A 115,343-nucleotide genomic window follows, 5' to 3' on the forward strand; every position below is an offset into this window, starting at 1 on the left:
GGCGGCGCAGGATGGACACTTTCTCTTCCGGGGAGTAATGATTGCGGCTCTTCTTCATGAGAGATTCCTCCGTTTGACTACACTAACTCAAACGTGGAATAATTCCATTTCCGACTGAAGCGGAACAAGGCGCGGAGGCAAGGCTTTTAGCCCCTCTTTTTAAGGGGGGTGGCGCTGAAAGCGCCGGGGGGATCTAAATCAAGCCTATTTATAGATACAGTTAGATGTGGCATTTTTTTAAATAATTCAAGAAATAATTGACAGAATACTATTCTTAGAATAGCATTGATGATGGAGGGACAAAATCATGGACTTCAAATCATCTCTCACCAAAGGAACCGTACCGATTCTGCTGCTGGAAATCCTCAGTGAAGGCGAGGCCTACGGCTATGAACTCTGTAAGGATATCGCTAGTCGCAGCGACGGCGCCTTGAAATTCGGACAGGGAACCGTCTACCCGCTGTTGTATAAACTCGAAGAAAAAGGCTGGGTGGTCAGCGAGCGAAAATCCACCCCCGGCGGCAAGGAGCGGCGCTATTACAAGTTGACCGACGCGGGCGCCAAACACCTGGAACGCTGCAAGAAAACCTGGTTCGAAACCAGCGCCGCCATCGGACGCATCTTAGGCGCCAACCCCATCGCGCAAACCTGTTTTGGCTGAACGAGCGGGCCAGCGCGCCCGTAGGGCTCAGCGATAGAAACCGAAGGCAGGGACATAATCTGAACCGGTCTCTAGGTGTCACTGTAAAAAAAGGATTTTTCATCATGTCGAAAAAATCGCCGCAAGAACGCTACGCCGATATCGTCACGCGCGGGTTGTGGATTCTGCCGCGCCGCCGCCGCAACGCCCGCCGCGAAGTGCTCGACCATTTAGAAGACGCCGCCGAAGCCAAGGGCATTGAGCAATGGTCCGACGAATCGCTGCGCAAAGAACTCGGCCCGCCGAAAAAATTACGCAAACTGTTCATCAATGGCGGCCTGCCCTGGTGGGCGCGCATCGCCAAACTAGGCGTCTATTTTTTCGCGCTCATTTTGATGGTCTTGGTCGGGTTGGATGTATGGATACTCTGGTTCTATCCAGTGCCGAATATATGGATCACGAAAGTACAAGACGACCCAAACTACATGGCGCAGTTTGAGAACACCTTCATGCCCACGCCTCCCGGCATCAAATGGCAGCAGCCTGGCGATGAACAATCAGAGAAAGCCATTCAAACCATTCTCGATGCACATGAATTAATTAAGCAGCATCATCAAATCATCAATGAAGCAGAGTCAGACTTTTTAGAGCAAACCCGAAAACGCGCCGCTAGCGAGGGGATCTATGGAACCACATTTCAAGCCAAGACTCGCGCGTATTGGGATGAGTTCATGCAAGAATTTTTTATGAACCAACCCGGCGCTGCTTCCAGCCCAATGATGATGGGAATGGGCATGACGCGGCAGTATGATATCGCTGAAGGCGAAAAACTGTGGCTGCATCAGTATGCCAAACAACAGGGGGCGCCGTTTGTTACTCCGCCGCTGGTGAAAGATAATTTTCAAAAGGCCCTTTCATTGTGGAACTCCGTCGATCAATTCGACCGTATGCACTTCAAACGCCCTACGGTTGAGCCGGAAGACATCGCCTATTTAAAAGAGATGTATGAGCAAGCGCGAGCCGGACAGTTAGGAAAAGATAACCAGCCCACTCACCCGTCCCCCGGGCGATGGACTGGCGCCGCGGTGAGTCATGTGATGACTCAAGCGCGATTTGGGCGAGAAGTGGAGTCATATAAAGATATTGTTCAAATCACCAAAGATTTATTTGTGACGGCTGATTTAAACATTCCATACAACAGTGTTAGTAATACGCTTGCTGACCTTGGCCCCGACTGGGCGCGTCCGGCTAGCGAGACCATTTACGTCGCAACGCCTGACCGCATAAACGCTGGCCAGGCGCCCAAGTTGATTCAGTCACACGCGCGTTGGACGCGCCTGTATACTGACGCCGTTTATCCCCAACCAGAGCCACTGCTTGGCTGGTTAATTGTCATCGCGCAGATGGAAAGGATAGACAGCATGTTGCAAGGCTGGATTCAAACGGTGGACGACCTGCCGGGTTATCAATCCGCGCTCGAAGAAACCATAGCAATCGACTACGCCAAGATCGACGGCGACTGGCCGGGCTTGGACGAAGTGATTAGAGAAAGTGCGTATTCCAGTCATCAAATGCGGTTCAAAGACGGGCTGGCGATGTTTTTGTCAGGCTTTTCAATTTTTAAATTTCAATGTTCTGCCATGCAACTGCTTCACTCAAAGGAGTCGTTTGGCTACACGAGATATAAATGTTTAAAGCGTCTGCGTGAATTTCAAGTGCATACCATGATGAATGCCATTGCGATGCCGAATTTTGAAAACGCGAAAGTCCGCACGCAAGTCGCCCGCGCCAAACAAGCGATTGCCCAAGGCGCGTTGGATTTAACGAAATGGATCGAAGCAGGCTCGCCCATTGATGAATGGTCGCCGCCGCAGATTGACGACCCATTTCAAGATGACGATTTGTGGATTGAAATCGCGCCGGATGCGGTCGAGTTTCGCAGCGCCGGGCCGGACAAACTGTTCGGCGATCCGCTCTATAACCCCAGCAATGGCATCACCAGCGTCGGCGACATTGTGTGGAATATCCCACGAAATTAACCCAGGATAAAAAGTTGTAGGGGCACAGCGAACTGCTGCGCCCCTACGTATATTCATTACGGATCGATTTATTCGCGTTAATTAAATATCATCCAGGATTGAACGCCCGTTGGTTCCGCAAACGTAGCGGTTGTCCAGTTCAAGTCGTTATCTCCATCGCCAACCCACATCGCCTGGGCTTGAAATCCGCCCGCCGGGAGATCGGTGTCAATCATCAAATGGGTCAAACTAATCGTGCTTCCTTGCAGCGGGTCGGGAAGCATCGGAGTCCAGCCCAATTGATTCATGACTTGATCATCGACGTCGTCTGGGATGGGATCAGGATCGCTGTAGTATTTGCTTCTCTCAATCGAAGCCCAGGGGATTTTCGCTTCGATGGTATATTTGCCCTCTTCAACAACCACAACGACTTCCCAGTCTTCGTTGACTTCGCCCCGAACGACGGTTCCGTCTTCGAGTGTTTTGTCGCTGTTATCAGAACGGCTGCCGGTCCGGGTTCCAACAGACCAGCGGCGGGTTGTATCGACGCTTTGGTCTTCCGTCGCGCCAATCGCAATGATTGTTTCGCCTGGCAGCCACATGTTTCCTGATTCAAAATTTTCTAAAAAATCAGGATACAGAATCACGTCTTGTTCAGAATTATTGGTAAAATCAATAAACCACTGAACGCCGTCCCGTACCCACCAGGAAAATGCCGTGGTTTCATTGACGTGCGAGATCACATCGTCGGTGACTTCGGCTGCGCAATACAACGCTTCTTCGTTATACATCGTCGAGAAGGTGCAGACCGCGTTGGGATCGTTCCAGTTGGTTCCGAATGAATCAACAACGCTGTCTTTGTCATACGTAATCCACTCGGCGTTGCTCCAGTCGCTCAAGTCGCCGTTAATCGCGGGGCCGCTGGTGTAGTTGATCGAATGCGTGGGGGCGTCGGGGTTTTGCGCCCATCCATTCATTCCAATCAGCACCATTGAAAATATAAATATGCTCCTTGCTGCATTGGTCATTACTGTCCTCCCTTTGGTAAGAAAAATAGAGTATCACACAGTTGGTATTTCAATCTGTTGATGGAATGAATATTCATTATAGACGAAGAACTAATTCTAAGCGTGTTTATGAGAATAAAAAAAAGGTGATTAATCTTTTCGGATGTGCGGTAGATTTTTGATTGCGTTTTTTTGACGCTCAGGATGAAAAACTGTTTTGCATTGAGGATAAAAACATGAAAGAATCAATCGTCCTCTATCGTAATTATCATAGAGAACGTCCGCGAATCACGGTATCACGGGGGGGGCATGATGGAACTGTTTTTCCTTTTGTTGTTCATCGGCGTCGGCGGATATGTCAGTTTCTATATAAAAGGCTGGGCGGTCCTCTTTTATTTTTTCTTAATCGCGTTTTGCATTAAACAAATGTGGATGCTGCCCAAAGACTTACGCCAGTTACGCTTGCTTGCAAATGATGATGTGAATCCTCACCGTTATCGTCTCGAAAAAAACGCTTTCATCATTCATTGGCTGGTTACGGTTGCCGTGTTTGTTTATATTGTATGCTGGCCGTTTTTTGGGATTTTTTAGTCTTAGGGAGAGTGACAGAATGGGGCGTATTCTACTCATTATTCAAGTTGCTATTGCGCTTTTTGTCGTGGGGTGGTTTCTGAAATTGCTGAACAAAATGCCTGGAGAAATCTATCAACTGCGAGAACTGCGGGAAGAAAAGCCCGACCTGTTTTGGGCCGAGTGTCTGTCTTATTGTTTCACGTGGGCTATATGCTTAATCTTGATGGCCGTTTTTGTTGTACCTTTTGCTATGCAAATCGTTGGCGGTTGGTCAAAAATTATTGAACTGTTTTGATTGATTAAAACAAAATGAGTGGATTATTTTCTCGCCTTAACCTCTTTTGTTACCCACCCCTTTTGAATCAACCAGTGCGTAATCGGGAAGATGATAAACATCCCAAAAAATGGAATCACGCCGTCGAACATGCGGTTGCCGCCGATGTAATAGGTATCAATAATATGCGTACGCGAGAACCATTCGCTGAGCGCCGCCGCCGCCCACACCCAGCCGCCGTGCAGCCCGGCGCTATACCACAGCGTCCCGCTTTTTTGTACGGCGAAACACAAGATCATGCCCACAACGAAGAGCGAAACCGCGTCAGGAAACAGCGTAAACCCGGTCAGCATGTTGTAGGTCATTTGCCCGCAGAGATAAAAGCCCATCCACCAGACGTTGGGGTCGGCAATGGCGCCGCTGGAGTGGCTCTCTAAAAAATGCAGCGAAGAAAAAATAATGCTGCATCCAATCGCGGCTTTCCACCAGCCGTAATGGGCGCGCAGCGAAAAGAAGATCAGCCCGCGAAAAATGTATTCTTCCAGGCCTGACACCACCGCGCCGCGCAGCAGCCCGACCAGCAGCGCTTTCGTTAAGTCGTAATCGCTTTGCGGCGTCCACGCGCCAAAGGCGACGTACGCAACCGTCAGCGTGAGCAGAAAGCCCCAGGCGATTGCTGCGCCGAAGAGGATATTGCGAAAGCATCCCGCATGAATGACGTACCCTACCTTGGCGGGATGCTGAAACCCAATCCAACGACCGGCGCCGATCAGCGACAAAATAACAGAGATCATCCAGATGCGGCGAAACACGCGGTCGGGACCGTAATGCCATCCCCATTGTTGAACCATGGTGAACACAAACGGAAACAACGCGCACGCCAGCATCGACGAAGCGAATATTAAAAATAGAATGCGGGCGACAATTCGATAGTTCATATAGATTCAGAGGGTGGCAAGGGCAAGTCCGCCGCAGCGGACAGCCCTTGATGTATTTGTTTTATTTTGATGACAAGTCTCGCCTTGGTTTCAAGATGTCTTCAAGCAAATCCGGCTTGTCTTCATTGCGGACGATGTCAATATATTTCGGGCCGTCTGCGTAGGGAACCACAACCGTCTTTAGATCGTCGCCTTTGAACAACATGAATTCAATTTCGCGGTTCACCGGGCTTTCAGCGATTGCGTCTTTGAAACGGGCCGTACTATATTTCTTGCCGTTGACGCTGATGATCTGGTCGCCTTCCGCTAACTTGGCTTGATCAATCAGGCCGCCTGGGATAATCGTTTGTATGGTCCCGTTGCCGCTGATGCGCGCGCCGATTGAAGTCAGCGAATCGTCTTTGTCAAAGTCCGTCGGCTTAGGCGAATATTCAAGCCGATAGCCAACACGGCTCAACATATCCAACGGAAGGTCTTCACGATAGCTACGGACGCGGTCGTCGATGAGCGATTGCCAGTCGTATTTATGTAGACCGTTTAAGAGGGTAACCAGTTCGCTTTCAGTGAAAGGCATCAGCGGCTTCCTGGCGTCATAGCGTCCCAAAAAACGCTGGTTGAAATCATCCAGCGTAACTTTGCCGTCGGTCTCTTTCCGCAGAATGGCGTCGATCTCAAACCAAAGCAACGCGCCTTCAAAGTAATAGTCCTGCGGGCGGCGCAGCTGCGTCCAATGATTACTGCGGGCGCGTCGCACGTACGACGACGCTGCGGTGTCTTGCAGGTTCATGAACTTGCGGCCCTTTTGCCGCATGAGGCTGGTCAAGGTTCGCCCAATGCCCATCCAACCGTCGCGCAGCGCGCCTTCAAACGAAGTGCGTTTTTCGGTAGCGAACAGCCCCGACCGCGCCGCCAACACAACGCCAAGGTATTGGTCCAGCCCTTCATACACCCACAATAATTTTGTGTCTTTGGGGGTGTTGTAGTCATCGCCAGCCATCCCGGCGGGGCGGTGGTATTTTCCACACCAGCGGTGGCCGAACTCATGCGCCAGCAATTGGCCGGTTTTGGTTAGTTGCTCGTCGTCTTCGAGTCCATTCTCACTGACGGCGTTGAGTGACGAGCGGGTGTGTTCAAGGCCGATAAACGGCATGTTGTTGCTAAGCACCAGCAGAAAGTGATAGTCGTAATCATGCTTGCCGCCCGTCAGCAGCGCGGCTTCTTCGACCAGGTCTCTCAATTTTTGAATGGTCTTCTCGTCAACGTCGAGCACCCGCTTTGATTCAGAAGCGATGTGAATGAAGTGCTTCGAACGGCCTTCCGGCGTGATGTCATATTTGCGTACGTGCTCACCGCAGATGACCGGGCTGTCCATCACTTCCTGCAGCGTCGTCCGTTCGAATTCGATGCTTGAACCGGTTTCTTTTTTGGATTGCAGCGACGACCCCCATGACCAGCCTTCCGGCAATTGCAGCGTAAGGTCAATCTCTAAATCAAAGATCGACGCGCCCACCGGATAGAGCAGGCAAGTGTTCCAGCAGATGATTCCTAAGTGTGGGTTGCCGTACGAATCAACGCCAGTAGAGCCAGTGGTCGATTGGTTGCAGATGTAGGTTGTCTTGACGGTGACGCTGCGAACCCCGGACGGAACTTCAGCCTGAATATGATAGATATCTTCCGGGTGACGAAACCAGGCGATGCTTTCGCCGTCGGGCGTTATCACTTCGATGCCCGCGACGTTTTGGATCGGGTTATTCGGCCCGTGTACGCCTTCGATCCATTGCGGATAATACGCGTCGAGCATCCCCGATTTCACCGGGAGAGTAATCTCAGCCGTCAATAAGCCGCGCGGCAGATCGGTCGCGTCGACGTGCGCTTTGATGGCGGCGGCGTTTGACGGTTGCACAGAAAGGGCGAGGCAAAAAATAACGGGTAACAAAGGGAACACAAACCAACGGTTCATGGCGTTTTCCTCAGGGGGTGATTTTTGTTAGAAAGAAAAGCATAGCAGGTGATGTTCATCGTAGCGATGGTCAACGCGTTTGAATAGCGATTGGGCAAAAAAAAATGCCGGAGCGAAGGGCCCCGGCGGAGATCGAGTCTTTTGCTTAGAAAAGCAAAGGAGATTTTGTTTAGTTAGCGAACAACATTTCCATGCGGGCGCGAATGCGCGGGCGGCGCAGTTTGTCCATCGCTTGTTCTTCGATGCGGCGCACACCTTCTGCGCTCAAGCCCATTTGCTGGCCGACTTTGCGCAGGCTCATTTTTTTGCCGTTTCCCTTTAAATTAAAGCGGTGAGTTAACACGTCGCGTTCGCGATCAGTCAGCAGGTTCATCGCTTCGTTTAAGCGGTTCTCGGCCTCGCGTCCCCACAAGGTTTCGCGGGGATCGGGGTGGTCTTCGTCAATCAAGACCCGCTCAAGGCCCGGGTGTTCATCGTCACGCGCATGTAAGGTTTGAAACGACGGCGCATAATCGGCGATTTGTTCGACCTTTTTGAGATCAACGTCTAATTGCTTGGCAATTTCTTCGTCGTAGGGTTTGCGTCCGTTGGATGTGAGAAAGACCTGTTCGAAGGCGCGGACTTTGCGCAGCATTTCTAACTTGTTAATCGGCAGATTGACCGGACGCGACTTTTGTTCGAGGGCGCGTTGCATGTACAGGCGGATCCACCAGGATGCGTAGGTAATCAGGCGGCATTCTCTGGACACGTCGAATTTTTCGACGGCGTCAATCAGCCCCAGAATGCCTTCTTGCACCAGGTCAGCCAAGCCGAGGCCTTGTTGTCTGAAGCGCATCGCCACTTTCACCACAAAGCGAATATTGGATTCAATCAGTCGGCGCCGCGCGGTTTCATCGCCCGTCTTTTTATAGAGGCGAATCATTTTTCGCTCTTCTTGTGGGCTTAACGGTTCGGTTGGGCAATCGCTGTTCATAAAACGCTTTATCGTATCGTAATCCATGATATCCACTCAACTTTCATCCCAGTGTGATCAACCTCACCTGCCTTTCCCTAGTACAAGGTTTGTGCCAGCCTGTCCAAAAATCATCTGAGATCATTAAATAACGGGTGGAAATATAGCTAAGATAAACAATTTGTGTTAGTTATATTTCTGAATACAGAAACAATAACGAATAATTCAATCGAATGTGTTGGGCTGAATGTAATAAGTTGTCATGGGGAAGCGTTGTCAGTGAGCAGGATACTTCACAGATGCGAAGAATCGCTCACAGTAATGGTGTGCAGGATTCTGCTCAGGTGAGGGCGGTTTGGTAGGCTTTTTCTAACTGGTCCGTATGGGATTTCCAATTATATATTGATACCGCCCGTTCCCGGGCAGCGCTTTGCATGGCGGTTCGCATCGGTTCGTCTTGCAGAATGACGCGGGCTTGTTGCGCCATCGCTTTTGCGTCGCCGCAGGGGACGCAACGCCCCGCCTCGCCGATCATCACCGGCGCTTCGCCGATATCCGACGCGACAACCGGGATGCCCATCGCCAAATATTCGGCGATTTTCAACGGAGACTTGGCTTTGGTCACGTCATTCGACTCGAACGGGGCTAAGGCGAGGTCGGCGCAAGACAGATATCGCGGCACCTCGTCTCCTGGAATGTAATCCGTAAATATGATTTTTTCTTCCACGCTCAAGTCCCTTGCATGTTGTTTGATGGAGTCTAACTTGCGGCCTCCGCCCAAAATTAGTAATACTGCATTTGGAAAGTCGCCAACAAGATGCGATAACGCTTCTACGGCTTGTTCTGCGTAACTCGCGACCTCGAGTTGGCCGTGATAAACCAGAGTTGGAAACGAAAGGCTGAACTGCTGAACGATTTCGTCGTCTGTTTCGCGCGGACAAAACTGCTCGAGATCAGCGCCTACAGGCGCGTCCCATATCCGGTTTGGGTCAGCGCCCCATTGCAGCGCGTGGTCGTAGAGGTGCTTGCTCGCTGTGGTGACGGTGTCCGCAAGCGAAGGCAGCAGCCTGTCCCAACGATTGGCGATGTATCCCGCCCAGGATGAACGCGCCAGTTCGGTCGCGATGCCCGTCTCCCAATCGTCATAGTCATAATGCAGCGGGACGCCCCAATGGCGGGCGAGTTGAATGGCGGGAATCGAAGCGTCCGGGTAGGATTTCCACAGGTGGACGATGTCTGGTTTCGGCGAAATCGACTTTAATTTAGTAATATTGGACGGTAGGTCAATGATACGCCGGGGGATTTGAATGATTTCAACATCTTTGAGTTGGCCCTTCGCAACGCTGGGCAGCTCGCTTTGCCGCTGGGTGTGGACAAAATCAGCCAATATGACTTCGTGTCCGCGCCGGGCTAACTCTTGCGCCTGACAAATCACGCGTCGGGCGCAAGAAACCGAAGATAAATCAAAGCGTTGAAGAATTAATATTTTCATTGCGGGTGGGGGAAATAATACGGCGATTATGTTATGTTGTGTATAATTTGTTGATAACTTAAAACAACAATACTAGAAAATTGTTAAAAAAGTAAGATAACCAGTTGAAAATGCTTGCCATTTTCGCTATTGTAGAGTGATTCTGTGTGTGAGTGGGCTTTGTGACCTATAAACAGACAACAACGAATTTGAAAGAGAGTGCTCGGAGGCGCCCATGCGGTTGACACGCTATTTCTCCCTATTCGCGATATTATTGGCGGCCTGCGTACAGTTTACGTTCGCAGCAGGCGTAATTACTTTAACGCCTCAGTCCAATCAAGGCAGCGCTGACGCGCCCGTTGCGTTTGACGTCTTCCTACAGTCAGAAGACGCATTGAGCGCATATCTGCTGGAATTTCAGTTTGATGGCGTAAGCGTTGGTTCTGCGCAATTTGCCTATGCTGATGCTTGGGCCTCAACTCCCGCGCCGGTTGATCCGGTTGTGGGCGATTTTGTTGATGGCCAATTGGTCGTTCAATCGTCATTGATTGGCGCCAACGCCGGCCTCAGTTTTGCTGACGCGACCCAAATCGGTACGCTGACCGTTGTCCCTGGCGGCGAAGGCACCTTGAACGCTGCCGTCTCATTCGGCAACGTCTTTTCCCAAGGCCTGCTGCAGCCGGAAGGCAGCCTGCTTACCTTGGGCGATCCCGTTTCAGTTGATATCGGCGGCGATATAACCGTTCTCGGTGACGCAAACGGTAATGGCAGCCTGGATATTATCGATGCGTTGTTAATTCGCCAATTTTTGGCGCAATTACGAGATAGCGTTCCGCAGCCTGAATTAGCCGACATCAACGGCAACGGCGGCATTGATATTATCGACGCGCTGTTCATCCAACAGATTTTGGCTGGTTTGCGTGCAGACCCAAATACTCAACCTGCCGCTATGATTGCTGCGTATGTTCCTTATCAAACATCAGCCATGGCAAGTTTGGCGTCAACCCAACCACTGGTTAATACATCTTTAATTGGCGACGCCAATGGAGATGGCGCTTTGACAAAGGCAGACGCCGAACTAATTCGCGCATACTTGGCAGGCGCGAATGTAAAACTCGTTAACCCAACGTATGCTGATATCAACTTAAATGGCACAATCGATATCGCCGACGCCCTGTATATTTCACAAATCGTGAATGGTTTACGCGCTGATCCGAACGACCCAGATTCAATCTTTGATCTTGGCTTGAAAGATGACTGGTTTGTTCGACCATTGCAGGTTCCAGACAACACTCTGACTATCGTGTTTGATGCAGGCTCGTTTGACGTTGGTCAGCAAGCGGTTGGACGCGTCACTGCAAACGTAGGCGCATCATTGCTGGCTGCCTATGACTTAGTTTTAACCTATGACCAGACGCTTTTAAACGCTGTTAGTGCGGCTGGCGGCGCTGCAACCGATTTTGGAAACCCAACAGCAAACCTAACTACCGCTGGTCAGATTCTGATGAACGGCCTAAATATCAACGGTCAGGGTGGAGAAGTTGAATTCGCCCTTATTACCTTTGACGTGTTAGCGACTTCTTCTCCTACAACCCCGGTTGATATTTCAATTACTTCATTCGTTGACAACAACTTTAACAACATTGATGTAAATGTTGCATCCGGTATAGTGAATTTGCAGCAGGTGGTAGTTGAACCGACCGCAGTGCCGGAAACGCCGACCGCGACTCCGGTTCCACCGACGAACACGCCGGTTCCAGCAACCAATACTCCAGTTCCTCCGACGAACACGCCAGTTCCTCCAACGGCGACTCCTGAGACTGGCGGCGAGACGCCGACCGCGACTCCTGTTCCGCCAACCAACACGCCAGTTCCGCCAACAGCGACGCCAGAATCAGCGACTGCGACTCCAGTAGCGCCAACCGCGACGCCGGAATCAGCAACTGCAACTCCGGTTCCGCCAACCGCGACGCCGGAATCAGCAACTGCGACTCCAGTCGCGCCGACGGCGACGCCGGAAACAGCGACAGCGACTCCTGTTCCACCGACGAACACGCCTGTTGCGCCGACTGCGACGCCGGAATCAGCGACAGCGACTCCGGTTCCGCCAACTGCGACGCCTGAAACCGCGACGGCAACTCCGGTTCCAGCAACGCCGACTCCTGAGACGGCGACCCCGACTCCAGTTCCGGCGACTGCAACCCCGCAACCGACTCCCGAGCCGGAAGCGACTGCAACCCCGACCGTAATTCCGACGCCGATTGACATCACCATCGCGGCGAACGAAGGCTTGTTGCTCTTATCGCATGACGGCGTTGTGTTGAGCCGCGGCTTTGAGTCAGGCAACGAAGTTGAAGTTGAAAATATCCCATCGCAACCGATTGACCTTGAGTTGATTGGCGCATCCACCTTGTTGTCAATTAATGTTGACGGCGTGATTGCTCCAGCTGAATTGGTGATTGCAGGCGATGGCGAAGGCTCCTTGCTCGAAAGCGGCCAGATTGTTGATCTCGAACCCATCGTCACAGGCGCTGGCGTCGAAGGTTACTTAATCTTAGATCGCCTGGGCAATGTTCGCGCTTATGGTACTGCCGCCTTCCAGGGCGATACCGAATTCGTCCGCACCATTCGCTTCGGCGGTTTGCTGATTGAACAAGCCATCAGTAATGCGGTCGATCTTGAATTGGTGGTTGATCCTGCCAATCCGTCTTCCAACCTGGGTTACTACATTCTCAGCAAAGAAGGCGCGTTGGAAAACTTCGGCGCCGTGCCGGAACTGCCTTCGCTCGATTCAACGGCGTTTGGCTATACGGTTGCCTTTGACCTGCTGGTTAGCGGCGGCTCCGTGAACGGTTACCGCGTCTTGACTGAATTCGGTCAAGTCATCGAATGGACGGAAGCGGGCGGGTTTGTCCCGGTTGCGCCTGAAGTACTGCGCATGTTTGACCGCGAGCCGTTGCCTGTTGACTTCGCTGAAGTCGACGGCGCGTATTACATCTTGAACGAGCGCGGCTTCCTGTTCGGTCCGTCTGCCGTCGTTGCAGATCCCGAATCGTTAGCTGACTTTATTGATAATCCCGGCTTCTTCGATATGGAAGCCGGCGTATTGAACCCGGTCACCGAATAGTGTGACGCGAAACAGGTTATTGAGGCTTAAAAATGAATAGACGAACAACACTAAAACGATCCATGTGGGGGTTACTCAATATGAAACGTAGCTGCGCTACACTTTTGGCACTCGGCCTCGTCTCCACACTGTTTCTTGCGCCGATTACTGCTCAGGCTCAAGATGATTATCTGGCCTTGTACAATCGCTACCTGTTCCATCACATCGGGCTGAATGCGCGCTCGGCTGCGATGGGCGGGGCTTACACCGCGCTGAAGGGCGGCGATATGGGGCTGAGCGGCAACCCGGCGAGTTTGGGTTTCCAGACGGAACGCTATGTGGCGATCGAAGGCGGCTTTGAAGACGTCACCAGCGACTCGTCAATGGCGATCGGCGGTATGTCGGATGTCGCTTTTAACGAAACCGAAATTTGGAACGTCGGCGCAGGTCTCATTTATCCATTTGAATGGGGCGCATTGGCGCTGAACTACAACTTCCGTGATGACGATTTCGAGACCGATGATTACTTCTTGCTCGGAACTCGCTACCAGCAAGAGGGCGACCTCGAACGCCACAGCGTATCGTTAGGCGGCGGTTACGCCATTAACGAATGCTTCACAATTGGTTACCGCTATAGTTACCTCGACTGGGACCGCGATACGTCACTCATTGACGTCGGCGCGTTTGTTCCTGCGACAGTGGCGACCATTAACGAAGAGTTTCAGGGCCATCGCAACCAGTTTGGTATGCAATATGAATATGGCGAAAACTGGCGCTTTGGTTTCGACGGTATGTATGGAATCGGCGATCGCGATATCGACGGTTTGGGTGAAGCCGACGCCGACTCGTGGCATGTCCGCGGCGGTGTTGCGTATGACTTTGCCGAATATGCGCCGGTTATCGTGACCGTAGACCTGAACTTTGAAAACCGCGAACTCGACGGCGCTGGCCAAGACCTCGAAGACGACTTGTTTGGCGTTCACTTTGGCGCTGAATATGAAGTCTACGAGAACCTGTTCTTGCGCGCTGGTTATCAGTGGGAAGACATCGACTATCAAGACGCTGTCAACGCCATTGATGAAGAAGTTGATTTAAGCGGCTTCTCGGGTGGTCTGGGTTATGAGTGGAACCAAGTTTCGCTTGACTATGGCGTGATGTACATCGACACGGGCGGAGAAGGCGACTTGATGCACGTGTTCGGCGTTGGTTACCGCTTCTAAGTTTTCTGAATTGATCCATCTAAACGGCCCGCAATCGCGGGCCGTTTTTCGTTTCACTAAAACACGTTCTTCCTCAAATTTCACTTCCTAGATTGCGCTCAGCAACTATAATTTTAGTTAAGATTATGTGAGGCGTTTTAATTGATGAATTTAAAATTTAATCTTTCAGAATTTTCGGGGCAGGCGCCCGTTTTCCCGCTCCCGCATGTTATACAGTTTCCTCAAACCATGCTGCCGCTTCATATTTTTGAAGAACGCTATCAGGCAATGCTGGAGGCTGCGCTTGACGGTGAAAAAATGATTGCAATGGGCGTGTTAAAACCCGGTTGGGAAGAAAATTACAGCGGCAACCCCGATATTTATGCGACTGTTTGCCTCGGAACCATCATACAGCATGAGCCGTATGAAGACGGTCGCAGCAATATCATTCTTTATGGACTCAGCCGCGCGCGCATTCAGAAAATTATTACGCCCCGCCCATTTCGAACCGCAAAAATACAATTGCTTGAAGATCAATATGATGGTCTCAATGTCGCGGCGATTGAGGCGTTGCAAAAACGCATCCTCGAATTGTACGGCGAGTATGTGATTGAGTTTGCCGACAACGGGGTTAAGTATCCTACTTTATCTGACGGCGAGTTTACGCTTGGCGCGTTAGCGGATGCGGTTTCCGCCGTGTTAGGGCTTTCGCCGGAAGACATGGTGTATTTACTGGAAGAGTTGCGCGTCGAAATGAGAGCGCAGTATCTCATTCGCCGCTTACAAGAGAAAATGAAAACCCATTTTTCTCCTCCGTATAAACCGCTCGCTACTGACCACATCCTTCCCAATTTCAAACAAATCCACTTAAATTAACCGCTGCACAAATAATTGTCCGTTTGTTTTCCTGAGTTCAATATGATTGAAGTGGTAAATGCCGGAAAGCAGTATCGTTTGTACGACCGTCCCGTTTACCGGGCGATTGAAGCCGTTGGGCTGCGGCGGAAATTGCACCGTGAATTCTGGGCGCTGCGCAATGTCTATCTTTCCATCGACCAAGGCGCATGTTTTGGCGTCGTGGGCCGCAACGGCGCGGGGAAATCCACGCTGCTCAAACTCATTTCAGGAATCACCAAAGCGACTGAAGGCTCCGTGACGGTTCACGGTTCCGTCTCTTCGATTCTTGAATTGGGCGCCGGGTTTCATCACGGGTTCACCGGGCGAGATAACGTATTTCTCAATTGCGCGTTACAGGGTTATACGCGCCAGGAGGCCGAGCGCCTTCTACCTCAAATTGTCGAATTCGCCGAATTAGGCGATTTTATTGACCAACAGGTACGTACCTATTCAACGGGCATGGTTTTGCGCTTAGCGTTTGCGGTGGCCACCAGCGTAAATCCCGATATCTTGATAATTGATGAAGCGTTGGCGGTTGGCGATGAGCGTTTTCGCGCGAAGTGTATGCAGCGCATTCAGGAATTTAAATCAAACGGCAAGACGATTTTGTTTGTCTCGCATGACCTCGCAACCGTTCGTCACCTTTGTTCGCACGTTGCGCTTTTGAATGAAGGCCAACTGGTCGCGACTGGACGCCCCGAAGAAGTGCTCGATCAATATTTGGAACTCGCGCACAAAGACCAGGTGCGCGAAACCGATGCGCCCCGGGGCGCGTTTGGGCGGCCGCGTTGGGGTTCGGGTGAAATTCAGTTTGAAACGGTTGCTGTTTCATCTGTGGACGGCGTAGCGGGTTCCGTCTTTGATACGAACCGGGCGTTCAGCGTCCAAATGGATTACGTGGTTAAAACGCCGATTGAAGACGCGGTGTTTGGCTGCCAGTTTTATCGCTCTGATGGTACCTACTTAAACGGTTCCAATCACTTTTGGCATGACCAGCCGCAGTCGTTCTCGTTTCAGCAGGCGGGCGAGCAGGGGTCGGTAATTTGCCAGATACCCTGTTTGCCGTTGCTGCCGGGTGATTACTACCTCTCGGTTTGCTGCTATAGTCTACGCGACGGCGTCCCTCAGGCGATTGACCATTGGGAGCGCGCCCATGAATTCACCATCAGCGAGCGCGTTTCCGATCAACACGGCGTGATCGCATTTGAGACAAATTGGACGCTCAATCGTTGATAGTTGTGAGAATATTTTACGCAAAGCGCTGACAAAAAATATAATGGCTAAAACGAAGGCTCGAAAACCAAACCAACCGACCCAACCCACGCATCCCTTAGACCGTCTGTATAACAAGGGATATTTTCATGGCGAAACCAGCGGCTACGGCAAAGAAGGCTACGCCGAAGAACGCCCCGACCGTTCCGCGTTAATTCAAGCCGTCAAACAATACGTTCGCGATTCGGCGCGATGGCTGGATGTCGGGTGCGCGTATGGATTTCAGATCGAAGAAGCCGCCAAGGCGGGGTTCGACGCGTGCGGCGTTGACATTAGTTCGTATGCGTTAGGGCAGTATAAAAACGGCGCGAAAAGCGCCGCGCAAGCGGTGGCGGAACAGTTGCCGTATGTGAACGGGTCGGTTGATGTGGTTTCGGCGTTTGATTTGGTCGAACACCTCCATGACCCGGCAGCGTTTATTGATGAGGCCGAACGGGTGTTGTCCACCAGCGGTGTTTTGTTGATCGCGACGCCCGATCCCATTTATTTTAAACGGCCTGAACCGACGCATGTGTTTGAGCGGCCTCCATCATTTTGGGCGCATGAACTGGTGCGGCGCGGCTTCACCCTGGCGGTGAGGTTTGGCGCGAAACCCTATGAAGTAGAAATCGCCGCCGTCAAAACGCCGACCGAACATTGGGCGGCGTTCAAACGGGAATTTGAATCACAGACCTTCCCGGCTGCTTCGCTGCTTGAATCAAACGGCGTCCATGCAGCAGTGCGAAATGCCTCCAGCGAGAGCCTTTGGCATGACGGCGACCGGTTGTATGCGCTCAACGCCGACGCCGCGCCTGTTCGTTTGCGGGTTGAATTTGAGTCAGACGAAGAACGCCATTTTGACGTATTCTTCGGCGACTTAAAGTTGCGCTATGCGGGTTGCAGACAAACAAGCCCTTCCCGCGTTCATACGTGGCATTCCGTTTCGTTTTCGCCTGGAGGGCGCGAGCTCTCGCTGGTGAACGGCGGCGACGGCATTGCGGGAACCTGGCGGCTGATTGCGGAACCCATCGCCCGCGAAGACTACACCCTCGAACTCGCCTTCGACCATTATCAACGCTACCGTTTCGTTTCACAAATTCTTCCTCATATCGCGCCGGACGCAAAACGAATTCTTGACGTCGGCGGCGCGTTGGGGCGCTTGCCGTTGTTTTTCCCTGATGCGGAAATCGAAGTAATTGATTGTTCGTGGGAAGACGCGCCCTGGGCGCGCATCTATGACGGCTCTCGTTTGCCCTATGACGACGCTTCGTTTGACGCGGTGGTGTCGATTGACACGCTTGAGCATGTCCCGCCGCAACAACGGGAACCGTTTCTACAAGAAGTGGCGCGGGTGTCTCGCGATGCGGTTTTGATCTGCGGGCCGTTCCATGATCCTGACGTGATCCAGGCGGAAGCCGCGCTGCGCGACTTCGCCGAGACGCAATTGGAACTCAATGACCGCTTTCTGCATGAACACGCCGAGTATGAATTGCCTCCGGTTTCTCTGGTCAGCGAAGAGTTGACTGATCTGGGGTATTCAGTGATGGGATTGCCCAACGGGTATTTGCCGCGTTGGCTGGCGATGCAATGCGCGGAGTTTATTCTCGGCAAGTCGCCCGAGTCGGCTGGCGCGAAGGCCCGCGTCAATAAACTCTATAACGCGAACTATTATGATTTCGATAATTGCACCCCGGCCTATCGCATTGCCGTCATCGCCACCCGCGAGCCGCTGCCGGATGATGCGAAACGCTCGTTGTCTTCCTTGATTTCCCGGGGCGGTTCAAACGACGGCGGGATGTGGAACATCGCCAACCTGGCGGCGTCGATTGGACAGTTCCGCTTAGTCCATGAGCAAGAGTCTCACTTGCGCCAGCGCAGCATGCAACAAGACCAACTTCTTAAACATATTCAGAATCTAGAAGAGTCGCTGCATCGTTCGCAAACCCGCAACGAGAATTTACATGAGCATACAGAAAACCTCGACCAGCTGCTGAAAGAACTGCATACGCACATGCGTCAACAAGACGCGAGCGTAAAAGCGTTAATTGCCCAACAAGATGTGAGCGCTAAAGCACTAATCACACAGCAAGACGCGAGCGCTAAAGCACTAATTGCCCGACAAGACGCCGGACATATTAGCCATATCAAGAATTTGGAACACGCAAAAAACGAAACCGTAAAACACGCGGAAAACCTTGAGCAGCACGCGAAAAACGTCGAGCAACACGCGAAATATACCGAGCAACTTTTGGCGGACCAACAAAAGCACGCTTCAAACCTGCAAGCCATGTTGCAAAACATGGAGGGGCTTGTTCAGCAAAAGGGCGAAGAAACCACCGAGCGGGATGCGTACATTCAGTCATTGCGCGAGCGCGTAATTCAACTGGCCAGCAAGTCGCTTTCGATTGCCGCGAGCGATGCGAGTTCGAGCCGGTCGGAGATCGAGATTGCGCTAACCAGTTTGATCTCGATTGTTTCAGAACTCGGCGGTGACAACGGCGGCTTATCGGACGCGCTGAACTCGCTGCTGCATCAAGTGGGCGGCGCCTTAGAAGAACGAGACAACTTGCGCGAGCGTCTCGAAAGTTATCAGCGGTCGCGTCGCTATCGCTTTTTACGTCGTCTCGGTTTGGCGCCGAAGTTGGAGGACAGTCCGGCTGAATGAGAGTCCTTCAAGTCATCCATGATTTTTTGCCAAACCATCAAGCCGGCTCTGAATTATATTGTTACCACTTGAGCAAAGCATTGCAGCGCCGGGGCCATGATGTCTCTCTGTTTTATAGTGAGATTGACCATGAACGCGCTGCATTTTCGACGCGGCGCGGCGAGTTTGACGGCCTGCCTTTCGTCGAAATTGTTAACAACCATTCCTATCAGTCATTTCAGGAAACCTATCTCAATCCAGTCGTTGAACGCGCGTTTGGCGACTATTTAGATGAATGGGCGCCCGACGTGGTACATTTTCATCACCTGCATTCGTTATCGTATGGTTGCATTGACGCGTGCTATCAGCGCCGCTTGCCGATAGTGTTTACGCTGCATGACTATTGGCTGACCTGTCCGCGCGGCGGCGGGCAGCGCTTTCGCGGCGAAGGCATGGTCTGCCATGAGGTCGATCCGTCTTTGTGCGCGCAGTGCGTATCTCGTTATGCGTATTCGCTGAGCGGCGCGTCCCGCTGGATCAAGCGCATTCTGAACCGGCTCGATCATCCTAGCGATCCGACCTTGTTGCCGAAGATGCAGCGCGGCAAGATCAATGCGCAACAAAAGAACTTTGTCGCTCCAGGAACGCTGACCGTCGGCGATCAGGCGCGCGAGGCGCTGTTCGCGCACCCGCCCGCCTCTATCGCGATTCGCTGCAAGACGCCGTTTGCGTCGCAACTGTTGTTTTCGATTGCGATGGACCCGAGCACCTACGATCAAAGCGGCGCCGGAGTGTTGTTTCGCATTCGTAAAAACGGCGAGACGATTTTTGAGCGCTCGCTTCACGCAAAAATAAATTCGGATGATCGCGGTTGGCATGATGAGTCGCTTCTGCTTGAGGCGTCCGCAAAATCCTACACGCTGACTTTCGAGACAGAGGCCCATTCCAGCGACAGTAATGAATTTTGCGCGGCGGCGTGGGGCGAGCCGCGATTGGTTTCAACCCAACCGCAGCAATACGCGCCTAGTTTGACTGCGCAATTTCGGGCGTGGGGTGAATCGGTCTTAGGGCGAATGCAAGGCGCCCGCTTGCGTTCACAGGTAGAGGCGCGGCGCAGCAAGACGCTGGCTCTGTTTGAACAGATTGATTTGTTTGTCGCTCCTTCGCCGTTTTTGCGAAAAACATTTATTGATTATGGAATGCCGGAAGAGAAGATCGTGTTTTCTGATTACGGTATTGCCGATCTTGGATACCAGCCAGCGGCGACGCCGCCTCAGCGCCCCATTCGCTTTACCTATGTTGGCACCTTGGTCGAACATAAGGGCGTCCATGTGCTGATCGAGGCCTTCAATCGCTTGCCGCGCGACGGAGCCATTTTGAATGTGTTTGGCTCGATGGATGAATTCACCGGCTACGTGAAGCGCATCCAAAATTTAATCGCTCACCCCGGCGTTCGCTTGCGGGGCAGGGCGGAGAACAAAGACGTTCCTGGAATCCTCTCGGAAACAGATGCGCTCATTGTCCCCTCAATCTGGTTTGAGAATTCACCAATCACCATCCATGAAGCGTTTTTGGCGCGCGTCCCGGTGATTACCTCTAACTTTGGCGGCATGGCTGACTTGGTGCAGGACGGAAAAAATGGATTGCTGTTTGACGTCGGCGACGTTGAAGCGCTGTCTGCCTGTTTGCAGCGTTGCGTGGATGATCCGCAACTGCTCGAACGATTGAAACCAAACCCTGCGTCCGTCAAAACGCTTGACGACGACGGGAAATGGATGGAAGAACAATATCAGATTATCCAGCGAAGGAAAGAAGAAACTCCCGCGTAATCCCTTGGCGTTTTGTGGAGAGAGTGAATACAATACTCGACGGTGCTCATGCGAGGATGGCGGAATTGGTAGACGCGCTAGATTTAGGATCTAGTGGCCTAGGCCGTGAGGGTTCGAGTCCCTTTCCTCGTATTTTCCCGCTTCATATAAAAATTTGGCAATCAGTATAATTGTTCTCTTTAACGTGAATCGAGCCGCTCGCGTACTGCCTTGTTTAATTGCAACGGCGTGAACGGTTTTTGTAAGAGATGAACGCCTTCGTTAACCGTCCCGTTATGGACCACGGCGTTTGCGGTATAGCCGGAAATAAACAATACCGGCAAATCCGGTTGTTTCAGCAAAAGCGCGTCGGCTAACTCTCTCCCGCTCATATAGGGCAAGACTACATCGCTTAATAATAAATCGATCCGAATCTCAGACGTCTGAAATGCCTCAATCGCTTCATCCGATTGGCGGGCGGCAATGACGTTGTATCCATTTTCTTTTAAAGTTTCAAAAATGAATTCGCACGCGGCGGAGTCATCTTCGACCAGTAAAATCGTTTCGCATCCGCGTTTTATTTCAGGGATTGTTGATGCTGCCTGAGTCGGCTCTGCAATGTGGTTGGAGCGTTTGAAATAGAGTTTAAATATGGTCCCTTTTTCTAATTCACTATAGACTGAAATATGGCCGTGGTTTTGTTTGACGACGCCATACACGGTTGAGAGACCCAGCCCGGTGCCTTTTTCAGGATTCTTTGTGGTGAAAAACGGTTCAAAAATATGGGGAAGCGATTGGCTGTCAATGCCGGAACCGGTGTCGCTGATTGACAAGAGAATGTAGGCGCCTGGTTCAATGTTGAATTTCCGTTTCGCATACGATTCATCCAGTACGATGTTCGTGGTTTCAATCGTGATCGCTCCGCCTTTCGGCATGGCGTCTCGCGCATTCAAGGTCAAATTTAAGACGATTTGCTCCATTTGGCTTGGATCAAATGTGATTAAACCCAGGTCAGGTTCCAAATATAAATGTAGCAAAACTGTTTCACCCCAAAAACGCTTGAGCATTTTTTCACTTTGCTGCAATAGTTCATTTAAGTTGAATTCTTTTGGTTGAATCATTTCTTTGCGGCTGAATGCGAGCAGCTGCCGGGTGACGGCCGCCGCTTGTTCGCCGGCATGGATGATCTGGTCTAAATCAGATTGTATGGGATGGTCTTTATCGAGGCGCTCTTTGGCGAGTTCGCCATAGCCGGTCACGACCAGCATTAGATTGTTAAAGTCGTGGGCAACGCCGCCGGCAAGTTGCCCGATGGCTTCCAACTTTTGCGCTTGAAGCAGTTGTCCTTCCAGTTCGGTTTCGCGGGTGGCGTCGCGCATGACGGCGACAAAACTCACCATCGCATGATTGTCGTCAAAGACGGGAGAAACAGTCAAATCGCAAGGGAATGTTTTTCCATCTTTGCGTTTGCTAAAAATCCGGTCTTTCCACATTTGGCCGTTTCGCAATGTGTTCCAGATATTCTCGTGAAATTCATCGCTGTGTTTGTCGCTATAGAGAATATGGGGCGTTTGACCGAGGGCTTCGTTTTTTGAATATCCGGTCGTGGTTTCAAAGGCTTCATTTACATATTGAATTTCGCCGTCGGTGTTTGTGATTAGCACGCTTTCGGCTGCGTGTTCAATCGCTTTGACCAGCATAGCGTTTTGTTGCAGAGCGCTTTTGAATTCGGAAATATCAAGCGCCGTGAATACCATGCCATCTGAGAGATTGGCTGGATTCAGTGCGGATGAACTGAGCAGCAAATCGAAGATGCTTCCATCTTTTCGTTTCCATTGCGTTTCAACGGTCCCGATGCCGTGATTCTCTACTTGGGGGTGTTTAATCGCTCCAACGCGAATGTATTCCTCTTCGCTTGGGTATAGAAAACGAGCATTGTGATTGTGTAGCTCGCTTTTTGAATACCCAAGCATTTCTGACAGGCGCTCATTGCTCCAATTGATAACCCGGTTGTTGACGGAACCGATGCCAACCGGGGCGGCGCGCACCACGCTTTTCAACATGGCTTGGCTTTCTTCTAAGTCTTGAACGGTCTTTCGAAAGCGTTGAGAAATGGAGAAAAAAGATTCTGAAATCAAGACAAGGCAAATTGAAACGATAATTAGTGTTTCCGTCGATCGCCAAAAATTGCTTGATTGGTAATAAAAGATGATCAGGCAGAGCACAATGCTGATTGCTAAACCTATCAAATAGTAGCGTTTTTTGAATTGTTGAGAGGCTGTAAGTACCGGAAGAATGGTGAAGAACATACAATCGCCAAGGATTATATCTAGAAAGAAGTAGCAAGCGCAACCTAATAGAAAAGCGCTTGAGATAGATATAAGCATAGCGCGTAGCACTGATGAAGAAGTCATAGAAGAAAACCATCTGATGTTGAATATGCTTTGATGTTTGTTTTTATGCCAGTGTGCGTATTTTTTGCGACTTTTTGTGTTTTCAATAATTATAGTATACTTGGATGCGGGTGTAAAAGAAATATGTCTATTATGCAGAATTTCTTGCTAAATGTTATATATTATGTTCTATAACATCTCAAGAAAATTGGCTAACAGGCGTTTGCCTTCGACCGTCAATATTGATTCCGGGTGGAATTGAACGCCAAAGATGGGCAGCGTTTTATGACGCAGCCCCATAATTTCGCCCTGGTCGGTTTCTGCGGTGATTTCTAAACAATCGGGGAAGGTTTCGCGCTCGACCAGTAGGGAATGGTATCGGGTGGCTACGAATGGATTGTCGAGGCCTTCGAGGATGCCCTGGCGTTTGTGATAAATCAGCGAGGTTTTGCCGTGCATAATGCGGTCAGCGCGTTTAACGACGCCGCCAAAATATTGCCCGACGGCTTGATGGCCTAAGCAGACGCCAAAAATGGGTTTGGTTTGATGAAAGCGCTCAATCACCGCAAGTGAGATGCCCGCGTCATCCGGCGTACAGGGGCCGGGCGAGATGAGGATGCCTTTGGGGTCTTTCGCGGCGATTTCATCCGGCGTGATTTCGTCGTTGCGAAACACTTCCATCTCGGCGCCGAGTTCGCCCAGATATTGCACCAGATTATACGTAAACGAATCGTAGTTATCGAGAACGAGCAGCATAATTATTCCTTCGAACTTTCCGCCAGTTCAATCGCCCGCAGCATCGCCCGGCTTTTATTCATACACTCTTTATATTCTAACTCCGGTTCCGAATCCGCCACGATGCCCGCTCCGGCTTGCACGTAGGCGGTGGCGCCGACGGTGACGATGGTGCGCAGGGTGATACAGAAATCCATGTCGCCGGAGAGGCCGAAGTAGCCCAGTGCGCCCGCGTAAGGCCCGCGTTTTGTGGTTTCGAGTTCTTCGATGATTTGCATGGCGCGAACTTTCGGCGCGCCAGTGACGGTACCCGCAGGGAAGACCGCCCGCATCACATCGAAACCGTTGCAGCCGTCTTGCATGACGCCTTCGACATTGGATACTAAGTGCATGACGTGCGAGTAGCGCTCGACGTACATTAAGTCGGTCACTTCGACCGTGTGGAATTTGCAGACTCTGCCGATGTCATTGCGGCCCAAATCCACCAGCATAATATGTTCGGCTTGTTCTTTGGGATCGTTGATGAGTTCTTTTTCAAAGAACAGGTCTTCTTCGGGCGTTTTGCCGCGCCGCCGCGTCCCGGCGATGGGGCGGTAGGTGACGCGCTCGTCTTCGAGTTTGACCAAAATTTCCGGCGACCCGCCGACCAGACACATGTCATCGCAACGGAAGAAAAATGTATACGGCGACGGGTTCACGCGGCGTAGTGCGCGGTAAAGGTCAAGCGGAGTCGATTTAAAATCCATCTGGTTGCGGATGCCGATGACCACCTGGCAGACGTCGCCTGCGCGGATATATTCTTTGGCTTGTTCTACTGACTGTTTGAACGCGTCCGGCTCGACGTTTGAGCGAAAGACGGGGTTGTCGTCGCGTCCGGCGCCGAAACTGGTTTGCGGAAGCGGCGCTTTTAATTTTTCGACGACTTCGTCAATTCGCTTGACCGCTTCATCGTAGGCGGCTTGAACGTCGCCGTCGATGTAGGCGTTGCTGATGACGCGAATGGTGCGGTCAAAGTGGTCGAATGCAATCACGGTGTCGGCGAAAAAGAAAACCGAATCCGGGGTCGCCATCGCGTCTTCATTATTGAAATCCAGTTTTTCAAAAAACTGGATCATTTCATAGCCAAGAAAACCCACCAGACCGCCGTAAAACGGCGGCATATTTTCGACGGGCGCGGGTTGAAAGCGTTTGGTGAATTGTTCGAGATGGTGTAAGGGGTCTTCGCCGCGTTTCACCGTGTGGGTGGTTTCGTTTCCATCATGGTATTCCGTCAGCGTGTCGCCGCGACTGATGAAACGGTGCGACGGGCTAAAGCCAATAAATGAAAACCGGCCCAGTTTTTCGCCATGTTCCACGCTTTCAAGCATGAAGGCATGGGGATCGTTATGCGCCAGTTTCATAAATGCGGTAACGGGTGTTTCGAGGTCGGCCATGATGACCCGGCTCACCGGGATGCTGTTTCCCTGTTGTGAGAGGGCGTTGAATTGGTCAAACGTGGGCTGGTGCATAACAGTTAAATACCTAAATTTGTGCGATTTCACATTGTAGGCGCCGTAAATGCGCTTGCCAAGCCTCTAAACAAGCAAGCAACGATGATCGCAGTGTTTTTTTTTGGTTCTTCCGAAAACTGAGTAGTTTTTTATAAATGGAATTGAAATTTCGCTGCATGCTGCATGGGTACAACTCTGCTCGCTTCAGTGCGGGCTTTCAGGCCCTTTTGCACAGGCGCTTCCAGAGTTGCACCCATGCCGGAATACGTTTTTGTAATCAAATACCGGATGAGCCTTATTTTTGTACTATATCCACTATTTCGAGATTGCATTCCCAAAATATAAATAATACTGTAGGCAGTATTGGGGCGTGAGTTCTAAGTCATTTTAAAATAGCACGTTATGTTTATTGCGGCGTGTTGGATTTAGGTTGAAATTCCTGTGTCATTCGTTTAAAGGTAGCCGATAGTGTGGCATTTTTTAGAAAGTGTGGTATTTAGGTAACAGTTTTGTGATGAATTTGAAGCTTTTTGATTGACGTGGTTACAAGTTCCCATAGAATGATTCATAGAAAACTTGACCCGAAGTGGTCATTCAAATGCTCTGAAAAAGAGTTAAGGAGAAAAAGTATTATGAAAAGCAAACTGTTTCTGAGTGCAGTATTGGCAGTTGCGATGGCTTTGCCTGTTAGCGCTGGCCCTCTCGCAGATGCTACAGCAGACATGCTGTGGGGCGTTGAGTTGGGTGGTTATTTGGACGTCGCTTCAACCTACAACTTGAACGATCCGAACACCGATATGAATTCGTACCGCACCTTCGATACCGATGACGGCGATTTCGTTGACATCCACGCCTTCCAGTTCTATATTGACAAATTGCCGGAAGACATTGACGAAGTTGGTTTCCGCGTCGACATGCTTTATGGCGAAGACGCAGAATTAATCGGCGGCGGCGACGGCGTATTGGATGATGGCAACTTGAACATCTATCAAGCCTACATCTCCTACATCGCTCCGGTTGGCAATGGCTTGACCATCGACCTCGGTCGTTTCGCCACATGGCACGGCTACGAAGTCATTGAGAGCGGCGCGAACGATCAGTACAGCCGTTCCTTCCTCTTTGGCCTCGGGGTTCCTTTCACACACACAGGCGCCCGCTTGACCTACACCATCAACGAAATGTGGGAAGTTAGCTACGGCCTGACCCAAGGTTGGGACACAGTCGAAGACACCAACGACAGCCTGACCCACCATGTTGCAGTCCGCACCATGCCGACTGACGACATCTACATTCAGAACTCAATCGCTTATGGCCCGGAAATGGCCGGCGACAATGGTTCTTACACCCTTCTGTATGACTTGGTTGCCAATTGGCAAGCCACCGACCAACTGATGCTCGGCGCCAACTTTGACTATGGCATCTCCGAAGACGTTGGCGTAGGCGGCGGCGACGCCGACTGGTGGGGCGTTGCTGGTTACGCTCGCTATGACATCACCGACAAACTCTACGGTGCGGTTCGCGGCGAATGGATGAACGACGAAGACAACACCCGCTTCCTCGCAGGCGCTTTGACTGACGTTGAAGTTTGGGAAGTCACCCTTACCCTCGGTTACGAAGTTGTTGACGGCCTCTTGACTCGCGTCGAATACCGTCACGATGACTCCGACCAAGACATCTTCGCGGATGATGGCGCTGCTGGTTCAATGACCGACAGCCAAGACACCATCGCTTTCGAAGTGATCTACAGCTTCTAATTCACGAAAAAAGAACCCCAGTTTGGGTTTGTGTGAACAGGGCGGTTGCTTGCAACCGCCCTGTTTTGCGTTTAGGGGGAGGGAAATTCGCAATTGCCTGGTCCCCCCGGGCGATGATTAAGTCAATCGCATTGGTGGTAAACGCCCCCCTTAAAAAAAGGGGAGTGGCGTCGAAGACGCCGGGGGGATATCAAAACAGCATAAACAAAACGACACATTCAAGCAATATTTCAAGGGCTGGCTTCATTATCCGCACATAATTCTGGCAACCACTATAAAGGTTCTGCTTGAGAAATCCTAATTCAGATAATGTTTTGATTTCGTGGGGAGGGCGAACCTCCTGGTGAGCCGGATAAAACAGTACGCATTTCTCATTCTTGCGGCTCGGCGGGAGCCTCGCCCTCCCACAGTCCGCTCAATTGTTTTTAAGAACCGCCGGGTGGCGAGCCAAGGCCGCGAAACGAACAGCCCTTGAAGCAATCTGTGGTACATAAAATCATAATCAATGAACCAATAGGCAAGAAATCAAGGGAAACTCTCATCTGATTCGGCCACTCCTCTGCTGATCCCCCCGGGCGATGATTAAGTCAATCGCATTGGTGGTAAACGCCCCCCTTAAAAAAAGGGGGGTGGCGTCGAAGACGCCGGGGGGATATCAAAACAGCATAAACAAAACGACACATTCCAGGGCTGCTCTCATCTGATTCGTGCTAATACGTTTGCAGCCCCAAAATGGCGTTGAGAATTTGCAATGCACTTACTGTAGTACCATCGCCTGGAAGCGCATCCTGCCAAAAACGGCTGATGGTAAAGAGGTCGTTCTTATCGCGGCGTCCGTCTTGGTTGACATCGCCTCCAACCGAATGAAACGGCAGAATATATCCAACCCGGTCTGGAAAACTCTCATCACCAGCGGCGCTGACGACGACTTTCAGATTGCCCGAACGGTCGACAAAAAAATCTTGCGATGCGCCCAGGCGCTGTTCATCAAACTGTCCATAGATCGCCGCGTCCATGCGTAATGGCGCGTTCAAGTCTCTGATGTTGGCGCCCAGTGAGGATTCATGGCCCACATACACCGCCCCCGTAGAAGCGCCTTGTACAAAAGGAGAAAACGTCTGCGGCGCGCCAACCAATAGGCGGTTGTTGCGGACGGAGACTGATTGTCCAAATTGCGCTTTCGGGACGGCGTGTCCTAGCATGGTGATCCGCTCTGATTGTGCGTCATAACTCAGGGCGCCGGTGATGTCCTGCCCGCCGGGAACCACAACCACGGCGCCGGACGAATCATCCTGTCCTTTGGCGTCCGCCTGAACAAAACTCAATACCAAATCAGAAACGCCGTCATTGTTGAGGTCGCCGCCTGTAATTTGATTGAGCGCATGAGCGTTGCGTTCAACAAACAAGGGCAGATCAATTTGCGCGTCGCCGACGCCTGTGACCTCCGCTACCCAGGTCCCGACGCGGCGTTCTCCGCCCGGTAAGACATAGAGCGAGGCAAAATAGGGCTCCTCAGAAGCGTAACCCAGCGAGACGATGACGTCGTTTTGCGCGTCTCCTGTGATGTCGCCGGGAGACTGCACGATGGGGTTGAAATTAGTGTTCAAACGCCCATCGTCTGGAATCGGCGGCGTAATGAGGGTCAGCGTGTTTTCAGGGTCGAGTTCGTCCATCCGAAACGTCGTGTTTAAGATGTCCTCGCTGCCATAAATGATGTAACCAAGGATTTCATCTCCATCTAAGGTTCGAGAGAATGCGGGGGCGGGAAGAATGATGTCTGACAAACCGTCGCCGTCGATATCGGCGCTTGGTCCCAGTGGTTGCCGCAACGGCATACTGAACGTGCCTCCTAATGTGAGAAGAATAAAACCTTGATCTTGTGGATCGCCAAGATTAATGGTATTCGGATTGACTTTTGGATTATTGGGATCGAGTTGCAGACTGGTACCAATGCCGAGAATGTATACGACTCCCGCTTCTCCTGCGAAGGGCGCGGCGACGGCAATGTCTCCGAAGCCGTCGCGGTCTAGGTCTCCCGCGTTCGCGACGCTAAATCCGAATTCGGTGTCGTCTTCTCCATGTATGGTGATAATGCGCGCCAAGTTGGGGGCTTGAGTGAAGTTTATAGGGAAGTTTGTATCTGCAAATTCGCCTTGCAGAATATAAACGCTGTCGAGAAAAATTGATTCAATGCCGGGAAATGGAAGAGAAAATGCGATGTCATCCACCGCGCCGCCAATGATATTGTCAATCGTTTGCACCTGTATATCGAGTTCTGGTTGATTGTTGGGCGCCATCCCGCTCTGGATGTTTTTACTGCCGCTTGGCAGGTTATTTAGATTGATCGGTTGGCAGTCAACGCTCCCGCTCAAGCCGAATAGAAATACAAACACCAAACAAACAATTGTCCAACGCATAATAAACATCCTTGAATTGCAGTAATTTATAGGCGACTGTATCATAAATCCCTATTGCCGTCATGACAGTCTTAGAACACAGGTGAGGATGAAACCGCTAACCGGGAAATCTATTTTAATCGCTTCGGGGCCGACTTCAGCCCCGCTAGACGATGTGCGCACGGTTACGAACAAGTCGTCAGGACGCCTGGGCAGCGTGATTGCCTATAGGTTGCATCAATGCGGCGCCCGGGTCGAACAACTGGCGGGACGGGGCAGCCTGACCGCGCCCGCGTTGTATCCCCAACAGCAACTCAGCGGGCTTGTTGTTACTCCATTTGAGACCGTGGATGAACTCAAGCAGGCGCTTCAAGTGCGCTTAAAGGATCGCGCGGTTGACGCGGTCATCATGGCGGCGGCGGTGTTAGATTACATCCCCGAACGTGTGGAAGGGAAAAAATCGTCCAGCGATGATGTTTGGACGGTGATCTTTCGACGCGGCGAAAAACTGATCGAGCAGATTCAGCATTGGGCGCCGGATACGCTGATCGTCGGCTTTAAACTCGAAAGCCGAATTTCGCTGGATGAATTAACCGCGCGAGCGGAAAATCTGATGGCGCGCAGCCAAGCGAAAATCGTAATTGCTAATCGCTTGGAAGAGGTTTGCGAAGACTCGCATATTGCTTATATGATGGTTTCAAGTGAGCAGAGAACCGAAGTGTCAGCCGCCTTGCCCTCGCGAGAGGCGATTGCTGAGCGTTTGGCCATCCAGTTAGAATCAATCTGGCGGAAATAAGGAACCAAGACATGAAACTCAACCAACAACATATTCTGGTGGGCGTGACGGGCGGCATTGCGGCGTATAAAACCGCGACGTTTGTACGTTTGTTGAAAAAGCAGGGCGCCGAAGTGCGGGTTATTATGACGAGCGCTGCGGAAAAATTCATCACGCCGCTCACAATGGCGACCTTGTCGGAGAATGAAGTCGGTTTGGATTTGTTCGACCAACTGCCGTTGCATGATGTCCGCCATATTCATTGGGCGGAGTGGGCGAATCTCGTCGTTGTGGCGCCTGCGACCGCCAATACGCTGGCAAAAGCCGCCAACGGCCTCGCAGACGACCTGCTATCAAGCACTTTGCTTGCGGTGCAATGCCCGCTGGTGATGGTTCCAGCGATGCACCATCAGATGTGGACGCATCCCGCCACCCAGCGCAATATCAAAACTCTGAAAGCCGACGGCGTACATATCATGCCGCCTGCCGAAGGCGATCTCGCATCCGGCGACGTCGGGCCGGGGAGGATGCCCGAACCAGAGCAAGTGCTTCAATTTATTTTGGAACTCAATAAACAGGCGGTATAGTTACGCAGGCGTTTTGCCGTATTTACTGTAAGTGGAGTTGAGTGTTTGTATTGAAGAAGATATTTTCGTTTTGAATTTAGCGTTTATTTTCCTTTGTAGTCGGGGCATTTTCTGGCGTTTGGCTTTTCAGGGCGCGTACAAATGCTGCCGTAGTTCCACTTGCACGAGTCGCACAAAAAGGCGTCGCCTTTCGAAATTGAGATCATGCGGGACCACCAAATTTTAAACTGGGTGATAAAACTCACAGGTTCTTCTCCTTTCATTCTTGTTAATATCCTACCGTGTTCGTTGCTGAATGGCAATTGTAAGCCCAATAAGCCGCAGAGTGACCCAATTTTACGGAATTTATGCGTTTTGAGTTGGCGCCCGGCGTTGACTCTTTTGAAGCGCCGAATATACTATTCGAGTTAAATTAATCGGGGTCCTTAGCTCAGTTGGTTAGAGCGCTTGCTTGACATGCAAGAGGTCACTGGTTCGAATCCAGTAGGACCCAAGGTTTCTTGAAGTACACGTCTATCGGCGTAGCAAAACCAATAAAGAGACCCAGTAGAGGTCTCTTTTTTCATCACTAAAAAAATGAATATAACGACTTCAGACATATTAAATTTGAGCGTTGCTGGACGCGAAGCGCCCCTGCAAGTTGCGGTTGGAACCACGCCGCAGCAGTGGATGCAAGACAACGCCGATTTGCCGCAGGATGCGGTCGCCGCCAGAGTTGACGGTGTGGTGGTTGATCTGAAGCGTCCGGTTGAATCGGGCGCCGGGGTTGAATTTTTGACCTGGGACGACCCGGACGGTCAGGAAGTTTATTTTCATAGTTGCACTCACCTGATGGCGCAAGCCGTTGTTGAATTGTTCCCGGAAGCGAAGCCGACCATCGGCCCGTCGATTGAAGACGGTTACTTCTACGATTTTGACGTTCCCAAGCCATTCACGCCGGACGACCTGCAAAAAATTGAAAAGCGCATGCGCAAAAAAGCGCAGCAAAAGATCAAGGTCGAGCGCTATGAGATGTCGCGCCTTGAAGCCATTGAACTCTTTAAAAACGAAAAAAACGAATACAAAGTTGAAGTGCTAGAAGGTTTGGCCGAAGAAGAAACGGTCAGTTTTTATAAACAAGCCGATTTTAGCGACCTGTGCCGCGGGCCGCATATTCCAGACACGGGTTATCTAAAACACTTTAAATTGTTGAACAGCGCAGGCGCGTATTGGCGCGGCGATGAACACAACCCGATGCTGCAGCGCATCTACGGCACGGCGGCCCCCAGCAAAGAAGCGCTGGAAGCGTATCTGCAACGGCTCGAAGAAGCCAAAGAACGCGACCACCGGAAATTAGGCAAAGAACTCGACTTGTTCAGCATCCATGAAGACGTCGGGGCCGGTCTGGTGTTGTGGCACCCAATGGGCGCCCGGGTGCGGAACCTAATCGAAAACTTCTGGCGCAATGAGCATTACCGCGCGGGGTATGAATTGGTCTACGGGCCGCACATTCAGCGCGAAAACCTGTTCATCCAATCGGGCCACCTCGAAAATTACAGCGAGAACATGTACGCCCCCATGGAAATCGACGGCGCGAATTATTACGCCAAGCCGATGAACTGCCCGGGGCATATTATTATTTATAAAAGCCATCTTCACAGTTACCGCGAGTTGCCGATCCGCTATGCGGAACTGGGCACGGTCTACCGTTACGAGCGCTCCGGCGTGTTGCACGGTTTGCTGCGCGTACGCGGATTTACGCAGGATGATGCGCACATTTTCTGTCGTCCCGATCAGTTAGAAGCCGAAATCAAAGGCGTGATTGAACTGGCCGACTATATGATGAAATCCTTCGGCTTTGAATATAAACTCAGCCTGGCCTTGCGCCCTGAAAAGTCGATCGGCTCCGATGAAATCTGGGACTTCTCGATCGAAGCCTTGCGAAAAGTGCTCGATGAAACCGGGGCCCCTTATGGCGTCGAAGAAGGCGGCGGCGCATTTTACGGCCCCAAGATCGACGTGAAATTGCTTGACGCGCTTGGGCGCGAATGGCAAGGCCCGACCATTCAACTCGACTTTAACCTACCCGAACGCTTTGAAGTGGACTATATTGACACTGATGGCGAACGAAAACGGGTTGTTATGATCCACCGCACCGTGCTCGGTTCGATGGAACGCTTCATGGGCAACCTGATTGAGCACTACAAAGGCGCCTTCCCAACTTGGCTCGCGCCCGTGCAAGCCAAGGTGTTGACCATCACCGATGACCCAATTGAGTATGCTCAATCGTTCTTGCAGCGCTTGATTCAATCGGGAATTCGCGCTGAACTGGATGACCGGAACGAGAAAATCGGTTATAAAATCCGGGAAGCGGAATCAAACAAGGTCCCCGTGATGTTCATCGTCGGCAAAAAAGAAGCCGCTGACGGCGTTATCGCTGTTCGTGGACGGGGCCGAAAAGACTTAGGCGTGATGGGCCTTGATGAGGCCCTTCAACATATAAAATCTCAAGCGCAGCCGCCGCAACCCAATACCGGTTCGGTCAATTAGTGTAGCTTGGGGCGAAGAGAGGAGCGTGAAAGCGTATTAAGAAACGATTCACTGGACGGGGGAGCCGTGAGCGCGATACTACCCGGATCAACGATGCAATTCACGAAGATCAGGTTCGCCTCATTGATTCAAAAGGGGAACACGCCGGGGTCGTAACTGTCCCTGAGGCGATTGCGATGGCTGAAGCGGCAGGGCTTGATCTTGTCGAAGTCAGCGCGAAGTCCAAGCCGCATGTCTGTCGCATCATGGACTACGGACAATATAAGTATGAACTGGCCAAGAAACAAAAAGAGGCCAAGAAAAAACAGAAGCAAATTGTCGTCAAAGACATTAAAATGCGCCCGCGCATCGACAACCATGATTATGATTTTAAAATCAATCATGCAGTCAAATTTTTAGAGCATGGCGATAAAGTACGCTTCATCATGCAATTCCGCGGACGTGAAATGGCCCACAAAGACCTGGGCCGTAAAGTCTTAGACCGCGTGGTTGATGATTTACAAGATGTTGGGTTGATTGAACAACACCCACGGATGGAAGGCCGAGTGATGAACATGACTCTGACGCCCGCTCCTCCAAAAAAAGTAAAAAAATCGGATAGCGAAGACAGTCACATCGAAAACGACGCGAATCCGGTCAATGTAGATAATGCGGAGAGTCCCGCAACCGTAGAAACAGAAATTGAACCTTAACGGAGCAGAACCATGCCCAAGATGAAAACCAACCGCGGAGCAGCAAAGCGGTTCCGTAAAACTAAGAACGGAAAAATTAAACGCGAACGCGCCTTTTTGCGCCACTGCCGTTCTAGTAAAACCACCAAGCAAAAACGCCGCTTGCGTCAACAAACCTTAGTTTGCGCACAAGAAGAGAAGCGCGTCAAGCGTATGTTGGCGTGCGGGTAAATTGAGAAATTTCAGGCTTCGGGTCACTGTGAAAGCCATTTAATTTTTCATCCCGAAAAGCCTTCTGAAAGACCGTAGATAAAAAGGAGTGAGATACCATGCCGCGCGCTATAAGTCAGGTCGCGTCGCGCCGCCGGCGCAAAAAAGTTTTAAAGCAATCCAAAGGCTTTCGCCAAGGGCGCAACAATCAGCTGCGTTCCGCCCGTCACGGCGTTCATAAAGCCTTACAATACGCCTATCGTGATCGCCGCAATCGCAAACGCGATTTCCGCCGTTTGTGGATCGTGCGCATCGCCGCCGCCGCAAAACTAGAAGGCACGTCTTACAGCGTGTTGATGGGTGGATTGATTAAGGCAGGCGTTGAGATCAACCGCAAAGCGTTGTCTGAACTCGCAATCAGCGATCCCGATGCATTTCGTGGATACGTTCAGGTCGCCCAACAGGCGATGGCGGCGTAAGCCGTTCGATCTTTGCATGTCAACTGAAGCGCATTCAGAGGCGGGGCCGCGCGGCCCCGCCTCTTGTTGTTGAATTAACGAGAAAAATACCAATAAGGATTCATCATCATGTCTGAACGGGAGCAATTGCAGAAGCAACTTCTAGAGGCGCAAGAAAAAGGCGCCGCCGACTTTGACGCGGCGGGTTCCCCCCAGTCGCTGTATGAAGCGCGCACAAAATATCTCGGCAAAAAAGGCGTGGTCAAAGGCATCCTGCGCGGGTTGGGCGGTCTCTCGAACGAAGAACGCCCCGTAGTCGGTCAGACAGCCAATGAAGTGGCGGATGCGCTCGAAGCCGTCTATCAGTCGCGACTGCTCGACCTCAAGCGCGTTGAGTCCGAGGCGCAGCTCGAACGCGATGCGGTTGACGTAACTTTCCCCGGAACCTGGGTGCGTCGCGGAGCCCGGCACCCATTGATGATGATGCTCGAAGAGATCGAAGAAATATTTTACTCGATGGGATATGACATCTCCGAAGGGCCGGAGATCGAAGAAGAGTATTATAACTTCGATGCGTTGAATATTCCGTCCGACCACCCGGCGCGGGATATGCAAGACACCTTCTGGATGAAGAGCGGGCATGTCTTGCGTACGCACACCTCGCCGGTGCAGATTCGCTATATGAAGTCGCACACGCCGCCGTTGCGCATGATTGCGCCGGGGCGCGTGTATCGTTGTGATTCCGACGTCACCCACTCGCCGATGTTCACCCAGGTGGAAGGTCTCGTTGTCGGGCCTGACATTTCGTTTCGCCATTTAAAGGGAACGCTCGACGATTTGCTGAGCCGCGTATTTGAGAGCAATATCGAAATCCGTTTGCGCCCTTCGTATTTTCCGTTTACGGAACCGAGCGCTGAGGTCGATATCCGCCGCGAAGGTTCGGACTGGATGGAAGTTCTCGGCTGTGGCATGGTGCATCCTGCGGTGTTTGAGTCAGCCGGGTATGATCCCGAAAAGTTTTCAGGATTTGCGTTTGGTTTGGGAATCGAACGCTTCGCCATGATGAAATACGGCATCAAAGATATCCGTCATTTTTATGAAAACGACGTGCGCTTTCTGCAGCAGTTTCGGTAATTAGAACGAAAGAATTGAGAGTCGAAATCATTCGTTAATCTTCTTGAGGCTTGGGTTTGTCTCTCTTCGCTTCGGTGCGGGCTTTTCGCCCTCTTTGCACAGGCGCTCACAGAGACATACCCAAGCCTCTTGTTGTATATAGGGTGCGTGAAGCATCTAACGTCAGATGTTCTGTATCTACTTCATTGACAACGACCGGAAGTCGATCACTTCCAACGGGGTTGGAATGTAATCCGCAACGGTCTTTCCATCCAAAATATCTTTCGCTGTTTGCACGCCGAATTCGCCCATCTTTTCAGGATGTTGGTCAATGGTTGAAATCATGGCGCCTGCAAGGACCGCTTCTTGGGCGGCGTCTAAATTATCATAAGACGTGACCGCGATTTGTCCGGTTTTGCCTGCGGCGTCAATGGCGCGGATGGCGCCTAACGCCATGCTGTCGTTTGAGGCGAACAACCCGGTGATGTTGGGGTGCGCGGTCAGCATGTTGCTGAAGACTTGATAGCCTTGTTCTGTTTCCCACTCAGCGGTTTGCGACGCGACGACTTGGATTTTTGGCTCTGCGTTTAAGATTCGGCGGGCGCCTTGTTTTCGCAACTCGGCGTTTATCACGCCGGGGATGCCTTCTAAGATCGCGACCTCGCCCTGCCCGCCCATCGCGGCGACGAGATCATGACAGGCGAGAGATGCGCCCATCGCGTTGTCTGACCCAACGAACGGACATTGGAAATTAAATTGCTTCTTGGTTTTTTCGTCGAGAGGGTTATCAATGTTCACCACTTTTATGCCCTGTGCTTGTGCGCGAAATAAAACGGGAACCAGCCCTTCCGAACTTGCAGGCGCGATGACAATCGCGTCGACGCCGCGCGTCATAAAATTTTCGACGATGCTGACTTGTTGAGCGACGTCCGTTTCTTTGTTGGTGCCTTGAACAAATAATTCAACGCCAAGTGTTTTTGCGGCTTCGCGGGCGCCGACTTCCATGGCGTGAAAAAACGGGTTGGACAGCGCTTTCATCACCAGCGCGATTTTGTAAGTTTTCCCTTGAGCGAGCAACGAAGCGGGAGCCAGCGCCGTCGCGGAGATTGCGCTTAGTTGTTGTATTACCGTGCGTCGTTTCACAATATTCCTCCCAAAACGATGGACCAAATTATTATTATTTTTTATCCACCTCACATTGTACGATAGATGGATTTATATAGATAGCAGGGACGGAATCAATCCGATTCTCCGTACAATCGGCGGCGGTAATAATCGAGCAGCACCGCAAAGATAATCATGCCCCCGATGACCATTTGTTTGATGTGGTCAGTGACTTCCATGAGTTCGAGGCCGTTTCGCAATACACCGATAATGAGCGCGCCGAACAAAGCGCCGATCACGCCGCCTTTGCCGCCGAACAAACTGGCGCCGCCGATGACGACTGCCGCGATGGCGTCGAGTTCATAGCCTTCGCCTGCGTTGGGGTCTCCCATGAAAATTCGAGACGTCTGAATAATTGACGCAATCGCCGCGCAAAGCCCCGACACAACAAACACCATGAAGCGGGTTCGGGCCACCGGGGCGCCGCTTAAGTATGACGCCTGGCGGTTGCCGCCGACTGCCATCACGTGGCGCCCAAAGCGTGTCCACGCGAGCACGACGGCGGCCAATAGCGCAACGCTTAGCGCAATGACTGCGCTGTAGGTAATGCGAAATTCCCAAAATTCATACAAGACGCCCGCGCCGATTTGCATGAATTGCGGCGGCATTCCGGTAATGGGGGCCGCATTTGTTAACCAGCGAGCGAGCCCGCGCAAAATTAACATAAATCCGAGCGTGACAATAAAACTGGGGACGCCGAAGCGTACGACAATAAAACCGCTGGCGCCGCCTGCGAGTGCGCCGGGTAGTAAGGCTAAAAACAAAAACGATAGTACCGCAAGCGCCCACCAAGTCGGGTTTCCATAAAACAAATCAGGCAGCGGCGAAGTTAGCGCGTCGGCGAACGCCATGGGAATGTTGCGTCCGGTTTCGGGATCGAGTTTTAATATCATCGCGGTGGTCATGCCGCACAATGCGAGTAACGATCCAACCGATAAGTCAATTTCCGCCGCGCAAATGACATAGGTCATTCCCGCTGCAATAATAATATTGACAGATGTATGTACGAGTATCATTGAAAGATTGCGCGGTGTAGGGAAAATATCAGATTGCAAAGTAAATAAGACGCATAAGAAAAACAAAACCGCCCCGATGCCGATGAAATCAAAAAACCGTTTGAAAGAATTCATTATTTTTTTGTCTATCCGTTGCAAAATTATACTTCGATGAACGCTATCAAACTTAGAAACGATAGTCAACATTAGACGTAAGCCCAGAGGGCGAAATTATGATAAATAAAGGCAGTCGTTGGGCTAGGGAAGCGGATAAAAAATAAGCAAAATGTTGATTCTTCCGTAAATTGGATGCTTTATTTTAATAAATTGAATTGAGGTTTCGCTGCATGTGGCATGGGCGCAACTCTGCTCGCTTCAGTGCGGGCTTTCAGGCCCTTATGCACAGGCGCTCCCAGAGTTGCACCCATGCCCATATTTGGTTTTTCAATTTTTGATATGCCGGAATAGGTTTTCATAACCAAAATCATGTCCATCCATCAATGTAGGTACTCACTTACCGGATGAACCAGAATGTTTAACAATATCTTCTATAGTGGTTGCCAGGATTATGTGCGGATTGAATTTCCGTAACTGCTGAGACCTACGGGAGCGATTTCCGCATAATTTTTTGACAAACGCTCTTAATAATCCGTTAGAGAAATTTCATTTGCGGGTAAAAAACTCTTTATCAAAATTAATTGATCTTGAATTAACAATAAGTGGTGAAAATAATTTGGAAAAACCGAAATAATAAATTATACTTTGTATATAGACAAAATTATTTCCAGTTCTATACTTCTGTTAAATAATTAAGACAATTTGAAAGGACGCGCCAACGAAATGCCAATTAAGCCGAATTCAAAAACAATCCTGAGTACATATTCTTTAGACGAATTGCTGTCATTAGTAAAAGATAAAGCCGCAATCGAAGCCGAAGCAAAACTGCAAGAGGTTCGCACTGCGTTGGCTGCTCTGACAGGAATGGAAGCGCCCAAAAAACGCGGCCCCAAACCCGGCGCCAAACGCGGTCCAAAACCGGGGGCCAAGCGCGGCCCTAAGCCTGGCAAGAAAACGGGGCGCGGCCCTGGTCGTCCCCGCTTGAGCAAGCCAGGCCGGAAGCCCGGCAGCGCCAAGAAGCCTTTAAAAGGTTACTTGCTGGAAGTCTTATCAAAAGACGCGATGAAAATCGAAGAAATTATGGCCGCGTTGAAAACAGCCGGGTATAAATCAAAGTCAAAAGACCCGCGTCGCGTGTTGTATTTGGAACTGAAAAAACAAGTCAGCAGCGGCGCCGTCAAAAAATCCGGTCGTGGATTGTATGCGCTGAAATAAATACGCATTGCTTCGAAATCTTTCAACGCCCTCTTGGTTTTCGCGCCGAGAGGGCGTTTGTTTGCTCATCCAGCGAAAAATGCCTATGAAATCACAAAAAACCTTTTACAATTTCAAGTTAGGCGCCGATACTATCGACAGACCCTAAATTTTCGATGAGATAGACCGATGGTTCGTGGAGCAAAAGAAAAAACAAAGCTGTCCGGGCGCAAAAAAGCCGCCATCCTCATGATTACCTTGGGGCCGGACATCTCTGCGGACGTTTATCGCTGTCTATCTGACGATGAAATCGAACAGATTACCCTCGAAGTCGCGAATATCGGCAACGTCCCGCAGGAACTGATAGGCCAGGTCATCGAAGAGTTTTACCATACCGCGATGGCCAAGCAGTACGTCAGCCACGGCGGTATTTCCGCCGCCCGCGAAATTCTCGAAAAAGCCTTGGGGCCAGGCAAGGCGATGGAAGTGATCGAGCGCTTGCAGGGGATGCTGCAAGGGACGCCGTTTGACTTCCTGAAAAAGGTTGATCCTAACCACCTACTCAATTTTATTCAGAGCGAACACCCGCAAACGGTTGCGTTGATTCTCGCGCACCTCGAATATGACCAATCGGCGGTCATCATGTCGGCGCTGCCGCCTGAAATGCAGACCGAAGTTGCGCTGCGCATCGCGACCATGGACCAGACCTCGCCGGAAATTATTTCCGAAGTCGAGCGCGTGTTAGAACGAAAAATTGCGACCGTCCTCTCGCAGGAGTTCTCCGTGGCGGGCGGTATCGAAGCGTTGGCGGAACTGCTGAACCGGGTGGATCGCGCAACTGAAAAATCAATTCTGGAAACGCTGGAAGAAGAAAACCAGGAACTCGCCGTCGAAATCAAAAAACTGATGTTCACCTTTGACGATGTCATCTTGTTGGACGACCGCGCCATTCAGATGGTGTTGCGTGAAGTCGATTTGAAAGAACTCGCCACTGCGCTCAAAGGCGGCAACGAAGAAGTCAAAACCAAAATCTTCAGCAACGTGTCTTCGCGCGCGGCGGACAACATTCGCGAAGATATGGAATTTATGGGGCCGGTGCGCGTCAAGCAGGTTGAAGAAGCCCAGCAAAAGATCGTCGCGATCATTCGCCGCCTGGAAGAATCAGGCGAAATCGTCATTAATCGCGGCGGAGCCGATGAAATGATGGCGTAGTCAACGCTTGTCCCACATCGTTTATCCTCTCTTAAAATTAGCCTTTCCACGATACGATACGATATTCTTAAATACAGCCGCTTTCGGTATCATCATGGTTGTCATTTGTTAGAATGAATGCAACTTTGGCGTTACGCCAATCTGGGATATTGCATCATGAATTTAGAGTCGCCGTATTTTTCAGTTGTCATTCCATTGTTTGATGAGCGCGATACTTTGCGCCCGTTGTATGAACAGATCTGCGCTGCGTTGCAGCCGCTGGAGCGTCCGTTTGAAATTCTCTTTGTGGACGACGGCAGCCGCGACGGTTCATACGATGTATTGAAAAAACTCCATGAGAACGATGCGCGCGTTCGCGTATTTCGGTTCCGAAAAAATTCCGGCAAGTCGCCCTCGCTGGCGGCGGGCTTCGACCATGTGCGCGGCGAGATCGTATTCACCATGGACGCCGACCTGCAAGACGACCCCGCTGAACTGCCTCGCTTATATCATAAGTTAGAAGAAGGCTTCGATTTGGTTTCCGGCTGGAAGCGCGACCGCAAAGACCCCCTGTCAAAACTCATCTTTTCAAAATTTTTTAATGGCATTGTCGGTTGGTTCACGGGCATCAAACTGCACGATTTCAATTGCGGTTTAAAAGCCTATCGCCGCGAAGTGGTCGACCAACTCAGCGTGTATGGCGAGATGCACCGCTTTCTGCCCGTCTGGGCGGCGCGGTATGGATTTCGCGTTACCGAACTGCCGGTCGTTCATCATCCGCGCAGGGCGGGGCATAGCAAGTTTGGGATGGAACGTATCCTCAACGGCTTTTTGGATTTCGGTACGGTGTTATTCATCACGCGGTCGCTGAAGCGCCCGGTTCATTTGTTGGGGCGTTTTGGAATTTGTTTCGGATTGATCGGATTGCTGATATTTTTGTTCGGCGCGGGCGCCATTGCGTTGCAGCATGTTGTCTTAGGCGCGGTCGCGCTTGGCGTGGGCGGCCTCTGTATTCTCATGGGGTTTCAGGCAATTTTTTTAGGATTAATCGCGGAACTGATTACGTTTTATCGCCGCGAAGATGAACCGCCTTATTACATAAACGAGCGACTCGACGCATGATTGAACTTTCTATCTTTTTGACCGCTATCGCATTTTCACTCTATACCGTCACCTATCGGATACAGGCTGAACAACCCGTTGCGCATAAAGAACGCGTGGTTTGGATCCAAGCGATTGGCTTTGCGCTATTGGGGACGCTGCCGTTTCTCAATAAGCCGTTTCATATTGACGATACGGTGGTGTTGGAAGTCGCGCGCAATGTGTTGAATAATCCATTGCGGCCGTTTGGCAGCAACTTCGATTGGTTTGGCGAGTTGCAGCCGCTTTGGCAGGTCACCACCAATCCGCCGTTTTTGAGTTATTGCCTTGCGCCGTTTGTGTGGATGTCGAGCGGGGATGAAGTCGCGCTTCATGCGGTGATGAGTATTTTTATATTCTGCCTGGCTGTAGGCGCGGTGCTGCTATCAAAACGGTTTTGCGCGGACTCGATTTGGCCCGCAGCGTTTTTGTTGGCAAGCCCCGCCGTGGTCGTTTCGGGAAACGTCATGCGCGACGTTCCTGCGGTAGGGCTTTCGACGCTGGGCGTTGCATTGTTTGTGATGGGCGTAGACAAAGAACAACGCCGTTGGTTGATTGCCGGCGCGGTTTTATGCGGCCTTTCGGTGCTGACGAAATACTCCGCCGTCATCACCTTGCCGGTATTGTTTTTATATCCGTTGTTGCAAAAAAAATACCGGCTTGCGGTGTGGATTTGGCCTGCGGTCGCGATCATTGTTCTCTGGTGTTTGCAAAATGTTTTCGCGTATGGCTCCGTGCATATCATCTATCTCTTGTTAGAACGGCGCAGCGAGTCGGGCATCTCATGGCAAGACAAACTCTACGGCGCCTTTTTGGTTATCGGAAGCGTCTTATATCTTCTCCCGGCGTTGTTGGTGCGAGCAGTTGGCGGTCGAGATTGGACCGCGTGGATCGGCGCGGTCTTGCTGGCGCCGTTGTGGTGGCTGGCGATCAACCAATACCTGGGCGAGGTAGAAAACGAATACCTGCTGTGGGCGCTTTCGGGTTCTGCGCTGTTGTTTATCCTGCTGTTTGATGGAATTCGCGTTGGTTCGGGTTGGATCAAACAATTTGAACCGGGCAAGCACGCGGACTCTTTATTTTTATTTGCATGGGTGTGTGCGCCGTTGGTGTTTTGCGTTCTGTTTGTGCCTTTCGAAGCGGTGCGCCATTTGCTTCCTGTATTGCCGCCGCTTGTTCTGCTTGCGGCCCGCTATCTGAACGAAACCAAAAATAAAAAACTGAGTTCCGCCATTCATTTTCTGGTCGCGATATTGTTTGCGGTGCAGTTCTTCGCGGCCCAAGTGATTCAACGGGCTGATTATGAATACGCCGCCACCTATCGCAACTTCGCCGTCCGCGCCCAGGAAGAATGGCTGTCGGATGAGCATGAAACCTGGTACGTCGGTCACTGGGGCTGGCAGGAATATGCGAACCGGGCGGGATTACGTCAAATGCGTTTGGGTGAGTTCCCCAATGAAGGGGATGTTTTGATTGTTCCGTATCGGGTGGATAAAGGGCGCGTGTTTGAGCAGGACCGGGACTATCTCTCCCGCCAGGAATTGGTGGACGAGGTCACTTATGAGGGATACGCGCCCGTGCGGACGCAGAATTTTTGGGGCGCCGGATTTTATTCAACGATAAGTCTATTTGGGCATAATATTCCATACCGCATCATGCAGGATGAATTTTTGGAATCGTTTGAAGTGTATCGCATTGCTAACCCTGAACCCGTTGTGGCCGAAGAATAACTTTACGCTGTCTGCTTTTTTGTATGAATGAAATAAATGTTTCTTCCATAAATGATGCTGTTAAACAATAAACCCACAATAAACACCGGTTCTTCTTTGTGAAATGCATAGGACAATAAAATCAAACCGCCAACAGTGCGCAGATACCAAAAAGCAGCGGGAACAACGCTTTCACGTCGTTTTTCTGAGACAACCCATTGCACCAGAAAACTGGATGCGAACATGACTTGGCCGGTATAGCCGATAATTTCCCATACGCTAATTGTCAAAAAAACTTCAGAGAGCCACTGCAACATGGGCGCTTCTCCTTTAAAGAACCATTCAGAATATCAATCTTGGTAAAATCTGCTAAAATGGTGCGACCAGTAAGAATGATTCAGCCTGAAAACGGTTCAAGGGGCTGAGAAAAAAAAGTGAACCTGACCGTTTATATATAATGGAATCTGTCGTATTATTATTCATTCGCTTTAATATGTCTTCTGTAATGATGGGGAACGATGGTCCGACCTAAGAGTTGTCGGCGAATAGAATCAGAGCCGGGCGCTTATTTCTTTAAGCCTCAGGGTATCCCGTTGCGCAAGCTCGGTGAAGAAAAACTCAACCTGGATGAGATGGAAGCAATCCGTCTCGCCGATGTTGAAGGGCTTTATCACGAGCAGGCAGCCAAACGCATGCAGGTGTCCCGCGCCACTTTTGGGCGGATCGTGCAATCCGCCCGCCGAAAGATTGGTCGCGCACTCATCGAAGGAAAAGCCATACGGATTGGCGGCGGCAACGTGGAATACGTAGAAATGCGTGATTTCCGTTGCGACGACTGCAATCATACTTGGCAAGTCGAGATGGGGTGTTGTCCACCTGGCGCGTGTCCAGAATGCGGTTCGAGCCGACCTGTGTGTTTGTTAGCTGAAAATCATGGCCCGTGCTGCAAATTGGGTTCGCCCTCGGATGTAGAAGCGGCTTTGTAATTCGCCTTACTTGGCATGAAGAACCACAGGCCCGGCTTTCCAGTTTGAAGGCGGAGTAAACCTGTTGCGTCCGTTTAAAAGTGTTCCTGCGCTCAACGTTTCTCCGCTAAAGGGACGCAACCACTGCGCCCGCATGGGGGCTGATAATCCTTCCACAAAAAGCTCAAATTCAAACGGCGCTTGTTGATAGACGATGTATTCCTTCTGGGGAATATTTAAGCAAAAGCCTTTGTTGACGATTTTCGGGTTGGGCGTCATTTGCCAAAATGGAACCTGCTTGAAGAAGTCCTTCAAATTTTTCAGATAATGATACCCCGGCGGCGTGTGTTGTGTTTTTACAACATCCCAGGCGGTATGAGTGTAATAGTAAACGGGATAACCGCCTGACATGACGATTTCCCAGGTGCGGCGCGCTACTTCTTCGGGCGTTTGGGCGACGCGCCAGGTTTTGTCTTCCAACCCGCCCGGCCCGTGTTCGTAGCCATACTCGACGTTGACGATGGGCCATTGATGTTGTTTTTGTTGTTGCAGCAGGGTCGCGCCCCAATTTTTATGCTGTTGGTCGGAGCGGAAATCAACGATGCCATTATATGCGCCGGATTCGTAGGCGGGGTTGTCGTCGTGGACGGTGATTAAGCGGTGATACGGGTCGTGCTCTCGAACCAGGCGCATCCGGTCTTGTTTGTACGCAACGTCTTTTTCAAGATGGGCTTCTTTTGAGAAATCCCAGACGATGTTTGGATAGGCCGCATACCGGGCGATCAGGTTTTTGAAATAGAGGTCGTCTTCTGCGCTTTTTAATTCCGGCCATTTTACTTCTTTGTTGTAGACCTTAATCATCAGGTGGGCGATCACGCCGCGTTGAAAGAGGGCGTCGACCACTTGGTCGAAGTGCTGCCAATATTTCAAGTTGAGCCGCGAATGGTCGGGATTAAAATTGCTCCCCTCCCAGGGAACCATCGCGGGCGGGCCGAAGTCGTCAGGGCTGGTATTACCCTTTTGCCAGGACGTATCAAAAGCAAACGCATTGAGAATGATGTAGTTGAAGCCGAATGTCTGGATATGGTCGATGAAATTCTGCGTCCGATCCAGGTTGGGGGTTGCTAAATCAATCGCCCACAGCCAGTCGCATTCATATCCCATTAAAAAAAAGCGAGTTCCATCTTCATAAACAAAATGGCGTGTGTGTTCGGGATCAATTGTCAGCCCGCCGTGCACGTTCGGGTTTGTGTTGTCGGTGCAGGTGAATTCGACGCGCTGGTTCTCGAGCGGTTTCTGGTCGCTATGAGTTTGGAGGCTCCAGGCTCCGGTCTGGTTGGGGGCAATACGCAGCGACCAGGTGTTGTCTCCAGAGTAAAAGCCAAGCGTCTCGAACGCCTCGCCAGCAGGCGGTTGTACCGTCGCGCTGAATGCGACCTCGAACGGGTTTTCGACAGATTGTTCGCTGGTGAAATGAAACGTATGTGGATGCCAGCGCTCGATTTCGACGGCGTTTGATGTGGTGGCAACCAATAGGAAAAAAACGGAAAAAGCAATCACTCGAATCATTGTAGGTTCCTGTATTTGTGATGATTGCGATTATCAGAGCAATGCGAAGCGCTGTCAACGAATCGGCTGTTTGTTACGTAACGGATTTCATCGGAGAAAAAATAAATAAAAAAAAATGAAAATATTTTCACTTTAGAAACGTATTAGTTAGTAATCCGGCTGACGCGAACGATACATCATCATGAGGCCGCATTTATTGGATTGGTGTTTGAGGTAAGGACTATGTTAATTTCAAGAGATAAACGAAACGCCGTACGCAACGACGACAACCATGGCGCCAAACAAGAGCCGACCGCCCGTTACAACGACGGCAACCAAAACACAGTACGCTTTCAGCGCTATCTCGAAAACCGTGGTTGCCCGATTCGCTTAGCGTCGCCGAAGTCAGACGATATCCGTTGGCTCGGATAAACCAAACGAAATAAAACTTATCACTTCCCCGTGATAAACCCGACCTACCCCTATGTTTATGCGGAGCCGCCCGCACCCAAACCGGAGCGGCTCCGCAATTTTTTTTCAAAAGCCCCCGAGCAAAAAAGTTGTACTTCCTGGAAAACTAGATATCAGTTCAACAAAATATTTTCGTTTCACTACATTTTTCCGCGATAGTGTTTTCTCAATAAGAAAATTTCTTGATTATTACCCCCTTTGTCATTACGATTGAGTAAGGATTAAATAAAGTGCAAGGATTCGCGCCATGCCTTCTTCACAAGCCTGGAATCAAGGCCGTAACCATTGAAGAAATGAATTGCTCTCCGCAAACGCTTTCAAACCATCTAGGTATTGTTATAAAAAGAGATTTGATATTGATTTTGGTTGGTATATACTATTGATGTATATCAAGTGGAGGGCAATATGAGCGATACGGGAAAAGTGTTTATGAATGGGCGTTCTCAGGCGGTCCGGCTTCCTGTCGACTATCGCTTTAATACAAAAGAAGTGTACATTCGAAAAAATGAAGAAACTGGCGAGGTCATTCTCACCGAAAAGCCCGAAGGATGGACAGGATTTTTTGCCTTGGCTGACAAAACCAGCGGGGCAAAGGATTTCTTGCTAGATAGACAAGACGAAGTCGCGCAAGTGCGTGATCTTTAGCGATGGTCAGGCCAACTTTATACATGCTTGATACTAACATCGCGAGTTTTATGATTCGCGGCGGCAACCCAAACATTCGAAAACGATTAAACAGGGTCCCATTGAGCAATGTTTGTGTATCGGTAATAACACAAGCCGAATTATTGTATGGAATCGAACTCAAACCCGAAGCGATTAATCTTAAGAACCTGGTTCGTGAGTTTTTGTTACGGCCAGCCATTTTGCCTTGGGATGAACGGGCGGCAATAGAATATGCTGTTTTGTGCGCGAGTTTAGCCAGGGCGGGGACGCCGATGGGGAATCTGGATACTATGATCGCCTCCCATGCTTTATCGGTAAACGCTACTTTAGTCACAAACGATAATTCCTTTAGTCGTGTTGTTGGGCTTAAGGTCAAAGATTGGTCAAAATAGTTGAATGCAGAATAAAAAGATTCATGTCCTGAAATAAAACTAATATCCAGCCCCTCTCAATTTTTCATTAGATTTCTTTTATACTAATCCTCTCAAGATTTGATTTATTTCTTTTAGGGGAACCTTATTATGCCTGTTCCATTTTCTCGTTTAGAGTTTGCGGTGCAACGCATCGTACAAGAGACGCCCATCGTCGATATGCACACCCACCTCTATCCGCCCTCCTTTGGCGGTCTGCTGTTGTGGGGCATCGACGAGTTGCTCACCTATCATTACCTGATCGCCGAAGTGATGCGCGTCGCTGAGATCAACTACGATGACTTCTGGAAGATGAACAAAACCCAGCAAGCCGACCTGATCTGGGACGAACTCTTCATCAAACGCGCTCCCATTTCCGAAGCCTGCCGCGGCGTCGTTACCGTGATGCGCAATTTGGGGCTTGACCCCAGTACGCGTAATTTGCAAGAAGTGCGTGATTATTTTCACGAGGCGGACGTGAACGAATACATCGAGTTGGTGTTCACCAAAGCCAACGTCATGTATGGGGTGATGACGAACGACCCGTTCGACAAAACCGAAACGCCATTTTGGGATTCCATCGGCGGCAACCACCCGCGTTTGCAAGCAGCGCTGCGGATTGATCCGCTGTTGATTGCTTGGGACCAGGCGGCGGACACGCTGCGCGAGCAAGGCTACGAAGTCGATTCGACGCTGAATGAAAAAACCTACGCCAGCGTTCGCAAATTTCTCGCAGACTGGGCCAAAAAAATGAAGCCGCGCTACCTGGCGGTTTCGCTGGGGCCTGACTTCGTCTACCCCGATGATTCGGTCACAACCAAGATCATCGACAATTGCATCTTGCCGTTTACCCGTGAAGCGGGCATTCCATTTGCGCTGATGATTGGCGTGAAGCGCTCGGTGAATTCTAAACTGAAACTGGCGGGCGACGGCGTGGGCCGCGCCGATTTGAGTTGCCTGGAAAACTTGTTAGATAAAAACCCGGACAACAAATTCTTCGCCACCTTATTAAGCCGCGAAAACCAGCACGAGTTTTGCGTGTTGGCGCGCAAGTTCCCCAACCTGATGCCGTTCGGCTGCTGGTGGTTTATGAATAACCCCAGTTTGATTGATGAAATCACCCGCGAACGGTTGGAACTTTTGGGTTGGAGCATGATTCCCCAACATTCAGATGCGCGTGTTCTCGATCAACTTTTGTATAAATGGCCGCATTCGCGCAATATCGTCGCGCAAGTTCTAATCGAAAAATATCAGGATATTGTTGACTCTGGTTGGAAAGTGTTTGAGTCGGAAATCCACCGCGACGTTTCTCGGTTGTTTGCGCAAAACTTTGAAGATTTCGCTCCGGCGATGGATGGGTAATTCTTTTATAGTGGTTGCCAGAATACGGTGCGGATTGAGTTTCCATAACTGTATCTATCGCTGAGCCCCTGCCTGCGGCGGGCAGGCTACGGGAGGGCTTTACGCACATATTCATGACAAACGCTCAAAAATTCATCTGGAAATAATGATTTCGAAAAAAGTTTTAGTTTGTCAAAAATGAACAAGCCAATGCTGGCATGGGTGCAACTCTGGGAGCGCCTGTGCAATAGGGCCTGAAGCCCGCACCGAAGCGAGCAAAGTTGTACCCATGCAATGCATAACGATGGATACACTTTTTTTGAAATGGCTATATCTATAGAAAGAAAAAGGGGGCTTTTCGCCCCCTTTTTTGTTTGCCGTTGTGTTTTTCGTTATTTCGTGTGTCAGACTACGCGAACCGCTTAGTCTGAGGGTTTGATTGAAGCCTCTTGTTTTGTTGCTGATAGAATTTTTTCTTCCAGATCATGCAGGCGTTCATTAAGCGATTCGTCATACTCATCCTGCAGCGTTTTAACATGGCGGTAGACATTAAACGCGCCGCCCCATTCGTCTTTATCATAGAGCAGGTCGCCGTAACGGCGCCAAAGGTCGGCGTTCTGCGGTTGGCTTTTGAGATCAATGATGAAATTGGTCTCGTCGCTTGGATTGATCTTCTCGGCTTGCTCGCCGCTTTGACGATAAAGCCGCAAGACAAACGGGTTCCATTCAGAGGGGAAATGCGACGCAAAGACCGCTGCGTTGATAAGCGCGGGGTCTTTGTCAAATTCAATATCGCCGAATGCAGCCGTTTTGATTGACGCTGCGACCTCGCGGTCGATGCGGGTCAAGTTATGATTGGTAATGTCATTGCGCAGGGCTTCGATCAGGCGTTGCATTTTTTCATCTTCGCTTACGTCTTCCTGGGGCGCGTTGGCCTCGCTCGGGGTGACGATCAACTTTTGCCCGGCGCCTTTCATGCAATCGGGGTAATGCAGCAGTCGGAAAAAGCGCAGCCCGAATGGTTTCTTCACGCGCTCGAACAGTTCCAACGCGCGCATGGAGACGGACAAGAAAAAGTCTTCGCGAATGGTTTTGACGTCCTCGAGAAGTTTCTTCCAATCGGCGTCGCCAAAGGTGTCGTCGAGCATAGTGGAATAACGAAACTGGTGAGGTTCTTTGCCGTCTACGAAGTCAGTAACTTTTTGCGCAATCTCAAGCGAGTTGCCAAGCGACGCGAGAACAATGGCGCGAATGACCGGCGATTCGGTGGGATTTTGGCCGGATGAAATCGAAATGGCAACGCTGGCGGCGGCCCACAACAACACGCGTTTGATGCCTTTTACCTTGGTCTGTTTGGCGACCGCTAACAGAAAATCCAACACCACTTGCGGTTGGATGTGCGGCGCAATTTGTTGGATGAGTTGGTTGTAATATTCTTCATGTTCGATCTGGCGGCCCGACAACGAGGCGCGGCTTTGCATCTGGCTCTCGAGGGTTTGGGCCATGGCCAACATCTGAAATGGATGATAGAGAATGCGCCGCAACGACGGGTGTTTGCGCAATTGCTCTTGCAAGGCGGGCAGGTTGCGCACCGCTGCTTGCGGATCGTCGAGTTCTTTTTTTATAATTTCATTTTCTTTGTCAGACAGAATATGATGCAGCGCATGGGAGCCAGCGCCGCGGCGGCCCGGTTTTTGTCGCTTGTTCATGGAGTCTTGCCTCCTTGCAATTCTTCTATATATCGCCGAAACGCGCCGCTGCCTGCTCGTGGCTTTGGAGTGGGCGGGCCGCGTCGAATCGGTGGAGTTGCACTTTGGATTTGCGCACTGGTTGCATTCAAGACCGAGTTGTTTCCAGAGTGTAAAGATTCAAGCCCTAGCCTGTCGAATTGAGAAGGGCTGTCAGTCGGTGGAACACTCTCAACCTCCGATGGAACGCCGGAGATGACCCAGCGCATTGAAGTCGCCGCTTTGCCGTACAACCCATTGAGAACAAAGTCGCGGGCGGTTACGCCTGGCGTCAAGACAAATGACAGATAGGGCATGTAGTTGGGTTGGTTTTGTACCGGAATCGGCATACGCAGATACTCGCCTGCTGCGTCGCCGACAATGAAGTGCCATTCGCCGTTTTCTTGCGCTTCGAACCCGAGAATGTAAGCGCCCGGGTCGATGAAATAAGTCCCTAATTTGAGTTGGACGTTGGTTTGCAGGGTCGCCATGCGCGGCGACAGAAAGCGGTTCATGTCAGTGGCGTACCGCACGGCGCCGTTGGCCCCGGCGTCGCCCCAATATTGCGCCTTGAAGCGTACGTGTATCTTGCCGCCGTCCCGTGTTTCTAACATACTGCTGATGGTCGGGACGTCAGCGTTCGCGGGGCTGAGTTGTGCGTGAGTGGATGCACAAAAAATCAGTGCGATGATTCCAATGGCGGTCCTCATTTGATATCACCCTTGCCTATCCGAGGTTTTTTGCATTGTACCATTAATTGACGGGTTTTTGGATCGGGTTTACTTTGATCCTCCCAAAAAACAATCATTCTTTGCTGATAATTTTCTCGGATTACGATATTATGACGATATTCGATTTGAATTGAAATGAACGTATGAGATCGACACTTCTTTTCGTTGTCTTGTTGGCGGCGGCGCTGACGCAATCGGCCTGGGCGCAGATTACCCTGCCGGTTTTTATTCCCGACCCAAACGGGCCGACATTTCTCGAACCGCCGCGCATTGTCTCCATCCCGCCAGTTAGCGCGCAAAGCGAGTTGGTGGTGAATGATATTTCCAGCGACGGGCGTCTTGAGTTGTTCGCGACGATATTGGGGCAATCGCGCCAGATTCAAGTCTTGCAGGATTTTGGTAGCGTCGATTTCGGTCTGCGTTTATCGCTGCCGTTGTCGCTTGACCCGGTGAAGATGCTATCCGTCCCGATGGATGGCGACGGCGTCAATGATTTGGTCTTGCTCTCCAAATTCTTTAATCAGTCCGGTAACCGCATCGAAATCATTCGTTTTGCCGGCGGCAACCTAAGCCCGGACCAATTTGAATTTCAGACGGTGTTTGAGTTTCGCGGCGGCGGGACATTCGAATCCGATTTTTCTCAACTCGCGTCAGGAGACGTAGATAATGACGGCGACGTCGATTTGATTTACCACATGGTTTCGTTTGACGCCGGAGAAGATTCTCGAACCTATTTGTTGACGAATTTTGGCAAAGGGCAGTTTGAAGCAAAATTATTAAATTTGAAAAACTTGAGTGACCGCAATTTATCGGCGAGTTATTTTCTCATGCGGGATTTAGATTTAGACGACGACTTAGACCTGATCGTATGTTTGAATACCAATTTTCAGGGTTTGCCCGCCGATGTGCAGCCCGTGCAAATTTATGAAGGGTTCGGCAATGGCGAGTTTCGCTTCGTCGCGCATTTGTCTTTTCCCTCGTCTCCGCTCAAGGTAGAAACCGTTCAACTCAATGACGCTTGGCCTGACCTGCTTGTGTTTGATTCAGACTTTACGTCGGAAGCGTCTGTCCATCATTTTCAACAAAACGCGCCGTTTCAGTTTCATTTGATTGACACCCAAACCGCCGGGCGCCGGGCAGCTGATATGGCGGTAGCCGATTTCAACCTAGACGGTACGCCTGAGGTTGTTGTTCCTTTTACTGAATTCTTGCCGGGCGGGGCTGTCGGTAAATTTCGCATCTGGAAGTTTCTTGATCCTTTCTCCGGCGCCAAAGAGTCGCTTGATATTGAAATGCGTTCTTCGTCGGGCGTGTCGGTGTTTCCTGGCAAAGTCTCGGTGGCGAAAATCAATAATGATGCGTGGCCTGATCTGGCATTTTTGGGATCACCCTTCACCGGAAACAGCAGCGTGATGGGCGTATTATTACAGAAATTGGTGTTTGTGACTCCAACCCCTGGCGGCTCGTTACCGCCAACCGCGACGCCGACGCCTGTGCCAACCGTGACGTCAACTCCCGAGCCGACGGTCACCTCGACGCCTGTACCGACTCTGACCCCAACACCGCCGCCGACGGTCACCCCGACGCCTGTTCCAACCATGACGCCAACGCCGCCGCCGACTGTCACCTCGACGCCTGTGCCAACCGTGACGCCGACGCCAGAGCCGACGGTCACGCTAACGCCTGTTCCAACCTCGACGCCAACGCCGCCGCCGACGCCAACGCCGCCGCCGACGGCTACTCCGACGCCCGTACCAACGATGACGCCAACGCCGCCGCCGACGGTCACCTCGACGCCGTCCGGGTTTGATCCAAACCGCTTCTTGCAGAGTTTTGTTCGCATTGACCGCTTTGGCAATAAGCGAAGTTGGACCGACATCACCGCGACGGATTTTGATCGCGATGGTCAGGATGAATTGGCGGCGGTTTCTGATGATGACGACCGTTTACTGGTGGTGCGTTGGAACGGCGCAGACGAATTTTCAGATTTCGCTGAACGGGCGATTCAATCCGATCCGGTTTCGATTGCGGTCATGCCGCAAAATCGCAGCCGCTTGGTCGCGGCTGTGCGTCGGGAGCCTCGTTTGGCGTTCATTGACTATCAACCCGGAAGCGGTTTGCAATTGGTGGACGAGTTCCTGCTGGATGAAGAACCCGCTCGCGTGTTCGCAGCGGATGCGGAAGGCGACGGCGACGCCGACCTGTTTTCTATCAGCGCGTTTGTGGGACAAATGACAGTCTTCTTGCAACAAGTAAATGGCTTCGATGAAGGCGACGTGAAAACCGTTGGAGCAGGCCTCATTGACGCCGATGCGGGCAATGTTCTTGGAGACGCTTCAGCCGAGATCGCCTCTATTTTCTCGAACCGTTCTGAGATGACGCTGTTTCAGTTAATCGGCGGGCGCTTTTTGTTCCCGGCTATTACCCGAAACATGGGCGCGGCCCCGGGCGCGGTGCGCATCGCAGATTATGACGGAGACGGTTTCAATGATGTTGCAGGGATGAACCGCAACGGAAATACCATCACGCTTTGGTTGAGCAATACGCTGCAGGGGTTGCAGCAGCGTCTCAATCTGCCTGCCATGCGGCCTGCGCGTATGGCAACGGCTGACTTGACGGGCGACGGCGCCGCCGACCTTATCATCAGCCAGTCTGACGGCTCTTCGGTTCGGATTATTGCAGGCGGTTATTGGGACCAACCAGTCGAGTTCCCAACCGTGCTCTCGCCGCTTGCCGTGACCTCCGGCGATTGGAACCAAGACGGTCGTTTGGATTTCGCCGCCGCCAGCGACACCCAAGACGCGATGACGATCTATTTGTCGATCCCGCCCGCCAGCGCTGACGATTGGCGCATTCACGAGTAGACGCATATCTGTTGCGCGTTGTCGTGTTGATCCCCCCGACGCTTCGCGCCACCCCCCTTAAAAAAGGGGGGCTAGGGGGGATTGATTTCCGATAAACCTCAAGCAAGGACTCGCCCCACGCGCACTCCATTTGGCGCTATGGTTATTTCTTCGGTTGGTCTAATTCATCTGGCTCGTCGAGTTCAGGGTAGTGTAAGCGGTCTTCTTCGCGGGGGGCGTCGCCTGCTTTGCGTTCTTCTTCGCGTTCCTCTAGAATTTCATTTCTTGCATTTCGGGCGTCGGTTTCAAAAAACGAATTCAACTCGTTCAATGCGTTGCCCACGCCAGACCCGCCGCCGCCGCTCTTGCGATAATAAACCCAGCCGCGGTCTTCCATCCATAACATGAGCCGATGGGCGCTGTATCCAATCACAACGACTGCGCAGAGAGATGCGATGACAATAATTGTATGCATAGGCCGCGTCCTTTGACGTATAGGTAAACTCTAATACGAAAAATTGGCGGCCTTGGTTCCGTTTTTTATTGGATCCCGCCGAAAAATGTGAGATAGGGTTGGGCGTTGGCTTCGCGCAGCAACAACACGCCCAGTTCACGCGCATGATAATCGCCCCACATCGACGACTCGCCGTAGGGGATTTTGCTGCCCGCCGGGACGTAATCCCAACCGTTGGGGCGGTGGTAGATTGAATGCAGAATCAATCCCTGATGGTTTTCATCGGTGGAGAGATAGGGTTCTGAAAAGACCGTGTTCGCAACCGTCAACCCGGCGTTGCGGTAATTGGCGGCTTCGTTGGTTTTGCCTTTTTGTGTGAGATAATTGCCCAGGCGAACCAACCCTTGCGCGGCAATCGCGGCGGCGGAACTGTCGATTGGTTCGTGATCGTTGTAAGGATTGGAAGCCTTGTTTAGATAATCGCCCAGATTGACCAGACCCGGCGCGCCTGTGTCCCAATAGGGGACGCCGTCGGTCGGCGTATTTTCAATATAAAAGTCGCAGGTCGCCAGCGCCGCCTCTAAACATTCTTCGATGACCGCGGTCTTGCCGCCGTGCGTTTCGAACGCCTCCGAGTCAAGCGTGTCCAGATATTCCAATTCTTCGGTAAAGCCCAACATCGCCCAGGCGAGGCCGCGCGTCCAAGTGGAGAAGGGCGAGTATCCTTGCTGCGAACTGGGACAGCGGAAGTTGCCGTCGTTGCAATTGAAAACCGCTTCGTGGACGGTGCGTCCGCGCAGGTCGTATGAATCGCGCCCGGTTCCATAATAAACGCTGAAGCGGGCGGTGTTGCGGGCGTGGTAAATCAACCGGTCAAGCAGCGAGACCGGCTTGTCGTTTTCATCCATCAAGACATGGCCCAGTTGGTGCGACGCCGCCAGCGCGCGCATACTGCGAATGGTATCGACGAACAGCGAATGCGGCCCGTTGAACGAATAGACATAGCCGAAACCGTTGGCGGTTTTTGACCAGCGCATCGCCTGGACGGCGCCGGTGCACTTGACCGCGAGTTGGTAGAATTCGCGCTCTCGCTGGTTATCTTCAATACGGCCTTCGTTCATTAGCCGCAAGAGGTTGCCATAGGTGGAAATGTTGTTAAATCCGTGGTCGTGGACGCCGCGATGGGTGATGTGAGGCGCCATACGTTCGACGGTATCTTTGCGGCCTGATTCAAGGAACTCGGTTTCGCTGGTCGCGTCGAATTGCAAAATCGCCGAGCCGTACTGAAAGCCTTGCGTCCATTCCGTCCAACCGCGCGCGGCGTAAAGCCCGCTGACGGTGAAGACCGGCGCACCATTCGCCGGGTCCCACATCGTATCAATGCGGCGGATTTTTTCCGCTGAGTATTCAAACATGCGCTCGACGGTCGGTTTGAGAGACGCCGCAGACAGATCGGTACGAATTTGCATAATGCACCCCCAGGTTACAAACGAAATCCCCCCGTTTTCAGAGAGGGGAATGAATTATTGTCATTGCCAAACGACTGTGCGGATTGAATCGGACAATAACCACGTTTTCCTTGTGATTTTTGTCGATTCTACCTGAATACAATACAACCAGATTCATGGCAACTATCCTACCAACATTCTAAACAAATGAGCGGCTCGATGCGAGGGCTGTCAAGATTCGCTTGTGGCGACGCGCGCGATGATTTTCGCTGCCCGTTTTAAATCAGCCGTCGTATGTACAGCCGAGACGGAGACGCGCAGCCGGGCGGCGCCTTCAGGAACCGTGGGAGGCCGAATGGCGGATGCGATGATGCCCTCGTCCCGCAACCGACTGGCGCAGTCAAGCGCTCTCTGGTTGTCGCCAAGATGAATGGGGATGATCGGCGTCAGGCCGTCGGAAATCTCAAGCCCTTCTTTCTTGAGGGCGGTGCGCATGGTCTTGATTGCCTTGCGCAAATTTTTGATGCGTTGCGGCTCGTCTTGAATACGGGTAATGTTAGCGTGAGCGATGCCCGCCATCAGCGGCGATAGCCCTGTCGTATAAATAAACGACCGCGAATGGTTCACAAGAAAATCAACCACTTGCTTTGAGGCGCATATAAACCCGCCTTGCGCGCCGACCGCTTTGCTGAGGGTCCCCATCAGGATGACGTGCGGCTCCCACTTGAGCCGAAAATGCGCCCAGGCGCCCGCGCCCTTGGCGCCCAATACGCCGGAAGCGTGAGCTTCGTCAACAATCAGCAACGCATCATATTGTTTCGCCAACGCATTCAATTCGGGCAGCGGCGGGATATCGCCGTCCATTGAGAAGACGCCGTCGGTGACGATAATTCGCCGTCCCCGCTTCTGCGCCTTGAGTTGGCTTTCGAGATCATTCAAATCGAGATGTTGATAGCGGTGAAAGGCCGCGTCCGAAAGGCGGCAGCCGTCATAAATCGAGGCATGATTGAGTTTGTCGCCGTAGATTGTATCGCCGCGACAGCCCAGTGCGCTCAATAAACCGACATTGGCTTGGAAGCCGCTGGGGTATACCAGCGCCGCTTCGGTTTTCTTCCAATTAGAGAGAAGGCGTTCGAGTTCTGCGTGCAGCGCCAGGTTGCCGGTTATCAGGCGGGAGGCGCCTGCGCCTAGCGGCAGAATTTCGCTCAAAACGCTGATGTCTTCACGGCTGAACGGGTCAGTGGTGAAGCCGAGATAATCATTGGCGCTCAGATTCAAATAGCGCACTTCGCCGCAGACCAGATAGCCGCCTTCGGCGTTGTCATACAATGGAAGGCTTCGGTGCTGGGCATTGCTGCGGTCTGATTTGAGTTTCGCCTCAAAAAAAGAATTCCATTCACTCATATAAAATTTCGTTAAACCTTATCAATAAGAATTAAAAGCAGGCTTGGGCGCCTCTCTCCTCGCTTCAGTGCGGGCTTCACGCCCGGATTATTTCAGTTTGTACGAAAATAACGATAAGATCAACATGAAAAGTGATAGTTGTCAGGGAAATGTTCTTTAAACCGATACTTGACGCCGTCAAGTATCGGCGGTAGTATTTATGTTATACAGATTGAACGCTGTTAGATTCACAACATATTGTCAAAGAAGGGAAGTTATACGCAATATCTAGTTTTTGCGTATTTAAGGAGACCGAGAATGATTACTTTGACCGAAAAAGCAGCCAGTGAAGTGAAACGGTTGATCGAAGCGCAAAGTTTGCCTGAAGCGACTGCGTTGCGGGTTGGCGTACGGGGCGGTGGATGCTCAGGCCTCAGCTACTCGCTGAACTTTGACGCTGAATCAAAAGACAACGACCGCAGTTTCGACTGCAACGGCATTAAGTTGGTGGTTGATTCGAAAAGTTTTCTCTATCTGAGCGGAACGACGTTGGATTACGCTGACGGCTTGAACGGAAGCGGATTTACATTTGATAATCCCAACGCAAGCCAAAGTTGCGGCTGTGGTTCCTCGTTCTCTGCGTAAACTGATTTTTTAGGGGGATGAATGTCATTACATGATTCGGCGCAATCCACTCTCAGCGAACAACGCACCCGCGATCAATTGACGCGCGGATTGATCTTGTTCGCCGCTTCGGTGCGTCAAGCGACAAGCGGTGAATCGCTCTCAAAAGAACTGGCCCACCGGGTGACCGAATCGCAGGCGGATGCGCTGCGGTTTTTGGCGATGAATGACAACGTGACCATCGGTGAACTTGCGGTTGGGCTAGGGCATACCATTTCAGGCGCCACCAAAGCGGTCAATCGGCTTGAAAAAAATGGATGGGTGGAGCGCTTGCATGATCCTAACGATCACCGCACCGTTTATGTTCATTTGAAAAATGATGGAAAAGCGCTGGCAGATCAATTGCTGTCGCAAACCGAAGAACGGTTGCACCGGATTCTCACAAAACTGCGTCCCGAGACGCTGCATTTGCTGGGCCATGTGATCGAAGATTTTTTGACGGATTCTATCGACGACAAAGATGTTGCGACTAAATTGTGCGTTGCATGTGGGTTTGAAGGTGGAATGAACTGCTGCGAGTCGGATGTGAACTGCGTTGTGGCGCGTACGGTTCAGTCGATTGAAATTCCCGAAACGCTTGTCTCCCGCTAGTTGAGTTTCTTCTGTTTTTTTCATGCTTTATTAAAGCCTCCTAACCTTTTACATTTACTTAATTTGCATAATAGATTTACCTTTCGCTTTGTTTTGATTAATTGAAGCAAGTTTTTTTTCGACTTTTTTTAATTTTTGTGTAATGTTTCTTGACAGTAATCAAATTTTTGTTTATTGTGGTTTCTGGAATGGGACATCGAATATTTAATTGAATTGAAGTTCGGATGGATTTGTGAGAGTGAACTCCAATGACACGAAAACGTATTAGTTTTAGTCAGATCGTTTATAAAAGCGCAAAAGTAGATCAAATTGTGCGTACCGCACAGCGTATCGCCAATTCAGGCATGCTGGTTCTAGTTACTGGCGAAGATGGAACGGGGAAAGAAACGCTTGCGCAGGCGATCCACTTTGCCAGCGACCGTTCTGCGGGGCGCATCGTCTCTGTCAATTGCGCGGCGCTGCCGGATACGCTGTTAGAGACCGAACTGTTTGGCCATGAGAAGGGCGCCTTCACCGGTGCGGTGTATTCCCGTAAAGGGAAATTAGAACAAGCCCAAGGCGGGACCCTGTTCTTAGATGAAATCGGTGAAATGAGCGCAACGACTCAAGCCAAACTGTTGCGCGTTTTGGAAGAAGAAGTGGCGGAACGAATCGGCGGAGGAGAACCCCTCCCCGTTGATGTACGAATTATTACCGCCTCCAACCAGAATTTATTATCAATGGTGAAGGACGGCAAATTCCGTCAGGACCTCTACTATCGGTTAAAAGAAGTCCATCTCGATATTCCACCCTTGCGGGAACGAAAAGAAGACATCCCCGTGTTGGTCGACCATTTTATTCGGGTATATAACAAGCAATATCACAAGACGATTTCCGGCATCTCTGATGCGGCGCTTCAATTTTTGATGCGTCACGATTGGCCGGGCAACGTACGTGAGTTGCACCATGTGATTAAATGCGCGGTCTTGATGAACGACGCCCAAGACATGATCTGGTTGGAGCATATCCCGCTAGACATTCATTTGGCTGAATCGGCCCGCAAATCAGACGATGCGTCTGAAACCAAGGCGGATGAGTTACTTGAAATTTTATCGCTGGATGAATCGGAAAAACGTCATATCTTGCGAATTCTCGAGTTTACGCGCTTCAATAAGAGCCAGGCTGCGAATATTTTGAAAATATCCCGGCCTACCCTGGACCGGAAAATCGAGAAGTATCAATTGCATAACATTAAAGTTCAAGAAAAAATGAATGCGTGACGCCTGAGGCGTTCAGGCCAAAGATCGCTTGACAGGCGGCTGCCCCTACGATACTTTCCAAGGTTGAGCGGTGGTACAGTCTCAAACGCTTATGCGCGTTCTCCATTAACGGTTCGTATGACTCGTGCGTTATTTTGTATAGGGAAACCACTAACAGACCAAAATATGGAGACGCATGAATAATGATGGAACCTAAAAAACTAACCCGATATGTGCTGTCAATCTCGCTGGGCGTGTTCTCGTTCGCCCCGCTAGATGCGCTTGCGCAATATAATAACTACAGCGGCGGCGGTTATAACCAATATAACCAATCCGGCATTGGTACGAATAACGGCAACGCCTCCCAATTCAACCGGGCGGGCGGCTATGGCGGTCAGGGCGGTCAATATGGCGGCCAGGGCGGCTACGGCGGTTCCAGCCAATATGGCGGAAGCAGCGGTTTTGGCGGGGGCAGTTCGTTCGGCGGCGGCGGATTTGGCGGCTCTAGCCGATCAGGCGGTTTTGGCAGTGGTGGTTCGAGCGGCTTTGGCGGTTCGAGCCGAAGCGGACGCAGCGGACGTAGCGGACGCTCAAGTCGAAACAATAGCTACGGCAATCAGGATTATGGAAATAGCAGTTATGGCAACCAGTCTGGCAACAGCCGCAGCCGTGGGCGAGGCCGCAACAGTCAAAATAATTCCGCCAATAACCCCTATGGCGGTCAATTTCAAAATCAAAATAACGACCCAAATAATATCGGACAGACTCAGTCGAGCCGTCCGGCAACCGCAAACGCTGGCGCAGCAGCCGGACAGGGCGGGGCGCCGCAAGGCGGCATTCAAATTCAAGGGACCACAGGCGGCGGCGTTCCAGGACAACCTGGCAAACCCCAACAGAAAAACCGTAAAGCGCAATCAACGGAAACACAGTTCCGTACGCGTGATTCGGCGATGTTATATTTGAAGCCGTCCCGTTCGGTGAGTGCGCCCAATGAGCCGGTTACCGTTGATGTCATGTTGTCAAACACCGCCCGGGTTGAATTTGACGAACTGCGTTTACAACTACGGTTTGACCCCTCAATTGTCAAAGTGGTCCAAGCGGGGGATGACGGCGAATGGGCGGACGCGAAAGCATTGCGCGTGGTCCCGACCGAAGATGAGCAAACACGGTTGGATGAAGCGAACAACCTCTCAGGCAAAAAAACAAAATTTATTTTAGACCCGGCAAATAATAAATATGAAGTTACGGCGAACGAAGTCAAAGCCAGCGAAGGCGTCATTGACTTCAAAGTAAACGCTGTTGATAAATCCGGCAGCGATACGGGAATCCTGGCCCGCTTCACTGCGATTCCCCAGCCGGGAAACGATATGGTCAGCATCGGGTTTCAGTTTGCGGACGTCTCTAGCACTAAGGTTGCGACGAAAGATTCATTACTTACCTATCTCCGCTTAGATGGAAAAGACCAGTTAGGCTCTTCGTATGACCCGGCGGACGGCGTGATTAGTTTGGAAGTCTCGATTCTTGATGGAGATGAGGACCTCTCCTCCCGCAATCAGATTACCCGCGCGGACCGCGAACGTCGCTTTGACGGCGAAGATGATGGAACCGGGATGGTGCAATTGCACTTGCTCAACCAGGAACCAGTCGTCGATGTTGGCGATACGGTTGAAGTGGATGTATATTTGCAAAACCCTGACAATGAAGAATTTGATTCGCTGAGTTTATTGGTTGCGTTTAATCCCCGGATTTTAGAACCCATTGACGGCGACGAAATCGCTTCAGGAATCAATCTGGATGAGTCGGAAGGCAAGGCGAAATTTTCGTTTGATTTCCCGTTGCTCAACTCCGTTGACTCTGAAAAAGGCTTAATTGATTTTCGTCGGCGAAGTTTAAATAAATCTGTTTCTCAGCAAGGGGTGGTCGCCACTGTGCGTTTTCGGGCCGTTCGCCCGACCAAAAAAACTACTTTCCGTATTTTAGTGAATGGCAAAGGCGAAGACCCGACGACAGGCGTCTTTTTCCGTGGACAAGACCGTTTAGGCGCCTCTATAGACCCGTTTGACGGTTTTACGACAACTTCGATCTCAGTACGTCCAACCATGGCGTATTTAAATAAACTGCGTAAAAGCAGCGGCAACGGTTGATCGCTAACCCTTCCTATCTCTAGGGAGTTTTGGTAGAATCGCCGACGGTCGCCGCCCCAAACTAAAAGGCAGCGAAGGCAGCGGGGAGCATGGCTAAAAATCCATTACTGGTTATTGATATCGGGCAAAATCGAGTCAAGGTTCTCGAACTTGCTCTTAGCGGGAAGTCCGGGGTTAAAATCGTTAAGTCCGGGTCTGAAACATTATCGTTAGACCCAAAAGCAGAACAAGCGGAAATTTATCAACGCATTCAAGAAACGCTTCCGCTGCTTCTGCAAAGCCTCGGCATCAAGCAAAAACGCGCCATCGTCAGTCTTCCAGGACGGGCCGCGTTTACGCGCCGCTTACAGGTTCCCGTGGTTCGCGGGCGTCAGTTAAATCGCATTATCCGCTATGAGGCCCGCCAGCATGTTCCCTTCCCGTTGGAAGAGATCAACATGGACTACGAGGTCGGCAAGCGCGATGAGCAGTCTGCTGAACTCGACATCAACCTCGTTGCTGTCCGAAAAGAGATTGCGGACGGGTATGTCCGCGTCCTGAAAAAATGCGGCATTCGCGCTGACTTGATCGAAGCCGCGCCTCTCTCCATCTATAACGCCTACGCCGCTACGCCTCACCGCGACCCCGAAGAAGTTACAGCGGTGGTTTCGATCGGCGCGTCCAGCACTGATATCGTCGTTGAACAAAACGGCAAGATGCAATTCATGCGCAGTGCACCAGTCGCAGGCGCATTTTTAACGGAATTGCTTGTCAAAAAATTTGATATTACCGCAGAACAAGCGGAAGAGTATAAATGCAAACAGGCCGACCAATACACCGGTTCGGATGTAATAACCGCCGAAGACGTTGCGGGCGTGTTAGAAGGCGGGTTTGAGCGCATCGTAACCGAAGTACAGCGCTCGTTCGATTTTTACGTCAGCCAGCCTGACGCGATGCCGGTGACCCGCGTATTTGTGTGCGGCGGCACTGTCAACATGGACGGCGTGGGCGAATTTTTAGAAGACCGCCTGGGCGTTCCCGTCTCTCAGTTGGATACGAGTGAAATTGAAGGCATCGAAGCCAGCCCTGAGAATGCGGGTGCGCTGAATAATGAAGCGGCCTTGGCAGGCATGGCGGTCCGTGTTGGAGGGCGCGCCGCTTGTGCGCTGAGTTTTGCTCCAGCATCGGTAAAGCAGCGTCTTGAACTCGAACGGCGTACGCCGATTCTTTCCGTGATGGGCGTTATTTTAGTCGTCATGCTCGCAGGCGCGGTTTTCGCCTTGAATACCTGGGTCGAAAAACAAGCCCAAGCGGTTGAGCAGATGCAGCAAATTATCAGCCCGGGCGATCTGGCCAACCCTGAATTAAAAAAACAACGCGAAATACAAGATAAATATAACAACCGCTATTCGCGCATCTTCCAGGTTGCGAGTAAGCGCGGCGTTTTGAGCCGCATTTACCTCGAAGTTCAGGAAATGCTCCCTCAGGATATTTGGCTTGATTCCATCGACGTGAAAAGCGACCGCCTGACCATTGAAGGCCGCGCGTTGAACGATATGAAAATCGCCGCGTATATCCAAAACCTTTCGTTGTCGCCGTTTTTTGACAACGAGACTGTTTTACTTGAAAACGCGGTGTATTCATCTGATTCAAGCGGCGACTCGTCGCAGGTTGAATTCACCATTCAAATTGTCGCGTTTAATGATCCAACGGATGCTGAAATCAAGTTTATTGATGAACTTCGCAGCCGGATGGCGGACAGCACGATTGTGGCCATTCGGATTATCCGGCCTGAAAATTCAGCGCCGGACGCTGATGCGTCTCTGTTGGTTGGTTTGTATCAAACCGAATTTTCTGACGACAAGAGCCGCTTGGCCCTGTTCAATAAAATTGACAAGGCATTAGCCGCTGCTCAGTTCGACGTCGTCAAAACGATTGAACTGCGCATGCACGGCGGCAAGAACGATGAACGCGAACGCATGATTATTACCCGCGACAAACTCGCGAACTTTGGGGAAGGCAGCCTTGGCCCCGAAGAGTTTAAGCAAACATTTACGTTGGTTACGCCTTCACCCAGCCCGACCCCTTCGCCAACGCCGACGCCAGACCTCGAAGACGGCGACAGCAGCGGCGGTATGTACGGCGGTATGATGTACGGCGGCATGATGGGCATGGGCGGTATGGGCATGGGAATGATGGGTCAGTAAACCGGCGGTCGATACTCGCAAAATCGCGGATTGAGAATGAGGTGCTCCATTGGCTGGTAAGAAAAAGTTAAAAATTGATAAAGAGGCGCTGCTGGAATTTGCGGCCAAAAAGAAAGACCAACTCTTTCTTGGGGTGCTGGTTCTTGCATTACTCGGCGGCGGTTACTACATCTATACGCAAACCTCGATGTCGGTCAGTCAAATTATCGACACCGCGAAGGAGGGCGGCCCTGGCGGGGGCGCTACTGCTGGCGGTTCAGACATCGTCAATCCTGAAGAACTGGTCACCTTGCTGACCGCAAAGCGCTCTAAGGCAATGTATCAGGTCGAGCGTAACCCCTTCGGTTCGCCCGAAGAGCAATTGCGCATGCGGCAAGAAGTCGATGCATCCTATCAGCGCGGCGTGGACTTGTTTAATAATGGGCGTTATCAAGAAGCCATCGAACAATTCGACCGTGTCATTCAGCTTGATGTGACCGAGACGCGTATCAACTATCCCGTTCTTCCGTCTGAATATAAGCGCCGCGCCATGCAAGAAAATGCGCGCAGCAACTTAGATTCGATATTGACCAGCGCTCAAAATGACATCAACGAAGGCGACCGCCTCGCGCAAGGCAATCAAACCGAAAAAGCCATTGAAATGTATAACAGCGCCAGTTCAAATTTGGCTTCAGTGATTGACTCTGACCCAGAAGGCGCAGTGATCGGCGTTGAGAACCTTACCAAGGTCAAAACGCTGGAACAACAAGCGTTTAAAAAGTTCATTGGCCTTCGAGGAAAATCTCTCCTTGATGATATCAAGAACGAAACCGCTCTCTCCCGCCAAGTCGTGAACGGGCAAGATTTTATCGCCATGATGAAGGCGGCGATTTCCTTACAGCGATTGCAAGTTGAAATTCAACAAATTGACCCAAACGCCGAACTGGTCAACCGGACTTCGCGTACGCAGGTCAATGCGCTGACGACGCAGTTACAAAAGAAAATCCAAGACAATACCGCAATGTTGGTTAATCAGGCTGTTCAGCAGTTCCAGCAGGCGATCCAAGCGTCTGATTTGGTCAAATCCCGTGAAGCATTAGCGATTCTCGTACAGGCGCGTCAGTTGAACCCGAAAGACGAGCAATTGACTGAAAATTTAAAAACTTTTGTCGCGCAGCGCGCCGATCTGGTGATTCAATCAGCGCAAGATTTTGCCGTCAAACAACGCGATATCGTTGCGAAAGGCGATTACGCAAACTTTGATATCAACAACCGCGATTTGTTTATTGTTGAATTAAATGGCTTACTTGAGCGTAGCGCCAATTTAGATGAAACCAAGCGCGGTGAAGTTTTAAGTGCGCTTAACGTATTGAAACAACTGAAATTGCCGCCAGCGTTGACGCAGAAATATGAAATTCGCAGCGTTGAGTCAATGGGCAACAGTTTCAAAGTGATCGTAGTGGATAAAACCAGTTCCTCTTCTAAGCCGAGGACGCTGATTTTACGTGAAGGCAGGCCTGACACCAGCACCAAGATTCAACTCAAGCAAGTTGACACTCAAGAGGGGTTTGTTATACTCTCGAGGCCTGATTATATGGACGCGAAAGTCCCTCTGTCGAAAACAAACTAAGGGCCGTATTTTTTTGATTTTCGCGTGAATGCTGTTTGTCCCTCTTTAACTTTTAGGGAATCTTTGCTGCAATGATCGAGTGACGCGCCTTATCGCTAGGCGTAAGACTGCTCTTACGTTTGGTTTGCGTTTGCTACGATACGATGAATTGAATTCTTTGGGAGCCTGTCTCCCATTCTGAATAGTGAAACAGCCGGGAATCCGGTATATGAATAAGGAGTTACCTAGAATGATTTGCAACTTGCGTCGGGTTCGTTTCCCCTTCTTGCATATCACGCAATGTCTTGCCATTGGGGCGTTGGCGGCGTTTTGCGCCGTAAATGCAACGGCAGGCATTCAACCGGCTGCCTTCGCGTCGTTACTCGCAGGCAAAACCGAAGTCGAACAGGCAACCGTCAAACACCAAACGAATTACCTGTATTCGTTAGCGCGCAACCACATACGCGCCGGTGATGTCGAAAAAGGCAAAGCCTTGTTGCAACAAGCGCTTACGTTGGATCCTCAACACGCCAAAGCTAAACAGGAACTGCAACATTTGATTGACTCGGGCGTTTCGTCGGCTCCTTCGGCGATGCTCGCTGCCAATACAGCCAATTCGGGCGCCATGTCGGCGGCGGAACTGGTCGATTTGGCGAAATCGATGATGCAAGACAAAGATTACGCCGGCGCTCAGTCCGCGTTGGAATCTGCGTTGAAAAATGCCGAGAACGAAAAGCAAAAATCGGTGATTCGCGCTTATTTGATCGAAATTGGTAAAGAGCGGGAACGCGTTGACCAATTGCATCAGCAGGTCCTTGATTTCAATCTGACGCAGTTTGAAAAACAACTGCAAAAAGCCACTCTCTATATGGAGAACGGTCAACTCGACGAAGCGCAACGCGAATTAATGCGTGCGCAGCAAATGGCGCCGGACGATAAGCGCGTTAGTCGTATGATGGCGCAATTAGACCGCCGTCAGGCCGAAATCACAGGTAAAGAAACGGCTGCGGCGAAAAGTTCGATGCAAGTGAGCGCGAACGTTCAAGTTCAAGCCGCCGATGTTCTCTTCCAAGAAGGAAAAGAACTCTACCGTCAGGGGATGCTTATCGAAGCCACCCAAAAATGGGCGGAGGCGCTTCAGTCTTTCCCTGAACATCAACAAGCGCAAACCTACTTAAACAATACCCGCTCGGAATATGAACAAGCCATCTCTGCGCGCAAAGCCTCAGAAGAAGCGGCAGCGGAAGACGGCGAATTTGAAGCGAAATTGGATGAAGAAATTCTCCAGTATTCGTCTTCCGGCGGTCGCGTTGACGTAAAAGAAGTCATCAGCTTCTTGAGCAACCTCAGCGGCTTGAACGCCGTGGTGGACGAAAACGTCGAAGGCAACGTCGCATTTGACGTCAAAAATAGCACCGTTCGCCAAGTCTTGAATCTTCTACAGAAACAATATGGTTTTGTGTGGAATCGCGAAGGCGACACCATCTTTGTCGAGCGGGGATTTGAAACACGAATCTTCCCGTTGGATGAAATCCAGTTCAAAACGCTCGAAGCGGTTTTGAACGATCCCAGCGTCTTGGAAGATTCAAGCCGCAATCTTCGCACGATTCTTTACGGCCCGACGGAAGAATTTAACGTCCTCGGCAAGCAACTCTTCTTGAACCGTGTGACTCAGTCGTTGGTTGTGACCGATACGCGCGATAATCTTCGTATGGTCGAAGCCTTCTTGAAAAACGTACCGAATATCACTGGCGACAAAAAGCCGTTGGTGACCAAAGTCTACCAGGTAGATCGGGCCATTGCGAAAGACATCTATGAATTGATTCGCTTGGCGCTCTTTGGCGACCAAGGCGCTTACGATGTGGCTGACAAGCGTCGTCAGTTGTTCTTGGAACCAAATTCCAGCAGCCTGATCGTGATTGATTATACCGATAACATTCAAACGGTCGAAGATATTTTGGCCGATCAAACCATCATCAGCCGCCTCGAAGACGATCAACTCGAAGCAAAAGAGTTTCCTTTGACGGATGTTGACGATGTTGAAGACACGCCGGAAGCGTATACCCGCCGTGAAATGTTCGTCAGTAAGATTTATGAAATCGTCAATCAAATGCTGGTCGGAAAAGAAGGCGTTGAGAAATATCGCCTTTCCGGCCGCAAAATCTTCACCGATGCAACCCGCGGCACCATCACAGTTGTTGATACGCCGGACAACATCCGCCGCGTTGAAGCCTACTTGAATAGCGTACGCGGTGAAACGACCCAAGACATCATTATTGAGTCGTTCCCAATCAAACACGTTAACGTATTTGAAATTGCTGACGCGCTTGCTTACTTGTTCTTCGATGCGCAACAGTCCACACGAAATATGTTCTTGAGCCAAAACGGCTTCCAGTCACTTGGGACGGATGAAACGGGTGATACCTCCGCGAGTCTCGACAACCTCTTTGAAGAAACCAGCCGGACCCGCTTTAACTTGTCAGGCGGCGGCGGCGGCGGAACAGACTTGCTGCAATTCTTCTCGATTCGTCTCTGGCCAGATATCAATACAAACAGCATCGTGATTCTGACGCCGGACCAGGAAGTCATTGACTTAGTCGTCCGCGTTATCAATACCTTTGATAAGCCGCAGAAGATGGTCGAACTTGAAACACGCGTTGTGTCTGTCTCATTGACTGACTTACGCTCAATCAACTTTGACTGGTTGTTGACCAATCCGTTCCGCGGTGATTTTGATTTCAACCCAGACAATTTTGAAAGCGACGCCAGTTTGATTGAAGGTTCGGTTTCCGATCAAGATTTACCGCCCGGCGTTCAGTTTAGTTTGCATACGCTTGGTGAATCTCGTATAGACTTCATTATGAACTTGCTCGAAACCACCAATAGTTTGAATACATTGGCGGCCCCGAAAATTCTTTCAATCCCGAACCCGATTGATCCGCCGCGAATCTTCGTCGGTACGCAAATTCCCTTCGCGGAAGACGCCGACTTTGAAGATCAAGGCGATGATGACCCGACCAACAACCGTTTGACGGTCGACTTCCAACGCGCCTTTGCTGGTACGATGTTGGCGTTCATGCCCTTCATCCTCAACGATGGCCACATCTACGTTGAAATGGCGCCGCAGATCATTGAAGCCGGTGAGCGCTTGCCACTGACGTTGACGGGTGAATCGTCCGGTCAAGAAGTACCGAACATTGGCCCTCTGCTTCTCAATCAGAAATTTATCCAAACCAGCGTTCGTTTGAAAGACGGTAGCACGGTGGTGTTGGGTGGTTTGATTGACGAAAAAGAAAACGAGCAATTAAACAAGATTCCGTTCTTGTCAAAGATTCCGTTCTTGGGCAACTTCTTCACAGACCGCTTGGTCGAGAAGGTGAAGACCTCAACGCTGATCTTTGTTACGGCTCGTATTGTCGAACCGGATCTCTAGAGAGACGTTCAAACGCTAAAACGAAACGCCCTGGTAATTTTCCAGGGCGTTTTTTTTGACGCTTTTTCGTAAATTCTTGATCTTTCGATTTTTCAGGCATGGGTACAACTCTGCTCGCTTCAGTGCGGGCTTTCAAGCCCTTATGCACAGGCGCTCGAAGAGTTTCACCCATGCCTGATTGGTTTGTCAATTTGTGAAATGCCGGAGCCTGTTTCCGAATCAACATTATGACCATCATGACCATCCATCAATGTAATTACTCACTTACCGGATGAACCAAAATTATGTTTACTCGTGATTTTTAGCAGGGGCAATGTGAAGAATACAAATAGGGAAAATCATAGGGGAAAATCAGGAAAGAAGTTTTAGAAGGTCTTTCAACTCGCTCTTGATCTCTTGGATGAGTTCTGGCGAATTGGGGTTTCCATTCGATTGAGCAGGCTCGTTGTTTTCGGATGGAGCAGCGGTTTCATTTGTCGGCGCTGGTTCTTTTGCCGCTTCGCGTTCTTGGCGCACAGCTTGAACCCCGGTGCGAAGTTTGCGTTCCGCGCCGTCTAAGGTATAGCCTTCTTGATAAAGAAGGTGCACGATCTCAAACAAAAGTTCGAGGTCGTTACGCGTATACTTCCGTTGATTGCCGCCGACGCGCTTTGGATTTAACCGTGTGAATTTGGTTTCCCAATAGCGCAAAACATGCGGTTCAACACCGGTATACTCGCTCACCTCGCTGATCGAATAATAAATTTTATTCGGTATTTCATCGAGGCTCAAAGTGTTGGGTTTAGTTCGAGTGTTCATGTCTCTTATAACTGTCTGAATACTATAATGATATATGTGCTAAGGTCAAGGACGTTTTTAATAATGGAAACAAATCATTTGTATAGAATTGGCGTCTTTCGAGTTGAATAATGGTGTAAGATGAACTACTTTAAGTAAAGACAAACCAAGTTGTTTTCCGCCCTTAACTATCATCGGCTTGTTTTTGGGCGGCTTGAATTTGGTTTTGAAGATTTCAATCATTTCATCTCTTTATAGATACATTCAGTGTCTCAGAAACCATTCTAATTGATAGGGCCCAAATGATGACGATTGAGAAATTTGTCAAATCAGAAGCGGATTTAAAATCTCTTGCAAATCATTTGAGCCAAATGGCGCAGCGAGAACCCCTGGCGGTATTTCGCTATAAGCAAACCGTGTATGACATCTGTTTTGCCGACCGCGGGCGCAAGAATATCAACCAGTTTTCTTTGACCTCCACTTATAATGTCGAAAATATTGCGGAACAAGTCTTTTCAACGGTTCGCGGCGAAGAGTTATTTCCACAAAATATCAACGAGTTTGAATTATGGCGCGAGCGTACTGAGACCCATTATGTGTTTTCTTCAAAGGGCGCTGCGTTGCCGACGGAGACCTATGTTGATTGCCGTCCGATCCCAACTAATTATGACCGCTGGGATGATGACCTAACCGCATTTACGGCTGAGTATAAAGACGAGCGCATCACGCGTGAATTCGGCGTTGAACAGCGTATCGTCGTCAATTCGGCGGGCGGGGTGATTATTGAGTCAAAGCCGTTTTTGAATGTGTATTACCGCCAAGGGTATGAGCCGCACATGGTGACGCGTACGCTTGGCGCCTATGTTTCGTCAAACGAAGATGTAGACCGCATGACGGGCCTGATTGACCTGATGCCCGATCCGACGCCGGATGGACGCATTCGCAAATCGACGTCGTTCACGGACGCGTTTGCGCGGCTTCACGCCGTCTCGCGCGATATCGCTTACCCCTCATTAGATGAAGCAGGCATGTCAGGGTGTTTGACCCATGATGTGATTATGCTCAGTGGAGTGTCCGCCCACGAAATATTCGGTCATCAGTTTGAGGAGCCAATTCATCCCATCCCGGTCGGACATCAATCATTGTTTCCCATTGGCAAAAACGTCCAGAATGAAAACCTGATTCTATGCGACAACCCGCTGCAAACCGTGAACGGCCTCGAAGTCATCGGGTCGTATCGTTACGATAGTTATGGGCGCCCGGCGAAAACGATCACTCATATCGATAACTCAACGGTGGTTCAACACCTCGGCGGAGAATACATCGACAAAAAGAACCTCAAAAAATTTTTGGGCGTCGATGAGAGCAAGTCGATCGGCTCCTCTCGACAGGGAGACGACGGACAGTTTCCCCAACCGCGCATGTCGTGCACGGTGTTGCGAGGCCGCGAGACGGTTGACGTTGACTGGGGCGGAAAAGTCTTGATGGCGCCATTTAACGGGTATGTGTTAGACGGAAACTTTTTCAAAATTATGGCGTCAGAATGTTATGTGCTTGACGGCAATGGCGAGCCTAAACGCCTTGGGCCGTTAGAAGGCAGCCGCGCCATTTATGACGCCATCATTGGAATGCATATTCTGCCCGGTCAGTCTTATCACACTGGTTCGTGTTTTAAACCCGGCGCGTTGGATGAAAATCTCGACTCAGAGGTCGCTGTCTCATTTCTCGCAAACCACCAATTGTGGGAACACCTGACCCTGCGCTCCATGTAAGCGTATTGATGGGCTGCCTGTAGAAATTCCCGCCTACGGTTGCTACTGTAGAGTTCTATTGTGGACTGTTACTTTCGGAGGAATACCATGACTGCTGTGCGTTTTTGGCTGCTCCCGTTTCTGTTTGTATTGACGGCAAATGCAGAGGTTCGGATGGAACCTTGGAACGCCGAAACGGTCCGCGCCGGGCTTGAGCGCGAAGAGGCCTATCACCCCTATCCAACCTATCAGCAGCGCGAGGCGTGGGAGCGTTGGCGCGAGATGGATGTATTCGCGGACGACTATGCGCAAATCCTTGAAGACGCCGCAAAATTGGCCCGCCAAGACCCGCCCTTTTTACGCGCAAGCGACTATCTCGATTATCAGCGCACCGGGCGGCGCACTCTCTATCAGAATATTTTATCGCAACGCCATCGCTTTCTCGCTACGTTGGCGCTGGCTGAATGTTTGCAAGGCGAAGGCAAGTTCCTCGATCCACTGATCGACATTTTATGGGCGTATTGTGAAGAGAGCGACTGGTCGCTGCCTGCGCATACCGACGGATTAGTGAATTTTGACAACCCTCCAATCGATTTGCGCGCAACTGTGACCGCCGCTGAGATGGCGTTTTATGCGTATATATTTGGCGATGCGTTGCCTGAGCGGGTGCAAATGCGCATCCGCTTTGAGTTGGAGCGCCGCATTTTTTCGCCGTATGAAAAACAGGATGATTTTTTCTGGTTAACCAGTACGCATAATTGGAACTCCGTTTGTAATGGCAATATCGTTACGGCGGCGCTGTATCAGATCGACGACGCTGACCGTTTGGCGCGCATCGTGACCAAGGCGCAGAACGCCATGACGCATTATCTGAACGGCTTTGGCAAAGACGGCGGCACCGCTGAGGGACTTGGCTATTGGAGTTATGGTTTTAGTTATTATGTAGAAGCGGGCAAAGCGTTGCGTAACTACAGCAACGGGCGCCTTGATTTGTTTGCGCCGCCCATCGTACGGGATGTCGCTTTGTTGCCGATGCGGGTCGAACTGTCGCCCATGAAGTATCCCAGTTTCTCAGACGGCGGCGACCGCTACCGCTTTTCAGCGCCCTTGTTGTCATATCTGGCGGATGTGTATCAGAGTGAAGCATTGCGCACATTCGCGGCGCGATACCGAGATGAAAACCTCTCCGTCTCGAGCGTAGACGGCCTGGTTAAGATGATGGTCGATACCGACCTGCCAGAGCCTAGCGACAGCGTCCACTATGAGCCGTTTACCTTTTTGAGCGGCATCCAGTGGATGATTTCGCGCGTTGATCCGCAAGACCCGATGGGGCTTGTGGTCGCCGCGAAGGGCGGACGCAACAATGAGCCGCACAACCATAATGACGTCGGTTCGTTCATTGTTCATTACAAAGGCGAGTCGATATTGACAGACCTGGGCGCGGCGGTGTACGACCGCGGCTTTTTCAGCAGCAAGCGCTATGAATATTGGGCGGCGCGTTCGCTGGGGCACCCTGTTCCGTTGGTGAATGGCAAAGAGCAACGCGACGGAGGAGGAACCGAAGCCGTTGCGGCAGCGACGCATGATGTTGGCGTTGATGTGCTGCAGTCTGACATCACCTCCGCCTATCCAGCCGAAGCCGGGTTGAAGCAATTGGTGCGGACGGTGAAGGTGCTTCGAGACGGCAAGGGCGTGGTCGAAGTGATAGACCAGGCCGAGTTCAATGAGAAACCTGAATCATTTGAAACCGCTTTGATGACCTATGCGGAGGTCGAGCGGGTCGATAAGACGACCTTGGTGGTGCGTGGAACGCAAGGCGCGTTGCGGGTGCAGGTGTTGACCGAAGGCGCTGCGATCCATATTGATGAACATGACGCCCGCGAGTCGAAATTGCGCGTGGGCAGCGACCGGCCTATGTTTCGGCGAATCGCGATTCGCGCTATGGACGCGCAAGCGCAAACGCAACTACACTATCGCATTGAGCCAATGGATTAACGCCAATCTAAATTGAAATAACGGAATAACGATGAATGATGAACAACGAGTAACCTTGATTCCACCCGAACAAGAAGAACACCGGGTGTATCACCAAACCGTGGTGGTGCAGAACCAAGGTTCGTTTCTGTTTCCAATAATTACGTTGTTGTTTACGCTTTTTATGCCGCCGATCGGGATCATTCTAAATTTGATCGGCCTTATAACAGGCCCGAATCGCGGTTGCTTTTTGGCGATGATTATTTTTCTGGTTATTCCAGGGTTAATCTTGTCATTCTTTCTGTTGAGTTTATTTGGCTTTACCGCGTTTCTATCTTCATTTTGACCCCAACCAGCATTGCCGGACTGTGCTCCAACGCGGGATGAAGCGTGGCGTGGTCCGGCAATATTCAACATACTCGTCTCCCCAGCGCTCGGTTAACTCGCGTTCTTCAAAAATCACGATCAAATATATCAGCCCCCAACATATCAACGTACACGCATACGCCGCCGGATAGTTTGCGACGAATGACGCCGCTAGTCCAAACAGACAAAATTCCAGATAGCGCGGGTGGCGAATCAGGCGGTAGATTCCATTGCGAACCAGTTCCGCCTGGTGATTGCGGGGATCAAGTTCTGGCAGGCCGGAAAGCGTCTTGATGGGAAAATAGCGCTGCCGGATCAACACAATAACGACCGAGGCGAGGAAAACACAGACGCCCAGCAGGGTTGTATCAAAGCGATAGCCCCAATCCCATTGCAACAACGTCGGACAAAGCGCAAACAAACCAACCATTAATGGCGTCATCATTGAGAAGACGAAGGTATATATCAGGGCGGGCCGAAACCGGCGCCAGAAATGAATGAACGGATGGACGATGAGCCAAAACGCCATCGCAGTTGGGAACAATGAAATGATGAATGCGGCCAAACTATAGCGAAATAAATCCACGTTGTGTTCCTAGATTGATCTTTCATTTATTATACATGAAGAATTGATTTGCAGCGGGTAAGGGAAATTCTGGGTAGGGTGGGCTGCTTCGCGAGCCCACCCTACCGTGCTAGATACAACACAATAGGTGGCGAGGCAGCCCCTCACCCCAGCCCTCTCCCAGCGGGAGAGGGAGTAAAAAAGCACTCACATTACCGGATACAACTCGCTGGGCGTACGCGCGTTGGCCAAATGGTTGCGGATTTGCTCCATGATTTCTGGATGCTGGTCGGCGATGTTGTGTTCTTCGCCGATATCGTTTTTTAAATTGTATAACTCAATCGGATTTTTGATCGAATCTTTGCGCACCGCTTTCCAATCGCCCATGCGCAATGCTTGATGAAATCCGCGCTCGTGAAATTCCCAATAGAGATAGTCATGGCTGCGCTGTTGTTCTCCCTTCAACGCATTCACCATTGAGATGCCGTCGATGTTGCCGGGGATGTTTCCGCCCGCGAGTTCAGCGGCGGTGGGCAGGAAATCCCAAAACGCCCAGGGTTGGTCGCTCTCAGAACCGGCTTCGATCTTGCCGGGCCAGCGGGCAATCATGGGGACGCGAATGCCGCCGTCGTGCATCGAACGCTTGATGCCGCGCAGCGGGCCGTTGCTGTCGAAAAAGTCGGGGTCGGCGCCGCCTTCGCGGTGAGGGCCATTGTCGCTGGTGAAGAAGACGATGGTGTTGTCGTCGATGCCGAGCTCTTTGAGTTGCGCGAACAACTTGCCAACGTCGCGGTCCATGCGGGTAATCATCGCGGCGTGGTTTTTTGACATCTGAGGCCAATCTTTGTCGCGATACGGTTCTGTTGATGGGACCGGCATTCCATTCTCGCGGCCTTCATTGAATGCGTGGGGGATGGTATACGCCAAGTATAAAAAGAACGGGTCATCTTTATTTTCGCGGACAAACGAAAGCGCGTCGTCGGTGAAGGCGTCGTGCGAGTAGGTCCAGCGTTCAAAAAAGTCGCGCTCTTGATTGCGCCATAAAAAGTCGGGGTAATAGTTGTGGGCGCGGTGTTGGTTCAGGTATCCATAAAAATAATCAAAGCCCTGTCGGTTGGGGACGCCGCTGGTGTCGGGTTCGCCGATGCCCCATTTGCCGACCAGCCCTGTTTTGTAACCGTTTTGTTTGAGTATTTCCGCAACGGTCACGTCTTCGGGCAACAGCGGATGGCGCTTGTTGCCGCGCACCCGGCAATGGCCGGTGTGGTAGCCCGTCATCAGGCAGCAGCGCGAGGGCGCGCACACAGTCGAACCTGCGTAAACGTCAGTGAAGCGCATTCCTTCAGCGGCCATGCGGTCGATGTTCGGCGTTTGGATGGTTTTTTGTCCGTAGCAACCGAGGTCGCCGTAACCCAGATCATCAACCATAATGAAGATGATGTTCGGTTTGTCGTTTTGTGCGGATACGGGCTGCGCACCGGTAAATGAGAGGCCTGAGGCTGCGCCCAATGCTCCCGCTGATGTGTTTTGGATAAACCGCCGCCGATTTAGATTGCTCATGTCTCCGCCTCCTAAAGACGATTTCAATATGATTAGAACATTGCGTTTCGCTATCTTACCATGCAGAGAAAATGCTTGGCTACAGCCGTGGGCTTTTCCGTCCGGGCTATTTGCATCCGTCTGAATCGCTGTCAGAATGAACCATGCTTTTCCATTATTCAAACGAGAGATGAAATGAAACAGGTCCAGTACATCGTCTTTTTTTGCCTATTGATTTTTATGGTTGTTACTTCGGTTGTCGGCACGGCGACGGTCGGGTTTGCTTTTTTAGAGTGGCGGGCAACGCCCATTGAGAAAGAAGTAAAACTCGACGCATCAAAAGTCGATCTGGCGCCGGAGCTGGTTCCCTACGTCATGTTCGGTTCGCCAAAAAATACAACATGGCATGAAGTGTTCATGCCTGCGTATGAGGGCGACGAGAACCCGCCGACCATTGCGCTCAATGAACACCGCTTTCGCTATGGGGCGCTTGATCTCGCCAAGCCGGACGACGAGCGCAGAATTTTTATGTTGGGCGGCTCTGTTGTGTTCTATGGGCATACCAACGAAACCACCATTGCGGGCTATTTGGAAGAAAAACTCAATTCACAAAACAACCAGGCAACTCACGTCGTCAACGCCGGCGTGACCGGGTATATCTCCGAGCAGGAACTGGTATTGCTGACGACGAAGATTTTGGATTTCAGCCCTGACGCGGTGATTGTGTTTGACGGCTTCAATGATTTTTTGATGCCGACCTCGTATGGGTTAGAACTCGGCCAACCGTTTAAGTTCGATACCTTAGAACTGGCGTGGTATGAGTCGAAAGACATGCTGCGGCGGCTTGCGGCGCAGCCCTTTCACCGGCACATGCTGGCGGGGTCTCACTTCATGCGTCGCTTTTCGCCTCACTGGTCGTACGTACGCTTCTTGCGCGATGATGAAATAGACAAAGAGAAGAATATGCAACCGCCGCAACCTTTAGCGATGGCGGAGCATTTAATGAACAACTGGCGCAAAATGGCGAAGCAACTCGAAGCGTATCGCATCGGCGGTTTATTTATTTTACAGCCGTTTAGTATGTCAGACAGCGGCGACTATGACGTACAGTATGGCGCCGTTGAAGCGGCGCTGCCGCAGCTCAACGCCGATTTTGCGCACTGCCAGCCAGCGATACAATTTAAATCCTATCGCAATGTAATGGCTGAAAAGAAAGCGTTGTTTTATGACGTCGTTCATACCTACGACGAAGGCAACCGCTATTACGCCGAGCTGATGGCGCGCGATCTGAGATTGCAATAACACGCTGCCTTATTTTTTCAACGCAGCCGTCTAAGTCAGAGTTAGGATCGTCGCGAGAAGGGTCTTGTTTTTAGGCCCATCCAGTAAGTGAGTCCTTACATTGATGGATGGCCGTTATTTTGATTACGAGAATGAATTCCAGCATATCAAAAATAGACAAACCTATTCAGGCAACCACTATAAATACTCGATTTGATACCCTGCTGCTTGCGGCGGGGTTTTTCATTCCCGCTTCTAATCCGCGCTATTTTGTCAAATGCTCTCTCTCGATTTTAGAAACGACTCTCAAATTGAGAGAGTGGATTCCAGCAATTTGTATCAAGTCGCCTTTTGAAATGACGATATCTAATTATGAACAAAATGAGTATTTGGTCTTTTATTTGCAACAATTAGTTACAGGATTAGGGTTGAATAAGCGACAGAGGAGAGGCGACATGCAATTAGATTTCTTTAACAACTCCAGCTATAGTATCGAGATTTTCATTTATACGCTGCTCGCAATTAGCGTGGTGATCGCCGCTACGGTGTATGGCAACAACAAGTACCAATGGTTTCAAAAGATCAGCCGCTTTCGCGATGAGATGCACTCGCTGCAATTGGGCGCTGCCGATGAGGCGCTGCTGAGCGACCTGGTGCGCCGCTACATGATGAAAGAACCTAGTGAAGCGCTGGCGTCGCTGCCGCTGTTTGATGAACTCGCCCAAAAAGAAATCCAGCGAGTGTTATCCAGCCCCGGTTCGAGTGAAGCCAAAGAAGACTTTGTCAAACGTATTTATGAAATTCGCCAAAAAGCGTTTTTCCCGGAATGGGTTACAAATTAATCCAAGAAAAATTTCCCACTCGGCGCTGGAATCACAGAGATGCCCACTGTTGTTCCGGCGCGTCCCCCTTCTAGAGCACGAATAACAATTCAAACATCCATACGCCATTTTCTAAATTCTAATCGTCAACGTTGTTGTTTACATTACTTCGACTTCTACGCGGGGAACGGATGTAATGGAGAGCGCATGTTTTACGCCGTTGTAGATTGTCGGCGCATTCGCATCATGTTGAATGCTGAATGATACGCCTTGCGCGCTGACGTCAATTGAACGTAGCGGCGAACCGGAACGTGCAAATAGCAGGGTGCGGATTCGTGGGCGCAGTTTTTTTACCATTGATAAAGCGGTCGCGTTGTGAAACGCCGGGTAGGTTTCGTCATAAATGAGTAAGTCGCAGTTTTTCGCGACTGCATCTGCGATGGCTTCGCCTGGGTCGTCTTGGTGAAACAGCGAGGCGCCGTGGGGGGTGAGCGACGCAAGGATCCGCGATAACAAGACCGCGTCTTGCGTCATAATATAAATCTTCTTGCCGTAAAGTACGCCTTTAGGATTCATCTTTTTTCTTTCCTGTGTTGTTACACATTTCTGTCGGGCGCTTCTTCTATTAAAACAGTATCACAACGTGTAGAGGTTCGTCTTGTTATTCGCCCTTTTGCTTGTTCAATTTAATTATATCGCGCATGATATGCAGATGCCTAATTCGGTTTGATTCTTACAGTTGATTGTCAATTTGATAAATTTGATTGTTGGCGAGACACTTCAACGATAGCAAGCGTATACTATGAGCAGCGTCGCCGGAGTTATTTTGAACCATGATTGAAAACGGTGAAACGTATGGATGCCGTAAAAGAAAATCCCTTACTTGATATCGCCCGGCGTTTGCGTTTGCGCATTCAATTGAATGAGACCGTGACCGATGCGCTTGATGAGTTCTCGGGGAAAATTCGTACGAACGCCGGATGGTTTGATAAGCCGGATGAAGTGCAGAATTTTATTCATAAATTCCGCGACTATCTTCAGTCTTACTCATTAATCATTCAAAAAATCTTAAAACAAATTGAAGATGAAATTACAGAAGACCACATCCATTCGCTGCGAAACATCTCCAACCGCAATGATGTGGAACTGCAGCGCTGTTTTCAGTTTCAACGGTTTGCGATTGCGCGCGGCGCGAATGAAACGCAGGCGGAACCGATCTTGCAAAAGATATATACGACGATACGCGACCGCATCGAAACCGATAAAGACTTGGGTGCGCTGATCGCTGATATGCTGCGCTTCGTACAAGCCCAAACCGAGCATGATGCGCCTGAACAAACCGTCCACGACGGGCCGCATGGGCCCCGAATGGCGCTTCGCAGCAAAGATGTAGAGGATGAGTCGACGGGAGAGAAAGCCTACAAGTTAATCATCACTTTTTTCATTGCGACAAACCTCGGACGAATCATCGCATTAAGCGCATTTATCTGTATTGGGATTTCTTTTGCCATGAACTACACCCAGAAAGGCCCTGGAATGATTGACGCCATTTCTAACTCGGATTTTGAAAAAGAAGCAGCGGAATTGGATGGCCCGAAAAAACCTAATTTGAGTGAAGACAGTCTGTTAGAAATGGTTCCTGTGTCAAAAGATATAATCTCGCCTACAAAAGAACAGAAGGCTCCCCGAGAACCTTAGTCGCTAATTACCCATACTTTATTAACTTTATAAAGTATAAACTCAATAAAGTGAGTCGGTTATTTGATGTATTCCTGTTGAATCCCCATATCACGTCGAGTATCATTCCAGTATGTTATTTTATGGGGAGTGAACAACATCAATGCTATATGCAACAGACTCCACACGAGACCTCGTATTTATTACGGTCACCTTGGAAGCAAGTGCGGATGATCCCGTATTCAATGCGTTTCATCAACTTGCCAACTACCTGAACAGCCGCAACGCGGTGTTATTGCAAGAGCGTATCTTTGCATCCACCAGCGAATTTGCGCGAATCCAGGCCCAACGCGCCAAGGCGTTTGAAGGGCTGGGCGATGCAGTCGCGGTTGAGCCGACTTATATTGACGGCGCTGATTGCGAAGGCGCTCCTCTGGCGGGCATTCATGCGTTGGCAACTTGTCCGAAGTCGGATAAAGACGCGCCGCTGGTCATGCATGAAGGCCGGGCGATTGGGCGCTTTGTGCATGGGCGCGAGGCGGAATATTGCCTATTGTCTGATGTCAGTGCGTGGACAGGCCAAGATGAGCAAAACCCCTGCCGCGAAACCACGCAAGCCATTCAATTTGCCAACGACTGTTTGCAACGCCATCAGTGGTCCTATAAAGACGTGCGCCGCACCTGGTTTTATCTCGACAATATTTTAGATTGGTACGACGACTTCAACGCGGCCCGTAACATATTGTATAGCGAACTGGGCGTGTTGAACGGCAAGGCCAATTCGATGATTCCCGCCAGCACCGGCATTATGGGGAGCAACGCCAAGGGGCACCGCTGTACCTTAGATTTACTCGCCGCCCGTCCACAAGGCGCCAAGTGCTTTTACGTAGAACGCCTCGTCAACAACAAGCAAAACGAAGCAACGGATTACGGTTCCGCCTTTTCACGCGGGATGGCGGTGAATACCGAAGTGGGACGCTATATGTTTATTTCTGGCACCGCGTCGATTGATGAAGACGGGCGTACCGTCCATCTAGACGATTCAGAAGCGCAGATTCGACGCACGATGTTGAACGTCAAGGTGCTGTTAGAGAGCGTGAACGCAGACTTGTCGCACATTTGCCGCGCGACGGTGTTTATGAAATATGCAAAAGACCTGCCGCTGTTTCGCAGCATTGCGGCGGAGTTTGGGTTTCCTGATATTCCTTTGGTCTGTACGGTCGCCGATGTATGCCGCGACGACTTGTTATTTGAAATCGACGCAAGCGCAATCTTAAATTGGGTGTAGCGCCATGCCTTCATACCTCACGCCTCGCTGTTTGCGGTGCACTGTCACCGCATTGCTGTGCATTTTTATTGTGCATAGCCAGCCCGTTTTTTGTTTGAATCAAGACATTCTCTTCGTCCAAATTCCAAAGACATCTTTAGAATCGGGATTCATCGGAGTTCCTGGTGGACGTTATGTAGACGGTTGCCGCATCATGCGGCTGAACCGCGACGGCGAATTGCAAAACCTGACGGAGGGTTTCGCTTCCGCCTGCGACCCGGCCGTTGATTTTGACGGCAATACGATTTACTTCACGGGTAAGCGCCATCCCGGCGACAATTGGCTCCTATTTAAAATGAACGCGGACGGCAGCGAGAAAGAGATGATTCCCACGGGGATTGCTCATAGCGTTTCGCCGTTGCGGGTTGGCTCGCTGTTTCATCTGAATGATGAGCACCCAGCGCCGCGTTTGGTATTCGTCGGGGCGGATGACGGTTGGTTAGAAACAATTGAGCATGATTCCAGCGCGCTCTATTCGTGTTGGATGGACGGCAGCGGCGTGCAGCGAATTACACATAACACGCTTGCGGATTTTGATCCGACCGTGTTGCCGAACGGGCGCGTGGTTTATAGCAGCGTGCAAGCAGTCGGAAACAAGTTGCCAAATTGGAAACTGATGGCGGTCAACATCGACGGCGCTGACGCCATGCTTTATTTTGGGCAAGATGAGCCGTTCTTTCGCATGTTACAGCCAGCAGCGTCACCCGATGGGCGCGTGTATTTTATCGAAGATGGGCGTCTCTCTTTTGTCGAACAATGGCGCCCACTTCACACCTACAAAAATCTTGCGAGCGGTTGGTTTTTGTATCCCTGTCCGATTGATGACGAATCGATCGTGATCTCAAAAAAAGAAGGCGACAAAGACATCTATGCTCTTGTGCGGCTTTCCGCCCAATCCGGCGCCGTGCTTGAAACGGTCTTGCAAGACAGCGAATACCATTGCGTCGATGCGCAAGTGTTGGCGCCGAACGAACGGGTCGACGGGCGCTCTAGCGTTGTGGATGTCAGAAAAGAGTCGGGCGTATTGTATTGCCTGAACGTGTATGAGAGCCAGCATGGGTTGGTTCGCGACCTCTCGCCTGGAGGAATCAAAGCAGTGCGCGTGATTGAAGGGCGCTATGGCAACCACTCCCCAGGGGGAAAGACGCTAGGCGAAGCCCTGGTAGAAGAAGACGGCTCGTTTTATTTGAAAGTCCCGGCGGATACGCCGTTGAGTTTGCAGCTGCTGGATGAAAGCGGCGAAGCGCTTCGGACGCAATGCGGCGCGATGTGGGTGCGCCCGGGCGAACGGCGCGGTTGCATCGGCTGCCATGAAGACCCGGAACTGACGCCGCCCAACCGACTGGCGCAAGCGGTAGTCAAGCCGGCGTTCGATTTCACGTCGACGGCCCCAAAGCCTTGGCTGGATTTTGTCAGCGACATTGCACCGATGCTTGCTTCGACTTGCGTTCAATGCCACGACTCAACCCATCGGCTTGATTTTTCTTGTGACTCGACAAACAACCGGGAAGTCAAAGCAATCTATGACAAATTGACGCATGCGGAATCTCTCTCGTTAGACCCCACCAGCTCGACTGTTGGGCTTCTATACATTCAAGCCGGTTCCATTTTGCTAAGCCCGATTGTTCGCGAGATGCGCGACAAACCGCATTCGTTGGACGCAGACGTGATTCAAACATTCATTGACTGGATCAATCAGGGCGCGCCGTATTCTATTCAGACGGGAGAACAGCAATGAAAAGCATTCTGCTTCCGTTGATTGCTTTGGTTCTATTCGCTTCCACTTCGCTGGCTCAGGACGTTTTTCCGCAATTTACTGATGCGACCGAGTCGGCGGGCATTCATTTCAAACACAGCATCGGCGACGAAAAGTTAGATAACATCATTGAATCGACTGGCGCGGGTTGCGCGTTTTTTGATTACAACAACGACGGCCAACTCGACATTTATCTTGTCAACGGAAGTTACCTGGCGGGGATCAACAGCATCCGCGGACGCAATCAACAAGGCAAGTTAAAGAACGCGCTCTATCACAATAACGGCGACGGGACCTTTCGCGACGTAAGCGAAGCGGCGGGCGTGGCGGATACCGGTTTCGGCATGGGCTGCGTGACCGGAGACTACGACAACGACGGCGATGCGGATTTGTTCGTGACCAACTACGGGCCGGATGTTCTTTATCAAAACAACGGCGACGGCACGTTTTCAAATGTCACCCAACAGGCAGGCGTCGAAGACGACCGCTGGGGCATCGGCGCATCATTCTTTGATTATGACAAAGACGGCGACCTCGACCTCTACGTCGGCGCCTATATTTTGTGGGACCCCGAATACAACTATTACTACGCGCCCGACAAGTTCCCCGGGCCGCTGTCGTATCCCGGACAGCAGGACGCGCTCTATCGCAATAACGACGACGGGACCTTCACCGACGTAACCGAAGCCGCTGGATTAACCAATCCCGATGGGCGCGCCATGGGAGTGGCGACCTGCGATATCGACAATGACGGCTGGGTGGATATCTTCGTCGCCAATGACGCGATGGGAAACTACCTCTACCGCAACCTGGGCGATGGGACATTTGAGGACATCGCCTTGTTGACCGCGACCGCATTCGGGCAGAACGGCGAGGCCCAGGCGGCGATGGGGCCGGAATTCGGCGACTTTAACCTCGATGGATTTCTTGACTTGCTGGTGCCTGATATGACCTACTGCTGCCTGTACCGCAATACGGGCGACGGCTGGTTTGAAGAGATGAGCAACAAGGCGGGGGTGGCTGCATCCTGCGGGCAGTACACCAGCTGGTCTGGCAACTTTTTAGATTTTAATCATGACGGTTGGATTGACATTTTTCTCTCCAACGGCGACAGCCACAAACTCGACGCGGAAGAAGACCTCATCTTGCTCAACCAAGGCGGCGAGCGCTTTGAAGACGTTTCGGCGCGGCTAGGCGCCGCCATGCAAGATAAGTTCGTTTCGCGCGGATCGGCGGTGGGCGATTATGACGGCGACGGCGATTTGGATTTATTGATTGTGAACTTGAATAATCGCTGCCGCCTGTTGCGCAACGACGGCGCCTCGAATACGCCCTGGCTGCAAATCAAACTGCAAGGGACAAAAAGTAACCGCGACGCTTACGGCGCTGTCGTTCAAGTCACCGCCGGCGGCAAAACCCAAACGCGGTATATCACCAGCAGCTCAGGCTATTTGTCGCAGAGCCAACAGGCCGCGCACTTTGGCCTGGGCGAGAACAAGAGCGCTGAGCGCGTTGATATCCAGTGGCCTAGCGGCGAAAAGCAATCATTCGAAAACGTGGATGCAAACCAAGTATTGACCATCAAAGAACCTCAACAATAACGGATTGAGCAATGAATATACATCGGCTGGTTATTCTTTTTTTCTCCATTGCGTTAGCAGTTGCGTCGATGGTTTCGGCTGCTGAAGACCGCGTCTATCTCGGCGAAATCTCGTGCCGTGAATGTCACGCAAGCGCCGTCCACCAATGGCGGCAAAGCGCCCACGCCCGCGCCTACGTTGTGCTGGGGATGCCTGAGTCGAAAGAAATCGCCCGGCTGTCCGGCGTCGATGTTGACCCGTTTGAAAGCCCGATCTGTTTGGGCTGCCATACCACCGCTTCTGATACGGAAGCCTGGGAGCGCGACGCGGAGTTCTCGTATGAAGAGGGCATTCAATGCGAAATGTGCCACGGCGCCAGCAGTTCGTATCTCTCCATGCACGAAACCAGCAATTCGGATGAAGCGAGACAGGCGGGATTGTTCATTCCTGACGAACGCTTTTGTATGGTTTGCCATAAAGAAAAGGGATCGCATACATCCGTTATCGACGTGAAGCCGTTTGTATTCTCTGAAGCATGGAAGCAGATTTCTCATTCAGAAGAGTATGGCAGAGACGCTGAATTAGACCCCGCTTGGAAACCGCCGCAGCCCAACCGCAACCAAGCGGGTGCTTATGAAACGGTTGAATACAAAACGCCTTGGAACCTGACGATTTCTCAAGACGGCGCCCGCTTGTTTGTTGTGTGCGAGGCGTCTGATAGCCTGATGGTATTGAATACGCAAGACGGCGCGATTCTGGCTGAAATTGAAGTCGAAAATCAGCCGCACGATGTTTGCTTGTCGCCGGATGAATCGCGCATTTACGTCTCCAATCGTGGTTCCGACAGCGTTTCAGAACTAGATGGGCGCAGTTATGAAATCTTACGGACATTGATTGTCGGCGACGAACCGCACGGAGTGATGATCGACGCCGCGAACCAATTTTTATACTCCGTGAATGCGGGCAGCAGCGATATTTCCGTTATCGAATTGTCATCGGGCGAAGAAGCCAAACGCCTGTCTGCGGCGCGGGGCGCTTGGGCGATTGCCTCCAGCCCCGATCACAAAACTGCGTATGTGACCAATAACCTTTCGCACTTTGTCGGATTTCGCGAGCCTTCGCGTTCGGAAGTTACGGTTTTGGATTTACAGCGCGGGGTTGTGAAAGACCGCGTGATGGTTCCTGATGCGAATCTGATTCAAGGCGCCGATGTCTCTCCTGACGGCGAATTTGCGTTGTGTACGCTGATCCGAACCAAGAACCTGGTCCCGATGACGCGGGTGTTGCAAGGCTGGGTGATAAACAACGGCTTCGGCGTGATTTGGCGCGACGGGCGCGTTGATCAATTGTTGATTGACGGAGTCGAGAACTATTTTTCTGATCCGACCGATATTGTGTTCCGACCGGATGGACGCTTCGCCTATCTTAGCGGCGGCGGCGTCGATGCGGTTGCCGTGATTGATATTGAAAAAATGAAATCAGTTTTGCAAAACGCCTCTGACCGCGACCGCCGCGAGCGTCTGCCCAATCATCTGGGCGTTAGCGCAGAGTATGTCGTCAAACGTATTGCCGTCGGACGCAGTCCGCGCGGGATGGTCGCGTCGCGAGACGGGCGTTTCATTTATGTCGCGGACGGCCTTGACGATACAGTGTCGGTGATTGATGCGCAGACGCAAGAACGCGTGAACGTGTTTGACCTGGGCGGGCCGGAAGTCATTACCCAGGAGCGTTGGGGCGAACAGATTTTTCATAACGCGCGGGTCACGTTTGGGCGTCAGTTCTCATGTCATTCCTGCCATCCCGACGGCGGCGTCGACGGCATTACTTACGACATCGAGCCGGACGGCATCGGCGTACAGCCGGTCGATAACCGCACCTTGCGCGGCATTCTCGATACGGCGCCGTTCAAGTGGGAAGGCACCAACCCGACGTTGAAACGCCAATGCGGCGCGCGCCTTGCGGTGTTCTTTACCCGTATTGATCCTTTCACGCCGGAACAATCCGAAGCGCTCGACCGCTATATCTGCACCATCCCCAGGCCGCCCAACCGCTTTCGTACCGGCGACGAATTGACCCCGGCGCAACAACGCGGCAAAGCGATGTTCTTTAGAACGCATGATAACAGCGGGAATGAAATTCCTCTGAATGATCGTTGTTCCACATGCCATCCCGCTCCCTATTACACCAGCCGCACCGTTGAAGACGTCGGGACAAAATCGCCGCTGGATATTCATGGCGAGTTTGATGTACCGCATTTGAATAATATTTATGCGACTGCGCCTTACCTGCATGACGGGCGCGCGCCGACGCTGGAAGAAATCTGGACGGTGTTCAATCCACAGGATGAACATGGCGTCAGTAACGATATGACCAAAGATCAACTTAACGATTTGATTGAATTTTTGAAAACGCTGTAAAGGAGAAATGGCATGTGTTGCCGGATTACATCTCTCGGTTTTATGCTGGCGGCTTGCATTGCGATTGCGGCGTATGCGGATGACGCGATGTTGCCCGGCGAACCCTTCGTTTATACGGAGTGGGAAACTTTTTACGCGGAAGAAAACGGGCTGCCTAACGATCATATTTTTGCGCTCAAAGCCGACGGCGACCGCCTATGGGTCGGGACGGAAAACGGCCTCGCCTGCTATGAAGACGGCCAATGGAAAACCTGGACGGAAGCGGACGGCCTGCCCTGGCGCGTTGTCAGCGGAATCGCAATTTCACCAAAGACCGGCGATGTGTGGCTGGGATTGTTCGGCGGCGGCGTGGCGCGGTTTAGCGCAGGGCGCTTCGACCATTTTCATCAGCTCAACAGCGGCTTGGTGAATGACGTTGTCTACGGCGTCACCATGGTCGGCGATGAACTCTGGGCGGCGACCACCGCAGGGACCAGCCGCTATAACACCGCCAGCGGCGAGTGGGAAATCTATACCGAAAAAAACGCGCCGATGGAAGAAATCTGGTGCTACAGCATTGATTCCGACCCCGCAAACCAAATGATTTACCTTGCCGTCTGGGGCGGCGGAATCCTTGAATACGATATGAAAACCGGGCAATGGACGGACCATCACGACCCTGATGGCGAAATGGAAATTGATCTGTATCGCGACGACGGGTTGATTCACATCATCACCACTTCCGTTTCATTTACTCAAGGCGTGATGTGGGCGTCGACGTACTTTGGGCTGAGTCGGTATGACGGACGCCATTGGCGCGGCTACATGGACCACGACAGCGGACTGCGCAGCAATTTCATCAACTTCGCCAAAGGCCGTGGCGGTTCGGCTTGTTATAATTGCACGGATGAAGGGTTCTCTGTCCTGACGGATTTTGAAAATGACGTTTGGGTTTCATATTACAGAGAGAGCGAAGACGCCAAACAATGGTCGGCGAAAATCCAAGTCGGCGCGAATGAAATTAGGACGCAGCCTATTGATCTTAATTTGCCCAACCACTACTCCATCGTCTGCGAATTTCAGGGCGAGGATGTCTGGCTTGGAACCGGGCACGGCCTGGCGCGCGGCAAGGGCGCCGGGTATTGGCCTGGATTAAAAAAGAAAACCGCGTTGGTCCTTCCACAAGAGGCGATCCAGGGAGAAACGCCATGAAATTAAAATTTTCGATATTGGTTGCTTCGGCATTGGTGTTATGTTGTTTCAATTTCATTCAAGCGGATGAAGAAGCGGCGGCGCCTAAATACGGCGACACGCCAGCGGAATACGTTCCATTTGGGAAATTCACAAAACCGTATAAAGAATTTTTTTTGGAACCGTTAGAATATACGGGCTATGGGCGGAATATTCCCGAACCGCAAGGGCTTGAATCAATCCGTATTGGTTTCATCGGTCCGATTGAGTCAACGGTGTCGGTCGCGACGGGCGGTATGTCGCATGAAGAACCGTTGGGCGTACAGATGCTGCAAGGCGCGAAACTCGCCATCCAACAGGCCAACGCAAACGGCGGCTATCGCGGCGGGGTTCCATTTGAGTTGATGGTGCATAACGACAATGGCTTGTGGGGCGCATCCGGCAGCGAAATCATCGACATGGCTTACAAAGAAAAGTGTTGGGCCGTACTTGGAACCATCGACGGCGCCAATAGCCATATCGCAATTCGGGTGGCGTTGAAGTGTGAGATTCCGGTGATGAACACTGGCGACACCGACCCGACGTTCATTGAGACCAACATCCCCTGGGTGTTTCGTTGCGTGACAGACGACCGCCAGATGTGTTATTTGCTGTCGGATTATGTCTTCAAAAAATTAAAACTGACGCGCGTTGCGGCGTTGCGGGCGGGCAACCGCTATGGACGCATGAGCATTGATGAATTTCGCGACGCCGCCAAGCGGCTGGGGCATCCCTTTATGGCGGAACTGCAATACCCGCTTGGTTCCGACGATATGCGGCCTCAGTTAAAGCGCCTGCAAGCATTGGACGTTGAAGCGATCATTACGTATGGTGACGCGCGCGAATCGGCGTTGTTGCTCAAGCAAATGCGGGAAATGGGGATGCAGCAATGGCTCATCGGCAGCGACCGTATGGTGAGCGACGAGTTTTTTGAGATCGCAGGCGATGCGGTTGCGCAGGGCAAAGTTGCGGCGGGATATCCGTTTGATCCAACCCGCGACGACCCGAAGTGGGTCCAATTTCAAAAAGACTTTCAGGCGCAATTCAATACAGCGCCGGGCCATTTCGCCGCGCATTCATTTGACGGCATGAATATGGTACTCGACGCGATCAATCAGGCGGGATTAAACCGGGCGCTGATTCGCGACGCGCTGGCGAACACGAAAACCTATCACGGCGTGACCGGAGATAAAGTGTTTGACGCCGTGTTTACCGACCGCAGCCCCGCGACCTTAGCGTTGTTGGAAGACGGGGAATTTGAAATCTATACGCAAGATGAAGTTTTCGATTAATCGCCGTCGCGCTTTGACTGCGCTCATCAGCGGGATGGGGGGATTCGTTCTTCCATCCCGTTTTGCGTTTGGCGATCAGCAAACGCCGTATAAGCGTATGTTTGACGACCCGTTGCAATTCACCGGGCCGGATGGCTCTGCGTCGGGCGATCAATATTGCATCGGCGTCTTCTCGCCGGAGTCGGGAGAGCGCTCTTTGTTGGCGGGCGCTCAACTCGCGGCGGATGAAATCAATCAAGCAAAAATGCTCGACAAGCCGTTGCGTTTGATTCAGCGCTGGGCGGACGGTCCCTGGGGCGCCGGGTCGCAGCAACTCATCAAGATGGCGTACGAAGATGACGTGATCGCAATCATCGGCGGGCCGGACAGCGCCTCGACCCATGTCGCGCAGCAGATTGCATTGAAGGCGCACTTGCCCTTGTTGGCGCCAGCCGCGACCGACGCGACGCTGACGGAAATTCGCGTTCCTTGGATTTTTCGGATGCCGCCCAGCGATGACGCAATGTCGGCGGCGTTAATGCAATCCGGCTGCATCAAAAACAATACGCGCATGGGCATGATCTACGCTGACCTGCATGATGCGCGTATGGCGGCGACGGCGTTTCGCAAAGCGTTGCAAACGCAGAACGCGCCGCCGTTGTTTGATTTTATTGTTCCTGATGAAATCGGCGCGATGGAAACCGCCATGCAGCGAGCGGCGCAATTTTCACCGGACGTAATCTGGGTGTGGTTTCATCAAGCGCATTTTAAGAAGTTCATTAAAAATGCGAAGCGGACGAATTTATGCAAGCGCATTCTGACGCAATGGAAAACCGACGACCCGGTTTCTATAAATAAATCAAGTGGGATTTCTATTACATCCGCTGCGCCGTTTTGGTGGGATACAGGTTCTATAAAAATTCAGAAATTCACAAAAAAATATTCAAAATTTATGAACGGCTCGAAGCCGTCCTATCGCGACGCCTTCAGCTATGATGCGATCAAGATGATTGCGGAAACGATCAAACGGGGCGGGAATTCGCGTAAGCAATTGCGCGACGCAATTGTAGGTCTAAATGGTTTCGAGGGTCTTGCCGGGCGTTATGAATGGGACAACGGCAATGGAAATCTTCTACAGCCCGTTGTTGTTCGATCAGGCGTTTATTGATTGATGAATGAACGCTGCATGATAGGCTCCACCCAATCCAACCAATTGTTGTACGTCCAATCGCGCTGAACGCGCTGCCAGGCTTGCTGGCGGATATCATTCATTTGTTCGGGATGCTGAAGATAAAATTCCACTTTTTGAACGGCTTCATCTAATGACTGGTACGACGCATATTCTTTGCCCGGTTCAAGAAATTCATCGAAGGCGCCGTCGGATAATTGAAAGCCGCCCATGCCCGCGATATTGAAGAAGCGCATGTTTGGCCCGGTCAAATGCCCTGTTGAATGAATATTGATAAAAATTGCGCCGCGCTTGAATAGAGTCTGCTCTTGCTCCATCGGCAGCGGGCCGTGTAAACATGAGGTCAACGGCGAATTGGGGGGTCTCCTCCAATTGCCATAGACGTGCAGCCCCTTGTCAGCGAGACGTTCGAGAATTTGCATGCGGCGCGCGGCGGTTGATTGGCAAAGCAGATAGCGAAACGCTTGATAGGATTCGTCCTCGCCTAAATCCGGGATGGGATTTTGCTCGAGGTAATCATATAAATTCAATTGCAAATCAAATTCGCTTAATGCGCGTTCCGCTTCATTGATTGCGTTGAATGCGCGTTCGCGCGGTTTCCAGACTTGCAGCCAATGGTCGCGTTCGGCGGATTGCAGCCCAAGCGAGTTGCCGACGAACACGATTGGTAGTTCTCCGCAGGTCGGCGTAGGCGCGTCTGCGACGTAGTCAGCCATGATGGGAACAAAAGCCGCTTGCGGCGCGCCGCGTTGTTCATAGATCGAAATCAGGCGGCGGTCGATGACGGCGCATATCTCATTGTCGTAATACTCGCGATCATAGTACGCGATGTTTGAAACCACTTGCACCCAAGGCGCACCGACCGCGTCGAACAGGTCGGGCGCCATGATTTGCGGCGCATGGTAGGCATAACTGGCGATCAGTTCCGGGCGGAATTCATCAAGCGTATTGAGCAGTGTATGTTCTAACTCGCGCCGATACTCGCCCAGGCGCTGATCAAACCGAAAGCCTTTTAATTGAATCACGCGGTTTTGAATATTTCGCGCATTGAGCGCTTTTTGCATTGCTTCAATGTGCGCCTGCTGCGGGGCGCCAGGCCAACAGTCGAATAATAAAACGCGTTCAATCGGTTGTTTAGAATTCTCTGCCGTCTGTTTGAGCGAAGATAGTATTTCGCTTCGTTTTGATTGCGCCGCCTGGCTGCGGTGTGGATAGTCTGCTTGGAAACGCTCAACGATAGACTCATCGACTGCGTCGTCAAATACGATGCAGCAAGGCGATTGAGCGTTCCATAAACTGTTGTCATCAATGGTGCGCCATAGGCCGGCTTCCCTATCAGGCGTGATTGCAACTATGAAGCGCCCAGTCCTGATTGCATCGCGCAAATCATTGGTGGAAAGGCAAAGGCGCATTCGTTCTGTGGATGGCTCCAAAACAACAACGCGCAATCGAGGCCGCTGTTGCAACAAAGAGGCCATCGGTCCGGCTGCGTATCCGGCTTTGCTTCCAATCAAGACGGCCAATTCTGAATCCGGTGGAATGCTTTGCATCGCGTTGCGAATGGCTGCAATCTCTTGCGCGGGCGACTGGCCGAATATCCATTGGTCCGGGTTTTTCAACGATCGAGCAGCGACTAACGTACCGAGAGATTGCACCTGGATGTCTTCATCATTGGTTGGGAACTGAACCTGTGTCGTGATTTTAGAACCGAACGCATTTAAGAATTTCAGATTGGCTGTGAATAGAGCCGTATTGAATTCGTGCAATGGAAGCCAAGTTGGATTATTCATCAGCCGTTACTCCATAGCGTTCTTGAATGCGCTGTTGGAACGTACCGATTGCGCGCGGAACGCGGACGCTATACAAGTGTTCGCGCATGACCCGCGCGCGTCCTTTTTCGATGATGGCTTGCCGTTCTTCATCATGATTTAGAAAATGCGAAATCTTCGATTGGAGTTCATTCAGATCATGATAAAACGCCATTTCAATATCCGGCTCAAAAAATGAATCGCCGCCGTCAATCCAATCGGTCAGGATGAATCCGCCGACCAAGGGGCAGTTATAATCGCGCTGGTTCAGGCTGGTCAGCGCTTGCAGGCTATGAATGTTGAGATTGATTTTGCTTGAATAGAAAATGTTGGGGACGTCGCGTTCGGGGTCCGCCGGGCCGCAAAAGCAATCAAGCAAAGGGTGGTTTTCTAAATAGAATTTCCAATCGTCATTGCCATAAATCTTTAGTCCAAACGGTCGCGCCCGTTCCAACACGGCGATACGCCAATGCGCGTTGGCGACAATATACATGGCATAACGAAGCAATCGCGGCGCGTCATCGCGTTCGTCATCAATGACGCGTAAACCAAATTCGCTTTGGAATTGCAACAAGAGCGACTGATAACTGCGGTCGCGTTGTTGCGCTTTACAGCGGCCTGCTTTTTCCGCCAGCGCTGCTTCGGACGGCTTAAGGTGCAGCTCGTCGGCATTGAGGCATTTTACCTGCCCGATGTAACTGACAGGCGAAGCGAAGCATTCATCATATTGCGCCGTTGCGTGGTCCATATCAGCGACGTAAGGAAAAAAATCAACGCTTTGGGCATTCTTGGCCCGCAAGTCGTCAGCGTACGCGTTGTCCCAGGTGAAGACGAAGTCATGTTCGCCGAAGGCGTCGTCAACAAAACAATTCGGGTCGTCGATGCACCAGATAAAGCGCGGCAAGCGAAGGTGGTCGAGTTGTTCGCGCCGGGCGAATTCAGCCGGGGAGCGGTTAATCATCATCATGGCGTCGGGACGCAATTCAGCGATTTGTTTTAATAACCGGATGTCGCTGCGGAAGCCCGGCTCATGGTAGACGACTTCCATTTGATTGCGTCGGCATTCATCTAGAAAGCGCTCTTGAATATACGGGACAGCCTTTGCGGGATCGTTCGCCGTCGACGGAGCGAGTAAATGCTGCAACTGAGATCGGTCTTTTTTTGCGTAATACACTTCGGCGCCAGTCATCATTTGTTTAAAACGCGCTTTGCCATCGCTTGCGCATTGACGGATGAGCGCTTGCAACTCCGCCCAGGCTGACGTGCGGTCAGGACGACGCGCCGTGAGAGAGAATAAAATGTCGGGTTGATCGCAGGCGAAGTAATTATGCTCCCAAATCAGAGTTCGTACCTGATCGGCCCAATCGCCGCCGACCGCCCAATCAATGCGGTTGCTATTGATCCAGGGCAGCAGCGAACAGGCGGCGAGGGCAAGGTGTAATTGACGCAGGTCTGGTTCAACGATGACCGCCGCTTTGCGCGGCGCTTGCGATAAGTACGAGGACAAAAGTTCGAGGCTGTACCCTAAATCGCTACCCAATACAAAAATAACATTAGACGTTTCGATGGCAGAAAAACGGTTGATTTCCTGCTCTTGTATGCGCCGCTGTTTCTCAATGGTTTCAGCCTCAAGTTGCACATCAAATATTCCATCGGCTTCAATCGCCGCTTCAACCAAATGGTCTGGCGACATCCGCAGCCACAGCGCTGCATCGCCAATGTCGTTGACTGGCAGCGGCGAAAGCCGCCCGGTCAACGCGCTTTGGTTTTCGTGGTATATCTCAGGAGAAAATTGTGTATGGCGAATCCAGGAAGAATTCATATTAGTGAAATTTAGTTTTCAAGTTTAAGATGAAACTACTATAATGAACCGTTTTATTCGTGATATAGTTTTTTTGCATTGGAAGCATCACGCTGTTTGCCAGAACAATATTTTTAAAATCACCCAGATGGATTCTTCATAGTCTAAATGAAACGTTCTCTAAGATGAATGCGAATCGAATGAAAAATAATTCACCAATGACCGAGTTGTCGCCCGGCGCCATACTCAAAAGATTACGTTACGCATTGTATGCCGTTTTCGGATTTGCTTTCTGTTTACTCATTATTGAAATTCTTGATCGGACAGACAATTTTCATCCTATAACAAATGCATTGGTGCGCTTAGTTATTTATTCAATTTTTATTCTTTCACTTTCAAAAATTTCGTCAGGCTATTTAAAAAGAACCAGATTTTACTATTCGATCTTTTTATTTTTCATGTTCATTTTTCTGCTATTTATATTCGATTTGACAGAAGAAATTCCCTATTTAGATGAAATTCCTATAATTGGACATGAAAGTTTGGTTCGCGGCGTCATTGAAAACTTTTCAATTTTAGGAAGCCTGATTTCTGCAATCATCGGCATATATTTTGCCGTATCGGATATCGCTTTACTTCGGCTGGAGTTGGACCAGGACAAGAAGCGGTTGCAAATTGCCCAGGATGACTTATTCAAAGAATCACTCTTGCGCGATTCAATTATTGAGAACGCTGCGGAAGGCTTGTGCGTTTGCCAGGAAGTTTCAAAGTCGCCCTATCTGCATTTTTCAATTTGGAACCGCCAAATGTTGGAGATCACCGGATATTCAAAAGAAGAAATTAACCGATTTGGATGCTTTCAAGTGTTCTTTCCTGAAGAAAAAAAACACCGGCTGGCGCTGAGGCGGCTGGAACGAATCAAGCAAAGAAAACAATTACACGTTGAGGAATGGCCGATTACGCGGGCGGACGGAATGAAAAGAATTTTCCGCATCTCGACCACAACGATTCAATTACATGATGAAATCGGTTCGCCTCATATTTTGTCGTTAATCTCAGATGTCACCGACCGAAAAGAACTCGAAGAACGATATCTGCTGGCGCAAAAACTCGAGTCCCTGGGGAAAATGGCTGGAGGGATTGCGCATAACATCAATAACTTGCTAACGGGAATCAGTGGAAACCTCGACCTTGCCATTGATGAAGCGGGGCCTGAACCCAGCCGGTTTTTGACGAACGCAAACAACGCGGCAAACCGCGCGGCGGAACTCGTCGAGCAGTTGCTGGCGTTTTGCCGCAAGGTGAAATTAGATTTGAAGCCGCATCGCATCAACGAAAGCGTACAAGAGGTTTCAGAACTTATACAACAAACGCTTGATCCAAGTATTCAACTTCATGTTGATCTTCAACCCGATCTCCCCGAGGTGTTGGCGGACCCGGCCCAGTTACATTCTGTCTTGATGAACCTCTGCGTGAATTCCATCGACGCCATCGGAGAGAAACAAGAACATAGAGTTGACCCGGACAATTCAAATTATGAAATTTTGATACGAACATACAACGAATTCAGAAAAGAGTACAACGAACATTTTTCCGTCATTGAGGTTGAAGACAATGGCAACGGCATCCACCCCGATGTCGTTGACCATATCTTTGAACCGTTTTACACAACCAAAACCGGAAGCGGCACAGGCTTGGGATTGGCGAGCGCGTTTGGCATTATCAAGCAACACAAGGGTTGGCTTGAATGCAACAGCGAGTCTGGTCAAGGCGCCATTTTCCGTATTTATCTTCCCGTACTATCGGACCCGAAAACGTAATGGCAAACGCTTAAGGCTGCTCTTTGATTTCCAGTTCTTTAAATTGGATTTTTAGTTGATCGCCTTTGTGTATTTGCAATGCGATATGGCCTGATTCTCCGACGCGGCGTCTTGTGTGCGCGGCGTCGTCCAGAATGCCTTGTCCCTTGAAGTCAGTTATCACAACGCCGTTGAGCACCGCGCGAATGTTAAGTCCCGCGACGGTGATTTCCATCTGGTTCCACGGCGTTTCGCCATCCGAAAAGTAGAAGACCCGCTGAGGAACCGACATCGACTCATTGACCCACTTGCCCTTGGGGATATCGGGGAAAATCCAACGCTGTACGCCGCGTGTTTCGTCCCACATCATGCCGCAGCGCCAGGGCGCGGGCGGGTGGATGTCGATCTGCGGGCCGTTGAGCCAACCGGATTCAACGTCGTAGCGACTGCGAATTTGAACGCCGCTATTGCCGGGGCTGTCGCGAAATGCGCGGAATTTAAAATGAAACGTGAAATTCTGATATTCTTGTTTGCTCATTAACCAGACATAGTCGTGTCCTTTTTGATTGAGCGAATCCGCTGTGATGGCCCCGTCTTGGACGCTCCAAAAAACGGTGTCCTTGTCTTCCGGTTTACACTGGACGCTCCATTCGCTTAGGTCTCGACCGTTAAAGAGAGATTTCCACTCTTCTTTTGTTTCACTTGAATGAACGGAAGTGAAGAAAAAAGCGTATAAAGTAAGTAGTAAGACTAATTGGCGCAGCATGATGATTTCTCCCGGGAGTGACGTTTCACTGTAGAGATTTATTACGCTTTTCTGTATTGTATGTCGAGGGTTGTAGCCAGGTTTTTATCATAATGAGGAGACGCAGGCGTGATCGAAGTCATTGACTTTCATAAGGCCTATCGTGATTTGGTCGCGGTTGAAGGCCTCAGTTTTAAAGTGCAGCCCGGCGAGATTATGGGGATGGTCGGGCCGAACGGCGCCGGAAAAACCACCACGCTGCGATCATTGTGTGGAATTATTCCGCCAACAAGCGGGCAACTGTTCGCGGGCGGGTTTGACGTCGTTGAACAACCCGTCGAAGCCAAGCGCATTCTCGCCTATATCCCTGACGATCCCAAACTGTTTGATTCTCTCACCGTGTGGGAACACTTGGAGTTTGTCGCGGCGGCGTATCAATTGAAAGATTTTGCGGGATACGGCGAACAAATCTTGAAGCAATTTGAACTTTGGGAGAAGCGTTCGACATTCGCGAACGAACTCTCGCGCGGGATGCGGCAGAAAGTCGCGATCAGTTGCGCGTACCTGCATGACCCGACGGTATTGGTCTTAGACGAACCACTAACGGGATTAGACCCGCGCGGCATCCGGCAAATGAAAGACTCAATCATTCAACGGGCGCAAAACGGCGCGGCGATTGTAATTAGCTCGCACTTGTTGAATTTAGTCGAAGATATATGCACTCATCTACTGATGATGAACCGCGTTTCATTATTGTTTGGCAGCATTGATGAAGTGATGGAGAAATTTTCAAATCTTGACCGCCGCTCTTCGTTGGAAGAGATATTTTTCCAAGTGACTGGCGCCGACGCGACGAATAATGCCCAACCAACAGAAACCGAAGATGCCAAGTGATGCCATCTAATTTTATCCCTCTTCTTTATTTACTCCGTCTGCGCACGAAAGCGTGGTTTCGCCACACGCTCTATAGTTTCTTTTCGTTCAAGCGCGCGATTTTTGCAGTCGTTGCGTTGTGCATGATTACCTTATGGATGATTCCGATGTTGTTCATGGGAGAGATGCGCGGACTGCCGCAAGTGGAGCAGGTGCGCTTGATGATGCCGCCTTTCTTCTTGATGTTTTTTGTGATGAATTTAGTGACTGCACAAAAAGATATGGCGTTGAACTTTGAGCCGTGTGAGATTGGTTTTCTGTTCGCTGGGCCATTTTCACGGCGCGATTTGCTGTTTTATAAATTATGCGATTTTATGATGAAGTTGACGTTTAGCGCGTTAATTTTTTCGGTGGTGGCGAAACAGTGGGTGGCGTATTGGTTTGTTTCGTTTGTCGGCTTTTTCTTGCTGATGGTGTTTATGACATTGCTTGACATCGTGGTTGTCTTGATGATGCAGAATGTTGTGATGGACCGTCGCGTGAAGTGGACGCTTTTTGGTATTATCTCGGCTGTCATTGTTGCTTTTCTCTTGTTTGAATACAGCACGATTGAAACGCTGATTGTATCCGGCGACTTGAAACAACCATCTGACTATATCAAAGCATTTCATGCGACCTGGCTTGGAACCATTGTATTGGCGCCGTTCCAGGTGTTCGCATATCTGATTACGTCGCGCTCCTTTTTCTTTGAATGGATTTACTATGCGTCGATCGCATTGGCGATTAACGCCGGATTGGTCTCTCTGATTTTATTCTTTGATAAAAACTATATTGAAGTGTCTCTCGAAGTCAGCCAGCGTATGTATACGCGCCGCAAAAAAGCCCTGCAGGGCGGGGTGTTAGGACAATCCAGTTCGGTCAAATCGGCGATTCGGGGCGTCCCTCGGCTGCCGTGGTGGGGCGGGGCGGGGCCGGTGGCATGGCGGCAGTTGACCAGCGCCTATCGTCAATGGCCTTCGTTGCTGCGGCTATTTCTCATCACAGCAATCTTTATGGGGCCGTTTCTGATCTTTTCCGGCTTTGGTTCAGGCGGGGCGATTGCCGGGCTGGCGGCTGTGTTTGGGTTTGCGTTTATATTTTTCCCACAGCAAATTCGTTTTGATTTCCGCAGTGACATCGACCAAATCGAGTGGCTGAAACAGATGCCGCTCAATCCATACGGCGTGGTTGCAGGTCAACTCCTTACGCCTTCGTTATTTTTGTTGTGCTTTGTTTTAGTATTGGGTTCGATCACTCTCATCACAGGAGAATGGATGATGTGGATCGGCATGTTATGTTTTTCCGTGCCCGGCGTCGTATTAATGCTTGAAATAGAAAACCTGTTTTTCTTGTTGTTCCCTGTGAGAATGCAGCCAAACTCTGCTGGCGATATTCAATTTTTAGGGCGCATCTATTTGATGATGCTCTTGAAGATGCTGGTCATCGTGATTTGCGGCGGGCTTTCGTTTGGCATTGGCTTTGGCGCCGCATCGGTTGTGCAGGGGCTGCTTCCTGCTTTGTCAGACCTATTATTTTATATAATCTTAGCGAGCGTCGCTTGGGTTGGCTGCGTTTTGTGGATGCTGGTGTTGTTCGTGTGCACGGTTTGGGCGTATCAACGCTTTGATTTAAGCGCGGACCGTCCGGCATAATTTTAGTGTTGATATCAATGATAAAGGAAAGAGAGGACGGAATGAAAAGGCTTCACCTCATACTTGTTGCATTATTGGTTTGCATGACCGCTGTCGCAAAAGACGCTTACGATACGACCAAATGGGAAAAAGACATTTCGAAGTTTGAGAAACAAGACCAGGAAAACAATATCAAAAATGTCGATGTGTTGTTTTTGGGCAGTTCAAGCATCCGTATGTGGAAAATCAAAAAATGGTTTCCTGAATTGAACGCTATCAACCGCGGCTTCGGCGGGTCGCAGATCGAAGACAGCATTTATTATTTTGATCGCTTGGTTACGCCCTATCAGCCAAAAGTCATCGTGTTCTATGCGGGAGACAACGACGTCGGTTCAGGCAAAAGCCCGCAACGTGTGTTTAACGATTTCAAAACATTTATCCATCTGATGAAAACCAAGGCGCCCGGCTCGCGCCTGATTTATGTCGCGATCAAGCCAAGCATCAAACGCTGGAACCTGATTGACGAAGTGCGCGAAACCAACAAGATGATTCATCAGTATTGCGTAAAAAAATCCAACTTGGAATTTTTCAACATTGATCCTCCCATGATTGGCCCCGATGGACACCCCCGCAAGGAAATTTTTCTTGAAGACGGGCTGCATTTGAATGAAGACGGCTATCAATTGTGGTCATCAATGCTGTATCCAAAGATTGAGCGTATGCTCAAAAAGGGCTAGCCTGTAGTTGTGAGATGAAAGCAAATAGCCGAGCGATTTGCCCCAGTTGGTTGTGAGTTATAACCCACGTTCTACACGCCTAAACGGAAAATTTAGGCGTGTATGTATTTTATGGTTATTTATCAATGACTAATACAGTCAACTAATTGCCTAAAAAAAAGGAGGGATTCTTAAAAACATACATTGAAATTTTCTAGATAAACCTGTGTAACTATTTTTTTTATATAGACTTGCATTTTTTATCCGTTATTGAAAGTATTTTGTAAATAAAATGATTAATTATATTGCATTTATCAAGTATATTAGAATTTTTTTTAGCACAAAAACTGCATTACGTCTTGATATGCTATTTTAGCTATTCTAGAATTTAGCTAACATTGGAGCTACATCATGGAAAATGAATCAGCAGCGTTACAGATTGCAAATCCCGAATTTCGCCGCATGCTTGCCGAGCGCATTCGCGCTCTCGCTGATCCCACTCGAATCCACCTGTTGCATTGTCTCATGCAGCAGGAATTATGTGTTCATGAACTCGCCGAAAGCGTCGAAAAAAGCCAGGCCACGGTTTCTAAACATCTGGCCATTTTATTTCGGCATGGGTTTGTTGGACAGCGAAAAGAAGGCGTACAGACGTTTTACAGCGTCGAAGGCGAGGGGCTTCAATTTTTCTGTCAGTACATGTGTGCATCGCTGAAAGAACACTTGGATAAAATGGCCTCATTTGGCGGGCCGACACTGGCGCTATAAGAAGACCACATTGTAAGCATTAGCGGTTTGTTATTGCGGACCGCTTTATATAAAGGAGTGTGGAAAGGAATTTCATCATGGCAAAGCACCTATGTATTATTGGAGCGTTCGTATTGGTATGCAGTTTAGGATTACCGGTATTCGCCCAAATGGATCACTCGTTCCTGATCCAAAATTATGAGGGAGCGAAAACCTGTGAAACTTGTCACGCTGGAACCGTCGAGCACATCCAATCAACGGTCCACTACAAGTTTGAGTCGCCCGTGCCTGAAGGCTATTTGTTTGAGGAAGACGGCGTGACGCCGCACGAAACCGAAGTCTCGGGTAAATTATGGAAATTATGCGGATTTCCGACGACTGTTCCCCAATTTAACTGGATGGGCAACCTGAAAGACGACCCCACCACTCCGCATATTGATAAGCCGGGTGGATGCGCCAAGTGCCACATCGGCGTTGGTTACAAGCCGTATTCCGCGACAGGGTTGGATACGCCAGCCGAAAATGAAACCTATAATGTTGATTGTCTTGTCTGCCACGCGGAAAACTATTCGCGCAAATTATATGCAGGCGAAATGAACGGCGCCGCAGTGGTGATGGCGGCCCCGATTGTTGACGGCGCGTTGGATTTCAGCGGTATGACCGAAGCGGCCAAGACGGTCGGTAAACCCAAGTCGGAATATTGCAATCGCTGCCACGCGGCTGCTGGCGGCGGCAAGGTTGCGCTTGACGACATGGAATATAGTTTCAAACGCGGTTCGATTTATGATGAAGATCATGATGTTCACGCTGCGGCGGGCATGGCATGCACCGATTGCCACTCGCTTCGTGAATTTAAAGGCGACCATCGCACCAAACGCAACCCCAATAATGATCTGTATGCGTTTGATACATTGGTTGAAGATCAAATGTGCCTCAGCTGCCATAGCGAAACCCCACACGAAGAAGGCTCGCGCTATAACGAACACGCCGGGTTCATTTCTTGCACGGGCTGCCACGCGACTTCAGAAGGCGGCGCGATTCGTAAAGACTTCGCCGTCACCACCGAACCAAACGCAGACGATCCTCTCGGCTTGTATGGCGTGAAGGTTGAGTTTGCTGACGATAATTTCCAACTCGATTTCCATTGGTTTAACGGTACCGTTAAAGGCGAAATCGAACCAAACGGCTCAAAAGGCAACGGCAAGATTTATCCTTACAAAACGGTTGCGTTCAATCAGCCGGTTGATGCAAACGGCCATCCGGTTCCATTAAAATGGGGCGTGATGTTCAAGACCGGCAACCTGCAAGAAGCGCTGAATCAGGGATTGGCTGCCTACAACGCGATGATAACCGATGAAATCCTCGCGACGACCACTTTGCCGCCGGTTCCAGGCGAATTCGCTGGCTTCAAAGAAAGCGAATGCGTATTTAGCATCAGCCACGGCATCACCAAAGAAAAAGCGCTGAACTGCACATGCTGCCACAGCGAAAACAGCGTGTTGAATTATGAATCGCTGGGCTTCACCGCTCAAGAAGCCACAACTTTGAAATCGTTCAACTTTGGCGACGATTGCGTACGCAGCGTCCCCGCTGCAGGCATCGACCAGTGGACGTTGTTCCGGTAAGCAGTAAACAATGCCAGTGAGAATTAGACTCCCCGGGCGGATATCGTTCGGGGAGTTTTTTTTAAATCCATGAAGCGAGTAGAATTGTACCTATACCTTTCGCAGCGAAAGATCAAATCGTTTGAGATGGGTTCTAATTATTGGAGATGGTTTATGTTTCGTTCTGGTCTTACTTTTTTATTCATCGCTTCGTTATTACTGATTTTGGTTTCCAATCCATCAGCGCAGACTTTGCCGACCGAAGCGACTTCGTTAATGGTCGGCTCCGGCAACTGTGCGCTCTGTCATCAGAACCTGATTGACGCCGCCGGAAACGACGTATCCATCGACGCCCATTGGCGCTCGACCATGATGGCCAACAGCGCGCGCGATCCATTCTTTATCGCGAAAGTCAGCACGGAGGTCGCTCGCTTCCCCGCGTTGCGCGACGTGATCGAAGACAAGTGCGCCAAGTGCCATTTCGGCATGGCGCATGAACAGGCGCTGGCTGACGGCGCGGCGACGCATATTTTAGAGGATGGTTTTACCAATCCCGATAACCCGTACCATGCAATCGGCATGGACGGCGTGTCGTGTGCGTTGTGTCACCAAATTCAACCAGACGGATTAGGCGAACCGGATTCGTTCAGCGGCGGCTATGTGATTGATGACGCAAGGGTCAAACCAGACCGCATTATTTTTGGTCCTTACAGCAATCCGTTGATCAATCCCATGCGCAATATCAGTCAATTTACGCCTGAATTGGGCGAGCATCTTACAGAATCAAAACTGTGCGCGTCTTGCCATACGCTCTACACGCCGACAGTGAATGACGCGGGCGAGGTGATTGGCGAATTTCCCGAGCAGACAATTTACCTGGAGTGGCTGCATAGCGCGTATGCAGACGGCGAGGGTGACGATGATAAGAGTTGCCAGGATTGCCACATGCCTCACGCCGAGGGAGGCGTCAGAATTTCCAACATCCCGCCTCATGCGGCGGCGCGCTCTCCATTCAGCCAACATCAATTTGTCGGCGGCAATGTAAGTATGCTGGAGATACTCAGAGATAACGGTGATGAACTCAATGTGACCGCAACAAGCGGGCAGTTTGACGCAACCATTGAACGCGTCGTAAACCAACTGCAACAATCCAGCGCGGAAGTTGTGATTGATAATGTGCAGGGAGGGGACAAACTGCGAGTGTTTCTGACAGTCCTTAATCACACGGGCCATAAATTCCCGGCGGGCTATCCTTCTCGCCGCGCATGGATCCATTTCAAATTAATCGACGGCGCCGGCGCAGTCGTTTTTGAATCGGGCCGCCCGCTTGAAGACGGTCGTATCGAAGGCGCTGACAGCGATTTTGAAGACTCCGAACCCAAAATTGAAATGCATTATCCTGCGATCAGTCAACAAGAGGATGTTCAGATTTATGAAACGGTTTTTCAGGATTCAAATCTGAATATAACCCAAACGCTTCTACTGGCGGACAGGTACGCAAAAGACAATCGTATCCCACCGCTTGGGTTTGATTCGCTCAATGTGCCAGACGATATTAAACCTGACCGAATTACAACTCACGATAGCGGGTATGGAAGCGGGTATGGAAATGGGAAGGATGAAATCTTTTATACGATTGATTGGTCTGGCTTCGAAGGCCCGTTCAGCGTAGAAGCGGAACTGCTCTATCAATCAATTGCCCATCCCTACATTCGCGACATGCAGGCGTATGACACGCCAGAGGCAGCAGCGTTTTTGCGATATTATGAGGCTCTCGAACAAAAGTATGTGGTTTGCTCAAACGCCCGCATGGAAGGCATCGTGAAGGAAACATCTGTTCGTGATTGGCCGCAACGTTGATGAATAGATAATAACAACCCCGCCGCCGGAACGATCCAGCGGCGGGGTCGCAATTCGATTTTCTATGTATTGTCTGAGAGATTCACATTGCTTTTTAGGAAGTACAGCATACGCCCCGCAATGAAATCAACATCTTCTTCAAGCGCAAAATGCCCTGTGTCAAGCAGGTGGATTTCCACATTTTTCAGATCGCGTTTGTAGGGGTACGCGCCGTCAGCAGGGAAGATGTAGTCGTTCTTGCCCCACACAATTAACATCGGCGGTTGATAGTCGCGAAAATACTTCTGCCACTTGGGGTACAACTTCGGGTTTGAGCCGTAGTCATAGAACATCTGCAACTGAATCTCCTGGCTGCCGGGGCGGTCTAATAATGGTTGGTCAACCCGCCAGTTGTCCGGGCTGATTGCATCGGGATTGCGAACGCCATCGGTGTATTGCCATTTGGTTGCATCCAAGGTCAGTAGTTTTCGTAGTGCGTTGGCGTTTTCTTCGCTGCGGTCTTTCCAAAAGGCTTTGATCGGGTCCCAAAATTCTTTGAGGCCTTCATCGTATGCGTTTCCATTTTGCACGATGATTGATTCAATGCGCTCTGGATATTTCGCCGCGAGACGAAAGCCGACCGGGGCGCCGTAGTCCATCACATACAGGCTAAATGTTTCAATTTGTTTAGCAGCCAAAAATTGATCGACAATCTTCGCCAGATGATCAAACGTATATTCAAATTCATCGACTGCCGGCGCCGAACTATTGCCATAGCCAGGATAATCAGGCGCAAGCACATGGTATTGCTCTGCAAGTTTTGGAATCAGATTTCGATACATGTGCGACGAAGTCGGAAAGCCGTGCAGCAGTAACACCGTTGGCGCTTGCTTTGGGCCGGCTTCACGATAGAAGATGTCTAAACCTTCAATTTCCACCGTTTTGTATTGAACTTGCTGAGCGAACGGTTGCTGTTCTGTCGCAAGGGCGTTTTTCCCCGTGTTTAAGGTGACGAAACATGCTGCGATAAACACAAAAACGATTTGCTTGTGAGACTTTGTAAACATCTTCATTATGGTGTTCCTTTCACATCTTAGTTTGGTTAATAGAACTTGATTGCGGTTTGACAAGCGCTCTAGCAACTGCATGCGGCGGCTTTTTTAGGCGTTTTAATCGCCGCAGCAAGGGGGAAGTCAATGTCTGTTTCTGCGATGTGGTTGAAGTAATTGGTGAAGAGGTTGAGCGAAATATTGGCGATGATTTCAGCGATCTCTTCATCGGAATACCCAGCGGATTGTAATTGCTTGAATTCATCATCTGATATGAATCCGCGCTTTTCCGCGACGCGTTTTGAAAATTGAAGCGCGGCCTCGGTTTTTGGATTGGATGAAGTCGCCTGACGGTTGTCGAGAATTTCCTCTTGACTCAATCCCAGCATTTTTCCAATGGCTGAATGAGCGGACAAACAATACTCGCACTGGTTGGTTTGACTTACGACCAGGGCAATTTGCTCGCGAAGGGTTGGGGTAAGCACACCCCCCGCTAATGCTCCACTAAAGTCCAGATAGGCTTGTAAGACCGCTGGGGAATTGGCGAATGTCCTGATTAAATTTGGGATCATTCCAAGTTTACTATTCACTGCATCCAACATTTCTTTGACTTTTCCATTGGTTGTTTCTGGCTGAACCGCTTTAAGCCTTGGCATGATCTATCTCCATTACTGTTTGTGGTGTGTTTCTATACTGTCTCTATCTGCATTTGCTGTGCCAAACAGGTTTTGAATTGTAAGGGCAATGAATACAAGTGATTGCGTTGGTTTTGTTGAAATGGATTCCGTGACGGAATTTCGTTGTTAACGAATTTTCGTTTCTGTCCAACGAAATATCGTTATAATTGGCGGATGGAAGATAACCACAATCCACAAAAAAACTTCGAGTCTCTCAAACATCTACTTTTAATGATCGCTCAAGAGCGCTCGATAGATCGTTTGCTGGAGATGCTTGTACAAGGCTTGGCGGAAATTCCGCATATTGCCCTGGCCCGTTTATGGCTGGCTCTTCCTGGCGACCTCTGTCACCAGTGCCTTTTGAAAGCCGAGTGCCCTGATCAATCTGAGTGCCTCCATCTTGTAGCCAGTAGAGGGAAATCGCTGGTTGATACAGATGAATCATGGGGCGGAAAGAACGGTGATTTTCGACGCTTTCCTATTGGAATCAGAAAAGTAGGGATGATCGCCGCCGCGAAAGAGCCAATCATCATCAAAGAAATACAGCCGGATTCAGAATGGTTGGTGCGTCCCCAATGGGTTGAGGATGAAAAAATTGTTGGCTTCGCTGGTCAGCCTCTCCTATTTCGAGACGAGGCGCTTGGCGTTTTGATGGTATTTTCACGAATTCATACAACTGAAGAAGAACTTATCTGGTTGAGAATGTTGGCGGACCACGCCGCCGCAGCCATCATGAATGCACGGGCGTTTGAGGAAATCGAGACTTTGCGAAAACAGTTAGAATATGAAAACGATTATCTCAAACAAGAAGTGAATGAAGCGCATGCGTTTGGTGAAATCATCGGGCGAAGCGAGGCGTTGAAAAAAAATCTTGAACAAATCAACTTGGTCGCAGAGACAAACGCCAATGTATTGATTTATGGCGAGTCAGGCACTGGTAAGGAACTGGTTGCGCGTGAAATTCATCACCGAAGCCAGCGCTGCAACAAACCGCTGATTAAAGTCAATTGTGCGTCTGTCCCCAAAGAGTTGTATGAGAGTGAGTTCTTTGGTCATGTGAAAGGCTCGTTTACCGGGGCGGTTCGAGACCGCTTAGGCCGTTTTCAAGCTGCGGACGGCGGTACGCTCTTCTTAGATGAAATTGGCGAAATCCCCATTGAATTGCAGAGTAAATTGCTAAGGGTTTTGCAAGAAGGAGAGTTTGAGCGCGTTGGAGAAGACAAGTCACGCAAAGTGAATGTTCGTATTATCGCCGCGACAAACCGCAATCTGAAAGAAGAAGTTGAAGCGGGGCGGTTTCGCCATGACCTCTACTACCGGTTGAATGTGTTTCCCATCGACGTGGCGCCGCTTCGGGACCGAAAAGAAGACATCCCGCTTCTTGTGGGGCGCTTTATTCAAGAGATTCGGCATCAATCCGGTCGCTCCTGCGGCATGTTTTCGCCCGCTCAGATGATTCAATTACAACATTACGACTGGCCGGGAAATATCCGCGAATTGCAGAATGTCATAGAACGGGCGGTAATTATCAGCCAGTCCGGTCAATTACAACTCGACATTCCGCCGACAATCCAGTCGAGTTTAACGGTGGAACCCTCCAAAGGAACTGTTCGATTAGATGATGGAAAACTCTTAACGGATGATGAATTCAAACAACTAGAGAAAGAGAATATCATCAATGCGTTAATCAGAACAAAATGGAAAATTTATGGAGAGGATGGAGCCGCAAATCTTTTAGGGCTCAAGCCAACCACGCTCTCTTCAAAGATAAAAAAATATCAAATAGCAAAATCAACGGACGGTACATAAAACAACCCCGCCACCGGAACGATCCAGCGGCGGGGTTTTCATTTTCACTCGTAATATTTTTTACTGGGCGGCAAAGCCAACGGCGGGGTCGTACTTCCAATCTTCATCATGACACTCGCTGCATGAAATCGCAATCTTCTCTTGCTGAAGAAGAATCACGCCGCCTTCGGTCGAGAGCGATTCGCCGTGGCAGTTTTCGCATTCCGCCTCAATATGGACTTCGTCAAATTTTGCGCCTGTGACTGCATGGTCGAAGCCTTCCAACGGCCAACCGCTGGCGTGACAACTTTTACAGGATGGGTTCAGCGCGACGAATTCGCCGCGTACGCTGTGGCAGTCGCGGCAATGGGCCGGCTCATGGTAGGGCTTCATCTGCCAGCCGGTAATGTCGTGCGAAAAGACATTATCAGTCTCGCGACCGTGGCAGTGTTCACATTCGGCTTCACCGTGACAAACAAAGCAATGGTCGTGCATCTCATCTGGCGCGATGTCGCCCATCGGCTTGAGTTCCGCCATGCCTTGGGTGTGACAGGCGTCGCAGGATTGATCAATATGGCAGTCGCCGCAATTGCGGTCGTATTTCATGGCGTGGGTGCGGTGATGAAACGGCACCTTGTCGCCTTCTTCATATTCGGTCTCATAGACAATCAAATCACGCATTTTCACGATGGGGTAGAAGCGTTTCGTCGATACGGTTGTGGCGACGCCGTGCAGGCGGCCTCCGGCTTTTTTCTCATGGCAGACCACGCATTCCGTGTTTGGGTCCCATTGAATGTGGCAGCCGATGCACTGGCGGTGGTAGGCGCCCTTCAAGCCGGGTTGCGCCAGGTTTTCATGAATGATTTCCATTGGGTGGCATGTAACGCAGGCGGCGGGAGCAATGCTGTTTTCGTTGTAATGATGGCAGGTAACGCAACCGTCTGCTGTGCTCGACATGTGCGCATGGGTTTCATGGTTAAAACGAACGGGGACGTATAAATCTTCGATTGCTTGTAATTCGTCGAGAATGACAATGTCCGGCCCCATCCGCTCAATGGGCAGCACCTGGCTGGTATTGCGCGGGCAGGGAACCAGGCAAGGCTCCTCTTCGGTCGGATTCAAACAGGTGTGGCACTGCTTGCAATCCAGCGGTTGGTCTTCATGCGCTGAAATAAAAAGAGGCGCCGTCAAACACGCGATGAGTAGGATAAACATTGATGTCGTTTTCATGTTGGCTCTCCTAAGAGTCAATGTGCGCGTCATGATCAACGGGCAAGACGGGCAGCAAGATAACGGCGAAACGGTAGACCAAAACCAGAGTCGAGATTAATCCTGCCGTGACCAGAATTTCGCTGATGCTGGGCATGTATCGCTCAACCTGATAGACCGGGCGATACGCCGACAGAAACACATTGATACGGTTGAACGCGACGCCTAAGACGACAAGCGTTGAAGCGGTCATTAGCCCTGCAACCGAACGGCGTACGTTTTCAAAACAGAGCATAACCATCGGCAGCGCAACGCCCAATCCAACCTCTGTTAAGAACAAGAGGCTGTGCGTACTGCCGTCAAACATCGCGCCAAGTTGTTCGCGAACAGCGAGGTCGCCGATCTTGAAACTAAGGTAGACCAAAAGAATGACGGGAATCGCCTTGCTCAACGAAGACAGCAGGTGCAATTCCGGTTTTCGCTTGAATGATTTCGACGCCAATACCGATTCAAAAATTACCATTGGGAACCCGACGGAAATGGCCGAGAGTAAAAATAGCAACGGCAAAATAGGCGTATACCACAGCGTGTTCATCTTCCAGGGCGCGATCATCATCAACGCGCCAAGCGACGACTGGTGCATAAATGACAACACCACGCCTGCAATGATGAAGAACATCATCACTTTCGACAGCGTCGCGTCGGCAATGGTCAGAAATGAGTCGATTGGCTTATTCAGTGCGCTCAAGGGGCTGGGCAGATTTACGCGTCCCTTAAAGCGTTCCGCCACGATGGGCAAAAATTCGATGTAGAGAACTGTGAGGTAAAACGTAACGCACAGGCCGACTTCAAACAAAACGGAATGGCCCGACCACATCCACGGCATCATCGGATGCCAGACGTTGTAGTATCGTCCTAAATCCGCTGTCAAACCAATGACGACGAAGGTGTAACCCAACACTGCCGTTAACAGCGCCGGTCGGACCAAGTCGTGATATTTTTCGCGATGGAAAATATGCGCAACGGCGGCGGTGGTAAAACCGCCTGCTGCGAGCGCAACGCCAGTGGCGACGTCGATGGCGATCCAGATTCCCCAAGGGAACTGGTCATTCAGGTTTGTTACGGAGCCTATGCCGAAAATGAAGCGCCATAGCCCAGCCAGTAGTCCTGCGCCAGCGACTAACATCAGCGCAATGACGCCTGGAGTGATAAACTGGCGCTCTACCGGGGCTGCATGGGAAATGTGTTCGTCTGTTTCATTGACTTCTTTGGTACGTTTGGTGAATGCCGCCGCCATTCCTAACACGCCGAAGGCCGCCGCCTGGGGAATAAAATGTTTGAAGATTCCATGTTGAAGCGGTTCGGTAATCTGCGGGGGCGCTTCGGTCCCGAGAGTCGGCAGACCGGTGTCTTCAAAAGGCTGGCTGGATATATACATCCATGATGCCCCGCCGACTTCATGCTCGCCGTAGACATGGTCAATATAATCATCGGGATGAGTGTCCACCAACTGATGGGCGAGCGTGACCAACTCGTCCCGCTTGCCGAAGGTCAGGCACTGCGGAGGACAAACCTCGACGCACGCCGGGACGCCGCCGTCAGAGATGCGCTCAATACAGAACGTACATTTCTGCACCTTAGGAACCAGCGGCTCATCATACTCATACGCGGGAATCTGGAACGGACACGCCACCATACAATAGCGGCACCCCATACAACGGCCGGCGTCATATTCGACTGCGCCGTTTTCCCGTTTCTCCAATGCGGACACAAGACACGCTGACACGCAAGCCGGGTCGTCGCAGTGCATACATTGAAACTTTACGTTTAAGGGTTTCTCTGCGGCGGGCGGATCATACTGGTTGACGATGGTGTAGTGGTCAGAGTCAGGGCGCCTCAACATTTCGAAGACGTCCACCGTTTCCCATGATTCCAGCGTTTGGGTGGGTAAGTGGTTTGACTCGTTGCAAGCCCACTCACACTTGCGGCAGCCGATGCACTTTGTTACGTCTACTAATACGCCGTATACATCCGCTAAGTTTTGTTTCGCTTCATTCGCAAAAACGGGACGGCCTGCAACGCAGACCGTCCCGGCAATTGAAGCGGTTCTAAAGAAATCGCGTCTGTCCATGATGTTTCTCCTGGAGGAAGGAGAAACGCAGAAGCGCCTACTCTTTTGGCGACGCCTCTCCATCCTCGATGATGTTTTGCTTCTTAAGACGCTCGTACTCTAACGGATGGCGATGCTTCAAGTGGTTCACGGTCATCTTGCCGTTTAACCAGGTGACGCTCATCGGGTATTCTTCCGGGTGGAAAATCACGAAGAAGAAGTGCCAGACAATGATCGCCAATGTTGCCAATATAGCTTCATAGTAGTGTATCTCTTCTGCAATGTCTATCAACCATTTAGGCATATATTCAAATGCTAATATAGGGAACCATAAAATAAGCCCGGTCGCCACCATGATGATGATGCCCCAGATCAACGCCCAGAATTCCATCTTTTCGGTGTAGTCATAGCGGTCAAACTTCGGCGGCTCCTGCCGTCTGCCGAGATAGAACATCATGTGTTGCCAGAAATGCACCACGTCTCGCGGCCCGGGCATAAAGGCCATCGTCTCGCTGCGGCCGCGCTTGGTGAGAATCATATAGCCTCCATACAACACCGACGTGACGATCATGGTGGCCCCGGCGACGCGATGCAGGAAGGCGCGGATGTATTCGGTAAACCCGGCAAAAGACAACATGGTCACCCACCACGAATTGGGGCTGATGAGCGCAAATCCGGTAATTGCCAACATAATGAAAGTGATGGTCAACATGACGTGGCAGAATATTTCAAACCCGGTAAAGCGTTGATATGAAGTTTGGCTGCCCTCTTTGCGGAATTTCTCTTTCATCAACGCCCAAATAATCACGCCGTTGTGAAGCAACATGCCGCCGATAATGAGAATGATGAGCGGGATGTATAAGCGGGGCACCCAAGCGACGATGTATTCGGAACGCAAGGTCACGTCAGAGTGAATCGGCGCCGCAAGAACATTTTTGCTGATACCGGGGTGGCATGTTCCACAGGTTTGAACCAAGCGCTCCGGGCTGACCGTCGAGCGGGGGTTTGATGACGGCAGAATGAGGTGGTTGCCGTGGCAACTACTGCAAATGGCGACTTTTTTGGATCCGCCCTGTAAGGCCAAGCCGTGGTAACTGTCGAAATAGTTGTCGACTTTCCCGCCGGCGATCTGGTACTTTTCATTAATAACAATAGACGAGTGGCAGCGTCCACAGGTGTTGTCGGACAGTTGGAAGAACGAAACCGGCGAGCGTTCGTCTTCGGTGCGGAAGATGGCGTGTTCGCCGTGGCAGTCGGTGCAGATCGGGGCGTCTTTGTGTCCATCGGTGGCTGAGATGCCGTGTGAACTCTCTAAAAACTGGTCGCGTTCGATGGTGTGGCATTGCCCGCAGGTTTGCGCCACATTGCTGAAGTTGGTTTTTGAACGGACGTTGTTAAGCGGCAGGATGCTGTGAAAACCGTGGCAACTCACGCAGGACGGCGCGTTTTTATTGCCCGCAGTGAGTTGGCGCGCGTGGACGCCTTCGCGGTAGAGCGATTCCATCTTAGGCGCGTCGGTGTCGTAGTGGTGAATGATGTGGTCGTCAGAGTGGCAAGCGCCGCAGGTGTCTGTCACGTTAAATAATTCTACGGGTGAGTTTTCATCGTGCGCGGGCAATATCTGGTGCGCTTCGCCGTGACACTGAACGCAAGTGGGGCCTTGCTCGCCTTTATGCACTGAGAGGGTGAGTTCTTCCTGGATGTCGTCGTGGCACTGCGTGCAGCTGACTTTGTTCAGCGCGTCTTCGTGTGGAATCTCTTCGATATCGTCATGGCAGTCGATACAGGCGAATTCGGCGTGAATCGAATGAGAATTAAGTTCACGGTTGATGAACATCGAAACTTCTTCGCCGTCAATTTCGCCGACGATATCCGCTTCGCCGTGACATTCCATACATGATTGGTTGTCGTCTACGTCTTGCGCGAATGCAACGGGGGTAGGCGGGACAAGGCCAATGAGGGCGATGGCGCCAAACGCAACAATCCATAGAACCGCCGTTCGAATTTTCATGTTTATCTCCTGTTGTGGGCGATTCGCGTTGATAGTCTCAACGCAATAGTATATGTGAAACGAACTCAGCCGTTTTCTTCTTACATATAGACAAACAACATGCCATAGATAATGGCCCCGACCAAGGTCAGGCCGATGGTCAAGAACGATAGGCCAAAGATCCAGGAGCCTATCACCAACCAGCGCGGCGGCGGGCCGACGATGTAATCTTCCAGCACGCCTTCTTCAACCATTTGATCGTACTCACGCTTCCGCTCTTCTTTGAAATGTTCGATGGGAATGCGTCCGGTGAAGATGACCGGGTCCATCGGGAACACGCCCGGGCGGAAGTGCGTGTTGAAAAAGTGAATCGTGAAAATAAACGCAGAGGCCAAGAGCGCTTCGTCGCTGTGAATAATGGTCGCAACATTAATGAACCAACCGGGCAAAATACGCGTCGCCGTCACGGGGAACCAAAGTATTAATCCCGTCGTCCCAATGATTGCGACGCCCCAGAATACGGCGAAGTAGTCAAATTTTTCCCAATACGTCCAACGCCCAAAGGTTGGACGGGGGCCAAGCCCGAGGAACCATTTCATGTTCGCGCCAAATTCACGCAGGTCTTGCAGGTTCGGCACCATCGAATAGTCCGCTGTAAAGAGGCCTTTGATGGTCATGCGTCCTGAAGCAAACAGGCGTCCTAACATGAACAGGTGCGTTCCAAAATAGGTGAACGTAATAATGGCGGCGAAGCGGTGAATGATGCCGGTCCAGTATGGGCCGCCCAATGCGCCGGATAGCCAGCCAAAGAACGCCACGTCAGGGAACTTCAAAGTCATGCCGGTCGCGGCCAGGCTCAGGAAACTCACAATCACCATCAGGTGTAGGATGCTGTGAACGGGCCGGAAGCGGCGGACAAATTTTTGGTCAGAGCCGTATTTGATAATCGGCCCGCCATATTTCAAATGATGAATGAGCGAGCGAATAAACCACAACAACGTATGTAAGCCAAAGAAGCCTAAAGTGCCGACCAATAAGGTCGTCATAAATAAGAACGAATAATACAACGATGGATAGTTTTCTTTATCATGGTGGGTCGCATGAGTCAGGAACCCGGTGAACTTGCGGTGAGACCCGGGGTGGCATTCCTTGCAGGTGTCAATGATGTTGTTGAAATGCAGCGACGAACGCGGATCGGAGGACGAGAAAATGCTGTGCGAGCCATGGCAATCATTGCAACGCGCCGCAACCGTATCTCCCAGTTTAGAGACTTTGCCGTGATAGGTTTCAAAATACGTTTCCGTTAACTCTTCATGGCAATGACCGCATTGCTGGATGATCTGCGTGCGGAAACTTGCCTCATCCGTTCGTTGCGCGGAGTGCGACTGGTGGCAATCGTGGCAAGTCGGCAATGGTTCATCAGTGGTGCTCACCAACGAACTGTGAATGCTCTGTTGGAAAGTCTCAAATATGCCCAAGTGGCATTTGCCGCAGGTTTCGGCTACATGCGCCGGGTTCACAGATGATTCGGGATCGTTCGCAGGCAACGCGAGGTGGGCCGTATGGCAATCGGAGCACATGGCGGTGACGGTCAAGCCGCTTTCCATCAGCCCCTTGCCGTGGATGCTCATGCTGTAACTTTCCTGAATGTGCACGGTTTCTGTATTGCGCAGCGCAGCCGATTGGCCGTCGGCGTGGCATTGGCTGCACAATACGGGCACATTGCGCGAAAAGGTTTTTGAGGTGGAGTCTGTCTTGGGCAAAATTTCATGATCGCCGTGGCAGAAGACGCAAGACGGCGCATCAGGATCGTTTCGTAGTTCTAATTGCCCATGAACGCTTTTTAGGTGCTTTTGGGCGTCTTCTTCATGGCAAATTGAGCAATCGACCGGCTGGCTGTCTTTGCAGACGGGCGTGTTGTCAGGATGAACGTCAAAGTGACAGCTTACGCAAGTCAGTTTTGAGTGGATCGAACGCTGCAGCGGATCGCGGTCGACAAACAAGTCAACGATCTCGCCATTCTCTTCTTTATGTAAGCGATCATCTTTGTGGCAGGTCATGCAGGTCTCATCGCTGATGCGCGGGCCGTCGTCGTAATAGACGCGTCGTATCTGGTGCGGCTGGTGGCAGTCGATACAGACCGGCAGTTTGTCTGCTTCTTGTTGCCACAGACGGCCTTCGATGACTTTCTCGTGAACGCGCTCAATT

At 50.8% G+C, this 115,343-nt stretch carries 89 protein-coding genes and 2 tRNA genes (1 of these 91 running past the window's edge); 58 read left to right on the forward strand and 33 right to left on the reverse strand.

The genetic code is table 11. From position 1 onward, the window contains the following. Nucleotides 1–307: 307 nt before the first annotated feature. Together P9L94_14030 and P9L94_14035 are read left to right on the forward strand one after the other, a co-directional pair. Entirely contained in the window at nt 308–661 is a 354-nt protein-coding gene (locus P9L94_14030) for a helix-turn-helix transcriptional regulator (GenBank protein MDP8245199.1), read from the forward strand. A gap of 104 nt (nt 662–765) precedes the next feature. Then, a complete protein-coding gene (locus P9L94_14035) occupies nt 766–2,679 on the forward strand; it encodes a hypothetical protein (GenBank protein MDP8245200.1) in 1,914 nt (637 codons plus the stop codon). 77 nt (nt 2,680–2,756) lie between these two features. Here the strand turns inward: P9L94_14035 and P9L94_14040 are convergent, their stop codons facing one another. Further along, entirely contained in the window at nt 2,757–3,686 is a 930-nt protein-coding gene (locus tag P9L94_14040) for a sugar-binding protein (GenBank protein MDP8245201.1), read from the reverse strand. A 288-nt stretch (nt 3,687–3,974) separates the two neighbouring features. Here P9L94_14040 and P9L94_14045 point away from each other — a divergent pair, with 288 nt between their 5' ends. Together P9L94_14045 and P9L94_14050 are read left to right on the forward strand one after the other, a co-directional pair. Further along, complete coding sequence (locus tag P9L94_14045; protein MDP8245202.1) at nt 3,975–4,256, forward strand: hypothetical protein; 282 nt, start codon at nt 3,975–3,977, stop codon at nt 4,254–4,256. A 19-nt stretch (nt 4,257–4,275) separates the two neighbouring features. After that, nucleotides 4,276–4,533 (forward strand): hypothetical protein, encoded by a 258-nt coding sequence (locus P9L94_14050; GenBank protein MDP8245203.1) that lies wholly within the window; start codon nt 4,276–4,278, stop codon nt 4,531–4,533. A 23-nt stretch (nt 4,534–4,556) separates the two neighbouring features. On the opposite strand, the gene P9L94_14055 is transcribed toward P9L94_14050, so the two are convergent. The 4 genes from P9L94_14055 to P9L94_14070 form a co-directional block, all read right to left on the reverse strand. Beyond that, nucleotides 4,557–5,450 (reverse strand): CPBP family intramembrane metalloprotease, encoded by an 894-nt coding sequence (locus P9L94_14055; GenBank protein ID MDP8245204.1) that lies wholly within the window; start codon nt 5,448–5,450, stop codon nt 4,557–4,559. A gap of 61 nt (nt 5,451–5,511) precedes the next feature. Continuing rightward, nucleotides 5,512–7,410 carry a PDZ domain-containing protein gene (locus P9L94_14060; protein MDP8245205.1) on the reverse strand — a complete coding sequence of 633 codons (1,899 nt, stop codon included), beginning with the start codon at nt 7,408–7,410 and terminating at the stop codon, nt 5,512–5,514. A 169-nt stretch (nt 7,411–7,579) separates the two neighbouring features. Beyond that, the gene (locus P9L94_14065) at nt 7,580–8,410 is read right to left on the reverse strand and encodes a sigma-70 family RNA polymerase sigma factor (protein ID MDP8245206.1); all 831 of its coding nucleotides are present in this window, start codon (nt 8,408–8,410) and stop codon (nt 7,580–7,582) included. 292 nt (nt 8,411–8,702) lie between these two features. Continuing rightward, nucleotides 8,703–9,854 carry a glycosyltransferase family 4 protein gene (locus P9L94_14070; protein ID MDP8245207.1) on the reverse strand — a complete coding sequence of 384 codons (1,152 nt, stop codon included), beginning with the start codon at nt 9,852–9,854 and terminating at the stop codon, nt 8,703–8,705. Between the two features lie 214 nt (nt 9,855–10,068). On the opposite strand from P9L94_14070, the gene P9L94_14075 reads away from it, so the two are divergent. From P9L94_14075 to P9L94_14105, 7 genes are all read left to right on the forward strand, one after another. Continuing rightward, complete coding sequence (locus tag P9L94_14075; GenBank protein ID MDP8245208.1) at nt 10,069–12,960, forward strand: dockerin type I domain-containing protein; 2,892 nt, start codon at nt 10,069–10,071, stop codon at nt 12,958–12,960. Nucleotides 12,961–13,040: 80 nt separating this feature from the next. Further along, nucleotides 13,041–14,159, forward strand: coding sequence for a hypothetical protein (locus P9L94_14080; protein MDP8245209.1), 1,119 nt, complete (start codon nt 13,041–13,043; stop codon nt 14,157–14,159). A 144-nt stretch (nt 14,160–14,303) separates the two neighbouring features. Beyond that, nucleotides 14,304–15,014, forward strand: coding sequence for an LON peptidase substrate-binding domain-containing protein (locus P9L94_14085; protein ID MDP8245210.1), 711 nt, complete (start codon nt 14,304–14,306; stop codon nt 15,012–15,014). Nucleotides 15,015–15,056: 42 nt separating this feature from the next. Further along, on the forward strand, nt 15,057–16,268 hold the full coding sequence (locus P9L94_14090) for an ABC transporter ATP-binding protein (protein ID MDP8245211.1): 1,212 nt from the start codon (nt 15,057–15,059) through the stop codon (nt 16,266–16,268). 43 nt (nt 16,269–16,311) lie between these two features. Next, on the forward strand, nt 16,312–18,951 hold the full coding sequence (locus P9L94_14095; protein MDP8245212.1) for a methyltransferase domain-containing protein: 2,640 nt from the start codon (nt 16,312–16,314) through the stop codon (nt 18,949–18,951). Further along, entirely contained in the window at nt 18,948–20,759 is a 1,812-nt protein-coding gene (locus P9L94_14100) for a glycosyltransferase (GenBank protein ID MDP8245213.1), read from the forward strand. The genes P9L94_14095 and P9L94_14100 overlap by 4 nt, the downstream gene beginning before the upstream one ends. Before the next feature lie 50 nt (nt 20,760–20,809). Continuing rightward, nucleotides 20,810–20,891, forward strand: a tRNA-Leu gene (locus P9L94_14105). 47 nt (nt 20,892–20,938) lie between these two features. Here P9L94_14105 and P9L94_14110 read toward each other — a convergent pair. The 3 genes from P9L94_14110 to trpE all read right to left on the reverse strand — a co-directional run bounded on the left by P9L94_14110 (nt 20,939) and on the right by trpE (nt 25,374). Beyond that, nucleotides 20,939–23,047: a PAS domain S-box protein gene (locus P9L94_14110; GenBank protein ID MDP8245214.1), complete on the reverse strand. Its 2,109-nt coding sequence runs from the start codon at nt 23,045–23,047 to the stop codon at nt 20,939–20,941. A gap of 273 nt (nt 23,048–23,320) precedes the next feature. After that, the gene (locus tag P9L94_14115) at nt 23,321–23,887 is read right to left on the reverse strand and encodes an aminodeoxychorismate/anthranilate synthase component II (protein ID MDP8245215.1); all 567 of its coding nucleotides are present in this window, start codon (nt 23,885–23,887) and stop codon (nt 23,321–23,323) included. A gap of 2 nt (nt 23,888–23,889) precedes the next feature. Continuing rightward, nucleotides 23,890–25,374: an anthranilate synthase component I gene (gene trpE, locus P9L94_14120; protein MDP8245216.1), complete on the reverse strand. Its 1,485-nt coding sequence runs from the start codon at nt 25,372–25,374 to the stop codon at nt 23,890–23,892. A gap of 614 nt (nt 25,375–25,988) precedes the next feature. Between trpE and P9L94_14125 the strand changes: the two genes are divergently transcribed. Next, nucleotides 25,989–27,110, forward strand: coding sequence for a porin (locus P9L94_14125; protein MDP8245217.1), 1,122 nt, complete (start codon nt 25,989–25,991; stop codon nt 27,108–27,110). 710 nt (nt 27,111–27,820) lie between these two features. Here P9L94_14125 and P9L94_14130 read toward each other — a convergent pair. Next, nucleotides 27,821–29,527, reverse strand: coding sequence for an integrin alpha (locus P9L94_14130; GenBank protein MDP8245218.1), 1,707 nt, complete (start codon nt 29,525–29,527; stop codon nt 27,821–27,823). A gap of 88 nt (nt 29,528–29,615) precedes the next feature. Between P9L94_14130 and P9L94_14135 the strand changes: the two genes are divergently transcribed. Further along, the gene (locus P9L94_14135) at nt 29,616–30,302 is read left to right on the forward strand and encodes a phosphopantothenoylcysteine decarboxylase (protein ID MDP8245219.1); all 687 of its coding nucleotides are present in this window, start codon (nt 29,616–29,618) and stop codon (nt 30,300–30,302) included. Between the two features lie 11 nt (nt 30,303–30,313). Next, nucleotides 30,314–30,868 carry a bifunctional phosphopantothenoylcysteine decarboxylase/phosphopantothenate--cysteine ligase CoaBC gene (gene coaBC, locus P9L94_14140; protein ID MDP8245220.1) on the forward strand — a complete coding sequence of 185 codons (555 nt, stop codon included), beginning with the start codon at nt 30,314–30,316 and terminating at the stop codon, nt 30,866–30,868. An 83-nt stretch (nt 30,869–30,951) separates the two neighbouring features. Here coaBC and P9L94_14145 read toward each other — a convergent pair whose 3' ends face one another. After that, nucleotides 30,952–31,131 carry a hypothetical protein gene (locus tag P9L94_14145; protein MDP8245221.1) on the reverse strand — a complete coding sequence of 60 codons (180 nt, stop codon included), beginning with the start codon at nt 31,129–31,131 and terminating at the stop codon, nt 30,952–30,954. A 156-nt stretch (nt 31,132–31,287) separates the two neighbouring features. On the opposite strand from P9L94_14145, the gene P9L94_14150 reads away from it, so the two are divergent. The 6 genes from P9L94_14150 to pheS all read left to right on the forward strand — a co-directional run bounded on the left by P9L94_14150 (nt 31,288) and on the right by pheS (nt 35,870). After that, a tRNA-Val gene (locus tag P9L94_14150) sits at nt 31,288–31,361 on the forward strand. Between the two features lie 83 nt (nt 31,362–31,444). Then, complete coding sequence (gene thrS, locus P9L94_14155) at nt 31,445–33,397, forward strand: threonine--tRNA ligase (protein ID MDP8245222.1); 1,953 nt, start codon at nt 31,445–31,447, stop codon at nt 33,395–33,397. Nucleotides 33,398–33,432: 35 nt separating this feature from the next. Further along, the gene (gene infC, locus P9L94_14160; GenBank protein ID MDP8245223.1) at nt 33,433–34,089 is read left to right on the forward strand and encodes a translation initiation factor IF-3; all 657 of its coding nucleotides are present in this window, start codon (nt 33,433–33,435) and stop codon (nt 34,087–34,089) included. Nucleotides 34,090–34,101: 12 nt separating this feature from the next. Next, nucleotides 34,102–34,299: a 50S ribosomal protein L35 gene (gene rpmI, locus P9L94_14165; protein ID MDP8245224.1), complete on the forward strand. Its 198-nt coding sequence runs from the start codon at nt 34,102–34,104 to the stop codon at nt 34,297–34,299. Nucleotides 34,300–34,397: 98 nt separating this feature from the next. Continuing rightward, nucleotides 34,398–34,757: a 50S ribosomal protein L20 gene (gene rplT, locus P9L94_14170; GenBank protein MDP8245225.1), complete on the forward strand. Its 360-nt coding sequence runs from the start codon at nt 34,398–34,400 to the stop codon at nt 34,755–34,757. Between the two features lie 108 nt (nt 34,758–34,865). Continuing rightward, nucleotides 34,866–35,870, forward strand: a complete 1,005-nt coding sequence (pheS, locus tag P9L94_14175; GenBank protein ID MDP8245226.1) for a phenylalanine--tRNA ligase subunit alpha — start codon at nt 34,866–34,868, stop codon at nt 35,868–35,870. A gap of 177 nt (nt 35,871–36,047) precedes the next feature. Here pheS and P9L94_14180 read toward each other — a convergent pair whose 3' ends face one another. The 3 genes from P9L94_14180 to P9L94_14190 all read right to left on the reverse strand — a co-directional run bounded on the left by P9L94_14180 (nt 36,048) and on the right by P9L94_14190 (nt 38,502). Further along, nucleotides 36,048–36,992, reverse strand: coding sequence for a substrate-binding domain-containing protein (locus P9L94_14180; GenBank protein MDP8245227.1), 945 nt, complete (start codon nt 36,990–36,992; stop codon nt 36,048–36,050). Between the two features lie 95 nt (nt 36,993–37,087). Further along, a complete protein-coding gene (locus P9L94_14185) occupies nt 37,088–38,143 on the reverse strand; it encodes an ABC transporter permease (GenBank protein MDP8245228.1) in 1,056 nt (351 codons plus the stop codon). Nucleotides 38,144–38,322: 179 nt separating this feature from the next. Then, on the reverse strand, nt 38,323–38,502 hold the full coding sequence (locus tag P9L94_14190; protein ID MDP8245229.1) for a hypothetical protein: 180 nt from the start codon (nt 38,500–38,502) through the stop codon (nt 38,323–38,325). A gap of 346 nt (nt 38,503–38,848) precedes the next feature. On the opposite strand from P9L94_14190, the gene P9L94_14195 reads away from it, so the two are divergent. The 4 genes from P9L94_14195 to P9L94_14210 all read left to right on the forward strand — a co-directional run bounded on the left by P9L94_14195 (nt 38,849) and on the right by P9L94_14210 (nt 43,380). Next, nucleotides 38,849–39,340: a hypothetical protein gene (locus tag P9L94_14195; GenBank protein ID MDP8245230.1), complete on the forward strand. Its 492-nt coding sequence runs from the start codon at nt 38,849–38,851 to the stop codon at nt 39,338–39,340. A gap of 168 nt (nt 39,341–39,508) precedes the next feature. Then, nucleotides 39,509–40,531, forward strand: coding sequence for a flagellar motor switch protein FliG (gene fliG / locus P9L94_14200; protein ID MDP8245231.1), 1,023 nt, complete (start codon nt 39,509–39,511; stop codon nt 40,529–40,531). A gap of 156 nt (nt 40,532–40,687) precedes the next feature. Then, nucleotides 40,688–41,632: a glycosyltransferase family 2 protein gene (locus P9L94_14205; protein ID MDP8245232.1), complete on the forward strand. Its 945-nt coding sequence runs from the start codon at nt 40,688–40,690 to the stop codon at nt 41,630–41,632. Beyond that, complete coding sequence (locus P9L94_14210) at nt 41,629–43,380, forward strand: glycosyltransferase family 39 protein (protein ID MDP8245233.1); 1,752 nt, start codon at nt 41,629–41,631, stop codon at nt 43,378–43,380. Before P9L94_14205 ends, P9L94_14210 begins: the two co-directional genes overlap by 4 nt. A 2-nt stretch (nt 43,381–43,382) precedes the next feature. Here the strand turns inward: P9L94_14210 and P9L94_14215 are convergent, their stop codons facing one another. After that, nucleotides 43,383–43,676: a lipid-A-disaccharide synthase N-terminal domain-containing protein gene (locus P9L94_14215; protein MDP8245234.1), complete on the reverse strand. Its 294-nt coding sequence runs from the start codon at nt 43,674–43,676 to the stop codon at nt 43,383–43,385. A gap of 201 nt (nt 43,677–43,877) precedes the next feature. On the opposite strand from P9L94_14215, the gene P9L94_14220 reads away from it, so the two are divergent. After that, nucleotides 43,878–44,345 carry a DUF134 domain-containing protein gene (locus P9L94_14220; protein MDP8245235.1) on the forward strand — a complete coding sequence of 156 codons (468 nt, stop codon included), beginning with the start codon at nt 43,878–43,880 and terminating at the stop codon, nt 44,343–44,345. Nucleotides 44,346–44,351: 6 nt separating this feature from the next. Here P9L94_14220 and P9L94_14225 read toward each other — a convergent pair whose 3' ends face one another. Next, complete coding sequence (locus tag P9L94_14225) at nt 44,352–45,893, reverse strand: DUF5060 domain-containing protein (protein ID MDP8245236.1); 1,542 nt, start codon at nt 45,891–45,893, stop codon at nt 44,352–44,354. A 222-nt stretch (nt 45,894–46,115) separates the two neighbouring features. Between P9L94_14225 and P9L94_14230 the strand changes: the two genes are divergently transcribed. From P9L94_14230 to P9L94_14245, 4 genes are all read left to right on the forward strand, one after another. Beyond that, nucleotides 46,116–46,304, forward strand: coding sequence for a hypothetical protein (locus tag P9L94_14230; protein ID MDP8245237.1), 189 nt, complete (start codon nt 46,116–46,118; stop codon nt 46,302–46,304). 444 nt (nt 46,305–46,748) lie between these two features. Next, a complete protein-coding gene (vapB, locus tag P9L94_14235) occupies nt 46,749–46,988 on the forward strand; it encodes a type II toxin-antitoxin system VapB family antitoxin (GenBank protein ID MDP8245238.1) in 240 nt (79 codons plus the stop codon). A gap of 23 nt (nt 46,989–47,011) precedes the next feature. Then, on the forward strand, nt 47,012–47,401 hold the full coding sequence (locus tag P9L94_14240; GenBank protein ID MDP8245239.1) for a type II toxin-antitoxin system VapC family toxin: 390 nt from the start codon (nt 47,012–47,014) through the stop codon (nt 47,399–47,401). 129 nt (nt 47,402–47,530) lie between these two features. Beyond that, nucleotides 47,531–48,781 carry a hypothetical protein gene (locus P9L94_14245; protein MDP8245240.1) on the forward strand — a complete coding sequence of 417 codons (1,251 nt, stop codon included), beginning with the start codon at nt 47,531–47,533 and terminating at the stop codon, nt 48,779–48,781. Nucleotides 48,782–49,182: 401 nt separating this feature from the next. Here P9L94_14245 and P9L94_14250 read toward each other — a convergent pair whose 3' ends face one another. After that, a complete protein-coding gene (locus P9L94_14250; GenBank protein ID MDP8245241.1) occupies nt 49,183–50,469 on the reverse strand; it encodes a hypothetical protein in 1,287 nt (428 codons plus the stop codon). Further along, nucleotides 50,466–51,197 (reverse strand): hypothetical protein, encoded by a 732-nt coding sequence (locus tag P9L94_14255; GenBank protein MDP8245242.1) that lies wholly within the window; start codon nt 51,195–51,197, stop codon nt 50,466–50,468. The genes P9L94_14250 and P9L94_14255 overlap by 4 nt, the downstream gene beginning before the upstream one ends. Nucleotides 51,198–51,361: 164 nt before the next feature. Here P9L94_14255 and P9L94_14260 point away from each other — a divergent pair, with 164 nt between their 5' ends. Then, complete coding sequence (locus P9L94_14260) at nt 51,362–54,082, forward strand: VCBS repeat-containing protein (GenBank protein ID MDP8245243.1); 2,721 nt, start codon at nt 51,362–51,364, stop codon at nt 54,080–54,082. A gap of 142 nt (nt 54,083–54,224) precedes the next feature. Here the strand turns inward: P9L94_14260 and P9L94_14265 are convergent, their stop codons facing one another. The 3 genes from P9L94_14265 to bioF form a co-directional block, all read right to left on the reverse strand. Next, complete coding sequence (locus tag P9L94_14265; GenBank protein MDP8245244.1) at nt 54,225–54,536, reverse strand: hypothetical protein; 312 nt, start codon at nt 54,534–54,536, stop codon at nt 54,225–54,227. Nucleotides 54,537–54,601: 65 nt separating this feature from the next. Then, the gene (locus tag P9L94_14270) at nt 54,602–55,984 is read right to left on the reverse strand and encodes a hypothetical protein (protein ID MDP8245245.1); all 1,383 of its coding nucleotides are present in this window, start codon (nt 55,982–55,984) and stop codon (nt 54,602–54,604) included. 210 nt (nt 55,985–56,194) lie between these two features. Further along, entirely contained in the window at nt 56,195–57,367 is a 1,173-nt protein-coding gene (gene bioF / locus P9L94_14275; GenBank protein ID MDP8245246.1) for an 8-amino-7-oxononanoate synthase, read from the reverse strand. A 297-nt stretch (nt 57,368–57,664) separates the two neighbouring features. Here bioF and erpA point away from each other — a divergent pair, with 297 nt between their 5' ends. The 7 genes from erpA to P9L94_14310 all read left to right on the forward strand — a co-directional run bounded on the left by erpA (nt 57,665) and on the right by P9L94_14310 (nt 69,210). Then, complete coding sequence (gene erpA, locus P9L94_14280) at nt 57,665–57,991, forward strand: iron-sulfur cluster insertion protein ErpA (GenBank protein ID MDP8245247.1); 327 nt, start codon at nt 57,665–57,667, stop codon at nt 57,989–57,991. Nucleotides 57,992–58,012: 21 nt separating this feature from the next. After that, nucleotides 58,013–58,621, forward strand: a complete 609-nt coding sequence (locus P9L94_14285; protein ID MDP8245248.1) for a MarR family transcriptional regulator — start codon at nt 58,013–58,015, stop codon at nt 58,619–58,621. Nucleotides 58,622–58,869: 248 nt separating this feature from the next. Further along, nucleotides 58,870–59,880, forward strand: a complete 1,011-nt coding sequence (locus tag P9L94_14290) for a sigma 54-interacting transcriptional regulator (protein ID MDP8245249.1) — start codon at nt 58,870–58,872, stop codon at nt 59,878–59,880. 182 nt (nt 59,881–60,062) lie between these two features. Continuing rightward, the gene (locus tag P9L94_14295) at nt 60,063–62,003 is read left to right on the forward strand and encodes a hypothetical protein (GenBank protein ID MDP8245250.1); all 1,941 of its coding nucleotides are present in this window, start codon (nt 60,063–60,065) and stop codon (nt 62,001–62,003) included. Nucleotides 62,004–62,092: 89 nt separating this feature from the next. After that, nucleotides 62,093–64,189: a type IV pilus assembly protein PilM gene (pilM, locus tag P9L94_14300; protein ID MDP8245251.1), complete on the forward strand. Its 2,097-nt coding sequence runs from the start codon at nt 62,093–62,095 to the stop codon at nt 64,187–64,189. A gap of 49 nt (nt 64,190–64,238) precedes the next feature. Beyond that, nucleotides 64,239–65,798 (forward strand): tetratricopeptide repeat protein, encoded by a 1,560-nt coding sequence (locus tag P9L94_14305; GenBank protein ID MDP8245252.1) that lies wholly within the window; start codon nt 64,239–64,241, stop codon nt 65,796–65,798. A gap of 229 nt (nt 65,799–66,027) precedes the next feature. Beyond that, nucleotides 66,028–69,210, forward strand: coding sequence for a tetratricopeptide repeat protein (locus P9L94_14310; protein ID MDP8245253.1), 3,183 nt, complete (start codon nt 66,028–66,030; stop codon nt 69,208–69,210). Between the two features lie 351 nt (nt 69,211–69,561). Here the strand turns inward: P9L94_14310 and P9L94_14315 are convergent, their stop codons facing one another. Beyond that, nucleotides 69,562–70,008: a MerR family transcriptional regulator gene (locus P9L94_14315; GenBank protein ID MDP8245254.1), complete on the reverse strand. Its 447-nt coding sequence runs from the start codon at nt 70,006–70,008 to the stop codon at nt 69,562–69,564. 350 nt (nt 70,009–70,358) lie between these two features. Here P9L94_14315 and P9L94_14320 point away from each other — a divergent pair, with 350 nt between their 5' ends. The 3 genes from P9L94_14320 (at nt 70,359) to P9L94_14330 (ending at nt 74,058) form a co-directional block, all read left to right on the forward strand. After that, entirely contained in the window at nt 70,359–71,759 is a 1,401-nt protein-coding gene (locus tag P9L94_14320; protein ID MDP8245255.1) for a hypothetical protein, read from the forward strand. Nucleotides 71,760–71,846: 87 nt separating this feature from the next. Further along, a complete protein-coding gene (locus P9L94_14325) occupies nt 71,847–73,733 on the forward strand; it encodes a heparinase II/III family protein (protein MDP8245256.1) in 1,887 nt (628 codons plus the stop codon). A 31-nt stretch (nt 73,734–73,764) separates the two neighbouring features. Then, entirely contained in the window at nt 73,765–74,058 is a 294-nt protein-coding gene (locus P9L94_14330; GenBank protein ID MDP8245257.1) for a hypothetical protein, read from the forward strand. Here the strand turns inward: P9L94_14330 and P9L94_14335 are convergent. Both P9L94_14335 and P9L94_14340 read right to left on the reverse strand, forming a co-directional pair. Next, nucleotides 74,050–74,664 carry an isoprenylcysteine carboxylmethyltransferase family protein gene (locus P9L94_14335; protein ID MDP8245258.1) on the reverse strand — a complete coding sequence of 205 codons (615 nt, stop codon included), beginning with the start codon at nt 74,662–74,664 and terminating at the stop codon, nt 74,050–74,052. The genes P9L94_14330 and P9L94_14335 overlap by 9 nt on opposite strands. A gap of 186 nt (nt 74,665–74,850) precedes the next feature. Further along, nucleotides 74,851–76,203, reverse strand: coding sequence for an arylsulfatase (locus P9L94_14340; protein ID MDP8245259.1), 1,353 nt, complete (start codon nt 76,201–76,203; stop codon nt 74,851–74,853). A gap of 174 nt (nt 76,204–76,377) precedes the next feature. On the opposite strand from P9L94_14340, the gene P9L94_14345 reads away from it, so the two are divergent. Both P9L94_14345 and P9L94_14350 read left to right on the forward strand, forming a co-directional pair. Then, nucleotides 76,378–77,484, forward strand: a complete 1,107-nt coding sequence (locus tag P9L94_14345; GenBank protein ID MDP8245260.1) for an SGNH/GDSL hydrolase family protein — start codon at nt 76,378–76,380, stop codon at nt 77,482–77,484. A gap of 434 nt (nt 77,485–77,918) precedes the next feature. Next, on the forward strand, nt 77,919–78,305 hold the full coding sequence (locus P9L94_14350) for a hypothetical protein (GenBank protein MDP8245261.1): 387 nt from the start codon (nt 77,919–77,921) through the stop codon (nt 78,303–78,305). A gap of 138 nt (nt 78,306–78,443) precedes the next feature. Here P9L94_14350 and P9L94_14355 read toward each other — a convergent pair whose 3' ends face one another. After that, complete coding sequence (locus P9L94_14355; GenBank protein ID MDP8245262.1) at nt 78,444–78,860, reverse strand: hypothetical protein; 417 nt, start codon at nt 78,858–78,860, stop codon at nt 78,444–78,446. Nucleotides 78,861–79,139: 279 nt separating this feature from the next. On the opposite strand from P9L94_14355, the gene P9L94_14360 reads away from it, so the two are divergent. The 8 genes from P9L94_14360 to P9L94_14395 all read left to right on the forward strand — a co-directional run bounded on the left by P9L94_14360 (nt 79,140) and on the right by P9L94_14395 (nt 90,689). After that, nucleotides 79,140–79,982 (forward strand): hypothetical protein, encoded by an 843-nt coding sequence (locus P9L94_14360; protein ID MDP8245263.1) that lies wholly within the window; start codon nt 79,140–79,142, stop codon nt 79,980–79,982. Nucleotides 79,983–80,124: 142 nt separating this feature from the next. Next, nucleotides 80,125–81,249, forward strand: coding sequence for a Rid family hydrolase (locus P9L94_14365; protein MDP8245264.1), 1,125 nt, complete (start codon nt 80,125–80,127; stop codon nt 81,247–81,249). Nucleotides 81,250–81,253: 4 nt separating this feature from the next. Continuing rightward, nucleotides 81,254–83,026 (forward strand): hypothetical protein, encoded by a 1,773-nt coding sequence (locus P9L94_14370; GenBank protein ID MDP8245265.1) that lies wholly within the window; start codon nt 81,254–81,256, stop codon nt 83,024–83,026. Continuing rightward, complete coding sequence (locus tag P9L94_14375; protein ID MDP8245266.1) at nt 83,023–84,645, forward strand: CRTAC1 family protein; 1,623 nt, start codon at nt 83,023–83,025, stop codon at nt 84,643–84,645. Before P9L94_14370 ends, P9L94_14375 begins: the two co-directional genes overlap by 4 nt. A gap of 11 nt (nt 84,646–84,656) precedes the next feature. Next, on the forward strand, nt 84,657–87,041 hold the full coding sequence (locus P9L94_14380; GenBank protein MDP8245267.1) for a multiheme c-type cytochrome: 2,385 nt from the start codon (nt 84,657–84,659) through the stop codon (nt 87,039–87,041). 12 nt (nt 87,042–87,053) lie between these two features. Next, nucleotides 87,054–88,232, forward strand: coding sequence for a two-component regulator propeller domain-containing protein (locus P9L94_14385; protein MDP8245268.1), 1,179 nt, complete (start codon nt 87,054–87,056; stop codon nt 88,230–88,232). Further along, nucleotides 88,229–89,542, forward strand: coding sequence for an ABC transporter substrate-binding protein (locus P9L94_14390; protein ID MDP8245269.1), 1,314 nt, complete (start codon nt 88,229–88,231; stop codon nt 89,540–89,542). The genes P9L94_14385 and P9L94_14390 overlap by 4 nt, the downstream gene beginning before the upstream one ends. Next, nucleotides 89,508–90,689, forward strand: coding sequence for an ABC transporter substrate-binding protein (locus tag P9L94_14395; GenBank protein MDP8245270.1), 1,182 nt, complete (start codon nt 89,508–89,510; stop codon nt 90,687–90,689). Before P9L94_14390 ends, P9L94_14395 begins: the two co-directional genes overlap by 35 nt. On the opposite strand, the gene P9L94_14400 is transcribed toward P9L94_14395, so the two are convergent. Together P9L94_14400 and P9L94_14405 are read right to left on the reverse strand one after the other, a co-directional pair. Continuing rightward, nucleotides 90,683–92,500 (reverse strand): glycosyltransferase, encoded by a 1,818-nt coding sequence (locus tag P9L94_14400; GenBank protein ID MDP8245271.1) that lies wholly within the window; start codon nt 92,498–92,500, stop codon nt 90,683–90,685. The genes P9L94_14395 and P9L94_14400 overlap by 7 nt on opposite strands. After that, nucleotides 92,493–94,340: a glycosyltransferase gene (locus tag P9L94_14405; GenBank protein ID MDP8245272.1), complete on the reverse strand. Its 1,848-nt coding sequence runs from the start codon at nt 94,338–94,340 to the stop codon at nt 92,493–92,495. The genes P9L94_14400 and P9L94_14405 overlap by 8 nt, the downstream gene beginning before the upstream one ends. Before the next feature lie 437 nt (nt 94,341–94,777). Between P9L94_14405 and P9L94_14410 the strand changes: the two genes are divergently transcribed. Then, nucleotides 94,778–96,139, forward strand: coding sequence for an ATP-binding protein (locus P9L94_14410; protein ID MDP8245273.1), 1,362 nt, complete (start codon nt 94,778–94,780; stop codon nt 96,137–96,139). A gap of 10 nt (nt 96,140–96,149) precedes the next feature. Here P9L94_14410 and P9L94_14415 read toward each other — a convergent pair whose 3' ends face one another. Further along, the gene (locus tag P9L94_14415; protein MDP8245274.1) at nt 96,150–96,884 is read right to left on the reverse strand and encodes a DUF1080 domain-containing protein; all 735 of its coding nucleotides are present in this window, start codon (nt 96,882–96,884) and stop codon (nt 96,150–96,152) included. Nucleotides 96,885–96,992: 108 nt separating this feature from the next. Between P9L94_14415 and P9L94_14420 the strand changes: the two genes are divergently transcribed. The 6 genes from P9L94_14420 (at nt 96,993) to P9L94_14445 (ending at nt 104,333) form a co-directional block, all read left to right on the forward strand. After that, nucleotides 96,993–97,757, forward strand: a complete 765-nt coding sequence (locus tag P9L94_14420) for an ABC transporter ATP-binding protein (protein MDP8245275.1) — start codon at nt 96,993–96,995, stop codon at nt 97,755–97,757. Next, nucleotides 97,757–99,427: a putative ABC exporter domain-containing protein gene (locus P9L94_14425; protein ID MDP8245276.1), complete on the forward strand. Its 1,671-nt coding sequence runs from the start codon at nt 97,757–97,759 to the stop codon at nt 99,425–99,427. Before P9L94_14420 ends, P9L94_14425 begins: the two co-directional genes overlap by 1 nt. Before the next feature lie 41 nt (nt 99,428–99,468). Continuing rightward, nucleotides 99,469–100,143: an SGNH/GDSL hydrolase family protein gene (locus P9L94_14430; protein ID MDP8245277.1), complete on the forward strand. Its 675-nt coding sequence runs from the start codon at nt 99,469–99,471 to the stop codon at nt 100,141–100,143. 390 nt (nt 100,144–100,533) lie between these two features. Beyond that, nucleotides 100,534–100,890 (forward strand): metalloregulator ArsR/SmtB family transcription factor, encoded by a 357-nt coding sequence (locus P9L94_14435; GenBank protein ID MDP8245278.1) that lies wholly within the window; start codon nt 100,534–100,536, stop codon nt 100,888–100,890. 77 nt (nt 100,891–100,967) lie between these two features. Then, nucleotides 100,968–102,494, forward strand: a complete 1,527-nt coding sequence (locus P9L94_14440; protein ID MDP8245279.1) for a hypothetical protein — start codon at nt 100,968–100,970, stop codon at nt 102,492–102,494. A gap of 153 nt (nt 102,495–102,647) precedes the next feature. After that, the gene (locus tag P9L94_14445; GenBank protein ID MDP8245280.1) at nt 102,648–104,333 is read left to right on the forward strand and encodes a hypothetical protein; all 1,686 of its coding nucleotides are present in this window, start codon (nt 102,648–102,650) and stop codon (nt 104,331–104,333) included. A gap of 62 nt (nt 104,334–104,395) precedes the next feature. Here P9L94_14445 and P9L94_14450 read toward each other — a convergent pair whose 3' ends face one another. Both P9L94_14450 and P9L94_14455 read right to left on the reverse strand, forming a co-directional pair. Beyond that, nucleotides 104,396–105,385, reverse strand: a complete 990-nt coding sequence (locus tag P9L94_14450; GenBank protein MDP8245281.1) for an alpha/beta hydrolase — start codon at nt 105,383–105,385, stop codon at nt 104,396–104,398. Between the two features lie 62 nt (nt 105,386–105,447). Continuing rightward, a complete protein-coding gene (locus P9L94_14455) occupies nt 105,448–106,017 on the reverse strand; it encodes a carboxymuconolactone decarboxylase family protein (protein MDP8245282.1) in 570 nt (189 codons plus the stop codon). Nucleotides 106,018–106,212: 195 nt separating this feature from the next. On the opposite strand from P9L94_14455, the gene P9L94_14460 reads away from it, so the two are divergent. Beyond that, nucleotides 106,213–107,847, forward strand: a complete 1,635-nt coding sequence (locus tag P9L94_14460) for a sigma 54-interacting transcriptional regulator (GenBank protein ID MDP8245283.1) — start codon at nt 106,213–106,215, stop codon at nt 107,845–107,847. 60 nt (nt 107,848–107,907) lie between these two features. On the opposite strand, the gene P9L94_14465 is transcribed toward P9L94_14460, so the two are convergent. The 4 genes from P9L94_14465 to P9L94_14480 all read right to left on the reverse strand — a co-directional run. Further along, a complete protein-coding gene (locus tag P9L94_14465; protein MDP8245284.1) occupies nt 107,908–109,056 on the reverse strand; it encodes a cytochrome c3 family protein in 1,149 nt (382 codons plus the stop codon). 10 nt (nt 109,057–109,066) lie between these two features. Further along, complete coding sequence (gene hybB / locus P9L94_14470) at nt 109,067–111,166, reverse strand: Ni/Fe-hydrogenase cytochrome b subunit (protein MDP8245285.1); 2,100 nt, start codon at nt 111,164–111,166, stop codon at nt 109,067–109,069. A 37-nt stretch (nt 111,167–111,203) separates the two neighbouring features. Then, nucleotides 111,204–113,156, reverse strand: a complete 1,953-nt coding sequence (locus P9L94_14475; protein MDP8245286.1) for a cytochrome b/b6 domain-containing protein — start codon at nt 113,154–113,156, stop codon at nt 111,204–111,206. 80 nt (nt 113,157–113,236) lie between these two features. Continuing rightward, nucleotides 113,237–115,343, reverse strand: the 3' portion of a protein-coding gene (locus tag P9L94_14480; protein ID MDP8245287.1) for a cytochrome c3 family protein. It continues 698 nt past the right edge of the window; 2,107 of the gene's 2,805 nt are visible here — the last part of the coding sequence; the start codon falls outside the window, past its right edge; it ends in the stop codon at nt 113,237–113,239.

Origin of the sequence: Candidatus Hinthialibacter antarcticus (assembly GCA_030765645.1) — a bacterium.
Lineage (GTDB): Bacteria > Hinthialibacterota > Hinthialibacteria > Hinthialibacterales > Hinthialibacteraceae > Hinthialibacter > Hinthialibacter antarcticus.

Excerpts from the sequence above, each read along its gene's own strand:
- P9L94_14030 (MDP8245199.1), top strand. The coding sequence starts at position 308 with ATGGACTTCAAATCATCTCTCACCAAAGGAACCGTACCGATTCTGCTG.
- P9L94_14035 (MDP8245200.1), top strand. The coding sequence starts at position 766 with ATGTCGAAAAAATCGCCGCAAGAACGCTACGCCGATATCGTCACGCGC.
- P9L94_14040 (MDP8245201.1), bottom strand. The coding sequence starts at position 3,686 with ATGACCAATGCAGCAAGGAGCATATTTATATTTTCAATGGTGCTGATT.
- P9L94_14045 (MDP8245202.1), top strand. The coding sequence starts at position 3,975 with ATGATGGAACTGTTTTTCCTTTTGTTGTTCATCGGCGTCGGCGGATAT.
- P9L94_14050 (MDP8245203.1), top strand. The coding sequence starts at position 4,276 with ATGGGGCGTATTCTACTCATTATTCAAGTTGCTATTGCGCTTTTTGTC.
- P9L94_14055 (MDP8245204.1), bottom strand. The coding sequence starts at position 5,450 with ATGAACTATCGAATTGTCGCCCGCATTCTATTTTTAATATTCGCTTCG.
- P9L94_14060 (MDP8245205.1), bottom strand. The coding sequence starts at position 7,410 with ATGAACCGTTGGTTTGTGTTCCCTTTGTTACCCGTTATTTTTTGCCTC.
- P9L94_14065 (MDP8245206.1), bottom strand. The coding sequence starts at position 8,410 with ATGGATTACGATACGATAAAGCGTTTTATGAACAGCGATTGCCCAACC.
- P9L94_14070 (MDP8245207.1), bottom strand. The coding sequence starts at position 9,854 with ATGAAAATATTAATTCTTCAACGCTTTGATTTATCTTCGGTTTCTTGC.
- P9L94_14075 (MDP8245208.1), top strand. The coding sequence starts at position 10,069 with ATGCGGTTGACACGCTATTTCTCCCTATTCGCGATATTATTGGCGGCC.
- P9L94_14080 (MDP8245209.1), top strand. The coding sequence starts at position 13,041 with ATGAAACGTAGCTGCGCTACACTTTTGGCACTCGGCCTCGTCTCCACA.
- P9L94_14085 (MDP8245210.1), top strand. The coding sequence starts at position 14,304 with ATGAATTTAAAATTTAATCTTTCAGAATTTTCGGGGCAGGCGCCCGTT.
- P9L94_14090 (MDP8245211.1), top strand. The coding sequence starts at position 15,057 with ATGATTGAAGTGGTAAATGCCGGAAAGCAGTATCGTTTGTACGACCGT.
- P9L94_14095 (MDP8245212.1), top strand. The coding sequence starts at position 16,312 with ATGGCTAAAACGAAGGCTCGAAAACCAAACCAACCGACCCAACCCACG.
- P9L94_14100 (MDP8245213.1), top strand. The coding sequence starts at position 18,948 with ATGAGAGTCCTTCAAGTCATCCATGATTTTTTGCCAAACCATCAAGCC.
- P9L94_14110 (MDP8245214.1), bottom strand. The coding sequence starts at position 23,047 with ATGTTCTTCACCATTCTTCCGGTACTTACAGCCTCTCAACAATTCAAA.
- P9L94_14115 (MDP8245215.1), bottom strand. The coding sequence starts at position 23,887 with ATGCTGCTCGTTCTCGATAACTACGATTCGTTTACGTATAATCTGGTG.
- trpE (MDP8245216.1), bottom strand. The coding sequence starts at position 25,374 with ATGCACCAGCCCACGTTTGACCAATTCAACGCCCTCTCACAACAGGGA.
- P9L94_14125 (MDP8245217.1), top strand. The coding sequence starts at position 25,989 with ATGAAAAGCAAACTGTTTCTGAGTGCAGTATTGGCAGTTGCGATGGCT.
- P9L94_14130 (MDP8245218.1), bottom strand. The coding sequence starts at position 29,527 with ATGCGTTGGACAATTGTTTGTTTGGTGTTTGTATTTCTATTCGGCTTG.
- P9L94_14135 (MDP8245219.1), top strand. The coding sequence starts at position 29,616 with ATGAAACCGCTAACCGGGAAATCTATTTTAATCGCTTCGGGGCCGACT.
- coaBC (MDP8245220.1), top strand. The coding sequence starts at position 30,314 with ATGAAACTCAACCAACAACATATTCTGGTGGGCGTGACGGGCGGCATT.
- P9L94_14145 (MDP8245221.1), bottom strand. The coding sequence starts at position 31,131 with ATGAAAGGAGAAGAACCTGTGAGTTTTATCACCCAGTTTAAAATTTGG.
- thrS (MDP8245222.1), top strand. The coding sequence starts at position 31,445 with ATGAATATAACGACTTCAGACATATTAAATTTGAGCGTTGCTGGACGC.
- rpmI (MDP8245224.1), top strand. The coding sequence starts at position 34,102 with ATGCCCAAGATGAAAACCAACCGCGGAGCAGCAAAGCGGTTCCGTAAA.
- rplT (MDP8245225.1), top strand. The coding sequence starts at position 34,398 with ATGCCGCGCGCTATAAGTCAGGTCGCGTCGCGCCGCCGGCGCAAAAAA.
- pheS (MDP8245226.1), top strand. The coding sequence starts at position 34,866 with ATGTCTGAACGGGAGCAATTGCAGAAGCAACTTCTAGAGGCGCAAGAA.
- P9L94_14185 (MDP8245228.1), bottom strand. The coding sequence starts at position 38,143 with ATGAATTCTTTCAAACGGTTTTTTGATTTCATCGGCATCGGGGCGGTT.
- P9L94_14190 (MDP8245229.1), bottom strand. The coding sequence starts at position 38,502 with ATGGACATGATTTTGGTTATGAAAACCTATTCCGGCATATCAAAAATT.
- P9L94_14195 (MDP8245230.1), top strand. The coding sequence starts at position 38,849 with ATGCCAATTAAGCCGAATTCAAAAACAATCCTGAGTACATATTCTTTA.
- fliG (MDP8245231.1), top strand. The coding sequence starts at position 39,509 with ATGGTTCGTGGAGCAAAAGAAAAAACAAAGCTGTCCGGGCGCAAAAAA.
- P9L94_14205 (MDP8245232.1), top strand. The coding sequence starts at position 40,688 with ATGAATTTAGAGTCGCCGTATTTTTCAGTTGTCATTCCATTGTTTGAT.
- P9L94_14210 (MDP8245233.1), top strand. The coding sequence starts at position 41,629 with ATGATTGAACTTTCTATCTTTTTGACCGCTATCGCATTTTCACTCTAT.
- P9L94_14215 (MDP8245234.1), bottom strand. The coding sequence starts at position 43,676 with ATGTTGCAGTGGCTCTCTGAAGTTTTTTTGACAATTAGCGTATGGGAA.
- P9L94_14220 (MDP8245235.1), top strand. The coding sequence starts at position 43,878 with ATGGTCCGACCTAAGAGTTGTCGGCGAATAGAATCAGAGCCGGGCGCT.
- P9L94_14225 (MDP8245236.1), bottom strand. The coding sequence starts at position 45,893 with ATGATTCGAGTGATTGCTTTTTCCGTTTTTTTCCTATTGGTTGCCACC.
- P9L94_14230 (MDP8245237.1), top strand. The coding sequence starts at position 46,116 with ATGTTAATTTCAAGAGATAAACGAAACGCCGTACGCAACGACGACAAC.
- vapB (MDP8245238.1), top strand. The coding sequence starts at position 46,749 with ATGAGCGATACGGGAAAAGTGTTTATGAATGGGCGTTCTCAGGCGGTC.
- P9L94_14240 (MDP8245239.1), top strand. The coding sequence starts at position 47,012 with ATGCTTGATACTAACATCGCGAGTTTTATGATTCGCGGCGGCAACCCA.
- P9L94_14245 (MDP8245240.1), top strand. The coding sequence starts at position 47,531 with ATGCCTGTTCCATTTTCTCGTTTAGAGTTTGCGGTGCAACGCATCGTA.
- P9L94_14250 (MDP8245241.1), bottom strand. The coding sequence starts at position 50,469 with ATGAACAAGCGACAAAAACCGGGCCGCCGCGGCGCTGGCTCCCATGCG.
- P9L94_14255 (MDP8245242.1), bottom strand. The coding sequence starts at position 51,197 with ATGAGGACCGCCATTGGAATCATCGCACTGATTTTTTGTGCATCCACT.
- P9L94_14260 (MDP8245243.1), top strand. The coding sequence starts at position 51,362 with ATGAGATCGACACTTCTTTTCGTTGTCTTGTTGGCGGCGGCGCTGACG.
- P9L94_14265 (MDP8245244.1), bottom strand. The coding sequence starts at position 54,536 with ATGCATACAATTATTGTCATCGCATCTCTCTGCGCAGTCGTTGTGATT.
- P9L94_14270 (MDP8245245.1), bottom strand. The coding sequence starts at position 55,984 with ATGCAAATTCGTACCGATCTGTCTGCGGCGTCTCTCAAACCGACCGTC.
- bioF (MDP8245246.1), bottom strand. The coding sequence starts at position 57,367 with ATGAGTGAATGGAATTCTTTTTTTGAGGCGAAACTCAAATCAGACCGC.
- erpA (MDP8245247.1), top strand. The coding sequence starts at position 57,665 with ATGATTACTTTGACCGAAAAAGCAGCCAGTGAAGTGAAACGGTTGATC.
- P9L94_14285 (MDP8245248.1), top strand. The coding sequence starts at position 58,013 with ATGTCATTACATGATTCGGCGCAATCCACTCTCAGCGAACAACGCACC.
- P9L94_14290 (MDP8245249.1), top strand. The coding sequence starts at position 58,870 with ATGACACGAAAACGTATTAGTTTTAGTCAGATCGTTTATAAAAGCGCA.
- P9L94_14295 (MDP8245250.1), top strand. The coding sequence starts at position 60,063 with ATGATGGAACCTAAAAAACTAACCCGATATGTGCTGTCAATCTCGCTG.
- pilM (MDP8245251.1), top strand. The coding sequence starts at position 62,093 with ATGGCTAAAAATCCATTACTGGTTATTGATATCGGGCAAAATCGAGTC.
- P9L94_14310 (MDP8245253.1), top strand. The coding sequence starts at position 66,028 with ATGATTTGCAACTTGCGTCGGGTTCGTTTCCCCTTCTTGCATATCACG.
- P9L94_14315 (MDP8245254.1), bottom strand. The coding sequence starts at position 70,008 with ATGAACACTCGAACTAAACCCAACACTTTGAGCCTCGATGAAATACCG.
- P9L94_14320 (MDP8245255.1), top strand. The coding sequence starts at position 70,359 with ATGGCGCAGCGAGAACCCCTGGCGGTATTTCGCTATAAGCAAACCGTG.
- P9L94_14325 (MDP8245256.1), top strand. The coding sequence starts at position 71,847 with ATGACTGCTGTGCGTTTTTGGCTGCTCCCGTTTCTGTTTGTATTGACG.
- P9L94_14330 (MDP8245257.1), top strand. The coding sequence starts at position 73,765 with ATGAATGATGAACAACGAGTAACCTTGATTCCACCCGAACAAGAAGAA.
- P9L94_14340 (MDP8245259.1), bottom strand. The coding sequence starts at position 76,203 with ATGAGCAATCTAAATCGGCGGCGGTTTATCCAAAACACATCAGCGGGA.
- P9L94_14345 (MDP8245260.1), top strand. The coding sequence starts at position 76,378 with ATGAAACAGGTCCAGTACATCGTCTTTTTTTGCCTATTGATTTTTATG.
- P9L94_14350 (MDP8245261.1), top strand. The coding sequence starts at position 77,919 with ATGCAATTAGATTTCTTTAACAACTCCAGCTATAGTATCGAGATTTTC.
- P9L94_14355 (MDP8245262.1), bottom strand. The coding sequence starts at position 78,860 with ATGAATCCTAAAGGCGTACTTTACGGCAAGAAGATTTATATTATGACG.
- P9L94_14360 (MDP8245263.1), top strand. The coding sequence starts at position 79,140 with ATGGATGCCGTAAAAGAAAATCCCTTACTTGATATCGCCCGGCGTTTG.
- P9L94_14365 (MDP8245264.1), top strand. The coding sequence starts at position 80,125 with ATGCTATATGCAACAGACTCCACACGAGACCTCGTATTTATTACGGTC.
- P9L94_14370 (MDP8245265.1), top strand. The coding sequence starts at position 81,254 with ATGCCTTCATACCTCACGCCTCGCTGTTTGCGGTGCACTGTCACCGCA.
- P9L94_14375 (MDP8245266.1), top strand. The coding sequence starts at position 83,023 with ATGAAAAGCATTCTGCTTCCGTTGATTGCTTTGGTTCTATTCGCTTCC.
- P9L94_14380 (MDP8245267.1), top strand. The coding sequence starts at position 84,657 with ATGAATATACATCGGCTGGTTATTCTTTTTTTCTCCATTGCGTTAGCA.
- P9L94_14385 (MDP8245268.1), top strand. The coding sequence starts at position 87,054 with ATGTGTTGCCGGATTACATCTCTCGGTTTTATGCTGGCGGCTTGCATT.
- P9L94_14390 (MDP8245269.1), top strand. The coding sequence starts at position 88,229 with ATGAAATTAAAATTTTCGATATTGGTTGCTTCGGCATTGGTGTTATGT.
- P9L94_14400 (MDP8245271.1), bottom strand. The coding sequence starts at position 92,500 with ATGAATAATCCAACTTGGCTTCCATTGCACGAATTCAATACGGCTCTA.
- P9L94_14405 (MDP8245272.1), bottom strand. The coding sequence starts at position 94,340 with ATGAATTCTTCCTGGATTCGCCATACACAATTTTCTCCTGAGATATAC.
- P9L94_14410 (MDP8245273.1), top strand. The coding sequence starts at position 94,778 with ATGTTCATTTTTCTGCTATTTATATTCGATTTGACAGAAGAAATTCCC.
- P9L94_14415 (MDP8245274.1), bottom strand. The coding sequence starts at position 96,884 with ATGCTGCGCCAATTAGTCTTACTACTTACTTTATACGCTTTTTTCTTC.
- P9L94_14425 (MDP8245276.1), top strand. The coding sequence starts at position 97,757 with ATGCCATCTAATTTTATCCCTCTTCTTTATTTACTCCGTCTGCGCACG.
- P9L94_14430 (MDP8245277.1), top strand. The coding sequence starts at position 99,469 with ATGAAAAGGCTTCACCTCATACTTGTTGCATTATTGGTTTGCATGACC.
- P9L94_14435 (MDP8245278.1), top strand. The coding sequence starts at position 100,534 with ATGGAAAATGAATCAGCAGCGTTACAGATTGCAAATCCCGAATTTCGC.
- P9L94_14440 (MDP8245279.1), top strand. The coding sequence starts at position 100,968 with ATGGCAAAGCACCTATGTATTATTGGAGCGTTCGTATTGGTATGCAGT.
- P9L94_14445 (MDP8245280.1), top strand. The coding sequence starts at position 102,648 with ATGTTTCGTTCTGGTCTTACTTTTTTATTCATCGCTTCGTTATTACTG.
- P9L94_14450 (MDP8245281.1), bottom strand. The coding sequence starts at position 105,385 with ATGAAGATGTTTACAAAGTCTCACAAGCAAATCGTTTTTGTGTTTATC.
- P9L94_14455 (MDP8245282.1), bottom strand. The coding sequence starts at position 106,017 with ATGCCAAGGCTTAAAGCGGTTCAGCCAGAAACAACCAATGGAAAAGTC.
- P9L94_14460 (MDP8245283.1), top strand. The coding sequence starts at position 106,213 with ATGGAAGATAACCACAATCCACAAAAAAACTTCGAGTCTCTCAAACAT.
- P9L94_14465 (MDP8245284.1), bottom strand. The coding sequence starts at position 109,056 with ATGAAAACGACATCAATGTTTATCCTACTCATCGCGTGTTTGACGGCG.
- hybB (MDP8245285.1), bottom strand. The coding sequence starts at position 111,166 with ATGGACAGACGCGATTTCTTTAGAACCGCTTCAATTGCCGGGACGGTC.
- P9L94_14475 (MDP8245286.1), bottom strand. The coding sequence starts at position 113,156 with ATGAAAATTCGAACGGCGGTTCTATGGATTGTTGCGTTTGGCGCCATC.